The sequence below is a fragment of the Clostridium septicum genome, from assembly GCF_003606265.1.
Taxonomy (GTDB): Bacteria; Bacillota; Clostridia; order Clostridiales; family Clostridiaceae; genus Clostridium; species Clostridium septicum.
This window is the reverse complement of sequence record NZ_CP023671.1, coordinates 230686-346028: the sequence shown is the minus strand read 5'-3', so window position 1 is coordinate 346028 and position 115343 is coordinate 230686. Positions and strand designations below refer to the sequence as shown.

The window sequence follows — 115343 nt, the reverse complement described above, 5'->3', positions numbered from 1 at the left end:
CTCTTTATTTATAGAAACAGAAGGAGGGTTACTAGGGTTTACAAAAAATAATGCTTTAATAGATGAATCTTTTAATTTTTCTAATTCATTTTTAGGATATTGCCAGGTATGAGCATGATCTTTTGTAAGTTCATTTGCTTTAATATATATAACTTCAAGGTTGTAGCGTGGAAGATGAGGTATTTCAAGATAGGGTGTGAAAATTGGTACCATTATAGCTATTTTATCTCTACTTTTTAAAAGATTGTTAGACTTTAAAGTATCAAAGATATAACACATAGCAGCAGTTGCACCTTCTACAGCAAAAATATTAAATTTACCAGTTGGAAGTTTATTATAGCACATTTCTTGAACTAAATAATCATGGACTATTTCTTCTATATGCGTAAGCATTCTATCAGGAAAAGGATAATTGTCGCCAATAATTCCATCTGCAAGTTCATAAACAAAATCATCAGGGTTAAAAGATTTTTTATTAACACCATAATCTATTATGTTATTTAAAAGGGAAATTCCAGGTGCAGAATTGTTTTTAGATATAAATTCTTTAAATCTTTTATATATACCATCTTTTTGTGGCATACCAGCTAAGTCACCATTTTTTATAACTCTTTGACTTTCCTCAACAGCAAATTGTCCAAAAGTAAAAAAACTTTGACGAGGTGTTGAGGCAGTCCAATTAGGATTACCTCTACCTGCATCAAGCAATGTACGGGCACTTTTTTCTTTTTCACCATTAGCAAGATTTATTAATTTGTTTTTAAATTCAAAAGGACTGATTTTTCCATAAATATTTTCAATTTCTTCTCTTTGTAAATTTCTATTTTTCATTTTATCCTCCTATAAATATAAATCTATGATTAAATACATTACTAATAAGTTTATAATATGCAATTTATTAGTGGATATTCCTAAAAAGTATTGAATATAATACTGTAAAGTAAAGGCTATCTTAATAAAAATTTATAATGTATGTTATAAAAATTAATTTATAATAAAGAAAGATTTATATAAAATTAAAAAATCACTACAAAATTAACTTTATTTAAGTTAACCGTGTAGTGATTTTTACTATATGTCTACTAATGTTAATTTTAGTGTTTTACTTATTTCAAGAGATTTCAAATTAATATAAAATTCCTGGCAATTATCATTAGCAGAAAAATTAAAATTATTTTTAGGTGTTTTTTCTTTATCGTTAATATCTATGCACTCTTTTGTTGTTAAGCCAAAATATATATAGTCTTGATTTGCACTATTATTCATATTAAACACCTTTCTAAAATTAATTATTTACACCAATCTATATCAGTATATTGAGCTAGTACTTTAACTTTTAGTAATCTATTATCACATAAATCTTCTTCTGGAATTATAAAAGTAAATTTTCCAATAAAGAAATCTCTGCAACATTCGTTATTTTCAGGTTTTATAAATACTTTTTTTACTTTAAATCCTATTATTTTATCACTTTCTTTATCACAAACTAATATACCAACAGCAACAGTATTTTTAACACAAACGTCTTTTAAAAAGACATTTAAATTTAAAATACGACCAGTACAAGCTATATTTACATTAATATTTTTTCTTTCCTTTATATCACAACATTTAAAAGAAATAGTCTCTACAGAATCAAAGTCACATCCATTTTCATGGGTAGAATGATTAGGGCATTCTGGCATATGACAAGATGAAAAAACTGTTTTTTCTGAAACACAATTATTTTCTTTAATATCTTCATATTTTTCATTTCGTGTTGGCCTTTCAAAGTCACCTTCACATACACTTTCATCTAAATTATTAGGATATTTATTTTTATTACAACTCATTAAAAAATCCTCCTGTTGCTTTACTAAAATTTAAATATAATGCATTGTATGACAAAAATATACTAATTGTTACATATTAAAAGTATATAAATCTACAGATTTCTTTAAGAAGTAAGTAACTATTAAAATTTATTCAATAGATTTTTTGCAAAGTTAGGCACAATTCTAAAATAAAAACATAATATATATTATAAAAAAATTAAAAACTTATTGAAAAGGAGAAAAACTATGTCTACAAAACTTATACAAACAAAAGTTGTAATTGCACAAGGAACTGAAAATATATTTCAACAATATTTAATAGACTTAACAGAAAAAGTGGGAAATCAAACACCGGATGAGATATTTATGATTGAATCTGTAAAAAGTTGGTTTGAACTTAAAGATGCACATGTAACTAGAGAAGGTAGTGTTGTAATCTTTGATGGTTATATTCATAAAAATATTATGTATAAAGTAAAAAAAGAAAAAGGTGAGAAGGGAGAAGATGAAACAGTAATAGGAGAAATGAAGCATATAACTATTAAGAGACCATTTAATGGATTAGTTGAAGTAACTCCTATAGATAAATCTGTTTGTTTTGATCCAGATACAGATTTTGTAGAATTAGTAGAAGCTAAAATATTAGGAGAAGTTGATGATCCAATAGCTAGAAAACATGAAGATGATGAAAAAACAACAAAGATAAATGAAAAAATGGCTATTAGAATGACATTTAAAGTTGTTAGATGGGAACATTTAAAAGTTGAAACAGATGAACATCATCATCCACATCCAGAACCTCATTCATTTTGCGAAGAATAATTTATATTATCTTTAGTAAAAAGAAGGGCTATTCATAGCCCTTCTTTAAAAATTTATATGAATATATAACTTTTAGATAACCTAATTATTATTTTAAAACCAAGTATATTCGCAAAAGTGCATTGATATTTTTAATAGGTATTAATATTAATATTTTCATTTCTAACTATAGTAAGATTAATATTAATTGGTAATTTTAAATAAATTTTTTTATATACAAATAAATTTTCAGATACTTTTATCGGATCTTCAAGATTAATTATTTCTTTATCAGAAGATACCTTAATTAGGGAGCAAATATCTGTTTTTAATAATTTTTTTCCTTTTTCAGCTTTAAGATTTATTAATGATGAAAATGGTAATTTTTTATTGAAAAAGTAAATAGCACCTGAAGATGAGTTGTTAGTATAATTTTCTAGAGAAATATATTGAAAGCTTAAATCAACATATCCATTAACATATGCTATTTCACCTTTACAAGATGATGTTTCTATTTTTACCTCATTATAGCTAGAAATTATTTTAAAGATTGGAGGAGAGTTTTCAAATAAATCTATATAATCTGAGAAAAGAATATTTTCATTACCAAATCCAACTACAACTAATGCTTCTATATTAGAAAAATTAGTTGATTTTTTATTGGATAAATAATTTAAATTGTCTTTAGAATTAAACTTAAACTTTATTTTATAATAAATGGTACCTTTAATTATTTTTTTATTATATTTATCAAAATCTATTATTATGTCTATATTAGGAGTATCAAGAAATTCACAGGTTATTTTAATAGAATTTATATATAGGTCATTAATAAATGATAATTTCTCATATTTAAAGGAGTTTATAAAAGAAACTTTAAAATTTTTAGTTTTATAATCAGTATAACCATTAGATTTCTCCATAATAAGTGTAATTACTTCGTATTCACCATATAAAAATATAGAAGTATTATTAAGTATTTTAGAAAATGATTTTGATACTTTAATATTTGTATCTAATAATTCATATGTATTTTCTAGCATAAATGAAAAGTTTGACTTAAATTCAAACATATTATCATTTAAGTTAATAATATTCAAAATAAGACCCCCAAAATAAAATTCCTTACTTTAAAATATTTAAATATAAAAAAAATATGATATTAAATACATAAATTTTATAATTTAATAAACTGTCCTATTATTAAGGCTTTAGAATTACCACTATGTCCTATCTCATTTGTTTTAGCAATAGGTATATTAGGGTCATCTAATATATCTTTTAATATATCTATAATATTAGGAGAGTAATTTTCTCTTTCCATTTCAGTAAAGGTTCCAAGTAATATACCTTTAACCTCTTTTAATATACCTAGTTGTTTATATTGAGTTAAGAATGTAGTTATTTTAGCTACATCACCACTTAAACTTTCTAAAAATAAAATTTTATTTTTAAAATCTGGCATATATTCTGTTCCAGCAAGTTTAAGCAAACATCTAATATTTCCTCCTATTAAAATACCTTCCATAGAATTTCCTTGTATAAAGTTATACTTAAAGTCTAATAAAGAATTTTCACCTTTAATAAAAGTATTTTTAAAATCTATAAATTGTTTTTCACCATACTCTGAAACTAAATTTCTTAGTTGATAATGATAGGTTTTAATTTGAGATTTTTTATATAAAGAATTTAATAAAACTGATAAATCACTATAACCAAAGAATGGCTTAGAGTTTTCTTTAATTTTATCAAAATCTAAATAATCTAAAACACCATTAGCTAAGTCACCGCCAGATACATCGAAAATTGCTTTTACAGAAGGATTTAAAAACAATTCCATTAAAGAATCAGCCCTTTCTTTATTAGAACCACTAAAAACTGAATATTTTTTATATAAAGTTTTAGCATAAACCATATCTACATTAATAGAGGTTAATTTTTCTTCTAAAGCTTTAATCTTTATTGAAATTTTTTCATCTAGCCCATTAGAACAAGCTATTATACCGACTTTATCTCCTGATTTTAATAATAATTTCATAATTTAAATTGCCCTTTCTCTATATATTTACTTTATATTTATTATTACAAGATTTACTATTTTTATTATATAACAAGATGGATATATAAGGTATAATATAATTATATTATGTATAGTTTAGGAGATAAGCCTATGGATATAAAAAAGAGCTTAAAGGAAAATATGTACTATGGAAAAGCCTTTATAGACAGAATGGATATTGTTTTTGAAGATTTAAGAGCAGATTTTGACTTGTCAACATTATATAAATCAAAGAAGAGAATAGATAAACTAAAAGAAATTAATGTTGATATAACTAAGGATATAGATACTATTGCCAATAAAGCAGTAATAACTAATGGACTAATATCAGGTTCAAGGGGAACTGGGAAATCACATTTAATGTTACTTGCAAGGGATAGTATAAATTCAAGCAAGAAAAGCTTTTGTGTTTATATAAACCTAAAGGAACATAATATTATTGAGAGTATAAATATATCTAAAGAAAGATATTATTTATGGATAATTTTAAAAGAGCTTAAAAAACAATTAGATTCTTTATTTATTAATAATGAAGAAAATAAATTTAATAAAATACTAGATTATTTTGATTTAAGCAAGAAAAGTAAAAAGAATGAATTTGAAAAAAAGTACTTAGAAGTTGAAGGATTAATAAGGGAAGGGGATAGAGAGTTTTTATCTCTAATAAGTAACCTTAAAGTAACAAAAGGTAAAGAAGGAACCTTAAATTCAGAATTTGAAGGTAAAGGAGAAAGAGGACTTTTAGGAGCAAAATTAGCACTAAAAGCATCTAGTAAAGCTTCAAAAGAAACTATAGATAATAAAGAAACATATAGATTAATAGATATAAATACTATAAAAAATTATATAATAGAATTTAAAGAACTTTTAGAAATAGATTCTATAGTATTTTTTTATGATGAATGGAGTTCTGTATCAGAAGAAAATCAAATTGTTTTATCCAAATTAATAAAAGGGTTAAGTATATCACCAATATTTCATTGGATAGCTTATGTTAAATATATGAGTACCCTTGGAGTTCTAGAGCAAACTTCAGATATAACTACTTGTAAGGATTTAGATCTTAAATATATTTATGAAGAAAATAGTGAAATATGTACAATGTACTTTAAAGTGTTAGCTAATAAGAGAATAGAAAATATATTAGGTAAAACACCTTTTAATATTGATTCTTTAGTGACAAAAAGTAATTTAGATGTAATAATTAAAGCATCTATGGGAAATACAAGGGATTTTGGAATAATATTAAATTATTCCTTTGAAAATTATAAAGAGGAGTTTTTAGCTGGAAGGGAATTTGAAAGATTACATTTAACAAGACATATTGCAAAGGCAATAAAAAAGTTAGGTAATGAAAAGGAAAATAATTTAGAAAAAGCAGGTTCTAAATATACAAATAAGTTATGGCTAGAAATACAAAAATATATTTCAAGTACAAATTATACTCATTTTTGTATTGAAAATAGTGTAGAAAACTCTAATTTTCTAAAAGATATAGAGTTTCAAGAGCTTATGTACTACAGGCTTTTACATTTAAGAAAGGTTGATATTAAAGGAAAAGAGTCTGGAAGTTTTAAACTTAACGTATATTCTTGTGATGTTAGTTCTATGTATTTTGAAATTTTTAATGTAAAAAATCAAGATAAGAAAATAGAACTTGTTACAAATCAAGAAATTATAAATAATAAAATAAGAAGATATATTTTTAAAATATCAGATATAATAAACAGGTATAGAGTTGAAGAAGGAAAACAAATAATATGTAAGTGTGGTGGAATAATTACTAAAGATATGACTTATGCATTAGAAAAGGGAATTTGCATTTATTGTGGAAATCCTTTAGGATGTGCATAGTAGAGTTTTGGAAGATAGGAGGAGATAACTGTGGTTACTAAAAAACAACTTAAAGATGATATAATAACTTACGATGTGATAACATACAAAGATGAGGATGGAAAAAAAGTTGAATATGTAGAGGTTACATTAGTTGATAGAATAATAGATGTCTATATGGATATAAGAGAGGTAAATATAGGTCTTATAGCAAATAAAATAATAGAAGATAATTTATATAAAGAGTAAAATGAGACACATAATAGGTTAACCTTATTATGTGTCTCATTTTAATATTATTGTATGTATATGGAGATATTTTCATTAATCTTCAATACTATTTTTTGGATAATAGTTTTTAAAGGCATCTTCATAATCCTCAGGTTTGTTAAAATTTTGAACTTCACTTATATAAGTTCCTTTTTCATCTGAAACTAATTCATGAGTTACAGTTTTATTTTTTTTAGTCAAAATAAAGCACCTCCTTTAAGATTATTTTTACCTTAAAGAAAATTCATATGCAAATTATTAAAAATAAGAGATATTAAAATAGAAAGCATATAAAATATTGAGAGATTAATTTATAAATGTATAATATAAAGGAGCTGTTTAAAGCAGCTCCTTTAAGTTAAATTTTAAATATTACATTTTTTTGTGGAATGTTCTATTTATAACGTCTAATTGTTGTTCTCTAGTTAACTTAATAAAGTTTACAGCATATCCTGAAACTCTTATAGTTAATTGAGGATATAATTCAGGACGTTCCATAGCATCTAAAAGAGTTTCTCTATCAAATACATTTACGTTTAGGTGATGAGCACCTTGACCAAAGTATCCATCCATAAGAGCACTTAGGTTAGTAATTCTTTCTTCATCACTCTTACCTAAAGCATCTGGAATAATAGAGAATGTATTTGAAATACCATCTTGTGATTCTTCATATGGTAACTTAGCAACTGAGTTTAATGATGCAAGTGAACCACTGTTATCTCTTCCATGCATTGGATTAGCTCCTGGAGCAAATGGTTCTCCAGCTTTTCTTCCATCAGGAGTAGTTCCTGTCTTTTTACCATAAACAACATTTGATGTTATTGTTAATACTGATTGAGTGTGATATGCATTTCTATAAGTTTTGTTCTTTCTGATTTTCTTCATCATATTTTCAACTAAGAATACAGCTATATCATCAACTCTATCGTCATCATTTCCGTATTTAGGATAATCTCCTTCAACTTCAAAGTCAATAGCAATTCCTTCTTCATTTCTTATTGGCTTAACTTTAGCATATTTAATTGCTGAAAGTGAGTCTGCACATACAGAAAGTCCAGCTATACCACAAGCCATTGTTCTAAATACATCTCTATCATGTAAAGCCATTTGTAAGCTTTCATATGAATATTTATCATGCATATAGTGAATAACGTTTAATGTGTTTACATAAAGGTTAGCTAACCAATCTGTCATTACATCAAATTTTTCCATAACTTCATCATAATTTAGGTATTCACTATTTATACCTTCCATCTTAGGTCCTACTTGAACACCTGATTTTTCATCTTTACCACCGTTAATAGTGTAAAGTAATGTTTTAGCTAAGTTAACTCTAGCTCCGAAGAATTGCATTTGCTTACCAACTCTCATTGCAGATACACAACAAGCTATAGCATAGTCATCTCCCCAGTAAGGCTTCATTAAATCATCATTTTCATATTGAACTGAGCTTGTATCAATTGAAACCTTAGAACAGAAGTCTTTAAATCCTTTAGGTAATTTATTTGACCATAAAACTGTTAAATTAGGTTCTGGTGAAGGTCCTAAAGTATAAAGAGTATTTAGTATTCTAAATGAGTTTTTAGTAACTAAAGCTCTACCATCTAATCCCATACCACCAATTGATTCAGTTACCCAAGTTGGATCACCTGAGAATAAATCGTTATATTCTGGAGTTCTTAAGAATTTAACAAGTCTTAATTTCATTACAAAATGATCAACTAATTCTTGAGCTTCTTGTTCAGTTATAATACCAGCTTTTAAATCTCTTTCAATGAATATATCTAGGAATGTTGAAGTTCTACCAAGAGACATTGCAGCACCATTTTGTTGCTTTATTGATCCAAGGTATGCAAAGTATAGCCATTGTACAGCTTCTTTAGCATTAGTTGCAGGATTTGATATATCAAGTCCATAAGTAGCAGCTAGTCCCTTTAATTCTTTTAAAGCAAGAATTTGATCAGAGATTTCTTCTCTTAATCTTATAATGTCTTCATCTATGCAGTTTACTTCTAAACTTTTCTTTTGATCCATTTTATCTTCTATTAATCTATCTACACCATATAGAGCAACTCTTCTATAGTCACCTATAATTCTTCCTCTACCATAAGCATCTGGAAGACCAGTAACAATACCATATTTTCTAGCAATCTTCATTTCATCAGTGTAAGCATCAAATACACCTTGATTGTGAGTTTTTCTATATTTAGAGAAGATTGTAGAGATAGATGGGTCAACTTCAAATCCATATGATTTAGCAGCATTTTCTGCCATTCTAATTCCACCTTGAGGCATAACAGCTCTCTTAAGTGGTGCATCAGTTTGAACTCCAACTATTTTTTCTAAAGCTTTATCTATATATCCTGGAGCATATTCGTTAATTCCTGATACAGTTTTTGTATCAACATCTAAAACGCCACCATTTTCTCTTTCTTGTTTAAATAATTCACTTACTTCGCTCCATAGCTTAGTAGTTGCATCAGTGGCACCTTCTAAGAAACTAGAATCTCCTTCATATGGAGTATAGTTGTTTTGTATAAAATCTCTTACGTCAATATTTTTTGTCCAATTACCTGTGTTAAAGTTAGTCCATTCTTTTCTCATCACATCAACCTCTTAAAAAATTTTTTAATTAAATCCATTATTAATTAATAATGGTTATCATGTTAAAAATATAACATTATCCGTTAAATAATGCAATAGGAATTTTAAAAAAATGGTAAAATTAATAAATTGTTTTTAAATTTTATATTTTAAAAGAAATGAAGTATACTAATATTATTAATTGAGAATGGAAAGGTAAAGTTATGAGAGTAATGACTTTTAATTTAAGAACTGATTTTATTTTGGATATAAATAATAGATGGAAACATCGATCTGATATTGTTTATGAAGTTATAAAAAGATATAATTGCGATATAATAGGGGTCCAAGAGTTAACAGAAAAAATGCTTAATGATATAAAAGAAAATATAAATAATTATAATATTGTTGGAAAAGCAAGATCACAAAAGTTATTTATAGAAAGAAATGATATTTTAGTTTCTAAAAAACATAAAATTATAGAGCATGATACTTTTTGGTTATCTAATAATCCTAATAAGCAGGGTAGTTCTGTATGGTATTCTATGTATCCAAGGATATGTACTACAGCAGTTATAGAATTGGAAAATAATAAAATTATAAGAGTATATAATACTCATTTAGATTGTTTATTACCTAAGGCAAGAGAATATGGTTTGAAGAAAATAGGAGAATATATAGAAAAACAATATAAAAAAGATAAATTGCCTATAATTTTAATGGGAGATTTTAATGCAAACCCAAATAGTAAGTTAATTAGGAATTTTTCAAATGGTAATTATAGTACAAATAAGTTTATAGCAGTTCAAGAATTTAAAAAAGATATTTATGGAATATCAACAATGAGCAAATTTAGAGGAAATAAGAAAGGATATCATATAGATTATATATTTATATCAGAAGAATTCAAAATAATAGATACAAATATAATAGATTATAATAAAAATGGGAAATATCCATCGGATCATTATCCTGTTATAGCTGATTTAGAGGTTTAACTTAAGCTAAACCTCTAAATTTTTATAAGTTAGAATCTACTTTCAAATATATTAGAAATAGGTCCTAAGATACTACCTTCATCTTTAGATGAGGTTCCAGTTACAGGAGCAGCAGCAAATACTCTAGAGGCTAATCTGCTAAATGGTAAGCTTTGAACCCATACCTCACCAGGACCTGTTAAAGTGGCAAAGAAAAGCCCCTCACCACCAAAAAGTGTATTTTTAACTCCACCAACAAATTGTATATCGTAATTAACATCTTTTGTCATTGCAACGAGACAACCAGTATCAATTTTTAACATTTGACCAGGTAATAAAGTTTTCTTTACTATAGTTCCACCGGCATGTATAAATGCAAGTCCATCTCCTTCAAGCTTTTGTAATATGAAACCCTCTCCACCAAAGAATCCAGTACTTAATTTTCTTTTAAAATCAATTCCAATACTAACACCTTTAGCAGCACAAAGAAAAGCATCCTTTTGACAAATTACTTTACCTCCATATTTAGATAAATCAACTGGAATTATTTTTCCTGGATAAGGAGAAGCAAAAGCAACTTTTTCTTTAGAAGATCCTAAATTAGTAAAAGCAGTTAAGAATAAACTTTCGCCAGTAATAACTCTTTTAGCAGCAGAACCAAGCTTCCCAAAGAATCCACCATTATTATTTTTATTACTTCCATCTCCGAAGATAGTTTCCATAGATATGTTATTATCCATCATCATCATTGCGCCAGCTTCAGCAATAACAGTTTCTCTAGGGTCAAGTTCAATTTCAACAAATTGCATATCATCGCCATAAAGTTTAAAGTCTATTTCGTGTGAATTCATTTTAATCACTCCTTTTTATTAACAGTATATATTTTAATTTTATAATAATAAAGCAATAATGATAATATTTTAAAGTTAAATTTATTAAATATATTTTTTAGATTTAAATATTAATAAAAATAATAGGAAATTTAAGTATAAGTAGGTTAAATAAGAAAAAATGAGTATCATTATCATTTAATACCTAAATATGGAGTTATTCGAAATTGAAAGTTAATATCAATTAATGTATGATAAATTAAGATGCAAGAGAGGGGGAGTATTATGCTAACCGAAGTATTAAGTGTTTATTTTAATGATGGAATTTTTTCTAGTAGATATGTTTCTGAAAAATTAGGTATTACTGAAGAAATTGCTGAAGAATATAAAATGCAATTAATAAGAATGGGATATATACAAAAGCAAGAAGAGTGTACTATGGAATCCTGTAAAAGTTGTAGTTGCGGATGTTCGGGAAAAAAATTAAATGGAGTAATAAACTGGGATATAACTGAAAAGGGATATAAAGTTATTAATAATATTAAAAAAAGGGGAGTTTGTTAATGAATACTTTAGACAATATAGGTATAGGGGTAGAAGTTAAGGTTAAAGGATTAGAAAAAGAAAGTTTAGTAAGAAGAAGACTTCTTGATATGGGAATTACTCCAGGTGTAACAGTTAAAGTTACAGGAAAGGCTCCAATGGGAGATCCAATAGAAATTTTAATTAGGGGATATAAATTAACTTTAAGGAAAAACGAGGCTAAAGCGGTAATTATTGAGTGATGATTAAGGAGGGAGAATATGCTTCCAATAAATTTAGTAAAAGAGGGAGAAATAGTAGAAATTCAAAAGTTAGCACTAAAAGAAGATTTTGCTAAGAGAATGATGGAGATTGGGCTAGTGGCTGGAAATAAAATAACTGTAGTAAAAAATGACGGTAGATGTATTATTATATCTATTGGAGAAAGCAGATTTGCTTTAGATATGACATTAGCGAGAAAAATTATGATAAAAGAATAGTTTATTGATAATGATAATTAATTTAATTAGGGGGATAAAATGAAGACTATTGCATTAGCAGGAAATCCAAACTGTGGTAAAACAAGTATATTTAATATTTTAACTAAAACCAGGCAACATGTAGGTAACTGGCCAGGAGTAACAGTAGAGAAAAAAGAAGGAACTTTAAAATATAAGAAAAATGAATATAAAGTAGTAGATTTGCCAGGAACCTATAGCTTAGGAGCATATTCAGAAGATGAAGTAATTGCTAGAAACTACATAATTAATGATAAACCAGATGTTGTTATAAATGTTGTAGATGCTACGAATTTAGAAAGAAACTTATATTTAACACTACAGCTTTTAGAAATGGGAGCAAATGTGGTACTAGCCTTAAATATGATGGATGAAGCAAAAAATAAAGATATATATATAGATGCTAAAAAGTTATCTAAAGAACTTGGAATAAAAGTTATTCCAACTATAGCTTTAAAAAATGAAGGTATAGAGGAATTAATTGAAGCATCTATAAGTGAGAATTCAAAAAGTAGGGCTAAAGACTTAAATTATGGAGAAGACCTTGAAAAATATATAGAAGTTTTAGAAAATGTATTAAAAAATAATAAAACAAAACTTAATTATCCTGAAAGATGGTTAGCTATAAAACTTCTAGAAAATGATAATTATATAAATAAACTAATTAAAGATGAAAATATAAATGGATTTTCAAAGGTTATAGATGAAAGTGCAGCAACTATTGAGGATGAAATTGGATTTGAGGCAGAAATAGCAATAGTAGATAAAAGATATGAGAGAATTTCTGAAATAGTTAGTAAAACTATAGTTAAAAAGAGTGAAAATAAAGTAACATTAACTGATAAGATTGACAAGATAATAACAAATAAATTTTTAGGGTTGCCTATTTTTGCTATAGTTATGCTAATCTTATACCAAATTACTTTTACAGTAGGTGCAGGAATTCAAGACTGGACAGATGTCATGATAGGATCACTAGGTGAAAGTGCAGTAGGGTTATTAGAATCAGTAGGAGCTCCAGAACTTTTACTTAGCTTTGTTAAAGATGCTCTTTTTGGTGGAGTAGCGGCAGTATTAGCATTTCTACCATTAATAATGGTGATGTATTTCTTAATAGGAATACTTGAAGATAGCGGATATATGGCAAGAGCAGCTTATGTTATGGACAGAGTTATGAGATCTATAGGATTACACGGTAAGACATTTGTATCAATGCTTGTAAGTATTGGTTGTAACGTACCTGGAATTATGGCAACAAGAACTCTTGAAAATAAGAAAGATAGGATGGTAGCCATACTTATAAATCCATTTATATCATGTGGAGCTAGACTTCCAATATATGCAGTATTTATATCAGCATTTTTTGAAAGTAATCAAGCACTAATATTATTTGCATTATATGTAACAGGTTTAATAGTAGCATTAATTGCAGGAAAGATATTTAGTAAAACAATATTTAAGGGAGAGCCTTCATATTTCGTTATGGAACTACCAAGTTATAAGATTCCATCAATTAAAAATATATCAATGTTAATGTGGGACAAGGCAGGAGCATTTATAAAAAGAGCTGGTGTTGTAATATTACCAGTAATGGTTATTCTTTGGGCATTATCTACATTCCCATTAGGAGCAGAACAATATAGTGAAGAAACATTATTAGGTATGATAGGTGGAGTTATAGCACCTATATTTAAGTATGCAGGTTTTGGAACATGGCAAGCATCAGTTTCACTAATAACAGGAATACTTGCAAAAGAAACAGTTGTTGGTACAATGGGATTAATATATTCAGGAATAGAAGAAGGCCCAATGTTAATAAGTGCCGTACAAACAGTATTTACACCTCTTAGTGCTATGGCGTTTATGGTAATGTCACTATTATATACTCCTTGTTTAGTTGCTTTAGGAGCAATAAAAAGAGAAACCAATTCATGGAAGTGGACTTTATTTACAGCAATTTATACATTCTTAGTAGGTTTAGTAGCAGCCACTTTAGTTTATCAAGTTGGCAGTTTATTAGGATTTCAATAATATAAAGTAAAGCTATATCAATGTTATATTGATATAGCTTTACTTTTATTTAGAGTGAAATAGAATTTTGTAATATCTTTATATATTTAGATTAAAATGTTACAATATTTTTGTGGTATATTACTTCTATAATGAAGGAATAGAATTTGATTATTTTAAAAACAATATTCATGAAATAAAAAACTAACATCTAAAGAAGTTAAAAATTATTAGAAGAAAATAATATAGAAACAACAAATTATAGAAACCTTTAGGAGGCAAATAATATGGATGAAAAGTTAATGGAAGTATCATTTGGATTAATAGCCAATGCAGGTGAGGCAAAAGCTTTAGCTTTTGATGCAATAAGTAAATCAAAAGAAGGAAATTTTGAAGAAGCTAAAACTTTAATTGAAAAATCAAAGAAAGAGATGCATAAAGCACATGCATTTCAAACTGAACTTATAACCAAAGAGGCCTCTGGTGAAAATGTTGTAGTAAATGTTTTATTAGTTCATGCGCAAGATCATTTAATGAATTCCATGAACTATCAACAATTAGCTGAAGAATTTATAACATTATATGAGAGAATTGATAAAATTGAAAAAAGCATATAATATCTAAAAATAAAGAGTGTTTTATCAAAAATATGGTTTACTAATTATTTTTGAGATACTCTAAAAAATAGCACCTAGTAAGAATACTTAATTTTACTAGGTGCTATTATTATATATAATTATATTATCTTTTTTATGAAGTGTAATCTTTATTTTTATAGTAATATTTAAATATTACATTTTACTTTAAATGGAATGAAAAGTAATTTAATTCAATAAAGTACAATTAAATGGATAATATTGTTTTAAATGGTTTGCATATGGGAATTGCAGTTAAATGGAGTAAATTACTTAAAAGTATAGTTAAAATTAAGTAATAAATGGAAAGCCAATTTTACTAAAAGCCTTTTCAATAGTACAATGGCAATTAATTGGCAATGAAAAGGATTTAGGGAGGTAATTACAAATGAAAATTAATGTGTCACTAAGACAGGAGGTATATAGAGATGATGCAATAAATTTAGTTAAGTGGTTAAGAGATAAAGAGGTTACAAAGTATTTAAATGAAGATAAATATGCTAGTGAAAATATTGAAAATCTGCTTAATACAATAAATATTCCAATACTCACTCACTTATTTAATAATAATGGAAAATTTCAAATTATTAATAATAATAAAGAAGCTATTGGTTTTGTTAGATTGGTACCAAAAGGAAATAATGCAGAAATAGTAATAGCTATTGGAGAAAAGGAGTTATGGGGAAAAGGATATGGAAAAGCTGCAATTATAGAAAGTTTAAAGCAAGCATTTTTTGATTGGAGAGTAGATGAGGTTATTGCCAAAATTAGAACTAAAAATATTAGATCAAGAAGAGCCTTTGAAAGTATAGGATTTAAAGAAAATAAAATTTTACAAAATGAAATAATTTATACAATGAGTATATATGAGTTTTTAAAACTTGCAGCTTAAAAAAATTTCCTTTATTGCAATTAAATATTTAATACTGTATAATTGAAGTAATTAAATATTGTCAATTATAGGTTCTTAGATAATTTTATCTAAAGATTAAAAGGGAAAGTGGTGAAAATCTACTGCAGCCCCCGCTACTGTAAAAGCTGACGAATCTCTAAATGGATCCACTGACATTATGTTGGGAAGGAAGAGAAGAGGATGAAGCTTAAGTCAGGAGACCTGCCTATAGTTATGTGCTATCCTTCGGAGGGAAGATAATTAGCAAATGAGCAAAGTTATGTTAAACACGCCTTTAGATTGTTTAAGACTTAAAATCTAATGGTTTATTAAGTTTGTCTTTTGTTAGAATGATTGGTGTCCTAGAAGTTATAGGATGCCTTTTTTATTTTAAATTTCAAATTTTAACGATTAATAAAGGAAGGAATTTTTTATTTTATGAAAAAAGCAATATTAGTAGTAAGCTTTGGTACGAGTTATTTAGATGTGTTAAAAAAATCTATCGAGAAGGCAGAAAATCAAATAGCAGAACAGTTTAAAGAGTATAAGGTTTTTAGAGCATTTACAGCTCATATAATTATAAAAAAATTAAAAGAGAAAAACGGAATATTTATTGATACACCAGAAGAGGCTTTAGACAAGCTATATAAAGATGGCTTTGAAGAAGTTATAATGCAACCTTTACATATCATTCCAGGAGAAGAGTTTCAATACATAAAAAATGTACAAAAAATGTATCAGGATAAATTTAAGTCTTTAAGACTTGGAAGACCGATATTTTACTATCAAGGGATAGAAGATTTACCACAGGATTATTCAATTTTTATAGAAACTATAGAAGACCTATTAAAGGACAAAGAAGGGGTAGTTATGATGGGACATGGAACAGCACATTTTTCAAATGCTGTTTATGGATGTCTGCAAGCTGTACTTCAAGACCATGGATATGAAAATGTCTTTGTAGGAACTGTAGAAGGATATCCAACTTTTGATGTAGTTTTAAAAAGAATAAAAAGAAAAAATATTAAAGAAGTTACATTATTGCCTCTTATGGTTGTAGCAGGAGATCATGCTATAAATGATATGGCATCAGATGAAAAGGATTCTTGGAAATCAATGTTAGAAGCTGAAGGTATAAAGGTAAATATTTATATGCATGGACTAGGAGAAATAGATGCTTTTAATCAGTTATATATAAATAGAATTGAGGATATTATAGAAAATAGATATATAGATGCTGGGGAAACTAAGAAGGGTAGAAAAAATGAAAACAATAATAATTTCATCTAATTGTAGTGGTGGCGGAAAAACTACTTTTACATTAGGGTTAATGAAGGCTTTAAAAAATAGAAATTATAAGGTTCAAGGTTTTAAATCTGGTCCAGATTATATAGATACAGGTTTTCATACAGAGATAACAGGACAAAACTCTAGAAATTTAGATTTACATCTTATGGGAGAAGATGGTGTTAAAGCAAGCTTTTCAAGGGGAAATGGAGATGTAGCAATAATAGAAGGAGCTATGGGGCTTTATGATGGAATTGGAATAACGGAAGAGTGCTCAACTTATAGTATATCAAAGACCTTAAATAATGCTCCAATATTATTAGTAATAAGTCCAAAAGCTCAAAGTACCACTTTATGTGCAGAAATTAATGGAATTAAAGATTTTAGGAATGCAAATATTATAGGAGTTGTTTTAAACTCTATATCAGAAAGCTATTATAATTTATTAAAGAAAAATATAGAAGTAAATTGTAATTTAAAGGTTTTTGGATATATTCCAAAGGAAGAGTCTATTAAACTATCTAGTAGACATTTAGGTTTAGTTCAGAGTATTGAAGTAGATAATTTAAAAGATAAAATTCAAATATGCGCAGACTTAATAGAAAAAAATATAAATTTAGATGAATTAATTAAGGAATTTAAATATATAGAAAAATATGAAGATAAATTTCATATTGGAAATAAAAATTTAAAAATAGCAGTAGCTTATGATGAAGCATTTAGATTTTATTATAAAGAAAATTTAGAGCTTTTAGAAGAGGCAGGAGAAGTTATTTATTTTAGTCCTTTAAAAGATTCTAAACTACCAGAAAATATAGATTTTCTTTATTTAGGTGGAGGTTATCCAGAAGTATTTAAGGAAGAGTTAAGTAAAAATAAATCTATGCTAAATAGTATAAAAAATGCATTAGAAAGCGGAGTTAAATGCTATGGAGAATGTGGTGGACTTATGTATTTAACTGAAAAGATTGATAATGTGCCTATGGTTGGATTTTTTAGTGGAGAAAGTTGTATGACATCTAGGTTAAATAGATTTGGATATGCAAGTATAGAAGTTAATGGCATTAAAATAAATTGTCATGAATTTCATAAATCAAAAGTAGATTTAAATGAGAAAACAATATATAAGGTTTATAAGAATATGTATACAGGTGAGAAAAAAACATGGGAATGTGGTTATGAAAAAAACAACACATTAGCAGGTTATCCTCATATTCATTTCTTTTCTAATATGGAGTTTTTAAGATGTTTATTAGATAAATAAGGCGGTGAAAACATGAGTTATATAAAAAATCCTATGGAAATTGAAGAAACTAGCTTTGAAATTATAGGTGATGAAATGGGAAACCATGATTTTACGGAAGATGAATTAAAGGTAGTTAAAAGAGTAATTCATACAACAGCAGATTTTGAATATATGGAGTTAATAGAAATAAGTAAAGATGCTATAAATGTAGGCAAGGAAATATTAAAAAATAATCCTATAATATATACAGATACTAATATGGCTCTTTCAGGAATAAACAAAAAAGCTTTAGAAAAACTAAATGGAAAAGTAATATGTTATGTGAATTTAGAAGAAGTTCATAAAGAGGCAAAGGAAAAGGGCATAACAAGATCAATGGCAGCTGTAGAAAAAGCTTCAGCTGATAGTGTAGATATATTTGTATTTGGGAATGCACCTACTGCATTGTTTAAATTAAAGGAATTAATAAAGGAAAAAAAGGCAAATCCAAAGCTTATAATAGCAGTACCAGTTGGGTTTGTAGGAGCTAGTGAAAGTAAAGAAAACTTAGAGGAGCTTAATATTCCATATATAACAGTTAAAGGTAGAAAAGGCGGAAGTACAGTAGCAGCTTCTATTATAAATGCTCTTATGTATATGGTAGTTGAAAGGTAGTGATTAAATGACTGACCTTTATATAGAAAGTGGCTTTAAAAAATTAAGGTGTGGCTATACAACAGGTTCTTGTGCAGCAGCTGCATCTAAAGCTGCCACCTTTATGCTATATAATAATGAAACTTTAGAAAGTATAGAAATTGATACACCTAAAGGAATAACACTTAATATAAGAATAAATTCTATAAAAAGAGAGAATAATTCTGTAATAGTATCTGTTATAAAAGATGCTGGAGATGATTGTGACATTACTAATGGAATAGAAATTTTTGCAAAGGCAGAAAAACTAGATAAGGGATTTAAGCTTTTAGCAGCAGAAGGAATAGGTATAGTAACTAAAGACGGACTATTTGTAAAAAAAGGTGAAGCAGCTATAAATCCAGTTCCAAGGGCGGAAATAGAAAGAGAAGTAACATCTGTAGTTCCAGATAATGCTGGAGTTAAAATAACTATTTCTATACCAGAAGGAGTTGAAATTGCAAAAAAGACTTTTAACCCTAGGTTAGGAATTGAAGGCGGAATTTCTATTTTAGGAACTAGAGGAATAGTTTATCCAATGTCTGAAGAAGCTTTAAAGGATTCAATTAAGCTTGAAATAAATCAAAAAGCTATTAATAGGGAAAGGTTAGTTTTAACCTTTGGAAATATAGGAGAAAAATGTTCATTAGAACAAGGCTTTAAAGAGGAGGAAATAGTTATAATATCTAATTTTGTAGGCTTTGCTCTTGAATGTTGTGCAAATGTAAAGATTAAAGAAGTTATTCTAGTTGGGCATATAGGAAAGATAAGTAAGATAGCTTATGGTTGTTTTAATACTCATAGTAGAGTTTGTGATGTAAGGCTTGAAGTATTAGCTTTAGAGCTTACATTACTAGGAGTAGATAAAGCTTTAGTAGAAGAGGTACTAAAGCAAAAAACAAGTGAAGGTGCAGTTAAATTTTTAGGGGAAGGCTATGAGGCATTGTATAAAAATATAGGAGAAAAAATTAAAGCTAGAGCAGAACTTTATACTTATGGAGAAATGAAAGTAAAGCCTTTAATATATTATGGATTTTCAGATTATCATATTTTGTATAATTCTTTAGAGGAGTAAAGAGATGATTTATATAGTAGGATTAGGACCAGGAAATATAGAATATATCATGCCTAAAGCAGTAACTATTTTGAAAAAAAGTAAAATTATATTGGGATTTTCAAGGGCAATAGATTCTTTAGATTTTATAGAAAATAAGAAGAGAAAAGTAAAGACTTTAAGAGAAATAATAGATTTTATAAAGGAAAGCAAAGAAGAGGATATTTCAGTTGTAGCTTCAGGGGATCCAACCTTTTATGGAATAAGTGATTATATAGGAAAAAACTATAAAGGTGATTTAAAAGTTATTCCGGGTTTAAGTTCATTTCAGTATTTAACTTGCAAAGTTAATAAAAGCTGGAGTAATGCCTATACTGGAAGTTTACATGGAAGAGAAGATGATTTTATAAAAAAGGTAAAAGAAAATTCAGTATCCATTTGGCTAACAGATAATAAAAATACACCAAATAGTTTATGTAAAAGTCTTATAGAAAATAATGTAAGTTCAAAAGTTATAGTTGGTGAAAATCTATCTTATGAAGATGAGAGAATATTTTATGATACTCCTAATAACCTATTAGAAAAAGAATTTAGCAATTTATCAATAGTTATTGTAGAGCAATTATAAAAGTAGGGAAAGGAGAAAAATATGATTTTAATTAAGGATGAAGAATTTATTAGAGGAAATTGTCCTATGACCAAGGAAGATATTAGAGCTTTAAGTATTTGGAAAATGGATTTAAATGAAGATTCTAAAGTTTTAGACATAGGTTCTGGTACAGGAAGTATAACTATTCAAGCATCTAAAATTGCATTTAAAGGACAAGTTTATGCAATAGAAAAAGCTTTAGATGCTATAGAAGTAACAAAAAAGAATATAGAAAAATTCAAAGGTGAAAATATAAAATTATTTGAAGGTGAAGCAGTAGACATTTTGGATAATTTTAAAAAAGAAAATTTAAATTTTAATTCTATATTTATAGGTGGAAGTTCAGGAAGCTTAGAAAAAATAATTTTAGGTAGTAACGAATTAATTAAAAATAATGGAACAATAGTTATGAATTTTATAACTTTAGATAATGCTTATAAGGCAATAGATTTAATGAAAACTTTAAATTACAAAGTAGATATATCTATGGTTAATATAAGTAAAAATAAAGGGGATAGCTATATGATGATAGCTAATAATCCAATTTACATAGTTAAATGCACAAGGAGAGAAAAATAATTATGGCAGTATTATATGGAATAGGTGTAGGTCCAGGAGATAAAGAATTAATAACTATTAAAGGTGTAAGAGCTATAGAAAATTCGGAAGTAATAGTAGCTCCAAGTGCCATAGATGATGGAGAAAGTATAGCTTTAGAAACAGTAAAAGATTATATAAAAGAAGGATCAGAAGTAATAGTTAAACATTTTCCAATGGGAACTAAAGATAGAGTTTCGAAGGCAAAGGAAGCTTATGATTTAATAGAAGGAAAATTAAAAGAAGGAAAAAATGTTTCATTTTTAACTATAGGAGATCCTTATGTATATAGTACATATATTCATTTATTAAAGCATATTGAGGAAAGAGGTTTTGAAGTTAAAACAATTCCTGGAGTTACTTCATTTTGTGCAGCAGCTAGTATAGTTGATAGAACTTTAGTTGTAGGAAATAATCCTCTTATGATTTTACCAGCAACAAGAGTTAAGGATATTAAAGATGAAAAATATGTTGTTATTATGAAAGTCTATAAACATGAGGAAGAAGTACTTAATGTTTTAGAGGAAAAAGGCTTTAATTATGTATACGTTAGCAAAGCTGGAAGAGAAGGCCAAAGAATATTAGAAAATAAAGAAGAAATAATAAACTCTAGAGAATATATGTCTTTAATATTAGCAAGTAAAGAGTAGGTGAATAATATGGTTTATTTTATTGGAGCAGGACCTGGAGATGTTGATTTAATAACTGTAAAGGGAAGAGATATATTAAGTAAGGCAGATATAGTTATATATGCAGGTTCGTTAGTGAGTAGTGAACATTTAGAGTTTTGTAAAAAAGGTGTAGAAACTTTTAACTCTGCCAAAATGACTTTAGATGATGTAATTAAAGTAATAAAAGAAAATAAAGATAAGTTAATAGTTAGGCTTCATACAGGAGATCCTTCAATTTATGGAGCAATAAAGGAACAAATGGATGAACTTTCTAAATTAAATATAGATTATAAGGTTGTACCAGGAGTTAGTTCATTTACAGCAGCAGCATCTGCTATTAATAGGGAATTTACACTTCCATCAATAACTCAAACAGTAATTTTAACTAGAGTAGAAGGAAGAACTCCAGTACCAGAAACAGAAGATTTAGAGAAATTAGCTTCTATTGGAGCATCTATGGCAATATTTTTATCAATATCAATGATAGATAAAGTTGTAGAAAAATTAAGAAAGGGTTATGGGAGAAATGTGCCTATAGCAGTTGTAGAAAGAGCAACTTGGAATGATGAAAGAGCTATTATTGGAACTTTAGATGATATAGCGGAAAAGGTTAAAGAAGCTGGTATTAAAAAGTGTGCTCAGATATTAGTTGGAGATTTTATAAACTGTGAATATGAAAAAAGTCTTTTATATGATAAGAGATTTACTCATATGTATAGAGAGGCTGAAAAGTAATTATGATAGGTGTAATAAGTGTTACGGAAAAGGGAGATATACTAGCTGAAAAACTTAGAGGAAATTTAGATATAGAAATATATAAAAAATCTGAAATAGGAGATTTTTCATTAGATAAAATAACTAACATATCTTTTGAAAAGTATAATTCTATAATTTTTATAAGTTCAACAGGCATAGCAGTTAGAGCTATAGCTAAGTATTTAAAGGGAAAAGATAAAGATCCTGCAGTTGTAGTTGTTGATGTATGTAATGAATTTTCAATAAGCTTAGTGTCAGGACATTTAGGTGGAGCTAATAATTTAGCTAGAAAAGTATCAAAGATATTAAATAACACTTTAGTTATAACTACAGCAACAGATAATTTAGATCTTTTAGCACCAGATACAATAGCTATAGATAATAACCTTGTAATAAAGGATTTAAAAATGGCTAAAATTATTGCAAGTAAACTTGTAAATAATGAAGGTGTTTATTTTAAGGATGATAAAAAAGAAATAGCTTGTCCAAAAGGTTATACAGAAGTAGAAACTTTAAAAGAAAACACTCTATGGATTACTAATAAATATGAAGAACATAAGAAAGTATTGAAGCTTATAAGAAAGGACATAGTTTTAGGAATAGGCTGTAGAAAAAATACAGATGAAAAAAAGCTATATGATTTTGTATCAATTGTATTAAAAGAAAATAATCTGTCTTTAGATTCAATAAGGTATATAGCTTCAATAGATGTTAAGAAAAGTGAAAAAGCTATTTTAAATTTAGGTAATACTTTAAAATCAGAAATGAGATTTTTTACTAAAGAAGAAATAGCTATAGTTGAAGACCATTATGAAGGAAGTGACTTTGTAAAAGGTGCAGTAGGAGTTAAATCTGTATGTGAACCTGTTGTAGAACTTTTAAAAGCTGAAATAATAGTTAGTAAAATAAAAAATAATGGAATGACATTAGCTATTGGAATTTTATAATTTGAAGGAGAAAAAAATATGGGGAAATTATATGTTATAGGCATAGGGCCAGGTGGTCTAGATCATATTACGATGAAGGCACTAAAAGCAATAGAAGAAAGTAATATTATAGTTGGTTATACAAAATATGTATCAATGATTAAGCCTCTTATAGGGGAAAAAGAAGTTTTTCAAACTGGTATGCGTGGAGAAGAAGATAGATGTAGGGAGGCTTTAAAGCTTTCAAAGGATAATACTGTTGCTCTTATAAGTACTGGAGATTCTGGAATTTATGGAATGGCAGGATTAATATTAGAGCTTAAAAATGATGAAAATGTAGAAATAATACCAGGGATAACAGCTTCAAGTGCAGCAGGATCAGTAGTAGGAGCACCACTTATGCATGATAATTGTAATATAAGCTTAAGTGATTTAATGACTCCTTATGAAGATATTAAAAAGAGAGTTAAATTAGCAGCAGAAGGTGATTTTGTAATTTCATTATATAATCCTAGAAGTAAGGGAAGACCACATTATTTAAAGGAGTGTATAGAAATAATAAAAGAATATAGAGATTTAAATACTCCAATAGCCGTTATAAGAAATGCATTAAGAGATGAAGAAAGCTACAATTTATTTAAACTTGGGGAATTTGATGAAACTGTAGTTGATATGCTTTCAATAGTTATAATAGGAAATTCAAAAAGCTATATAAAAGATGGAAAATTTGTTACTCCAAGAGGATATTCAATATGATAGCTTTTATTTTAGGTACTTCAGAGGGAAGAGAGATTTTATCTCTAATAAATGAATATACAGATAAAATAGTAGTATCTACAGCAACAAAATATGGTGGAGAGCTTTTAAAGAATTTTAAGATTCTCCATATAAATGATAAGCCTTTAAACGAAGAAGAATTTAAAGAGTTATTTAAAAAGTTTAATATAAAAGTTTTAGTAGATGCATCTCACCCATATGCACAAGAAGTAAGTAAAACTTCTATTAAAATTTGTAAGTATATGAATATAGATTATATAAGATATGAGAGAGAAGGATATTTTAATAAAGTTTCTGAAGACAAAAATATAATTAAAATAAATGGATATGAAGATCTAAAAGAAGCATTAAAAAATATAGAAGGAAATGTATTAAATACAACAGGAAGTAATAATGTAGGAAATATTATGAAACTTAATCTTAAGAATAGAGTAATACATAGAATACTTCCATCAGTTCAGGTTTTACAAAAGTTAATAGATTCTGGTGTTGATATAGGTGATATTATAGCCATTAAAGGACCATTTGGATATGAAATAAATAGTGGAATTATTAAAGAGTTTAAAATAAAAGCTTTAATAACTAAGGACAGTGGTATAGAAGGAGGTATTAAAGAAAAAGTAGAAGCTTGTATAAATAATGGAGCTAAAATCATTGTCATAAACAAACCAAAGATAAATTATGGTCAAGCATTTAATAATGTTCATAGGATGATTGATGCCATAGTAAAAAAATATAAATTATAGGGGAGAAAATAATGAAAAAATCAGGATTTTTAGTATTTACGTTATTATTATCAATTAGTATTCCTTTTAATGCTTATGCAATGCATATAGCAGAAGGGTATTTAGCTTTAAACTGGTGTATATTCTATTTTATATTATCAGCACCATTTATAATTTTAAGTATTAAAGAGCTTAGAAAAACTATTAAAAGAAATAGCGATATAAAGATGCTTTTAGCTCTTATGGGAGCATATGTATTTATGATGTCAGCTCTTAAGCTTCCATCAGTAACAGGAAGTTCATCACATCCAACAGGAACAGGACTTGGAGCAGTAGTATTTGGACCAATGGTAATGGTTGTTATTTCAGCAGTTGTATTATTATTTCAAGCACTTTTACTTGCTCATGGTGGTTTAACTACTTTAGGAGCCAATGTATTATCAATGGGGATTGTAGGACCTTTTGTAGCATATTTTATATATAGATTATTTAAGAAGAAAAATGAATCAGTAGCAGTTTTTTTAGCATGTGCTTTAGGAAATTTATTAACTTATGTAGTTACATCAATACAATTAGCATTAGCATTTCCTTCAGCAGATGGAGGAGTAATTGTATCAGCAGTTAAATTTTTAGGCGTTTTTGCAGTAACTCAAGTTCCTTTAGCTATAGTTGAAGGTATAGTTTCAGTAGTTATCTTTGATTTTATAAAGAAACATTGTAGACAAGAACTTTCAGAATTAGAAGGAGGGCTATTATAATGAAAAAGAAAAATTTAATTTTATTTGTAATTTGTATTTTACTAATTGTAGGTCCTTTTATAATAAGCAGAAATGGAGAATTTGCAGGAGCTGATGAACAAGCAGAAGGTTTAATAACAGAAATAAATTCAGATTATGAGCCATGGTTTGAAAGTCTTTGGGAACCACCATCAGGAGAAGTTGAAAGTTTTCTTTTCTCAATGCAAGCAGCAATAGGAGCAGGATTCATTGGATATTTTGTAGGAAAGAAAAAGTATGATACGGGAAATAAATCTGTATAGCTTAAATAGCAAATATGCATATGTACATCCAATAGAAAAAATACTTTTAGTTTTAATATCATTAATAATTTGTAGCTATATAGAAAATATATATTTAATAACAGGTAATATAATATTTTTTATATTGTTAAACTTAATTGCAAAAAATCCATTTAAAATAATAAATAAGTTTTTAGTAATAGCCATAGTATTTTCAATATTTACTACTATAAGCTTACTGTGGCAGGGGTATTCATTGAATTATATTATACTGATATTAATAAGAGGAATTAATGGAGCTATAACAATAAGTTTTTTAGCCTTAACAACGCCTATAAACCATATAGTTTGTGTAATGAGTAGGTGGGAATATATAAGGGATGTAGCAGATATTATTAAATCTATGGAAAGATTTATAATAATTTTAGAAGATGATTTAACAATAACTTTTAATGCTATAAAATCAAGAGGTGGCTTTAGTGGATTTAAAAATAGTGTAAAAGATTTTGGAAATGTATTAGGAGTTTCCTTTAAAAACTTAGTATTTAGATGGAGAGAAATAAACTTAGCATTAAAAAATAGATGCTATATAGGAAGACATAATTATAGTTATAGTTTTAAAATAAGTAAATTAAGATTAAGTTTTTTATTAGTTTATATATTAGTATTAGGTTTTATAAATATTTTATAGTTAATAAAGAGGATGCTAAAATGCATCCTCTTTATTTATTCATATGAATTTAAAAGACTTTTCTTAAAGAAAGAATTATTAATTTTAGAAATATATCATACTAAAATTATAAAACACTAAGTTAATAATCTGTTCTTTATCCTTTTAGTAAGCATACAGCACCAAAAAACTATTATAATACCTAATATCCAACCGATGTTTAAAGATAGAAGATTTATATCATTAAATATTTTATTAAGAAAAATAAGTAATACAAATATTGCACCAGTAGAAGCACCTATAATAAAACGTTTAAAAATACTATATTTTGTTTCAGATAATTTAAAGCTATTTTTACCCACATAATTTATAAGGAATATTGCAATTATAAGAAGTATTAAAAAGTGAATAACCATAGATAAAGTAAAAGTATAGGTTAATGCAAAGTTACCATTTATAATTTTAGGTAAATAGAACACTATAAAATCTAAAGTTAAAATAATTCCTAAAGATTGTATTAGTATTATTAAAAACTCTTTTATCTTATTAAATATAGATGTTTTAGGATTTACAGCAGATATAATTTCATCAGTGAATTTTTTAAAATCATTTCCAATTACACTTTGTATATCTTTTTTATCTTTTTCACAGTCAAAGAATATTGTAAGAATATCATTAATTACCTCTTCTTGTTCTATTTCATTTAATTTGCTTACTCTTAAATAACATACAATATCAGTGAATATTTTTTGATTTTCACCTGTAAGATTTTTACTGATTTTGATATTTTCATTTCTCATAGAATATAAATTTGACATATTATTTTCCTCCATAATTACTAAATATATTGTCTATATTTTCTCTAATGCTACACCAAATCTCATAGAATTCTTTTAATTCTATTTTTCCTTCATTTGTTAAATTATAATATTTTCTTTTAGGACCATAGGCCGAAGCTCTTTTTATAGAAGTTATAAAATTATTTTTTTCAAGTCTAAGAAGAATTGGATAAATAGTTCCTTCACTAATTTCAGAAAATCCATATTCTTTAAGTCTTTCTGCAATTTCATAACCGTAAGTCTCTCTATCAGCTATTATTTTTAGTATACATCCTTCTAATGTTCCTCTAAGAAATTGAGATTTATCTGCCAAATTTCTATCACTCCTTACTATATTGCAGTGCAAGATACTGTAGCTATATTGTACTACAAAGTAGTTGTAATATCAATTAATATTTGTGAATTTTATAAAACTTTAAAAGTGTAACAAATGTTACAGATTAAATCTGAGTATTTAAGTATAATTTGAATATAACATATATAAAAGGATAAAATAATTCTAGTTAAATAGAAAGGATGATATAAATGAGTTTATTTTTAGGAAAAATTCACTATTGGTTATTCAATAAAATAGTATGGTTTGAAGGTCTTGAAAAGGAAATAATAGATCTTGCTAAAAAAGAAGGTATAGATATAGAAAAGCTATCTAATGTGATTAATGGAGAGTTTGGTGAAAGTTTACCTAATTTACCTCTTGAAAATATTATAGATAAAAATAATATTCATGGATGGTTACAAGAAAGAATTCACTCAGCAGAAGGTAGAATAGCTACTTGGACAAAAGAAATTTTAAAAAACGGAGATAATTTTTCAAAATTAGAGAATGTATATATTACACAAGGAATGAAAGCTGCAAAAGAAGCTTTAGAAAAGGGAGTAGAAGCAGGAACAGCCATAGATATATTTAATAGTATGAATGATTATATATTAGATGGAATGCCTTGTGATAGAGTAAATGAAATTCTTATTTCTGAGGAAAATGAAGTTAAATGGATAAGAAGAGTATGTGTACATAAAGACATATGGGAAAAAGCAGGTGTAGAAGTTAAAAATTTTTATATATTAAGAGGATTATGGGTTAAGGCTTTTGTAACTGAATTAAATAGTAATTTTCAATATGTTGAAAATGAGGATGGATCAATGGAAATTAAAAAGGTGTAAGGAGGAAATAAATGAATGCAATAAATCTAATGATGGAAGAGCATAAAAATATTAAAATTATGCTAAAAATAGTAAGGAAAGCATGTTTTAATATTTTAAATAGCTCAGAAGTAGACTATGAAGATTTTTATTTAATAATAGATTTTATTAGGAATTATGCAGATTCTCATCATCACAAAAAAGAAGAGGTAATGTTATTTAATAAAATGATAGATGAAATGGGAAGTACAGCTGAAAAGCTAGTTAAATATGGAATGTTAGTAGAGCATGATTTAGGAAGGCTATATATAAGTGAATTAGAAAATTCTCTTAAGAAAATGAAGTATGGAGATAAAGAAGCTAAATTGGACATTATTGCAAATGCAATTTCATACACGAATCTCTTAGAGAGACATATAGAAAAAGAAGATAACGTAGTGTATAAATTTGCAGAAAGAGAGTTAAAAGAAGATACATTACTAGAAATAAATAATGAATGTATTAAATTCGAAGAAGAAAATAATAAAGTTAAAATTGAAAATTTAAAAATATTAGAGACATTAAGAAATAAATATATAGAGTAGGAGGAAATAATATGATTACGAAAGATATGACAATTGGAGAAGTTATAAGAGTTAATGAGAAAGCTGTTGATGTTTTTATGAGGTTTGGAATGGGATGTGTAGGATGTCCTTCAGCTCAAGCAGAAACAATAGAAGAAGCCGTAAGTATTCATGGATTAAATCTAGACGAATTATTAGAGGCTTTAAATAAGTAGTAGAAAAAAACATCTAAGTTTTAAATTTAGATGTTTTTTTTATTTATTATTCAGTTTTAAAGTTGTCCATTTCAAGTTTAGTTTCATGAGCAAGTTCATTTAATTCTTCTGAAGCAGTACCAACTACTAAAGCTGAGGCATTTAATTCTTCAGCTGAAGCAGCAATTTCTTCAGTAGTTGCTGAAATTTCTTCTGAAATAGCAGATAAATTATTTATATTTTGAAGTATATCATTTTTATTAGTATTTATAGAATTTAAGTTTTTACTCATAAATGATATTTTAGGAATAATATCATTTATTGAAGTTAGTATATCATTAAAGGATTTAATAGTATTATTAACAACTATATCTTGAGATTCAACGTCTTTTTTCATGTTTAAAGAATTAGAAACTAAGTCTTCAGTATTTACAATAATATTATTTACAACAGAATAAATAGTTTCAGTAGATTTATTACTTAGTTCAGCTAATTTTCTAATTTCATCAGCTACAACAGAAAACCCCTTTCCAGACTCACCAGCACGAGCTGCTTCTATAGCAGCATTTAACGCTAATAAGTTTGTTTGTTCTGAAATATTTCTAATTAAGTCAGTCATTTCATTTATTTTCTTTATTTCTAATGTATTTGATTCTAATTTTAAATTAAAATTATTAAAATTAGAATTAAATTTTGAAAGATTCTCTATTAACTTTGAAAGTTCATCTGTACTAGTTTCTGCTTTTTCTTTAATAATATCATTCATTGATGTAATGACTATTACTTCTTCAGTAAGTTTTTCTAAGCTTTCACTAAAATCACATAAGCTGCTAGTTATATTTGTAAGATCCATAGCTTGAGTACTTGTACCATTAGCAACATCAGAAATTGCCTGTGATACTCCAGAAATAAGACTTGTAAGTTCATTTGATATATTTTTTAGGACTTCTGATTTATTATCAATGGAGTTAGCAGTAGTTTTAATTTTATTAAAACTATTAACAAGACTTTCATTAGCTTTAATTAAAGAAATACTCATAGTTTCAAGTTCAGTTTTACAATTTATAGAGCTTTTATCTATTTTATTAGTAAAATCACCATTAGCAAAGGAATTTAATGAATTATTAACTTTAATAATAGGATTAGAAATCTTATCAGATATATAATTAATTAATAAAGTTAAAGATATTAAGCAAATAATAGCAATTAAGGATATTAGGAATTTTATTTTGCTAAATTCTTTTAAAACTGTATTATGAGTAACATATACAGCTAATGACCAATCAGTTCCTTCAATTGGAGTATAAGCAATGTATTTATCAGCGTCTTTATTGTAGTATGTAGATATTCCAGTTTCTTTAGCAATCATTTTTCTATGTATATCTTGAAGTGTATTATTATTTTCAGATTGTGAAGTTGCTAATGAGTTTACTTGCTTTTCAACAATGTTCTTATCTTTTTCAGCTATGTATGTTCCGTGATTGTCCAAAATATAAGCTCCCCCAGAGCCCATAATATTAATATTTGAAATTATATCACATAGTTCAAATCCATCTCTTATAACTACTAAAACTCCTATTATTTGTCCATCTGAATTAGTAATTGGAGCTGCCATTTCATATAAGAAATCACCACTGACTTTACCAAAATGGGGAGTGCCGATGGATATGTTTCCTAATAATGCATTTTGAAAATATTCTCTTTCGGAAACATTTCCTTTTGAACCAGATATATATTCTATATTTCCATTAATATCAGATATTCCAATATTTTTATATTTATTTGTTTCGGCAGATTCTTTAAGAAAAGTCTTTTTGCTATTAAAGTCTGATTTTTCTTTTAAGATTGGATTTGATGATAAAGCTAAAAGAGTATTACTTCTTTCTGATATAACATCACTAACACCTATGCTGGCTAGTTTAGCAGAAGATACTAGAAAACTTTCAGTATTTTTAAATAATGAATTTTTTGCAAGAACATATGAAGAAAATCCAAGCAATATTATAGTTATTGCCATTATAGGAATTAAACCTGATCTCATTTTAGATTTTAGTGTTATTTGTTTTTGCTGGTTTCTTTTAAGATTTTTTAAAGTCATGAACAAATCTCCCTTGTAAATATATTTCAAGATTTTATAATCGACATTTAGTTACAAAACTTTAATAAATATACTATTTAGATGTTTCTGACTTTTCATTTTTCATTTCCCAGTAAATTAAAAGTGCTAAAAACCCCCTAAGCAAACTTACAGCTGCAATTATCCAAAGTTCATCAATACTTTTTATAAGGACTGTTTTAAGAATTTCACCTGCAAGTTTAAATTCTAGTGCCATGGCTAAATTATTAGCAAAAGTATATTTAATAGGATATTCTTTATTTGTAAGTATACTTTTTATATATCTATAAAAAGCCGTAATAGCTCCAATTAAAACAATTACTATTCCCATAACTTCTAATAAGTTTATTAATGAAGGTAAATATTTATTAAGTAATTCCTCTAACATAAAAAAATCCTCCTAAAAGATGTTATAAACTTATTGTCCCAAGAAATTATATAAAAATGTATTAAAGAAGTATGAAAAGTACTCTTTTAATTGTATGTATACATTTTATTATTATTTAATCCTTTGATATTATTTATATAATTAATAAAAAGGGGGAAATTTTTATATGATTGAAACAACCAAAAGAAATAGAACTATAAGTTTAATTAAGATGGCAGTAATGGCTGCTCTAGTATGTTTTGCAACCTTTTCTTTTAAAGTTCCTACATTAAATGGATATACTCATTTAGGAGATTCCATGATTTTTATATCAGTAGTTTTATTAGGTGGTAGAAAAGGTGCCTTTGCAGGTGCAATGGGGGCAGCTTTAGCAGACTTAATTGGAGGATACATGATATGGATTATTCCAACATTTATTATTAAATATGCAATGGCAGTAATTATGTCATTTTTTATAATGAAGTTTAAAAATGAAAAAAGTTATAATTGGATTATTGGAGCAGTATTAGGAGCTATAGTTCAAATAATGGGATATACATTTACAAATTATATACTATTTGGATTAAGTTATGCTGTTGCAGAGTTTTGGGGACTAATTGTACAAAGTATAGCTGGATTAATTTGTGCTATAGTAATTATAACTATGTTAGTAAAGTCTAATTTACTAAATAGGTTAAAGGAGAAGTAGGATAAGAGAAAAAATTGATACACTTTTACTAAAAATCTTTAAATTATAAAATAATACATAGACTTTATAATTAGAAGAATTTATTATTAAACTATAAATAAACTTAAAGAGAGGTTATTAATATGCTTAATAAATTGGAAAAGGTTGCTAAAGAACTAAATAAAAATAATATAAGATGGGCAATAGGAGCTTCTATTTTATTAAAAGAATATGGAATTGTAAATGAAGTTAATGATATAGATATTATTGTAGACTGTAAAGATATTGGAAAGGTAGATAAAGCACTAAAAGAAATAGGAATTAAAAGAGATGAGAATAAAAACTCTAATTATTCAACAAAGTATTTTTATGAATATTTAGTTGATGGTGTGGATATAGATGTTATGGCTGATTTTGCTATAAATTATGAAAATGGAGTTTATACTGTGGTATTAGATGAGAAATCTATAGCTTCATACAAAACTTTAAATGGTATTAAAATACCTTTTATGGCCTTAGAGGATTGGTATATAATTTATCAACTTATAAAAGGAAGAGAAGTTAAAGTTATGTTAATAGAGAAATATTTAATGGAAAATGGAATAAGGCATAGGGAGTTAATAGATAGAGCTTTAAAAAATGATTTACCAAAGGATGTTTTAAAAAGGAGTAAAAAACTTTTTAATTAATAAATAATATCTTAAAATCTATAGAATTTTATAGTAAAATTGTACTGGAAATAATAAATTAATAGTAAATATTAATTTAATACAGGGAGGTATTATGCAAATAACGAGAGATAAGAGATTCTATAGGTTACTTTTAAGTATATCATTACCAATAGCTATGCAAAATCTAATTACATTTGCTGTAAGTATGATTGATACGTTAATGGTTGGTTCCCTAGGAGAAGTGCAATTATCGGCAGTATCCATTGCAAATAATTTATTTTTTGTACTTATGATTTTAATGTTTGGACTAGCTGGTGGATCTAATATTATGATATCTCAATATTGGGGTAAAGGAGATAAAAAGGCAATTCATAAAATACTAGCTATAATGTATAGGGTATGTATTACAATTACAATAGTATTTATTTTTATTGCAATATTTATACCAAGTAAATTTATGGGTATTTTTACCACTGATTTAGCTGTAATAGAAGCTGGATCAAGTTATCTTAGGATAGTTTGTATTGGTTATATATTTTACGCTATAACCAACTGTACCATAATGATACTTCGTTCAGTAAAAACAGTTAAAATATCAATAATTGTTTATAGCATTTCTTTAATAGTTAATGCATTTTTTAATTGGGTACTTATATTTGGTAATTTAGGAGCTCCACAACTTGGGATAAAGGGAGCTGCCATTGCAACAGTAATAGCTCGAATTTGCGAATTTTTAATTGTTTTAGTATTTATGTCAGTATTTGAAAATAAAATACTTCTTAAATTAAAACATTTTAAAAAAGTAGATAAAATTATATTAAATGATTATATATCTATTTGTACACCTGTACTTTGTAATGAATTATTTTGGTCAATTGGAGCATCGATGATTTCCGTTGTAGTAGGTAGAATGGGAACTGATGTAGTTGCTGCTAATAGTATAAATGGAGTAGCTCATCAATTTGTTACAGTTTTTATTTTTGGATTATCTAATGCATCGTCTGTAATAATAGGAAATACAATAGGTGAGGGTAAAAGAGAAAAAGCTAAAGAATATGCCTTTACCATTGGAATTTTTAGTGTTGTTATGGGAATTATAGCTAGTGGAATTATATATATTATTAGGCCTATAGTAGTTGACTTTTACAATGTAACTTTATTTACAAAAGGAATAGCAATGGACATTATGAAAGTAACTTCTATTATAGTAATATTTCAGTCTTTAGGAGTTAATCTAATGATGGGAGTATTAAGAGGTGGAGGAGATGCTAAATTTGTATTAATTAATGATATTGTATTTATGTGGTTAGTTGCCATACCAGGTGGTTTTATAGGAGCATTTTTATTGGATTTACCTGTAGCATTAGTATTTTTCATAATAAAATCAGATGAAATTTTAAAATCTATAGTAAGTGTATTTAGGGTATTAAGTGGAAAATGGGTTAGAGATGTAACGAGAGATTTTGTTGAAATTGAAGTTTAATAAAAAAGGTTAGAAAAATTAATTTCTAACCTTTTTTATTAAGAATTATTTTTTATATATTTTTTTTCATAAATATAATAAAGTAGGAAACCTACAAATCCAAAGAAAAGAGGTCCTATAAGTTGAAATAATGTTGAAATATAATCCTTAGTTTCTAATGCTGGCTGTAGTATAGTAAAGAAATTTGCAAACCCTACTGTAAATGTAACTATAATGGCAGTTACATTAGTTACTATTGGATTCTTATATATTTCAAAAGGTTTTTGAATTTCTTTTTTTCTTTTAAAATAGATAAAGCCAAAAGATAAGAACATATAAGGAATAGTCATAGCAACATTACCCATTAATATTAAGTAATCAAGAAACACACCTGCACTTTTACCACCAAAAGATGAAATAAGTATTATAGAAACTACTATTATACATTGCACCCACATGGCATTAACAGGCATATCATTCTCATCTTTTATTGTCCATCTTTTTGGCCAAATTTCAGAGGGTGTTCCTTCAATTAATTGTTTTAATGGTGAATAAATTAAAGTAAAAAAAGCCCCTGTTAAGGCTAAAAACATAGCAAGGCCAATAAAACGTGCAAACCAAGCACCTAAAATTACAGTATTATCAGGTGAAAGATTAAAAACCCTACCAAGTTCAATTCCTAGATTCTTTATAACAATATATGATACATTAGCCATATTTACATTTGAAGAACTTAATATAGATTTCCAATTAATAAAGAAACCTACAAAAAGAATTGCTAAAGAATAACCAACAGCAATTACTAAAGCTGCTATTTTAATTCCTCTTGGAAAAACAACTTTAGGATTTTCAGTTTTATCAACTAAACCACCTACAGCTTCTAGTCCACCATATGCAAATAATGCAAAGACTAAAAAGCTAAGTATACCTAAAGGGGTTTGATAATTAGGATTAGGTGAGTGAATAAACTCAGCTGCACTTATTGGTTGTGCCATATTAAATCCATTAAATACTAAAACTATTAATGCACCAATAATTAAAACTATGTTAGCACTACTTACAAAAACCCCACCAATAGATGCTATTTTAGCAATACTTTTAAGACCTTTTGAGGATATAAAAGTTATTAAAACTATAAATATACAACCTAGTATAGCTAATGTTCTTGGAGCATTTAATCCAAATAAAGACCAAGTCTCTGTTTTATCTGTACCAAATATTAAATTAGATAAAGGAACCCAGATAGAAGAAGATACGCTTACCATCCAAATTAAATAAGATGCAAACCACATGAATGTTCCTATAAATGCGTATTTAGGCCCAACAGATTTTTCCATCCAAGAATATATTCCACCTTTTTCTTTTCTAAAAGCAGCTCCATATTCAGCCATCATAAATGCATATGGTATAAAAAATGTTATGGCAGATAGTATGTACCAAGGAATAGCGGAATAACCCATTAAATAAAAAGCCCTTGGAATATTATTAAAACCATAAACTGATGTGAAAATCATAAGAATAAGAGCGCTTAAAGTTAATTTGCTTGTATTATTTTTATTACCTTTCAAAATCTTAAACCTCCTTTTTATTTTTATTATGTTCTTAAATATATTGCCCAAATTTTTCTGGGGTATTAAGGAAACTATAGGTAGGTTTTATAATTAAATGGAATAGTGTATAATAAAAGCACATTAAAAAAGAAATTTTGTTAAAAATAAATATTGAAATTTAATGTACAAATAACTAGGGAGATTTTATGAAAAAAATAGATTTAACAGAAGGCAATGTAAGAGATGTAATAATAGCTCTTGCATTGCCTATTATGGGAAGTTCCTTATTACAATTAACATATAATCTAGTAGATATGCTTTGGGTTGGGGGACTTGGAAGTGATAGTGTTGCTAGTATAGGAACATCTAGTTTTTTTATAGGGCTTGGACATTCTATAAATTCATTAGTAGTAATAGGAACAGGAATTAAAGTTGCACATTCTATTGGCGAGAAAAATGAAAGAGAAGTTAAGGAATACTTAAATTCAGGATTATTTTTAAATCTTATAATTGGAATAATTTATTCTACAATTATTATAGTTACAGGGAAAAAACTTATAGGATTTTTTGATTTAAATAATCCCATAGTTGAGAAAAATGGATATTTATATTTAGCTTTTAGTGCACCAACATTACTTTTTACTTTTTTTAATATTTTATATATTAGGGTTTTAAGTAGCTTTGGAAATAATAAAAGTGCTTTAAAAATAAGTGCATTAGGAATAATTATAAATATAATTTTAGATCCTATTTTAATATATAGTTTTAAAATGGGAGTTCTAGGAGCGGCAATAGCAACTCTACTTTCAAATATTTTAATGTTTATACTTTTTAATATTAAGGGAAAAGAAATGCTAACTTTTGATTTAAGTGTAGGAATAAGAAAAGAAAATATAATTAAAATTGCAAGGCTTGGGTTTCCTATGGCATTTCAAAGAGTATTATTTACTTTTGTTAATATAGTTTTAGCAAAAATTATATCTAATTTTGGATCAGATGCAATTGCAGCACAAAAGATAGGGTTACAAATAGAATCTATAATGCTTATGGTAGTAGGAGGATTAAATGGTGCAGTCTCTAGCTTTGTTGGGCAAAATTATGGAGCAAAAAGAAATGATAGAGTAATAAAAGGTTATAATATTTCACTTTTAATTGGAACAATATATGCAGCAGTAGCATCCATTATATTTATAATATTCCCTGAATTTTTAGTTAAACTATTTGTAAGAGAAAAAGAAACTATAATAATTGGATCTAGCTACTTAAGAATAGTGGGATTGTCTCAAGTTTTTGCAGCAATAGAAATGATATCTAATGGAATGTTTACTGGAATTGGAAAGCCTAAGATTCCAGCTTTTATTAGCATGATATTTACTGTTTTAAGAATTCCTATGGCTTTGTTTTTAATTAAAGGTTTAGGAATTAACGGAGTTTGGATTAGTATATCAGTATCAAGTATTTTAAAGGGGATAACAGCTTATTTAATGTATAGATATAAGATATGGAGGAGTTATAAAAATGTTATACAGTATTAAGGATAAGTTAAGCAAAAAGGATTTATTAAATGGAGGATATGGAATAGAAAGGGAGTCTTTAAGAGTTGATAAGAATGGAAAATTATCAATAAAACCTCATTCAAAAAATTTTCATGGAAAAATATCAAATCCTTATATAACAACAGATTTTTCAGAAAGTCAAGTGGAATTAATAACTCCTGTACTTAATAGTTTAGAAGAAGTTTATAATTTTTGTAGTTCACTTTTTGACATTGTTGATTTAGAAATTAAAGATGAATACTTATGGCCCCAATCAATGCCTTGTGATATTCCAGAAAATCATAATATACCGATAGCTGAATTTTGTAGATGTAAAGAAGAAGGAAGAAAAGCTAGAGAGTATAGAGAAAAATTATTTGAGAAATATGGTGGAAAAAAACAATTAATTTCAGGAATTCATTATAATTTTTCTTATAATGAAAATTTAATAAAAAAGTTATATCATGGAAGTAGTAAAGAAAGATGTTATAAGGATTTTAGAGATGAAGTATATTTAAAAGTAGCTAGAAATTACTTAAGATATAGATGGCTTTTAATTTACCTTTTAGGTGGAGCTGCAATAATTCATGGAAGCTATGAAGGTGAATGTATTAAAAAATTACAAAAGATAGCAGATGATACATTTAGTAATGAGGGAGCTTTATCATATAGAAATAGTGATTGTGGTTATGGTAATAAAATAGACTTATTTCCAAGTTATAAAACTGTAGAAGATTATGTTAAAAGTATTAAAGGATATGTAAATGAAGGTATAATAGATAGCCATAAGGAGCTTTATAGCCAAATTAGATTAAAAGCTAAAGATAATAATAATTTTTTAGATTCTTTAATTGAAGATGGAATAAATTACTTAGAAATTAGAAGTATTGATATTAACCCTTTTGATAAAGTTGGAATAACTTTAGAGGATTTAAAGTTTGTTAATTTATTTACTTTATTTCTTCTAAATGAAGAAGAAGATAGATATGAAAAATGGCAAGAAGAAGCTCTATATAATCAAAAAATAATAGCAAGTTATGGTCAAAAAAATATATTTCTTAAGAGGAATGGAGAAAAAATCGAAAAAGATACTTGGGCAATGGTATTACTTAATAAGATATCTAAAATTAATGAGGATTTTAATTTAAATAGTGATGATATAATAGAAAGCCAAATAGAAAAAGTTAAAAATCCTAAAAAAACATATGCAAACAGAATTACTGAAATGGCAAAAGAGGAGGGCTATATTAATACTAATTTAAAGTTAGCTAGAAAATATAAAGAAGAGTCTTTTAACAATAGATATAAATTGATAGGATTTTCTGATTTAGAATTATCAACTCAAATACTATTAAAAGCTGCCATTAAAAGAGGATTAAAGATAGAAATAATAGATAAAAATGATAATTTTATTTCGTTGCAAAAAGGTGAACATATAGAGTACATAAAACAAGCAACTAAGACTTCTATAGATAATTATATAACTGTTTTAATTATGGAAAACAAAACAGTAACTAAGAATATATTACATAAAAGCCAATTGAAAGTTCCTTTAGGAAAAGAATTTTATTCTTTAAATGAAGGGATAAATAGTATTTATGAATTTGTAAATAAGGAAGTAGTTATTAAGCCAAAATCAACTAACTTTGGATTAGGGATAAGTATATTTACTAAAGGGGCTAAAAAGGAAGATTTAATAAAAGCCTTAGAGTTTGCCTTTAAATACGATAATACTGTTATTATAGAAGAATTTATTAAAGGAAAGGAATATAGATTTTTAGTTATTGGAGATAAAGTAGAGGGAATCCTTCATAGAGTTCCAGCAAATGTTTTAGGAGATGGAAAACATACTATAAGGGAATTAGTAGAAGAAAAAAATAAGGATTCTTTAAGGGGAAAAGGATATAAGACTCCTTTAGAAAAAATAGTTTTAGATGATGTAGCAAAGCTTTTCCTAAATCAAAGAAACATAGACTTTGATTATATTCCAAAATATAATGAAATAGTATATCTTAGAGAAAATTCAAATATAAGCACTGGTGGAGATAGTATAGATTACACAGATGAAATTCCAAATATTTTTAAAGATATTGCAGTAAAAGCAGCTAAAGCAGTTAATGCTAAAATATGTGGAGTAGATATGATAATAGAGGATTATAAAGATGAAAATTCAAATTATGCAATAATAGAATTAAATTTTAATCCAGCAATACATATACATTCTTTTCCTTATAAAGGAAAAGAAAGAAATATAGGTGATAAAATATTAGATTTATTAGGCTTTCAATATAAAAATGAGTGTTAGATTATATAAGAAAAAGGATAGGAATCATTTACTATCCTTTTTTCTTATGTGTAATAAATTTATCAGATACTATTGTGATAAAGATAACTAAAAATAATTTTAAATGTAAACAATTAAAGAAAGAATTTTTAGAAAATAATTAAAAAAATTAAATATAATTTGAAAAAATAAGAAACATTTAAAATCAATTGTTGTAAAAATGGAAATATGGTAAAATAAAGTTATTAAATGGTAAAATATACATATAATAATTTAATTGAATTATAATATTATGTTTTAATTTTCAATAAGCGCTTTTAAATTAAAAAATATTAAAATTAGGGGATGGGATTTAGGATGAAAAGAAAAAAAATACTAGCAATGATTGTAGCTGTACAATTAATTTCAACATCATTTATATTAGGGGGATGTGGATCAACAAATAATAATAAAGATAAAACTTCAGTTAATCTTCGTATAATGGCCACTACAGATATGCATTCAAATTTAATGGATTATGATTATTATACAGATTCAAAAACAGATAAATTAGGAATGGTTAAAATATCAACTTTAATGAAAGAGGCAAAGAAGGAAGTAGATCCTAATAATAATTTAGATGATGAAATAGACAATACTTTAGTTGTTGATAATGGAGATGATATACAAGGTACTCCTTTAGCAGATTATTATAATATGGTTGAAGTAACTAAGCCTGGCGAAAAAAGTCCTATATATGAGACTTTAGAGAAAATGAATTATGATATCGGAAATATAGGTAATCATGAATTTAATTATGGTTTAGATTATTTAAAACAATTATTAAATGACACTAGTTTACCTACAGTAAATGCTAATGTTTATGAAGTTGATGGAACAACAAATGTATTTACTCCATATAAAATAATTGAAGAAAAGGTAATGGATTCTGCAGGTAAAGAAGAAACTATAAAAATTGGAGTAATAGGTTTCGTTCCACCACAAATTTTAAATTGGGATAAAATAAATTTAGATGGAAAAGTAGTTGTAAAGGATATAAAGAAAACAGCAGAAGAGTTTATTCCTAAAATAAGAAAAGAAGGAGCAGATATAGTTATAGCATTATCTCATAGTGGATATGGAGATGGTAAGTACGAAGAGGGAAAAGAAGATGAGGCATATGAACTAACAAGAATAGATGGTATTGATGCTGTAGTTACAGGTCACTCACATGATCAGTTTCCAAATAAGAAATATGAAAAATTAGGAAATGTAGATGTTGAAAAAGGTACTATGAATGGAATTCCTACAGTACAGCCTTTAAATTACGCAAAAGAGCTAGGAATAATAGACCTTAAACTTGAAAAGGACGGAGAAAAGTGGAAGGTTATTGATGGAAAAAGTGAAGTGAGAGCAGTTAAAGGAGTTGAAAATGATAAAGAATTAGTAGATTTCTTAAAGCCTTATCATGAAACTATTTTAGAGTATATAAATTCTTCAGTAGGTAAAATAGCAAAAGATATTAATAGTTATTTTGCTTTAGTTGCAGATAATGAAGGTATGCAAATAGTAACTGATGCTCAAAAAAAATATGTGGAAAAACTAAAAGAAAACAATATAGAGGAAATTACAAAGTATAAAGATCTTCCTATATTATCAGCAACAGCTCCTTTAAAAGCAGGATTAACAGAGGGAGGAATAAACCCAGAGGATTATTTTAATTTAAAAGAAGGGGACATAAAAATTAAAGATGTATCAAATCTTTATAAGTATCCAAATATGTTAGCAGTTGTTAAAATAACAGGAGCTGATGTTAGAGAATGGTTAGAAATGAGTGCAGGACAATTTAATAAATTAGATAAAAATAATAGTGAGGCACAAGATTTAATAAATATTAATTATCCAGGTTTTAACTTTGATATTATAGATGGAGTAACTTATGAAATAGATGTTACTGAAGATACAAAATATGATAAGGAAGGTAATATAGTAAATGAAAAAGCAAATAGAATTAAAAACTTATCATATAATGGAAAGCCTATAGATGATAATCAAGAGTTTCTTGTAATAACTAATAACTATAGAGCTGGTGGTGGGGGACATTTCCCATGTTTAAAAAATGGAGATAAGCTTATATATTTAGCAGCTGATGAAACAAGGCAAATAATATCAGATTATATAAAAGAAAATAGTCCATTACCTTGTAATAAGGATAATAATTGGAAGTTGTCTGGAGATGGAATTAAAGCAAAATTTATATCAAATGAAAATGCTGAAAATTATATAAGTGAATATAAAGGTATAACAGCTAGTGATTCTGCAGGAGAAAAACTTAAAAATTATATATATGATTTAACAAAATAATTATATATATAAATAAAAACTGTTCTTAAGAATATTTAATTAATTTTAAGAACAGTTTTTTTTATGATAAAATAAATTTTTATTAAAATTATTTGTAGGAAAGTGTTAAAAACCGATTTATTATTGTTAAAATATTTAAATTAGAATAATTATATTAATTTCTAGGTTTTACTTAAAATTAAAGGGGGATTTAAAATGAAAAGAAGCAAGGAAACTATAAAAGTAATTATTATAACTACACTAGTTACAAGCATAGGTTTCGCTACTACTTTAGAAACAACTATTAAAGCTGATATAAAAAATGATAGTACATGTATAGAATTAAATACAAATAATGAGAATTCTATAATAAATACTCTTAGATTAAAGTGGAAAGAAGATTTAACTGTTGGATCAAAAATGGATGTCAAAAACTCTGCAATAGCTAAAAAAATTTCATGGTATGAAAAACAAACAGATAATTGTTTAAAGAGTATGAATGAGAATCCAGATAATGATTGGTTGTGGGAAAACCTTAAGGAGTATAAAGATAAACCATCACAAATAACCTCTATGTTTAATAATATATTATCAATGGCAACATCATATAATTTACCTAATAATAAGTACTATAAAAATAAAGAATTAAAAAATAAAATAATTTTTGCTTTAGAATGGATAAATAAAAATGCTTATAATGAAAATATAGAACAATATGGTAACTGGTGGGATTGGGTAATTGGAATACCTGCTAGATTAAATAATACAACAATTTTAATGTATGATGATTTATCACAGGATCAAATAAAAAGATATATGGATGCTATACAAAAGTTTTTACCAATTATAGATCCAGGAAGTAAATATCATACAGGGGCAAATTTAGCAGATGTATGTATAAATAAGCTATTACAAGGTGTAATTTCTAAGGATCCAAGCAAGATAAAAGAAGCTTCAGAAGATATAGAAGGTGTATTTGAATATGTCACAAATGGCGATGGATTTTATGCAGATGGTTCATATGTACAACATGGGATTGTAGCTTATACAGGATCTTATGGGAATGTATTAATAGACAAGATATCAAATATAATGTTTTTATTAGAAGGAACTCCATGGTCAGTTAAATCACAAAGCAAAAATAATGTATATAAGTGGATTTTTGAAAGTTTTGATCCAATTATATATAAAGGATATGTTATGGATATGGTTAGAGGAAGATCCATTTCAAGATATAATGGAAATGGATATATGCAGGCATCAGGTATAATAGAAGGAATGATAAAACTTTCAATGATATCAGATGAAGATACATCAAAAAAAGTCCAAGCTTTAGTTAAGGAATGGGCAAATGAAGCAGAAGAAATAATAGATTTTGGTACAAGGTTTAAATCGATAAATGTAATAAATAAATTTTATCAATTTATGAAAGATGATAGTATTGTGGCAACCAAACAAGAAGCAAAACATAATGCTTTAAATATGATGGATAAGACTATTCATGAAAGAGAAGATTATGCATTATCAATTTCAAGAAGTTCAAGTAGAATAAGTAAATATGAGTTTATGAATAAAGAGAATTTAAAGCCTTGGTTCCAAGGAGATGGAATGACATACTTACATAATGATGATTTAACTCAATTTTCTGATGATTTTTGGCCTACAATAGACCCTTATAGAATGCCAGGAACAACCATTGATAAAAGGCTAAGAAAAGATAAAGAAATTTTACCAGGAATAGATCCTGGATCAAGTGATCAAGATGAAGTTTATTATGAACTTGGAAATAGTAATTGGTCAGGTGGATCTAAATTAGGTATTTATGGAATTTCAGGTATGAAAATAGATAATAAGTATGATTCATTAACTGCAAATAAGTCATGGTTTATGTTTGATGATGAAATAGTTGCATTAGGTTCAGATATAACAAATCCTGAAGAATACGATAATGAAACTATAATTGAAAATAGAAAAATAAAAAAAGATGGAAGTAACAGATTTATAGTGGATGGAGAAGAAAAGATAAAAACTTTAGGTGATAGTGATAAAGTAGAAAATGCTAAATGGGCTTATTTGGAGGGAAATGTTAGTAATTCTAACATAGGTTATTATTTCCCAGATGGAGCAGATATAAATATATTAAGAGATAATAGGGAAGGAAATTGGTTTAACATTAATTCATCTAAAGCTGAGGCTGATAAAGTTGTTACAAATAATTATTTAACTATGTATATAAATCATGGTTCTAAAATAAAAAATGAAAAATATAGCTATGTTTTATTACCCAATAAATCAGTAGAAGAAGTTAAGTCCTATTCAGAAAAATCTAATATTGAAATTCTTAGGAATGATGAAATAGCACAAGGGGTTAAACATTTAGGACTAAAGATGGAGGGTGCAAACTTTTTTGTAGATGGAGAAAATACATCAGGTTCTATAACATCTACAGGGAATTCATCAATAATGGTAAAAGAAAATAATGATAAAACATTAACTATAGCGGTTTCAGATCCAACTTTTCAGGAAAATAATATATCAGTTCAAATAAATAGAAAAGGTGCAGAAGTTGTTTCGTCAGATAATGAAATAGCTAATATTAACTTAAATAATAATAAAATTTCATTTGATGTAAATACAACAGATGCTAAAGGAAAAACATTTGAACTAGTTGTTAAACTTGTAGAGGATGGAAGCGAGGAAAAACAACAAATAAAAAACCAAGCACCTGTCATTAATGGAGAAGATGTAAACTTAACTGTAGGAGAGAAATGGAATAAAGATCTTCATAAAATAGTTGTAATCGATAAAGAAGATGGAGATTTAACAGAAAAAGTTAGGATAAAAGAGAATAACATTAAATTAAATAATGATTCAATAGTTACAGAATCAGGAGAATATAACGTAGTATTTGAAGTGGAAGATAAAGACGGAGATAAAACAGAAAAGACATTTAAAGTTAATGTTAAAGATAGAAACCAAGCACCTGTCATTAATGGAGAAGATGTAAATTTAACTGTAGGAGAGAAATGGAATAAAAATCTTCATAAAATAGTTGTAATCGATAAAGAAGATGGGGATTTAACAGAAAAAGTTAGGATAAAAGAGAATAACATTAAATTAAATAATGATTCAATAGTTACAGAATCAGGAGAATATAACGTAGTATTTGAAGTGGAAGATAAAGACGGAGTTAAAACAGAAAAGACATTTAAAGTTAATGTTAAAGATAGAAACCAAGCACCTGTAATTAATGGAGAAGATGTAAACTTAACTGTAGGAGAGAAATGGAATAAAGATCTTCATAAAATAGTTGTAATCGATAAAGAAGATGGAGATTTAACAGAAAAAGTTAGGATAAAAGAGAATAACATTAAATTAAATAATGATTCAATAGTTACAGAATCAGGAGAATATAACGTAGTATTTGAAGTGGAAGATAAAGACGGAGATAAAACAGAAAAGACATTTAAAGTTAATGTTAAAGATAGAAACCAAGCACCTGTCATTAATGGAGAAGATGTAAATTTAACTGTAGGAGAGAAATGGAATAAAAATCTTCATAAAATAGTTGCAACTGATAAAGAAGATGGGGATTTAACAGAAAAAGTTAGGATAAAAGAGAATAACATTAAATTAAATAATGATTCAATAGTTACAGAATCAGGAGAATATAACGTAGTATTTGAAGTGGAAGATAAAGATGGAGTTAAAACAGAAAAGACATTTAAAGTTAATGTTAAAGATAGAAACCAAGCACCTGTAATTAATGGAGAAGATGTAAATTTAACTGTAGGAGATAAATGGAATAAAAATCTTCATAAAATAGTTGTAATCGATAAAGAAGATGGGGATTTAACAGAAAAAGTTAGGATAAAAGAGAATAACATTAAATTAAATAATGATTCAATAGTTACAGAATCAGGAGAATATAATGTAGTATTTGAAGTGGAAGATAAAGACGGAGATAAAACAGAAAAGACATTTAAAGTTAATGTTGAAAATAAAAGTTCTAATAGTAATAAAAATAATATAGGAAACTTACCTAAGACAGGAACTGGTGTAGGGGCAACAGGATTATTAGCAGTAGCAGTTTCTTTACTGGGAGTTGGAGCTACACTATTCAAAAAGAAAAAGTAAGTGAATTTATCAATAAATGATTTAAAATGTGATATAATAGTAAATGAAGTTGAATATTTAATAACAAAAAGGAGATGGAGAAATGGAAATTGAAAAATTATTAGAGAAATATCTAAGAGCAATTGGTAAATTAACTCCCGGTGATAAAAATTTTTGTGTAGTTAAATATGACTTGATTGAAGAAAAAGATATTATTTATTGCCAATATGGATATACTAATGACGAGGTAGTAAATAGTTTTAGAAATCATAATTTTTTAGATGAGGTAAAAATTAAATTAACCTTTGATAAAGATAATCTTTCAATGAATTTTTTAATTAGATAATAAAAATTAGGGGTATCTTAATGATATCCCTTTTATAATAGTTAAAAAAATAATTAATAATATTTTTTTAGTGTATAGATTATTAAAGTATATAGTGAAGAATTAATTAAGCTTTTATTAAATATGTAATATAATATAACAAATTGAAAAAAATGTGTTATAATTTTAGCTGAAAACTTAGTTAAAACTATTTAGAATAATAATATGGAGGGGCTAATGATAGTAAACAACAAAAAAAAGAAGAAAAAGCTGTCTAGATACATAGGTTTAAATTTAGTTATGTTTTTAATTTTTGGAATAATTATATCTAAATTAGTTTATCTTCAAATATACAAATATGAAGATTATAAAGAAAGAGCCGATATAGGATCAACAAGATTTGTTGCAGAAAAAGCTCCTAGAGGGAAGATATTAGATAGTTCAGGAAATGTTTTGGCAACTAATGTTCAAACTTATGCTTTAACCTATACTACTACAGAAGAATCAGAAAAAGATTTTTATACAACTATGGATAATATTTTTAAGATTTTGAATGATGGTGAAGAGCAGTTTAAAGATGATCTTATGCTTAAAATAGATAGTAATGGGAAATTTTATTTTGATTTTAAAACTGATGTTAAAGCGGATCGTGAGGCAGCAGAAATACTTTTTAAAAGAGATAGAGGGTTAAATGAACAAATAGAAAAAAAGTTATTTGGAGATAAAAAAGGAGATTTAACAGATGAAGATATAGCTGCTGTTAATAAAGAATTATTAAAGATTACTCCAGAAGAAACATTTTATGCATTAGTTAAAACTTATAATATGTATGAACTTATAAATAAAGATCCAAGTAATGAGCAACTTAAAGCTTATATAAATATGAGTGGAAAAGATATGACATTAGAGATACTTAATAAATTTTCGGCTACGGAAATAAGAAACTACATGGTAGTTAAAGATGCTATTAAAATACAAAGTTTTAAAGGATATAGAGCAGTTACAATAGCAAGCAATATAAAACAAGAAACTGCATTTGTAGTTTATCAAAAATTAAATGATTTGCCAGGAATAGATGTAAGCTTAGAACCAATAAGATCTTATCCTTATGGTAATTTAGCCTCATCTGTTTTAGGATATATATCACCTATTAACAGTGCACAGGAGAAAAAATATGACTTAAGAGGATATGATGTTTCTTCTGACTTAATAGGAGTTGCTGGAATAGAAGCAGCTTTTGAAAGTCAATTAAAAGGATCAAAGGGTGGAACAACAATAAAAGTAAATTCTAAAGGAAGAAAAACAGAAGAGTTATTTAAGTTAGAGTCTTACCCAGGAAATAATATACATCTAACCATAGATAAGGATATTCAATATGCAGCTCAAGAGTCTTTGAAAGATATAATAAATAAAGTAAATACAATGGTAGACTTTAATGGAGCAACTTACCCTGCTGCAACAAGAGGAGCAACTGTAGCAATAGAAGTTAAAACAGGAAGAATATTAGCTTTAGCTAGTTATCCAGATTATGATCCTAATATGTTTGCAGTTCCAGGTGGATTAAGTGCAGAAGATAGTAAAAAATATTTTAGTCCTGATTATGAAGAATTTTATAAAGAGTATGTAGCTAGAACAAATGCTTCTGCAACATTAGACGAATTATTCCCAGAAGAAGATGGAGTTAGAAAAGATGATAAGGATATTTATCCAAGAAGCTTCTTTAATTATGCAACTCAAGGGTTAATTCCACCAGGATCAAGTTTTAAGCCTTTAACAGCTTTAGCCGGTCTTCAAGAAGGTGTTGTAACAGGTGATACAATAATGGATGATACAGGTATATGGAATATACATAAAGATATATTTGGAGATTATGCGCCGACAAACTATGCAAAGATAGGACATGGACCTATAGATATAAGAAAGGCTTTAGAAGTATCATCAAACTTTTATTTTTATGAAACTGGTTTTAGATTATATGAAAAATACGGTTCAACAGTAGAATCACTTGATACAATAGCAAAGTATGCTTATAAATTTGGACTTGGACTTGATGCCAATAGTAATATGAAGCCTGAAACTGGAGTTGAAATAGAAGAAAATTTTGGTCAAGTATATAACTTTAAATCCTTTAAAGAAGGAGCAATACATTCAGCTATGTTTTCTCTAGTTGACTTTTTGGAAAAAGGAACATATGGTGCATATAATTTCATTCCTTTTGATATTAAAAAATTAGAAGATGATGCAGAAGATTTAAAAAATGCAAAGCAAGAATTAAAAGATAAAGTTACCAAGAGACTTGAACAAGTGGGAACAAATGAAAAAGCCTTAGGAGCAGATGAGTTCTCAGCAGATATTCAAAAAGAAATTAAGAATGTTATGAAAGCTTCTGCTAAATATAAAGAGAATGTGAAAAATTATGAGAATAGTAATAATAAAACAGTTGATCTTGATAGAGAAGCTAAAATAATCGGAGATGCTATCGCTCAATTTACAGTATTTGACCAAGCAAGTGCAATTACATCCCCAGCGGAAATAGTTAATGCTGCTATAGGTCAAGGTATAAGTAGATTTACACCTTTACAGTTAGCCAATTATATGGCCACATTAGCCAATGGAGGAACAAGAAATAAAGTTCGTTTAGTAGATAAGATAACTTCGCCTACAGGAGAGGTTATTCAAGAGTTTAATACTGAAGTTTTAGAAAAAATAGATATAGATCCTCAAAATTTACAGATTATAAAAGAAGGTATGTATAGAGTTAACCATGTAGATTCTAGCTCTTTCGTAGTACAACAATTTGGTAATTTCCCTATACCTACTGCAGGTAAAACGGGTACAGCCGATTTTCTAAATACGCAAGAAGCTTATGACTACATAGGAAGAGATCCATATGCAACATATGGTAGTTTTGCACCAGTAGATGATCCAGAAATTGCAACATTTACTGTTTTATATGATGGTGGTAGAGGTAGTTACTCATCTTTCCCAACAAAAGCTATTTATGAAGCTTATTTTAAGGATAGATTACTTCAAATGGATCCAAACTATGGTGAAAAATCAGAAACATTTAAAAAATATGTTTTAAATTCAACAGTAAAAGATAATAAAGATACTCAACATTAAAGTATAAATAAATTACAAATTCCTTTAATATATAGTTTTTTAAGTATATTAAAGGAATTTGTTTTTTTTGTTTTTAGAAATTATATAAATATATAAAGTGTGGATAAACAACTTTAAAATGGAAATACTAATTATATTATGAAACATAGAAATTTTATTTTAAATAAGGTAGGTGTCATAGTATGGATAATAAAAAGTGTATTCATTGTGGGAAGTTGATAAATGGAAACTTAATAAAAGACCAAAGTGAATTAGGATTTTGGGAAGCAATGGCCACTTCTATTAATGTAATGCCTGGTCCAGGGTTTACTGGGACAATACCATTTATAAGTTCATTCAATAATATTTGTCCTTATTGTGGAAAAAATATATTATATTAATAAATAGAAGTTTAATATCCTATTAGATTTAATAATAGGATATTTTTTTGTTTTATTAATTTTATTAAGAAATATAATAACTTGCAGAAAATAATAAACTTAGAGTATACTTTTATATTAGAAACACTTTATATGGAGGGACAAATTTGGAAACAAATATAGGAATAAAGGAAAAAAGCAAAGTAAAGATAAAGAAACCAAAAAATTTTAAGGTTATTATGCATAATGATGATTTTACAACTATGGAGTTTGTAGTGGCTATTCTTATGGATATTTTTAATAAAGATATTAATGAGGCAAATAAAGTAATGTTAGATGTTCATAAAAGTGGAAGGGGAATAGCTGGAATTTATCCTTATGATATAGCTTTGTCTAAGGTTTCTAAAGCTATGTCTTTAGCAAGAGAAGAAGGTTTTCCCTTTAATTTAACTGTGGAGGAAGAGTAATATGTATTTATCAAAGGTTGTAAATGATATTTTAGTTAAAACCTTTAATTTTGCAAAAGAAATTAATAGTGAGTATATGACGCCAGAGCATTTATTATATGTAGCATTAGATGAGGAAAGTTTAAAAAATGCTATATTAGAATGTGGCGGAAATACTTTAGAACTCAAAAACAATTTAAAAAATTATATAGATGAATATATAAATAAGGTTAATAATATAGATCCAGAGGAGAGTTTTGGAGTTAAAAATTTAATTTTTATTGCAACTCAACAAGCAACTTTTAGTGAAAGTGCAATTGTTCATTTAGAGCATATAATAGCATCATTATATTCTTTAGAAAATAGTTATGCTGTTTATTTTTTAGAAAATCAAGGTTTAACAAAAGGTGAGTTATTATTTAGATTATGTCATAAAAGCATAGAAGACAATAAAGATTATAAAGAAGAAAAATCTAAAGATAGTAAAAATAATATAGATATAGAAAAGTATTCAACTAATTTAACTAAGTTAGTTAAAGAGCAAAATAAAGATCCTTTTATAGGAAGAGAAGATATAATAGACAGGACAATCCAAATACTTTCTAGAAGAACTAAAAATAATCCTATTCATGTAGGGGAAGCGGGAGTAGGTAAAACTGCTATAACATTAGGTCTTGCAAGACTTATTTCAGAAGGAAAGGTTCCTAAAAAGTTACAAGATGCAGAGATTTTTTCTATAGATATAGGATCTATTTTGGCAGGAACTAAATATAGAGGGGATTTTGAAGAAAGAATGAAAGGATTATTAGAGGCTATTAAAGAACATAATAATCCTATTGTATATATAGATGAGATTCATACTATAGTTGGAGCAGGAGCGTTAAATGGTGGTGCATTAGATGGGGCATCACTACTTAAAAGTTATTTATTAGAAGGGAAAATTAAGTTTATAGGATCTACAACTTATGATGAATATAAAAAGTATATTGAAAAAGATAAGGCTTTAACTAGAAGATTTCAACCTATAGAAGTGAAAGAAACAACAGTTAACGAATCTGTTGAAATTTTACAAGGATTAAAGAAAAACTTTGAAGAATACCATAATGTAAAATATACAAATGAAGCATTAATAGCAGCTGTTAATTTAAGTGATAAATATATTAATGATAGATTTTTACCAGATAAGGCTATAGATATAGTTGATGAAGCTGGAGCTTATGTATCAATGAAAAATAATGATAATATATTAAAAAAAATTGATGAAAATACAATAGAGGAAATTATATCTAAAGTTTGTAATATACCAAAGCAAACAGTAGAAAGTAATGAAATTAATTCATTAAAGAACTTAGAAAAGATATTAAAAGAAAATATATATGGGCAAGATTTAGCAGTAGAAGAGGTTTCAAGATGTATTAAAATGTCAAGAGCTGGACTTAATGATGATAATAAGCCAGTTGCATCTATGTTATTTGTAGGACCTACAGGAGTGGGAAAAACTGAAATTGCAAAAATGTTAGCAAAAACACTAGGAGTTGATTTAATAAGATTTGATATGAGTGAATATACAGAGAAACATTCGGCATCAAAGCTTATAGGAACACCTCCTGGATATGTTGGATATGAAGAGGGTGGTATGCTTACAGATGCAATAAGGAAGAAACCAAACTCAGTACTTTTACTTGATGAGATTGAAAAGGCACATAGTGATATATTAAATGTGTTATTGCAGGTAATGGATTATGCAACTCTTACAGATAACCAAGGGAGCAAGGCTGATTTTAGAAATATAATTATAATTATGACATCAAATGCAGGCGCTAAAGATATAGGGAAATCTTTAGTTGGCTTTGGAAGAAGAGAAGTAACTTTTGATGCTATTAATGAAGAGGTTAAAAAAGTATTTACACCTGAATTTAGAAATAGGTTAGATAAAATAATTACATTTAATTATATAAATGAAGAAATGGCAAAATCTATAGTGAAAAAGGAACTAAGAAAATTTAAAGAAAAGTTATTAAAGAAAAATGTACAAATAGAATTTTCTAAGGAATGTATAGAGCATTTAGCTGAAAGTGGAATATCAAGAGAGTTTGGCGCTAGAGAGATAATAAGAATAATAAATACAAGCTTAAAGCCGTTACTTGTAGATGAAATTCTTTTTGGAAAATTATCTAATGGTGGAATAGTTAGTGTTACAATAAATAATGATAAATTTAAACTGGTTATTATGTAGTTTACCATATATAATGGTATATAGATTTTACAAAAGAAACTAATATAATAGGTAATGACTATAGGAAGAGGTGTAATTTTTGGATAAGGACATAAACAAGATTCAAGAAGATATAGTAAAAGCTGATATAAGAAAAGCAGATAAAATGTGGAAGGATATGGACGAAAATTCCTCTTTGGATTATCATTTAGATAGGATGACAAAAGAGGAATTAGTAAAAGTAGCTTCAAAATACAATATAAGAGGAATTACTTCTTTAAAAAAAGCAGATGCTGTTTTAAAAGTTAAAGAAGGAATTATAAATAATATAGATTTAGTATTAAATCTATTAGATGAAGAGGGTATAGAGTATATTGAAGAAATGGTTTCTTTAAATGGAAGAAAGAACTATAAATGTAGTGAACTTATAGATGCTAATTATTTTAGAAATAGAGGGTTAATGTTTACAGGAATGGTTGATAAAAAACTAAATGTAATATTACCAAATGAATTAATTGATATATTAAAAGACAAGTTAACAACTGATTTAAAAAAGAAAGCTAAAAATAATACAGAAATTATAAAATTATTTGCTGGAATGGTTTATTTTTATGGAGTTTTAACTTTTGAAAACTTTAAAGAATTAGTAAAAAGCTATATAGATTTTGAAATTAAGGATATGAATATTGAATCACTTATATTAAATGGAGAAGAACTTGGTTTTGATTATCAAGTAGAAGGAAATTTAGCTTATCATATAGACGTAGAAGAACCTTTACTTATAATAAAAGAACAAGAAAGTAATGAAGATATTAATTATTTAAAAATAGATAAAAAAACTATTATAAAAGCATCAAGACCAGATTTTATTGAAGAAAGTAAGCAAGGTGAAAAACTTGAAAAGGTAATGGGGCAATTATTCGTAATAGATAAAAAGATTTTAAAAGAAGAAATAGATAGTTTTTCAATAGCTATAAAAAATGAAGTATCTTTAGATGAGGCTGTAGAAGTATTTTTAGAAGCTTATGAAATTGAATCAGAGGAAGAAAGGATTATATTTACTGGAGAACTTGAAAAGCTTGCAAAATCTATTAAAAGATGGACACTTAAAGGTCACACAGAAAATGATATACAAAATAAAAAAAAGACTGTAGTTAATGAAGTAAGAATAGGTAGAAATGACCCGTGTCCATGTGGAAGTAATAAAAAATATAAAAAGTGTTGTGGTAAATAATTAACTTTTATTCCAAGGAGGGAGATTATGTTACTTAAATATATATTATTAGTTTACGGTTTTTGTGAGTTTTTATTTGGAGTATTTATATGGTTTAGCAAAAAAGAATCTTTGCCTAAAATGATGGTAGAAAGTTTCTCTGTTTTGTCAAACGATGTTAATTATGAAAATATAAAGGATAAAAAAGCTTTTTCAAGGTGGATTGGAGAGTTAATTATGTTAGGGGGAGCATTATATACATTCTTAGCATCTTCATCTATATTTTTTGGAGTAAGTTTAATAGCAGTAATAGCATTTATAGTTTTAATTGAAAGTGTATTCTTTAGAATGGTTATAAAAGGATATAAAAACTTTATTTAAATTTAGTAGGTGGAATATGGTAAACGAAAAGCATCTTTTTAATAATTATATAAATATAGCTAGAAATTTTGTGTCAGAAAAAAATTATTTTAAAGCTTTAAAATTTTATAATAAGGCATATAAGTTTGATGAAGGTAAAAAGGATATAGAGCTTATTTTAGATATGGCACTTTTATATGATAAGATTTTAAGAAAAGATCTTGCAGAGGAAAAATATAAAGAGGTTTTGGAGTTAGATAAAAATGAAGCAAGGGCATATTATGGATTGGGAGTTTTATATGATGAAGAGTGTTTATATGATAAAGCTATTGAATACTATAATAAGGCAATAGAAAAAGACGAAAATTATGATAGAGCATATTTCTTTGTGGCTAATGCATATGATGAAATAGGTGAAAAAAATAAAGCCATAGAAAATTATAGAAAGGTTTTAAAGCTAATTCCTAATGATTTATGGGCAAATGCTAACTTAGCTTGTATATATGATGAGTTAGAAAACTTAGATTATGCTTTAAAATATATGAATAAAGCCTTGGAAATTTCACCTAATCATTTTAGAATATTATTTAATATGGGAGTCTTTACAAAAAAAGTTGGAGATATAGAAAAATCAATTGAGTATTATGAAAAGTCAATTAAAGAAAATCCAAAATATCCATATAGTTTTTTAAATTTAGCAATTATATATAGAGAAAATAATAATTTCAATAAAGCTATAGAAGTTATAAGTAGAGGAATCGAAGAAAATAATGAAGAGGGGTTCTTATACTATAATAGAGCATGCTTTTATTCAAATATAGGAAGAATACAGGATTCTTTAGAAGATTTAATTAAAAGTACAGAGTTAAATGATTTTTTTTATGAATATATGAAAAATGATATAGAACTAGATAATATAAGGCACTTAACATTATATAAGACAAAATTCGACTCTATATAAGCCTATAAAATTAATCATCTTTATAGAAATAGTATATTATTAAAGGTAGTATAATATACAGTATTAAGAAAGAAGCACAACTGTTTTACTTAAGATAAATGATAAAAAAATAAAAATTATAAGAGTTTTTTAAGAATTTAATTTTTATAAAAGGAAAAAAATATAAAATATTTAATAAAAGGTGAAGAATTAACATAACTTCATCTTTTTTTATTAATTACAGTGTTTTATTTAAAAAAACCTTAAAAAATAAGTCGAAATTGAAGAAAAAATGATGAACTTTGAATAAATTATGAAAAATAGGATTGATTAAATATATTTATTGAGGCAATTCGATGAATGTGTTAACATATAAAAGTATGAGTAACAAATCATAAGCAATAGGTAGATATTTTACAAATTTTAGAATTAGGAGGATATATTAGTGATTAGGAATTTGTTTGGCAATGTAACCGTTTTTAACAAGTTATTTACATTACAAGAAAACAATGTTTTTAATATTGAAAGTGCACCTTTAGTGTCAGAAGAAGTTAAGGATTTAAGTGAATTTTTAATTTCAAATTACAAAGGTAAAAATAGTGAAGTAGTTTTGGTTAAAGCTTTTAGTTTTCAACCAAATATAAACGGTTTTGAAGTAATAGTTAAAGAAAGAAAGGCGGAAATCGAAGCTGGTATTTTAAAAATTAAAGAGCTTACAGGAGCAAAAGAGGTTAAATTTTTAGTTTCTAAAGCTGATAAGAATTTGGATGCAAGTCTTTCACAATTAGGACAAGTTGTTAAAGTTAACCCATTAGATGAGTTCTATGAAGATAGATTAGTACAAAAAGCATTAGGTGGTGGAAAAAATGCTTTAATAGAAGATCTTTCAAAAGTAGTTTATTTAGGACAAACCATAAAAGAGGATAATTTACAATTATATATACCCGTTTATGGAAGTGCTGTAAAAGGAAATAAAGTAATTTCAGTTAATGAAGGAACAAGCTTAGAAGTTATATTTAATGCCTTAGATGGAGATAAAGCAAAACTTAGAAAAATAGTTGTTGGTGGTAGTTTAAATGGGGAATTAAAATATGATTTAAGTGAGAAAGTTGATATAAACACTAAATCAATACTATTTTTAACAGATAAGGACTCACCATCTGAAAATTCAACAAGCTGTATAAGATGTTCTAAGTGTTTAAGAGCATGTCCAGAGGGATTAAATCCAATAAAGCTTATGGATCTTTGGAAAAGGAAAGAAAAAGATGAGTTTTTAAAATTTGGTGGGGAAAAATGCATAGAATGTGGAATGTGTAGTTATGTGTGTCCTTCAAATTTAGAACTTACTCAATCTATTAAAACAGCTAAAAAATATATAGGAAAATAAATTAAGCAAATTGAATCTATTTATAATAATCACAGAATAGGAGTGAAGATTGTGGGAAATACAAATCTTAAAATATCACCTGCTCCTCATATTAAAAGGGGCTTAGGAGTTAATAAAATAATGATAGATTTTATAATTGCATTAATTCCAGCCGTGTTTGCAGGAATATATTTTTATAAGGGTGATGCAGTTAAAATTTTATTAGCTTCAGTATTAGCAAGTATTATTTCAGAAGCTTTATGGAATAAGTTTATTAAAAAAACTAATTGGATTACAGATTTAAGTCCAATAGTATCAGGTATTATTTTAGGTCTTATTATGCCAACATATGTTCCACTTTGGATACCAGTAATAGGAGCAATATTTGCAACTATAGTAGTTAAACAATTCTTTGGTGGACTTGGGCAAAATTTTATGAATCCAGCAGCGGCAACTAAAGCATTTTTAATTGCTTCATGGGCAGCAGTTATGGCAAAGCCGGTAGTGGATACTACTGCATCAGCATCTAAAGCTGCACAAAAGGTTGTACCATTAATAGATAGAATTATAGGTCAAGCTAACGGAAGTATTGGAGAAGTTTCTATATTAGCTTTATGTATTGGTGGCCTATATTTAGCCATAAGAGGTGTAATTAGTTTAAGAGCTTCATTTACATTTATAATTTCGGCTTTTGCAATGTATAGTTATTTTGGAAAAGAAGGTTTATTACCGGGAGCATTCTTCCTAGCTGCTATATTTATGGCAACAGATCATGCAACAACACCAATGACTAAAGTTGGTCAATATATATTTGGTTTAGCGGCAGGTATTTGTGCCTCATTCATAGCCGTTAAAGGATATAATCCAGAAGGACCTTATTATGCAATTATTATATTAAATTTATTTACTCCATTAATAGAGTATTTTACTACTAAGAAGGTAAAAGTTAAAAAGGAGGCTGCTTAATATGAAAGAGAATTTCAAACTAGGGGGAATCCTTTTAGTTATTACAGCATTAGCAGGTCTTTTATTAGGTTTTGCTAATAGTTTAACTAAAGAAGCAATATTAGAAAATTCTAAAATAAATAAAGAAGATTTAAAGAAGGTATTACCTATTGCAGAATCAATAAGAGATATAGATATTAAAATAAATGAAGAAGGAACTGTTAAAGAAGTCTATGAAGCTATAGGAAAAAGTGATGTAGTTGGTTATGTTTTAAAAGTAACTAGTAAGGGATTCCATGGACCAGTTGATTTTGTAGTTGCTATTTCAAAAGATGATAAAGTTTCAGGAGTTAAAGTATTAGCACACTCAGAAACACCAGGTCTTGGAGCAAAAATTACTGAAGATAAGTTTACTTCAAGATTCAAAGATAAATCAGCAAAAGGATATTTAGAAGTAGTAAAAAAATCTACTGTTAAAGATAGTGAGTTAGAAGCTATATCAGGAGCTACTATTTCAAGTAAAGCAGCTGTAAGCGCAGTAAATGATGCTATTAAATTTTATATGGAAAATATAAAGGGTGAAAAATTAGCGCCAAATGGCGGAACAGATGCTAACTCAGGTGCAAGTGAAGAAGCTGGCGCACAAAAAGAAGAAAAAGCAACAGATGCTAACTCTGGAGCTAGCGAAGAAACAGGTACAAAGAAGGAAGAAAAGAAAAGTACTGACACTAATACAGGAGCTAGTGAAGAAACTACAACTAGCCAAAAGACTGATGTAAATACAGGAGCTAGTGAAAGTTAAGAAGTAAAAAATAGGAGGATAAGCATGAAGGATTTTAGAGAAAGATTAAAAAATGGTATTATTACAGAAAATCCGATTTTTGTTCAAGTTTTAGCTATGTGTCCAACTCTTGCAGTAACAACAAATGCAAAAAATGCATTAGGAATGGGATTAGCTTCAACTGTAGTTTTAATATTTTCAAATATGATAATATCAGCACTTAGAAAACTTATACCAGAAAAAATAAGAATACCTGCATATATAGTAATAATAGCTTCATTTGTTACTATAGTAGATATGTTAATGCAAGGTTATGTACCAAGTTTATATAATTCTCTTGGAATATTTATTCCACTTATAGTTGTTAACTGTATTATTTTAGGTAGAGCAGAAAGTTATGCCTCAAAAAACAAAGTATTTCCGTCAATTTTTGATGCTATAGGTATGGGACTTGGATTTACAGTTGCATTATTTTCAATTGGAACAGTTAGAGAGATTCTTGGAGCTGGACAAATATTAGGGTATCAAATTTTACCAGAAGCATTTAAGCCAGCGTCAATTATGATATTAGCACCAGGAGCATTCTTCACATTAGGAGCTTTAATGACACTACTTAATTTTATAAATATTAAGAAGGCAGAAAAAACTGGTGAAAAAGCTAAAACTTTAGAACATAACTGTGGAAGTTGCTCAGGATGCGGAACAGGATCATGCTCTAAAGAATCAATAGAAATAGGGAAAAATTAAGAGGAGTGAATAGTAATGGAATTATTTTTAATTTTCTTATCAGCAATGTTAGTAAATAACTTTGTTCTTTCTAAATTCCTAGGAATATGTTCATTCCTTGGAGTTTCAAAAAAGAAAGATGCAGCCTTTGGTATGGGACTTGCAGTTACTTTTGTTATGATCATAGCTTCAATAATGTCATGGCTTGTTTATAACGAAATTTTAGTACCACTTGAACTTGAATATTTAAAAACAATAGCCAATGTATTGGTTATTGCAGCTTTAGTTCAATTTGTTGAAATGGCAATGAAGAAATTATCACCAGGTCTTCATAAGGCTCTTGGAATATATCTTCCGCTTATTACAACAAACTGTGCGGTTTTAGGTATGGCAACTCTTAATATACAAGAAGGATATAATTTTATTCAAGCTTTAGTTAATGGAGTTGGAGCAGCATCAGGATATATGCTGTCAATAGTTTTACTTGCTTTTATTAGAGAAAGAATAGATAATAATGAAAATATACCTGTAGTTTTAAGAGGGTTACCAATTACATTATTTACAGCAGCATTAATGTCAATTGCCTTTTTAGGATTCCAAGGATTAATTCACTAGGAGGGATTTTGCATGAATATATTATTTTCAGCTTTAAGTTTAGGGATTCTAGGATTAATTTTTGGTATACTTCTAGGTTTTGCATCAAAAGCTTTTGAAGTTAAAGTAGATCCTAAGATACCAAAGATAAGAGAATGTTTACCAGGAGCAAATTGTGGAGGTTGTGGATATGCAGGATGTGATGCATATGCTGAAGCAGTTGTTAATAGTGGAGCTAAAGCTAATCTTTGTTCTGTTGGAGGTGCAAAGGTTGCTGAGGAGTTAGGTAATATTTTAGGTGTTTCAGTTGAATCTACTGAAAAGATGACAGCTTTTGTTAAGTGTAATGGTAACTGTAGCGTAGCTAAGGAAAATTATGATCTTGAAGGTGTTACAGATTGCTTAACAGCATCTTTAATGGTAGATGGAGGTTCAAAGGCTTGCTCATATGGATGTTTAGGTCTCGGTAGTTGTGTAAGCGTATGTGAATTTGGAGCACTAGAGATTGTTAATGGAATTGCAAAAGTTAATTCAGATAAATGTACAAACTGTGGTGCATGTATAAATATTTGTCCAAAGGGACTTATAGAATCAGTACCTATATCTAAAAAGGTTAGAGTAGAATGTAACAATAAAGAAATTGGAAAACATGTAAAAGAAAATTGTTCAGCAGCATGTATAGGATGTAAAATTTGCGAAAGAAATTGTCCAAAGGATGCAGTACATGTTGTAAATAATGTAGCAAAGGTTGATTATGATAAATGTGTAAATTGTCAAATTTGTACTAAGAAATGTCCAACAGGAGCTATAAAAAATATTTTCTTATAATAAGAAAGGGCTAGGGTTTAATTCCTAGACCTTTTTTATTATGTTTAAATAGTCTAAATTTGATTCTAAATTTATATACTAAATAAGTATAATAATTTAAAATTAAGATTTAAGGAGATAAACATGAAAGAAACATTTACAAATAATTTAGAAATAGCTATGGATTGGCTTTATAAACAAGGAGGTTTTTTAACAGTAGGAAATATGGGAAATGCTAATACTATGACAATTAGTTGGGGAAGTATAGGATATATGTGGAGAAAGCCTATGTTTATAGCTTTGGTCAGAGAAGAGAGGTATACAAATGAATTTCTAAAAGATGGAGATACATATACTGTATCAATTCCTTATGGGGATACCTTAAAAGATGCACTTAAAATATGTGGAAGTACTTCAGGAAGAAATACTAATAAGGAAAAAAGAGCAAACATAAAGTTTATTAGTGGAAAAGAGATAAATACTCCTGTAATATATGGGTGTAATAAATATTATGAATGTAAGATAATATTAAAACAACCTATAGATTTAGATAAATTAAATGAAAAAGATAAAGAAATATTCTATAAAGATGGAAATACAAAGCATATTTTATATTTTGGAGAAATTATATCAGAATATGAAAATAATTAATACAATATAACGTTTTCAAGTTTGTTTGCATAAAATATATTATAAAAATTTAATAGAATACATAGGGAAATAGGCCTTAATCTCTATTTTAATAATTAAGGAGGTATTTTTATGGCGACTTATGTATTTGTTATAATAGGAGTTCTTATAATATTAGTAGGTGGTATAACAGCTTTAAGTAAAAAAAGATTGTATAAGTATGGTGTAAAAAATAAAGGTATAGTAGTTGACTTAGATACCTATACTTATATTACTCCAGGACCAGACTTTAATACTATTTATCATTCAGGCATAATATCAATTATAGAAGTTGAAGATAATAATAAAAAATTTAAAGTAGCTTATTGTAAAATTGAAGAAAACTTACCTTTAGAAATAGGTGACAAGGTAGATGTTATTTATTATAAAGGTGATATAGAAAACTTAGAAATATATAAATATAAAGGTAGATATGTATTATCTATGACTATAGCAAGTGTAGGAGTTATAATTATTATTTTATCTTCTATATTCCATTTCTTATAAAAGTGCATTTTGCACTTTTTTATTTTTTTAGTTTGTATTGAATAAATTGTTGACAAAACAGTTTGATTATAGTATATTTTGATTATCAAATTATTTAAACCTCAAAATAAGTTGAGGCACCAATTGAATTTAATCTAAAGTTAGATTATTATAGTATCATAGTGTAACTTTAAGAAGAAATTGGAGAGTGAAAAAATGAAAAGATCAGAAAAGGTAGTAAATGAACTATTGGTGAAAATATTTGATGACATTTTAGAAATTGAGGAAAAAACATTAAAGCAAGGACATCTTTCAGATTTGTCAGTAACTGAAATGCATACTATTGAAGCTATAGGGATGTATTCATACAGAACTATGAGTGAAGTAGCTCAAGATTTAGATATTACTGTTGGAACATTAACTACAGCGATAAATAAACTTATAAAAAAGGGCTATGTAGAAAGAAAGCGAATAGAAGAAGATAGAAGAGTAGTATTAGTTGGATTAACTAAAAAAGGAAAACTTGCTTATAGATTGCATGAAAAGTTCCATAATGAAATGGTTCAAAGTACTATAGAAGGATTAACAGAAGAGGAAGAGGAAATACTTATAGCATCATTAGAAAGATTAAGTGAGTATTTTAAAACAAAGCGTGAGTTAATTTAGTAAGGAGATTATATGAATGAAATAGTAATTAGTGGAATTGGAGCATATGTACCTTCTAATATTGTAACAAATGATGACTTAAGTAAGATTGTAGAAACAAGTGATGAATGGATATTTGGACGAACTGGAATAAAGGAAAGAAGAATATCTAAAGAAGAAGATACATCAGAGATAGCAATTAAAGCTGCTAATGCAGCTTTAAAAAGCTCTGGAATTAAACCAGATGAAATAGATATTTTAATAGTAGCTACAATAACTCCTGATATGTTTACACCATCAGTAGCATGTATGGTGCAAAAAGGGATAGGAGCAGTTAATGCAACAGCATTTGATATAAATGCAGCTTGTTCAGGTTTTATATATTCTATGCAAGTTGCAGAAGGAATGCTTAAATCATTTAATTATAAAAATGCATTAATAATTGGAGCTGAAGTATTATCTAAAATAATTGATTGGACAGATAGAAGTACATGTGTGCTTTTTGGAGATGGTGCTGGAGCGGTTACATTATCAAAAAGCAATTCAATAGGTATAATAAAGACTTTCACTAAGTCTAAAGGAGAAAAGTGGGAGAGTTTAACAGCAGCAGCAAGGGATGTTGAAAACCCGTATATTCAGAATGTTCAGAAGAAACAGAAATTTATAAATATGAATGGAAGAGATATTTTTAAATTTGCAACTTCAATTATTCAAGAAAGTGTAAATAAGGTTTTAGATGAAACAGGATATTCATTAGATGATATAAAATATATAGTTCCTCATCAAGCAAATGTTAGAATAATAGATTATGCATCAAAAAAGTTAGGGGTAGAAGAAAATAGATTCTATGTGAATTTACATAGGATAGGAAATACTTCATCAGCCTCTATTCCTATAGCTTTAAATGAAATGTATGAAAAAGGATTGCTAGAAAATGGTGATAAAATTATACTTGTAGGATTTGGTGGAGGACTAACATATGGTTCTGTTTTAATTGAATGGAAAAAATAAAATTAGTTAAATAAAAATATATATAAGAAATTTGGAGGAGATTAAATATGTTATTTGAAAAAATTCAAAAGGTAATAGTAGATCAATTAGGAGTAGATGAAAGTGAAGTGAAATTGGAAACAAGTTTTGAAGAGTTAGGAGCAGATTCATTAGACTTATTCCAAGTTGTAATAGAATTAGAAGAAGAATTCGGAATTCAGTTAGAAGAAGCTGAGGGATTAAAAACTGTTAAAGATGCTGTAGATTATGTACAATCAAAATTAAATTAATTCTCAATAGATTAAGTCAGATATTATTATCTGACTTATTAAATAGGAGGAAATTTCATGAAATCGACTAGAATCAATAAATTATTAGGCATTAAATATCCAATTTTTCAAGGGGGAATGGCTTGGATTGCTGATGCATCATTAGCAGCTGCAGTAAGTGAAGCAGGTGGTCTTGGAATAATAACAGGGATAGCACCAGTTGAATGGGTTAGATCTGAAATAAGAAAGGCAAAGGAATTAACTAATAAGCCTTTTGGAGTAAATATAATGCTTATGGCTGATAATGTAGAAGAAATAGCAAAACTTGTCTGTGAAGAGAATGTAAAGGTAGTAACAACTGGAGCAGGAAGTCCAGGAAAATATATGGATATGTGGAAAGAGGCAGGGATAACAGTAATACCAGTTGTAGCTTCAGTAGCATTAGCAAAGAGAATGGAAAAAGCTGGTGCAGATGCAATAATAGCTGAAGGTACAGAATCAGGTGGCCATGTAGGTCAGTTAACTACTATGGCTTTAGTACCACAAATTGTTGATGCAGTAGAGATTCCTGTTATTGCAGCAGGTGGGATAGGTGATGGAAGAGGAGTTGCAGCTTCTTATATGTTAGGAGCAGAAGGAGTTCAACTTGGAACTAGATTCTTAGTTGCAAAAGAATGTACAGTTCATAAGAATTATAAAGATAAAGTTTTAGCAGCTAAAGATATAGATACAGATGTAACAGGAAGAATCACAGGTCATCCTGTCAGAGTATTAAGAACTAAGCTTTCAAGAGAATTTATTAAACTTGAAAAAGCTGGAGATATTGAAAAGATGGAGGAGCTTGGAAGAGGTGCTTTAGCAAGAGCTGCAAAAGATGGTGATTTAGATAGAGGTTCAGTAATGGCAGGTCAAATATCTGGACTTATAAATAAAGAACAAAGTGCTAAAGAAATAATAGATGAGATTTTTTTAGAAGCTGATAATGTATTTAGAAGCTTTAGGAGGGAAAATGAATAAGAATATAGCATTTCTTTTTTCTGGTCAAGGATCTCAATATGTAAATATGGGAAAAGAGATTTATGATAATATACCAGAATGTAAAGAAATTTTTGATAGAGGAGAAGTTATACTAAAAATGCCTATTAAGGATATGATTTTTAATGGGCCAGAAGAAAAACTAACTTTAACAGAAAATACTCAGCCAGCTATATTATTAACATCATTAGCTTGTTTAAAAGCTTTAGAGGTTAATGGTATAGAAAGTAATAGAATTGCAGGACTTTCTTTAGGTGAATATACTGCGTTAATATATGCAGGAGTTATTTCTTTTGAAGATGGGGTAAAGCTTATAAAAGAAAGAGGAAGAATTATGGGCTCTGCATCAAACATTGGAACTATGGCGGCAGTTTTAAAATTAAATGATGAAAAGGTAAATGAACTATTAGAAAAATCAAGGGAATTTGGTGTAATAGAAGGAGCAAATTATAATTGTCCGGGTCAAGTTGCTATAGCCGGAGAATTTAGTGCTGTTAAGGAATCTATTAAAATAGCTAAAGAATTAGGTGGAATTGCAGTACCATTAAAGGTAAGTGGTCCATTTCATAGTTCATTACTTAAAGATGCAAGTTATGAGTTTTTAGAAACATTAAAAAAAGTAAAGATAAATAAATTGGAAAAAGTTGTTTATTCTAATGTAAAAGGAAGTCCTTATAATGAAAATGATGATATTAAAGAGCTTCTTAGAAAGCAAATGATGTCTTCAGTTTTATTTGAGAAAACAATAAGAGATATGATAGAAGAGGGAATAGATACATTTGTAGAAGTAGGGCCAGGAAAAGCTTTAAGAGGCTTTATTAAGAGGATAGATAAAAATGTTAAAGTTTTAAATGTGGAAGATATGGCTTCTTTAGAAGCTACAATAAAAGCTTTAAAATCATAGGAGGAGTATATGTTAAAGAATAAGTGTGCAGTGGTAACAGGAGCTACAAGAGGAATAGGAAGGGCAATAGCTAAAAAATATGCAAGTCTTGGAGCCAATATTGTTATAAATTATAGAAATAGTGATTCAGAAGCAAAGATTTTAGAAGAAGAGCTTAAGGGATTAGGCGTAGAAGTTTTAGTTATAAAAGCTGATATAAGTAATTTTAATGAAGCTCAAAATTTAATAAATTCTGCAAAAGAAAGATTTGGATCAGTAGATATTTTAGTAAATAATGCAGGTATTACTAAAGATGGATTAGTAATGAGAATGAAAGAAGAAGATTTTGACAGTGTAATTCAGGTTAATTTAAAGGGAGTATTTAACTGTTTAAGAGCAGTATCTCCTATAATGATAAGACAAAAATCAGGAAAGATAATAAATATGTCATCAGTAGTTGGAATAGTAGGAAATGCAGGTCAAATAAACTATTGTGCAGCAAAAGCTGGAGTTATAGGAATGACTAAATCTTTAGCGAAGGAACTTGGAGGAAGAGGAATTAATGTAAATGCAATTGCACCAGGTTTTATTAAAACTGATATGACGAATAAATTATCAGATAAAAATAAAGAGATAATTATGGAAAATATTCCACTTAAAAGAATAGGAGTAGTGGAAGATATAGCAGAAGTTGCTGCATTTTTAGCAAGTGAAGCTGCATCATATATAACAGGTCAAGTTATAAGTGTAGATGGTGGAATGTCTATGTAATGGAGGAGTATAAAAATGAGCAGAAGAGTAGTAATTACTGGAGTTGGTGCAATTACACCAATAGGAAATGATGCCAATAGTTTTTGGAAGAACTCAAAAGAGGGAAAACTTGGGATAGATTTTATAAAATCTATAGATAATGAAATTTTAGATGTTAAAGTAGCAGGGGAAGTTAAGGATTTTAATCCTGAAGGAATTTTAGATAAAAAAGAAATTAAAAGATTAGATAAGTTTGTTCAGTATGGAATTGTAGCATGTGATGAAGCAATAAAAAATGCTGATTTAGATTTAGATAAAATAAATAAAGAAAAATTTGGAGTTCTTGTTGGATCAGGTATCGGTGGTTTTTCAACAATGGAAAATGGTTTTAAGGTTCTATTTGATAGAGGAGCTAAAAGAGTATCTCCATTATTTATACCAATGGCAATAATAAATTTAGGAGCAGGAAATATTGCTATTAAATACGGTGCAAAAGGAATGTGTAATTCTGCTGTTACAGCTTGTGCAACAGGGACTAATAATATAGGAGATGCTTTTAGACATATAAAGCATGGATATGCAGATGTTATGATTGCTGGAGGAACAGAGGCACCTATAACACAAATGGCTATTGCAGGATTTAATAGTATGAAGGCTTTAAATTCACAAAACAATCCAGAAAGAGCATCTATTCCTTTTGATAAGGAAAGAGCAGGATTTGTAATGGGTGAGGGAGCAGGAATACTAGTTATGGAAAGTTTAGAGCATGCTATTAGTAGAGGTGCTAATATATTAGCTGAAATAGTTGGATATGGATCAACTTGTGATGCATATCACATAACTTCACCAGATCCATATGGAGAAGGTGCAGCACGTTCCATGATGCAGGCTATAGAAGAAGCTGGTATAGATAAAAATGAGATTTCTTATATAAATGCTCATGGAACTTCAACACAATTAAATGATAAATTTGAAACAGCTGCAATAAAGAAAGTGTTTGGAGAAGATTCTTATAATATTCCTATATCTTCAACTAAATCAATGACAGGACATTTATTAGGTGCAGCAGGTGCAATTGAAAGTATTGTATGTATAAATGCTTTGATAGATGGATTTATCCCACCAACTATAGGATATAAAGTAAAAGATGAAGAGTTAGATTTAGACTATGTTCCTAATATAGGAAGAAAGGTAAGTCTTAAATATGCATTAACAAATTCTTTAGGGTTTGGAGGTCATAATGCATCTTTAGTCTTTAAAAAGTGGGATTAATTTTAGGAGGATTACTTATGGATTTTAAAGAAATAAGAGAGTTAATAGAAATGATTAACTCGTCAGAACTTGCTTATTTTGAATTGAAAATGGGTGATAATTATATAAAAATGGATAAATCACTAACAAGGAGCACTCCGGAAAAGTCTTCTAGAAGCAATGAGTTAAATGTAGAAGAGATAAAAGAAAAAGTATATAAAGAAAATACAGAGAATAGTTTTAAAAGTGAAGATACTATTGTAGAAGAATCTAAAGAAAATGAAGATTTAGATATTACAACTATAACATGTCCTATGGTTGGAACATTTTATGCTTCACCAGCACCAGGGCAGGATTCTTTTGTAAAAGAAGGTATGAAGGTATCAAAAGGCAATATTTTATGTATAGTTGAAGCGATGAAGCTTATGAATGAAATTGAATGTGAGTACGATTGCGAAATATATAAAATTTTAGTAAAAGATGGCGATATGGTTGAATATGGTCAGCCATTATTTAGTGTAAGGAGAGTATAGATATGCTTGGACCAAAAGAGATAAAAGAAATAATCCCTCATAGATATCCTTTTTTATTATTAGATCGAGTGGAAGAAATTGTTGATGGCATTAGTGCAAAGGGATATAAAAATGTTTCTATAAATGAACCTTTTTTTCAAGGGCATTATCCTGATTATCCAGTTATGCCAGGAGTTTTAATTTTAGAAGCTATGGCACAATTAGGAGCAGTAGCTGTATTAAGCAAAGAAGAAAATAAGGGAAAGATACCTTTGTTTGCAGGAACTAATAAAGTAAGATGGAAAAAACAAGTTGTGCCAGGTGATAAGTTAGATTTATATGTAGAAATAATAAAGTTAAAAGGCCCAATAGGCATTGGAAAGGGTATTGCAACAGTAGATGGAGTAAAGACATGTGAAGCAGAATTACTATTTGCTATAGGATAGGTGATAATTATGTTAAAGAAAGTACTAATTGCAAATAGAGGAGAAATAGCTGTTAGAATAATAAGGGCATGTAGAGAACTTGGAATATTAACTGTAGCAGTTTATTCTGAAGCAGATAAAGAAGCATTGCATACACAGTTAGCTGATGAAGCGGTTTGTATAGGACCACCATTAGCTAAAGATAGTTATTTAAATATAGCTAATATTTTAAGTGCTTGTGTTTTAACAGGTGCAGATGGGATACATCCTGGTTTTGGATTCTTATCAGAAAATCCTCGCTTTGCTAAAATGTGTGCAGAATGTAATATAAAATTTATAGGACCTGATTTTGAAGCAATAGAACTTATGGGAAATAAGGCAAGAGCAAGGGAAATTATGAAGGAAGCAGGTGTACCAGTAGTTCCAGGTTATGAAGGAATTATAGAAAATGAAGATCATGCATTAAATATAGCTAATGAAATAGGATATCCAGTAATGGTTAAAGCTTCAGCTGGTGGAGGCGGAAAAGGTATAAGAATAGTTAGATGTGAAGAAGAATTTAAGCTAGCTTATAATACTGCTAAGGCAGAAGCAAAGGCATGTTTTGGTGATGATAGAATATATATAGAAAAATTTGTAGAAAAACCTAGGCATATAGAGTTTCAAATATTAGCAGATGAATATAATAATGTTATTCATTTAGGTGAAAGAGAATGTTCTCTTCAAAGAAAGAACCAAAAGGTTTTAGAAGAAGCACCATCCACATTTTTAAATGAAGATTTAAGAATGGAAATGGGAGAGGTTGCTAAAAAGGCTGCAAAGGCAGTAAATTATAAAAATGCAGGAACTATAGAATTTTTAGTTGATAAATATGGAAATTATTACTTTATGGAGATGAATACTAGAATACAAGTGGAACATCCTATAACAGAAATGATTACAGATGTGGATTTAGTTAAAGAACAGCTGAAGATAGCCTCTAAAATTCCTTTAAATTTAAAACAAGAAGATATAAAAATTTTAGGGCATGCAATTGAGTGCCGAATAAATGCAGAAGATCCAAGTAATGATTTTAGACCTTGTCCGGGAACTATTAAAGAATTATGTATGCCAGCTGGAATGGGAGTTAGAATAGATAGTGCTATATATTGTGGATATAAAATTCCTCATAATTATGATTCTATGATTGGGAAATTAATAACTTTTGCAAAAACAAGGGATGAGGCAATTATAAAAATGAAAAGATCTCTAGCGGAATTTGGTATTGGTGGAGTTACTACAAACATAGATTTTCAGTACTGGCTAATTCAACAAGAAGAATTTTTAAGAGGAGAATATGATACCTCCTTCTTAGCAGAAAAGATGGTGAAGAAAGATGCTTAAGGACTTATTTAAAAAAAATCAATATGCAACTGTAAGTAAAGTAACTTTTGATACTACTGAATTTGATGAAAAGCCTAATATTCCATCAGGAATGTGGACCAAATGTGATAAGTGTGCAAGTATGATTTACACAGAGGATCTAGAGTCTAATTTTAATGTATGCACTAAATGTGGATTTCATTTTAGAATAAATGCTAAGGAAAGAATAAATCAATTATTTGATAAGGGATCATTTAAAGAATTTTTTTATGAAATAGTTACCAGAAATCCTTTGAATTTTAAAGGATATGAAGAGAAAATAAAAAAAGGTATAGTTTCATCAGGAAACAAAGAAGCTGTAATTACAGGAGTAGGAAAAATAAATGATATAGAAATTGCAGTAGCTATTATGGATAGCTATTTTATGATGGGAAGTATGGGGAGTGCAGTAGGTGAAAAAATAACTAGAATAGTTGAACTTGCAACAGATAGAAATCTTCCTATGGTGATATTTACAACTTCAGGTGGAGCTAGAATGCAAGAGGGGATATTTTCTCTTATGCAAATGGCAAAAGTATCAGCAGCACTTGCAAAGCATGATGATAAAGGGTTACTTTATATAACTGTTTTAACAGATCCTACTACAGGAGGGGTAACTGCAAGTTTTGCTATGGAAGGAGATATTATATTAAGTGAGCCTAATGCTTTAATAGGATTTGCAGGTAGGAGAGTTATTGAAAATACTATAAAAGAAACTCTTCCAGATGATTTTCAAAGTGCAGAGTTCCTACTAGAAAAAGGATTTGTTGATGCAATTGTTGAAAGAAAAAACCTAAGAGGGCAACTTTATAAGATATTATGTCTTCATGGAGGTGAAAATAATGAGTAGGGAATTAATTAGAAGTATATCTGTTTGGGATAAGGTAAATGTTGCAAGACATAAAGACAGACCTAATGGAAAGTTTTATATAGATAATATTTTCGAAAATTTTATTGAATTACATGGAGATAGAAACTTTGGTGATGATAAGGCTATAATAGGTGGAATAGCCTCAATTAATAATGAAAGTGTTACTGTTATTGCAATTAATAAAGGTGAAAATACTAAAGAAAATTTAGAAAGAAATTTTGGAATGCCAAATCCAGAAGGATATAGAAAGGCATTAAGGCTTATGAAGCAAGCTGAAAAATTTAAAAGACCTGTAATTTGTTTTATAGATACTCCAGGAGCTTTTTGTGGAGTTGGAGCTGAAGAAAGAGGGCAAGGTCAAGCCATTGCACAAAATTTAATGGAGATGAGTAGATTAAAAACTCCAATTATTTCTATTGTTATTGGAGAAGGTGGAAGTGGAGGTGCATTAGCACTGGCAGTTGCAGATAAAGTTTTAATGCTAGAACATTCGATATATTCTATTTTATCTCCAGAAGGTTTTGCATCTATTCTTTGGAAGGATGGAAGTAAAGCAAAAGAAGCGGCAGAAGTGATGAAAATAACGGCTCAAGACTTAAAAGAATTTAAAGTAATAGATAAAGTTATAAGAGAACCAAGAGGCGGAGCACACAAGCACAAAATAAGAATGGCTCTTGGAATTAAAAAGGAACTTTTAGAATATATAAAAGAACTAAAAGAAAAGGAAATAGAAGCTCTTTTAAATGAACGATATCAAAAGTTTAGAAATATAGGGAATTTCAATTAAGAAAAACAGCAAAATTAGCTGTTTTTCTTTTTATGATTAAAAAAGTATGTTATTATTATGGAAAGTAAAATAAGTTAGAGAGGTATTTTGTTTATGGGTAATAATAGTTTAGAAGTTGCCAAAATAGCAACTAAAATGGCTATTTCATCTAGAGAAGAAGAAGAAATACTAAAAATAGACTTTAAAAAAGAAGGTTTCCTAGTTACTGCAGTTAATATTGGAGGAAATATTAATGAATCTACTTCTAAAATTTTAGAAAGAGCTTTAGTTGCATCTAAGAGAAATGGTGTAATAAGAGAAGAGCATTTACATGAAGGTGGAATAATTGGGGCAACTAGGGATGCTCTTATGCAGGTATGGAATAGAGCAAGTGGGCAAAATGTTGGTGGTAAAATTGGAATTGCTAGAAAAGGTGAACATTTAAGTGTATGTATATTTTTAAGTGTAGGATTGTTACATTTAGATGAAGTTGTTATAGGAATAGGACATAGAGCAATTTCTATGTAATAAATAAAAGGTAAGGATTAAAAATCCTTACCTTTTATTTTACTAAAGTTTTTAATTTTACAATATGGAGAAAATATCCACAACATTGTTATAATAATAACAATAAAAAACTTAAAATAGTAAAAAACTTTATTGTTAAATCTTTGTTAACAATAAAATATACTTAGGGAAACAATTTAGAAAAAAGAGAATAATCAGAATATACAAAAAAATAAAAATGTAGAATAATATCATTACAATAGGGAAAAATAAGACTGATAGCGGGTTAATGGGTTGAAATAAATGGCTATTTTCCCCGCTTGAAGGTAATTTGATTTATTATCTAAAAGTTTTCAAAAAATAATTAGAAAAAAATTTACCAAAAAAGATTGACAAAAAATAAACAATCTAATACAATTAACTTGTAGTCAATAAGAAATTGATGGAGAAAATAATAAATAATAAAACGATAAAAATAAAATTTATATATTTGTAGGAGGAATAACAATGGCAGTTACAAATGCACAAGAGTTAACTCAAAGAATTAAAGAACTTAGGGCAGCACAAAAAGTGTTTGCTACATACACTCAAGAACAAGTTGATGAAATCTTTAGACAAGCGGCTATGGCAGCTAATGATAACAGAATTAAATTAGCTAAAATGGCAGTAGAAGAAAGCGGAATGGGAATAGTAGAAGATAAGGTTATAAAGAACCACTTTGCAGCTGAATATATATATAACCAATACAAGGATATGAAAACTTGTGGAGTTATAGAAGAAGATCATACTTTCGGTATTACTAAAGTTGCAGAACCAATAGGAGTTATAGCGGCTATAGTTCCAACTACAAACCCAACTTCAACAGCTATATTTAAAACTTTAATAGCTTTAAAGACTAGAAATGCAATAATTATATCACCTCATCCAAGAGCTAAACATGCTACAATAGCAGCAGCTAAGATAGTGTTAGAAGCAGCAGTTAAAGCAGGAGCTCCAGAAGGAATAATTGCTTGGATAGATGAACCTTCAGTTGAATTATCACAAAATGTTATGAGAGAATCAGATATAATTCTTGCTACAGGTGGCCCTGCAATGGTTAAGTCAGCTTATTCATCAGGAAGACCAGCTTTAGGAGTTGGAGCAGGAAACACTCCAGCAATTATAGATGAAACAGCTCACATTAAGATGGCTGTAAACTCAATACTTCTTTCAAAGACTTTCGATAACGGTGTAATTTGTGCATCAGAACAAAGTATATTAGTTATGGATTCAATATATGATGCAGTTAAGAAGGAATTAGCTGAAAGAGGAGCTTACATCTTAAAGGGTGAAGAAATAGATAAGGTTAGAAAGATAATATTAAATGAAAAAGGTGGCTTAAATGCTAATATGGTTGGTCAATCAGCTTATAAGATTGCTGAAATGGCTGGAGTTAAGGTTCCAACATCAGCTAAGGTTTTAGTTGGAGAAGTTGAATCAGTTGAATTAGAAGAACCATTCTCACATGAAAAATTATCACCAGTATTAGCTATGTATAAAGTTAAATCTTTCGATGAAGCTTTAACTAAGGCTTGTAGATTAATAGAATTAGGTGGTATGGGTCATACTTCAGTATTATATACAGACCAAGTTAAATCAACAGAAAGAATTGCAGCATTCGGAGCGGCTATGAAGACTGCAAGAACTTTAATAAATATGCCAGCATCACAAGGAGCTATCGGGGATGTATTCAACTTTAGATTAGCACCATCATTAACATTAGGATGTGGATCATGGGGTGGAAACTCAGTTTCAGAAAACGTTGGTCCTAAGCACTTAATAAACATCAAGAGTGTTGCTGAAAGGAGAGAAAATATGCTTTGGTTTAGAGTTCCAGAAAAGACTTACTTTAAATATGGTTGTTTACCAATAGCTCTTCAAGAATTACATGAAATGGGTAAAAAGAAAGTATTTATAGTTACAGATAAGGTTTTAGCTGAACTAGGATATACAAATCATATTACTAACGTATTAGAAAGATTTGGAATGGACTTTAGAGTATTCTCAGAAGTTGAACCAGATCCAACTTTAAAGGCAGCTAAGAAGGGTGCAGAAGCAATGCTTGCATTCCAACCAGATGTAATAATTTCATTAGGTGGTGGATCACCAATGGATGCTGCTAAGATTATGTGGGTTATGTACGAACATCCAGAAGTTAGATTCGAAGATTTAGCTATGAGATTCATGGATATAAGAAAGAGAGTTTACAAGTTCCCAACTATGGGTGAAAAAGCTATGATGGTAGCAGTACCAACTTCAGCAGGTACAGGATCAGAAGTTACTCCATTTGCAGTTATAACTGACGAACAAACAGGAGTTAAATATCCACTTGCAGATTATGAACTAACTCCAGATATGGCTATAGTTGATGCTGAACTTATGATGAGTATGCCAAAGGGATTAACTTCATGTTCAGGAATTGACGTATTAGTTCATGCTATAGAAGCATACGTATCAGTTTTAGCTTCAGAATATACAAATGGTTTAGCGTTAGAAGCTATAAGATTAGTATTTAAATACTTACCAGATGCTTATAATGAAGGAACTACAAATGTTAAGGCAAGAGAAAAAATGGCTCATGCTTCATCAATAGCTGGTATAGCATTTGCTAATGCATTCTTAGGAATTTGCCACTCAATGGCACATAAATTAGGTGCATTCCATCACTTACCACACGGTATGGCTAACTCATTATTATTAAATGAAGTTATAAGATTCAATGCTACAGATGCTCCAACTAAGCAAGCAGCATTTGCGCAATATAAGTATCCAAATGCAGCATGGAGATATGCTAGAATTGCTGATTACCTACAATTAGGTGGAAATACTGATGCTGAAAAGGTTGAATTATTAATTAAGGCTATAGAAGACCTACAAGCTAAAGTTGGAATGCCTAAGACTATAAAGGAAGCAGGAGTAAGCGAACAAAACTTCTATGCTACATTAGATGAAATGGTTGAGCAAGCATTTGATGATCAATGTACAGGAGCTAACCCAAGATACCCATTAATGAGCGAAATTAAGCAATTATACATTAATTCTTTTGAAGCTCCAAAGGCACCTGTAAAGGAAACAAAGAAGAAAAATAAATAAGATTAATTTATCTTAAAATAATATATGTAAGAGATTTTCTATAATTTTAGAAAATCTCTTATTTTTATTTAATAAAATATATGACATAATAAAAGTTGTGATATTATATAATATAAGTGAATTTTTATAAAAAGGGGTTTTAGTAAAATGAAAAGAATGGTAATTAAAACTGTAGGTGTTTTAATGATAATTTCACTTTTGTTTACAGGATGTACATCTATAGTATCAAATAGTGAGAATAAAAAAATTAAAGAAACTATAGATTTAGTGTTATCTTATGATAAAGGATATGATGATACAGTAAGTAAATATATAAGTAAAGTTAACTTTAATATTGTTAACTATGTATCTTTTTATTCTACATATTTAGGAGATGCATCTTTAGAAAAGTATGAAAGTACAATAAGAAGTATAAAAAAAGAAAATGAGAAATACAGGGTATGTATGGTACTTAATATGGTAGCTAAAGCTAAAGAGGTACATGGACATGAAGAGGAAAGAGACGAGGCAGAAGGGGAAAATGTTCCAGTAGAAATAGTTTTAACTAAAAATTCCAATAAGTATTATATAGAAAGTTTTAAAGAATATGAAAGTTTGGATAAAGCTATAGAAAATAATAAAGATTTTAAATAAAAGAAACTAAGAAAGAGTGATAAAATGTATAAACCTTTAGCAGAGTTAATGAGACCTAGTACTTTAGATGACTTTGTTGGACAAAGGCATATTATAGGAAAAGGAAAGCCGTTATATAATTTGATAAGCAGAAAGATAATTCCTAACTGTATATTATATGGACCACCTGGAACTGGAAAAACTACTTTAGCTAATATAATGGCTAATTATGCAGATAGAAAATTCTATAAGCTAAATGCTACAACAGCTTCAGTTAAAGATATTCAAGAAATTACATCAAGTTTAGACAGTTTACTTAATTATAATGGAGTAGTGATTTATATAGATGAAATTCAGCATTTTAGCAAAAAGCAACAACAGGCTTTATTGGAATTTATAGAAAATGGTAGAGTTACATTGATAGCAAGTACAACAGAGAACCCATACTTTGCTATACATAAAGCAATTATAAGTAGGTGTAATATATTTAACTTTAAGCAATTAGAATCATCAGATGTAATTATAGGCTTAGAAAAAGCAATAAATAAGCTTATAAATGAGGATGTAGATGTAGAATATTCAAAAGAAGCTTTAAGTTATATAGGAGATATATCTCAAGGGGATTATAGAAAAGCTTATAATATTTTAGAACTTGCTATAAACTCTCAGCTTACAAATAAAAAAGAAATAACTGTTAACTATATAGAATCTCTAAACCAATCACATATGAGAGCTGATGCTACAGGAGATGAATTTTATAATTTATTAAGCGCTCTTCAAAAAAGTATTAGAGGAAGTGATGAAAATGCCTCTATACATTATTTAGCTAGACTAATTAAAAGTGGAAATTTAACAGCTATAATAAGAAGAATATCAGTTATAGCTGCTGAAGATATAGGACTTGCACATCCTAATGCTTTAACAGTTGTTAATTCAGGAATAGAACTTGCTTTAAAAGTAGGACTTCCAGAAGCCCAGATTATTTTATCAGAATTAGTAATTTATTTAGCTACATTACCTAAATCAAATAGTGCTTATTTAGCTATAAAAAATGCAATGGATGATTTAGAGAATAAAAATATAGGAGATATACCACAATATTTAAAGGATGCACATTATAGTGGAGCTAAAGAGTTAGGTGTTAAAGGATATAAATATCCCCATGATTACGACAATAACTATGTAAAACAACAGTATATACCTAATGAAATAAAAGAAGTTAAATACTATAACCCTCAAAAAAATAAATATGAAGAAAGTTTAAAAAAGTATTGGAGTCTAATAAAATAAAAGATGTTAATAATTAATTAAAAATAATCGTTAATGATTATTGACAATAACAGAGTGTTTTGCTAAGATATAAACATAAAGTCTAGTAAAACAGTCAACATTAAGGGGTGATAAAATGAAGCTTTCCACAAAAGGAAGATATGGAGTTAAAGCTATGGTAGATCTTGCTATACATTATGGAAATGCCCCAGTTTCAATAAAGGTTATTTCTCAAAGACAAAATATATCTGAATACTATTTAGAACAATTATTTTCTCCTTTAAGAAAAGCAGGGCTTATAAAAAGTATTAGAGGAGCTCAGGGTGGATATGTTTTAAATAAAGCGCCATCAGAAATAAAAGTTGCTGATGTAATGGATGTATTAGAAGGCCCAATTGAAATAGCAGATTGTATAGAAGGAGCAGAGTGCAATAATATAGATTGTTGTGCAACGAGACTTTTATGGAAAAAAATTAAAAGTAGTATCGATGAAGTAATGGAAAATATTACTCTTCAAGATATAGTTAATGATTATACAAACATAAAAAATAAAAATGATGAAATTAAACTTTTAAAGAGGAGTGAATAGATATGAAAACTGTATATATGGATTATGCAGCAACAACATATGTAAAACCAGAAGTATTAGATGAAATGATGCCATATTTTACTGAAAAATTTGGAAATCCATCATCTTTTTATGGAATATCAAGAGAAACCAAAAAAGCTATAGATAGTGGAAGAGAAAAAATTTCTAAGGCATTAAATTGTGATTTAAACGAAGTTTACTTTACAGGTGGTGGATCAGAGGCTGATAACTGGGCTATAAAAGGAATTGCATGGGCACATAAAAATAAAGGTAATCACATAATTACTACTAAAATAGAACACCATGCGGTATTGCATACTTGTGAATATTTAGAGAAAAATGGTTTTGAAGTTACATATCTTGATGTAAATGAAGAAGGATTTATAGATTTAGAAGAGTTAAAAAATGCAATAACAGATAAAACAATCTTAGTTTCAATTATGTTTGCTAATAATGAAATTGGAACTATTCAACCAATAAAAGAAATTGGTCAAATATGTAGAGAAAGAAAGGTATTCTTCCATACAGATGCAGTTCAAGCTGTAGGAAACGTTAAAATAGATGTTAAAGAAATGAACATAGATTTACTATCTCTAGCAGGACATAAAATTTATGGACCTAAAGGAATAGGTGTTTTATACGTAAGAAAAGGTATAAAGATTGACAATTTAATTCATGGTGGAGGACAAGAAAGAGCAAGAAGAGCTGGAACAGAAAATATAGCAGCTATAGTAGGACTTGGAAAAGCTATAGAGTTAGCTACAGAAAACTTAGATGAACATGCTAAGAAAATGACGGCTTTAAGATATAAACTTATAGATGGATTATTAAAAGTTCCTCATACAAGATTAAATGGACCAAGAGGAGATAAAAGATTACCTGGAAATGTCAATGTTACATTTGAATTTATAGAAGGTGAATCAATTTTACTATCATTAGATTTTGAAGGTGTTTGTGCATCAAGTGGAAGTGCGTGTACTTCAGGTTCATTAGATCCATCTCACGTATTGCTTGCAATTGGATTACCTCATGAATTAGCACATGGATCATTAAGATTAACACTAGGAGACGGTTCTACAGAAGAAGATGTAGATTATGTAATAGAAGTTGTACCACCAATTATAGAAAGATTAAGAAATATGTCACCATTATGGGAAGACTATTTAAAGAAGGGAGAAAAATAATATGATATATAGTGATAAGGTAATGGATCATTTTAAAAATCCAAGAAATGTAGGAGAAATAGAAGATGCAAATGGCGTTGGTGAAGTTGGAAATGCTAAATGCGGAGATATAATGAAAATATACTTAAAGGTTGAAGACAACATAATAAAAGATGTTAAGTTCAAGACTTTTGGCTGTGGTTCTGCAATAGCATCATCATCAATGGCAACAGAATTAATTAAGGGAAAGACTATAGAAGAAGCTTGGGAATTGTCAAATAAAGCAGTTGCAGAAGCTTTGGATGGGCTTCCACCAGTTAAAATGCATTGTTCAGTATTAGCAGAGGAAGCAATTCATAAGGCTATTAACGATTATAGAAAAAGCCATGGATTAGATACATGGGATTTTGAAGAACATAACGACATCCATGATCATGTACATGGACATCACGAATAAAGGTAACTTTATGAAGAAAAAAGTAGTAGTTGGTATGAGCGGTGGAGTTGATAGCTCCGTCGCTGCTTATCTTTTAAAAGAACAAGGCTATGAAGTAATAGGTGTTACAATGAAACACTTTGATGAAAGTGATGATAGTTATGTAGAAAGAGAAGGTGGATGTTGTTCTCTTTCCGCAGTAGATGATGCAAGAAGAGTAGCTGATAATTTAGGTATTCCTTTTTATGTTCTTAATTTTAAAGAGTCTTTTAAAGAAAAGGTTATAGATTACTTTGTTGAAGAATATATAGAAGGAAAAACACCAAATCCATGTATTGCTTGTAATAGACATATAAAATTTGATGAGTTCTTAAGAAAAGCTAAAGGCATAGGTGCAGATTATATAGCAACGGGTCATTATGCAAAGATAGAAAATAGAGATGGGAAATTTCATTTACTTAGAGCAGATGATGACAGAAAAGATCAAACATATGCCTTATATAACTTTACACAAGAACAATTAAGTCAAACTTTAATGCCATGTGGCAATTATACTAAAGATAAAATTAGAGAAATAGCAAAAGAAATAGGTCTTGCTGTACATAATAAAAAAGATAGTGAAGAAATTTGTTTTGTTACAGATAACGATCATGGAAGATATATATTAAATGCTAAGCCTGAAAAGGTTAAAGAAGGTAATTTTGTTGATAAAAAGGGTAATATACTAGGAAGGCATAAAGGAATAGTTTATTACACAATAGGACAAAGAAAAGGGCTTGGGTTAGCTTTAGGTAGACCAGTTTTTGTTACTGATATAAATCCAAGAACTAATGAAGTAGTAATAGGTGCTGAAGAGGATATTTTCAAAACAGATTTAGTTGCAAAAGATATTAATTTTATATTTATTGATAATTTAAAAGAAGATATGAAGGTTACAGCAAAGGTTAGATATTCAGCAAAACCAGCTGAAGCTACTATTTCACCATTACCAAATGGAAGAGTTAAGGTATCTTTTAAAGAAAAACAAAGAGCTATAACAAAAGGTCAATCAGTAGTTTTCTATAACGAAAATGATGTAGTTGGCGGTGGAATTATAGAAAAGATATTATAAAAATATATAAAAATTCTCACAATTAAATTGTGGGGATTTTTTTTTATTTTTTGGAAAAACTAATATTAGTAAAATTAGAGAAAGAGAGGTTTATATGTTAAAAACTAAGGATTTTTATCTTATGAAAGTTTATGATATAAAAGGCAAATACCTTGGAGTTATAGATGATTTGTGTATTGATTTTTATAATGCAAAGGTAAAGGGATTTTTTATATCTAATTTTTTATTATTATCTAATAAAAATTTTATAGAAATAGATGATATTATTTCATTAGATGAGGTTATTATTGTAAAGAAGATAAAGCATTATAAAGGGTTAAGTTTTGGAGATATAAAAGATATGGATATTATAGATACAGAAAACATAATGAAGGGAGTACTAGAAGACTTAATTATAGAAAAAGCAGATTTTTCTATAAAAGGATTAGTAATGAGTTCAGGAATATTTGATAAAATGATTAAAGGGAAAGAAATACTTTTGGTAAGTGAATGCATATTAGGTGAAGATTTTATATTATATCATGGAAGCGAGAGTATAAGATTAAAATCTATACCTCATAAGAAATATAGTGAAAATTTATAAAAAATATAAAAGCTTAATAAATAAAATATTACTAATAGCATTTACTTTATTACTAATATTTATATACTTTAAAGTAGGTACCATAAATACAATAGTAAATATAGTATTCATAGGGTTTATATTTGCCTACACATTAAATCCTTTAAGAAATTATATAAGTGAAAAATTTAATATAAGTAAAAGGATTTCTTCTATAATATTAATAATTTTAATAGTTAGTTTAGTACTTTTAACATTATATATAGTTCTTCCAACTATATTTAGGGAAAGCTTAAATTTTGGAGATATGTTAGACAATATAGAGAAATACATAAATGACTTAGCAATAAAACTTAAAATTAATGATGTATCTTTTTTTCAATCTATATATACTGAAATAAATGAAGAGGTTAATAGATATTTAAGTGGATTTTCTAGTAATTTTTTAGAAAATATGATGTCTGTTTTAGAAAATTTAGTATCATTTGCTATAATTCCAATAGTAACTTATTATTTTCTAGTAGATGGAGATCTTATATACAATAAGATTCTACTTGTATTACCTACAGAAAAAAGAGTTATAGCTAAAAAAGCGATAAAAAACATAGATAAGATACTTTCTAGATATATAATAAGCCAATTACTTTTGTCATTAATAATAGGTATATTAACATTTATTATATTAATGTTAATAGGTGTTAGATTTGCTTTTATATTGGCTGTTTTAAATGGAATACTTAATATTATTCCTTATTTTGGCCCTATTATAGGAGGGATTCCAGCCGTTATTATAGCTCTTATAGATTCACCTGTAAAAGCTTTATGGACTATAATTGGGGTATTTATTCTTCAACAAATAGAAGGTAATATTTTATCACCTAAGATAACAGGGGATAGCACTAATATGCATCCTATAATAATTATTATTTTATTATTAATTGGAGAAAAAATGGGAGGATTTTTAGGAATGGTTTTAGCAGTTCCAATTGGTGTTATAATTAAGGTTATTTATGATGATATAAACGATTATTTATTTTAAATAACATATTATAATAAGTAAATTTATAAAGTATTTTAAAGTAAAATAATTGACATAATTTAATAAATAAACTATAATTTCATTGAAATATAACAAAATATATATTAGACAATGAAGAGAATGAGTAAATATGATTATCTATATTTAGAGAGGAAGTGGTTGGTGTAAACTTCTTATAGAACATATTGAAGCTATCTTGGAGTCTTATTTTTCTAAGTGATGCATTTTTATGCATAATTAGGGTGGTACCGCGGAAATATGTTTTCGTCCCTTTCTATTAGGGATGGAAACTTTTTTTATATATAAAATGAAATTAAGAATAATAATTCATTAAAAATAATAAACATATGGAGGTAATTTACTATGAAGTTCATGGGAACAAATGAATTAAGAGAAGCGTATTTAAGCTTTTTTGAGTCAAAGGAACATTTAAGACTTGAAAGTTTTCCTTTAGTACCTAAAAATGATAAATCATTATTATTAATAAATGCAGGTATGGCACCTTTAAAGCCATATTTTACAGGATTACAAAAACCACCAAAGACAAGAATAACAACTTGTCAAAAGTGTATAAGAACTGGGGATATAGAAAATGTAGGAAAAACATCAAGACATGGGACTTTCTTTGAAATGTTAGGTAATTTTTCTTTTGGAGATTATTTTAAGGGTGAGATAATCCCTTGGGCTTGGGAATTTATAACAAAAACTTTGCAAATACCAAAAGATAAGTTATATGTAACTATATATTTAGAAGATGATGAAGCATTTGATATATGGTGTGAAAAGACAGATGTAGATCCAAGCAGAATATTTAGATTGGGAAAAGATGATAACTTTTGGGAAATAGGAGTTGGACCATGTGGACCATGTACAGAAATTCACTATGATAGAGGTAATGGAGTTATAAAAACAGTAGATGAATTTATAAAAGCTAGTGATGAAGATAGAGTGGTTGAATTTTGGAATTTAGTATTTACTCAATTTGATAAGGATGAAGAAGGAAATTATAATAGATTAGCTCATCCTAACATAGATACAGGAATGGGACTTGAGAGAATAGCTACTATAATGCAAGGCGTTAATAACATATTTGAAATAGATACAGTAAAAAATATATTAGATAAAGTATCAAAACTTTCAAATGTAACTTATGGTGAAGATTCAGTTAAAGATATATCTTTAAGAATAATAACTGACCATGTTAAATCAGTAACTATGCTTATTTCAGATGGAGTTCAACCAAGTAATGAAGGTAGGGGATATGTACTTAGAAGACTTTTAAGAAGAGCTGCAAGACATGGAAGATTACTTGGAATAAAGGGACTATTCTTAACAGAAATAGTAGAATCAGTAGTAGAAAATTATGGAGAGGCCTATCCTCAACTAAAGGAAAATAAAGATTATATAGAAAAAATAGTATCTTTAGAAGAAGAAAGATTTAATGAAACAATTGATGCAGGAATGCAAATATTAAATGGATATATTGAAAAGCTAGAAGAAAATAAAGAAAAGACTTTAAAGGGTGAAGAAGCATTTAAGTTATATGATACTTATGGATTCCCAATAGAGCTTACTGAAGAAATCTTAGAAGAAAAGGGAATGAATGTTGATAAAGAAGCCTTTAAAAAACAAATGGAAGCTCAAAGAGAAAGAGCAAGAAGTGCAAGAGGAGAAACATCATACATGGGTAGTGATGAAAATCCAATAAATAAAATAGAGGCTTCTATAGAAACTGAATTTGTTGGTTATAATAATATAGAAATAGAAGGAAAAGTATTAGTATTAGCAGGTGACGAAAGTTTTAAAGATGAGCTTAAAGAAGGAGAAAAAGGCTATATAGTAACTGATAAAACTACTTTCTATGCAGAAATGGGTGGTCAAGTAGGAGATAAGGGAACTATAATAAGTAAATCAGGAAAAGCTTATGTTTATGATACAAAGAAAAATGTTGGTGGAAAGACAATCCACTATGTAAAAGTTAATGAAGGTTCAATTAAAATTAATGAAAATGTAACAATTAAAGTTGATGTGGAAAGAAGAGGTAATATATGTAAAAACCATACAGCTACTCATATGTTACATGAAGCATTAAAAGAAGTAGTTGGAAAACATGTAAATCAAGCAGGTTCATATGTTGATGAAGAAAGATTAAGATTTGATTTTACTCACTTCCAAGGTTTAACATTAGATGAACTAGATAAAATTGAAGAGTTAGTTAACAGAAAAATAATGGAAGTGTTTAAAGTAGAAACAAAGCTTATGACATTAGACGAAGCTAAAGAATGTGGAGCTATGGCTTTATTTGATGATAAATATGGAGAAAAAGTTAGAGTTGTAAGTGTTGGAGAATTTTCAGTGGAACTTTGTGGTGGTACACATGTATGCAATGCAGGTGAGATTGGATTATTTAAGATAGTAGGAGAATCAGGTGTAGCAGCAGGAATTAGAAGAATAGAGGCTGTTACAGGATTTGGTGCTATTAAATTTATGGAAGAAAAACAAAAAACTCTAAAAGAAGCATGTGAAGCTTTAAGATGTACAGAAAAAGACATTTTAAAGAAAATCTCATCTCAGAATTCAGAGTTAAAAGAAAAAGATAAAGAAATAGCAGAACTTAAGAGTAAATTAACTTCAGGAGCAGAAGATGATATATTAAATTCTGCTAAGGAAGTTAATGGAATAAAAGTAGTTTCTTATGCAGTTTCAGATATAGATGGAAATGCTTTAAGAGATTTAGCGGATAAGATTAGAAATAAAATTGGTAGTGGTGTTGTTGTATTATTAAGTGATGTACAAGGAAAGGTTAATTTAGTAGCTATGGCAACAAAAGATGTAATTTCATCAGGAATACATTGTGGTAAAATAATAAAAGAAGTAGCTACTGTTGTAGGCGGCGGAGGCGGCGGAAGACCTGATATGGCTCAAGCCGGCGGAAAAAAACCAGAAAAGATAAAAGAGGCAGTAGATAAAACTTACTTAATAGTTGAAACTTTAGTAAAATAGTGTACTTTTTTATGAATTTAAGGTATAATTAAGTAAAGTAAACAAATGAATAAAAAAGTGATTTATAAGATATAATATTTATAAATAAAATATAGTAAGGGGGTGAGCTGCAGAGAAGGCAGCGATACTATGAGTAATAACTTAGATCATACAATGCAATTTAATTTAAACATTAATAAAGAAGATTTAACAAAATCAATTTTAACAGATGTTTATAATGCGTTAAAGGAAAAAGGTTATAATCCAATTAACCAATTAGTTGGATATCTTATTTCTGGAGACCCTTCTTACATCACAAGCTATAATGGAGCGAGAGCTTTACTTAGAAAACTTGAAAGAGATGAAATTCTTGAAGAAGTTATAAAATGTTATTTAGAAATAAAGTAGAGAGTGCCCGTTTAATCGGGCACTCTTAATATTTAAGGAGTGGGCATGAGAATACTAGGTTTAGATGTAGGATCAAAAACTATAGGTGTTGCAATTAGTGATCCATTAGGATGGACTGCACAAGGTTTAACTACAATTAGAAGAACAAATAGAGAAAAAGATATAGAAGAAGTTAAAAGAATATGTAATGAATATAATGTGGAAACTATAGTTATAGGTCTTCCTAAAAATATGAATGGAAGTATTGGGGAATCAGGAGAGAGAGTTTTAGAATTATCAAAAGATATTGAAGAAGCTACTTCGTTAAAAATAGAAATGTGGGATGAAAGATTAACTACAGTTGCAGCACATAAAGCAATGTTAGAGGCAGATTTATCAAGGAATAAAAGAAAAAAAATAGTAGATAAAATAGCTGCTACATACATACTTCAAGGATATTTAGACAGAATAGGAATGAAATAAACAATTAATTCCCAATTGAAAGTTATTATTGACAATATTAATTTAAAAAACTACAATTAGTAAAAAGGAGATATTCAAAATGGATAAAGATTTAAAACAAATAGAATTATATGATGAAGATGGCAATTTAGTTAAATTAAATATAGTTGCTTTTTTTGATATGGTAAATCCAGATACAGAGGAAAAGACAGAATATGTTATAGTATATGATGATGAATATACTGAAGATGACATATTTGCTTTAAAAGTTGATAAAGATGAAGATGGTGAAGATTTATTAGTCCCTGTAGATGATGAAATAGAATTAGCGGCTGTTCAAGAAGCATATGACACTATTTTTAGTGATGTAGAATAGATAAAAGCAAAAAAAGAGAAGAGGTGATGTTTATGGAACAAATGGCAGGAATTGATTTTAACTTATTAAAAGAAGAATTAAAACAAAAAGGTTATAAATTAACTCCTCAAAGAAGGGCTATTGTAGATTCTATTATAGAAAATGAGGGAGAACATTTAACAGCAGAAGAAATATATGATGAAGTTAAAAAAAATTGCCCCGAAATTGGATTAGCTACTGTATATAGAACTATAATTCTTTTAGAAGAATTAGGGGTTATTTGCAAGTTGGATTTAAATGATGGGTGCAGTAGATATGAACTAGTTCATAAAGATGAAACTCATAGACATCATCATTTAGTTTGCAATGAATGTAAAAACGTTTTAGAAGTTCAAGATGATTTATTAGATGAATTAGAAGAAGAAATCGAAAGATCATATGGATTTAAAATATTAGATCATAGCGTTAAATTCTTTGGCATTTGTAAAAAATGTCAAAGTAAACATAAATAATTAAATAAAGGAAAAAACCTCTTTTTAAGAGAAGACATCCTTTGTAATACATATCTTATGAAAAGGAGGGGACATATTGAGAAACGAAAAGGCTAAGGTTAAAATTATTCCTTTAGGTGGTATAAATGAAATAGGGAAAAATATAACAGCAATTGAGTATAAAAATGATATAGTTGTAATAGATTGCGGATTAAAATTCCCTGATGATGATATGTTTGGCATAGATTTAGTTATACCAGATGTAAGCTATTTATTAAAAAATAAGGATAGAGTAACTGGAATATTTTTAACTCACGGGCACGAAGACCATATTGGTGCATTACCTTATATATTAAAACAATTAAATGTACCTATATATGGAACAAAGTTAACGCTTGGTATTGTAGAAACTAAGCTAAAAGAGCACGGATTATTAAGTTCAACTAAACTTGTACGAGTAAAGCCAAGAGATGTGATAAAATTAAACTCTGTATCAGTAGAGTTTATAAAAACAAACCACTCTATTGCTGACTCAGTAGCAATAGCAATACACACTCCATTAGGAGTTGTACTTCATACAGGAGATTTTAAAATAGACTATACTCCTATAGATGGGCAACCAACTGATTTTGCAAGACTTGCAGAGCTGGGAAAAAAAGGTGTGTTAGTGTTAATGGCAGATTCAACTAATGTTGAAAGACCAGGATATACTATGTCAGAAAGAAGAGTAGGGGAAAGTTTTGCAAGAATATTCTCTAAGACTAAGGGGAGGATTATAGTAGCAACCTTTGCATCTAATATTCATAGAATACAACAAATTATTGATGCTGCTACAATTTATGGTAGAAAAGTAGCTGTATCAGGTAGAAGTATGGAAAATATAGTTGCAGTTGCTATAGAACTTGGATATTTAGAATTTGAGAAAGATATGCTAGTTAGCATAGATCAAATTAATAAATATAATAATGACCAAGTTGTTATAATAACTACAGGTAGTCAAGGAGAACCTATGTCAGCATTAGCTAGAATGGCGGCATCAGAACATAGAAAGGTTAGCATTGTAGAGGGTGATACTGTTATTATTTCTGCAACACCAATACCAGGAAATGAAAAACTTGTTTCTAAGGTTATAAATCAATTATTTAAAAAAGGTGTAGATGTAATATATGAATCTTTAGCTGAAGTTCATGTATCAGGGCATGCTTGTCAAGAAGAATTAAAGTTAATGCAATGCTTAGTAAAACCTAAATATTTTATTCCAGTACACGGTGAATATAGACATTTAATACAACATGGAGACCTTGCAATGAAGCTTGGATTACCTGAAGAAAATGTTGTTATTGTAGAAAATGGAGATGTTATAGAAGCTAATAGACAAGGAATAAAGAAGAATGGATCTGTAATTTCAGGTCAAGTATTTGTAGATGGCTTAGGAGTCGGTGATGTAGGTAACATAGTATTAAGAGATAGAAAGCATTTATCTCAAGATGGTATATTAACAGTTGTAGTTACCCTTTCAAAAGAAAGTAACACAGTAGTTGCTGGTCCAGACATTATATCAAGAGGATTTGTATATGTTAGAGAATCAGAAGGATTAATGGATGAAGCCAAAGAAATAGTTAGAAATGTTCTTAAAGAATGTGAAGAAAAGAAGATTACAGATTGGGCAAGCTTAAAGTCAAGGATAAGAGATGAGCTTAGAACGTATTTGTATGAAAAAACTAAAAGAAAGCCAATGATATTACCTATAATAATGGAAATATAATGCTTTAGCTTGACATTTAATAAGTTTACTCTTAGAATAAATAAGAGAATTATTATGAAAAGATAATTGGAAATTGGATACAGATGTATCCAATTTTATTTTGGAAAAAATAAATTATAGGTTTACAAGAGAATAATATTAATATAACTGGAGGAAGTTAAATGGAATTAACAAAAAGAAATGATATAAGAAATATAGCTATCATAGCGCACGTTGACCATGGTAAGACTACATTGGTTGATGCGTTATTAAAAGAAAGTCATGTATTTAGAAGTAATGAAAAAGTGGATGAAAGAGTAATGGACTCTAACGACTTAGAAAAAGAAAGAGGAATCACAATTCTTTCTAAAAATACATCTTTAGTGTATGATGATATAAAAATAAATATTGTAGATACACCAGGACATGCTGATTTTGGTGGAGAAGTTGAACGTGTATTAAAAATGGTAGACTCTGTTTTACTAGTAGTTGATTCATATGAAGGACCAATGCCACAAACAAAGTTTGTATTAAAAAAGGCTTTAGAACTAGGATTAAAACCAATTGTTGTTATAAATAAAATTGATAAACCAAATGCTAGACCAGAAGTTGTTATAGATGAAGTTTTTGATTTATTCCTAGAATTAGGTGCAGATGATGAACAATTAGATTTCCCAATTATATATGCATCAGCTAGAGAAGGTTTTGCAAGATATAATGTAGAAGATGATAATCATAATATGGAACCATTATTTAAGACTATAATAAAGCATGTAGAAGCACCAGAAGGATACATAGATGGACCGTTACAAATGTTAGTTACTACTTTAGATACTAATGAATATGTAGGTAGAATAGCTATAGGTAAGATTCATAGAGGTACAGTTAAGAAAAATGAAATGGTTGCATTAGTAAGAAAAGATGGCAGCACATCAAACTATAGAGTTTCAAACATATTTACTTATAATGGACTAAATAGAGAAGAAGCTCAAGAAGCTTCTTTAGGAGATATTATAGCATTAAGTGGTATTCCAGATTGTAATATAGGTGAAACTATAGCAAGTGCTCAAGAGCCAGAAGCTTTACCATTTGTTGAAATTGATGAACCAACATTAAGCATGAATTTTATGGTTAATGACTCACCGTTTGCAGGTAAAGAAGGAGAATTTGTAACTTCAAGACATTTAAGAGATAGATTATTAAAAGAATTAGAAACTAACGTAAGTTTAAGAGTTACAGAAATTACTCCAGATTGTTTTGAAGTATCAGGAAGAGGAGAACTTCACTTATCAATACTTATAGAAACAATGAGAAGAGAAGGATATGAACTTCAAGTTTCAAAAGCAAATGTTATATTAAAAGAAGAAAATGGCAAGAAGTTAGAACCAATGGAATACTTAACAATAGACGTTCCAGAAGAATTTATGGGCCCTGTTATGGAAAAGTTAGGACCTAGAAAAGGTGAAATGGTAAATATGACTTCAGCTGTTAACGGATATACAAGATTAGAATTTGTTATTCCTGCTAGAGGACTTATTGGATTTAGAAATGAATTTATGACAGATACAAAGGGAAATGGAATAATGAATCACGTATTCCACGGATATGCACCATATAAGGGTGAAATGCCAGGTAGAAGTAGAGGATCAATCTGTTCATTTGAAGATGGAGAATCTATTGCATATGGATTATTTAACGCTCAAGAAAGAGGAGTTTTATTTATAGGAGCAGGTGTACCAGTATATCAAGGTATGATAGTTGGTGAAAGTTCAAGAGCTGATGATATAGATATAAATATATGTAAGGGTAAGAAACTTACAAACACAAGATCATCAGGAGCAGATGAAGCAGTAAAACTAATACCACCAAGACTAATGACATTAGAACAATGTTTAGAATTTATTAATGCTGATGAATTAGTAGAAGTTACACCAGAAACAGTAAGAATGAGAAAAAGAGAATTAGATCCAGCTCAAAGAAGAAGAATTATAAGTAGATCTAAAAAGTAATAAAACTATAAAATTTACTTTTAAATTATATATAAAAGTATTATAATAAAGTGAATAGCCTTTAACTAGGCTATTTACTTTTGTATATAGGGGGTTTTTTATGAAAAATTCTAACATAAAAAAAGTAATTTTAATAATTATAATACTAACTATTATAATAGTTCCTTTTGTAATAGTAGGTAGAACCATAAAAAATCCAGTTAAGGTTGACGGCAATGTAATAATAAATGTAGAGGAAGGAGATAGTTTTTATGGAGTCCTTAATAAACTTTCAAAAAGAGAAGAAATTAGGGGATTACCTATTATAAAACTATACTTAAAGATTACCAATAAAAACCTAGAAGTTAAACCAGGTACATATGAAATACATAATAAAATGACTGTTAATGATATAGTAGAAACATTAACAAGTGAATCTACAAAAAATCTTATTAAATTTACTGTTCCTGAAGGATATACAGTAGATGACATAGCAAGTAAACTTGAAAAAGAAAAAATATGTACTAAGGGGGATTTTATAAAAGCTGTTAAACAATATAATTTACCACCCTTTATTAAAAATAATGATAATAAGAAATATAACTTAGAGGGTTATTTATTTCCAGATACATATATTATTAAAAAGGATGAAAAACCAGGGGAAATAGTACAGGTAATGGTTTCTAGATTTGAAGAAGCATTTGAAGAAGCTTTAAAGGAAACAAACATAAAAACTTCTGACGAGGATGTAGAAACTGTAATTACAATAGCTTCAATGATAGAAAAAGAAGCTAGAGTAGATAAAGAAAGACCAATTATTGCATCTGTAATTGCTAATAGGGTATCAGAGGGGATGAATTTACAGATAGATGCTACTGTTATATATGCCTTAGGTGAACATGTTGAAAAAGTTTTATATAGTCATTTAGAAACAGAATCACCTTATAATACATATAAAATTAATGGATTACCTATAGGGCCTATATCAAATCCTGGAATGCCATCAATTTTGGCAGCTTTAAAACCTGCTACAACTGATTATTTATTCTATGTATTGGAAAAGGATATGAAACATCACTTTTTTACAAGGGATGAAAATGAATTTATGAGTAAACTTAAAGAGCTTGGATATTTGGAGGAATAAAATGAGTGGAATAACCTATGATTATATGGAGGAATATATTAGAGGTTTAATACCAGAAAATACAGGAAAATATAAAGAAATGGAATGTTTTGCAAAAGAAAATGGAGTGCCTATAGCACAAAAAGAAACAGCAAAATTCTTAGAATTTATGGTAAGTATGAAAAAACCTTTAAGAATATTAGAACTAGGCACAGCTATAGGGTACTCAGCTACATTAATGTATGAAGCAGCTGGAACAAATCCAAGTATTACTACTATAGAGCGTGACGAAAATATGATAAAATATGCTAAAGAAAACTTTAAAAAATTCAATTTAGAAGATAAAATTGAAATAAAGTGTGGAGATTGTTTGGAGATTTTAGATAAACTAGAAGAACCATATGATTTAATATTTATGGATGCAGGTAAAGGACATTATAATCATTTTTTGCCTAATTGTCTTAGACTCTTAAAAAAAGATGGAGTTATAGTTGCAGACAATGTTTTATTTAGGGGAATGGTTGCATCAAAAGACTTGGTAAAAAGAAGAAAAATAACAATAGTAAAAAGAATGAAAACGTACTTAGATCTTGTATCAAAAGATGAAGATTTAATTACATCTGTAATACCAATGGGGGATGGAATTGCAGTGACTAAAAGGAGGTAACAGCAAATGAACAAACCAGAGATTTTAGCACCAGCAGGAAGTCTAGAAAAATTAAAAATAGCAGTAGATTTTGGAGCAGATGCTGTATATATAGGTGGAGGTAAGCTAAACCTAAGAGCATTTTCAGATAATTTTACAAATGAAGAAATAGCTGAGGGTGTTAAATATTGCCATGAAAGAGGAAGAAAATTATATGTAACTATGAATGTTTTTCCAAGAAATCATGATTTAACAGGTGTTGAAAATTACATAAGAGGACTAAATGATTTAGGAATAGATGCAATAATAGTTGCAGATCCTTCAATAATAATTGCAGCTAAAGAAGTTGCACCAAATTTAGAAATACATTTAAGCACTCAAGCTAATACTGTTAACTGGAAAGCTACTAAGTTTTGGTATGATCAAGGCGTAAAGAGAGTAGTATTAGCAAGAGAACTTACTTTTAATGAAATAAATGGTATAAAGGCAAATATACCAGAAGAGTGTGAATTAGAAGTCTTCGTACATGGATCTATGTGTATAGCTTATTCAGGTAGATGTTTAATATCTAATTATATGTTAGGAAGAGATGCTAATAAGGGTATTTGTTCTAATGCCTGTAGATATAAATATCACTTAGTAGAAGAAACAAGACCAGGGCAATATTATCCTGTAGTTGAAGATGATAATGGAACTTACATAATGAATTCAAAGGATTTATGTATGATACATCATATTCCAGAGCTTGTAAAAAGTGGAGTACATTCATTAAAAATAGAGGGTAGAATGAAAAGTGAGTTCTATGTGGCATCTGTAGTTAAAGCATATAGAGATGCAGTAGATTCTTATATGGAAAATCCAGATAGGTATGAATTTAAAGATGAGTGGATGGAAACTTTATTAAAGATAAGTCATAGACCATATCATACAGGTTTCTTCTTTGGAAAAAGTGGAGAACAAAATTATGAAGAATCATCATATGTAAGAGACTATGATATTGTAGGTATAGTTAAATCATATGATCCAGAGACTAAAGTTGCAACAATCCTTCAAAAAAATAGAGTATTTGAAGATGATACAGTGGAAGTATTAAGAGCATATACACCATATTTTAATATACAACTTAAAGAAATGTTTGATGTCGAAAAAAATGTTAAAACCAATGTAGCTAATAGGGCTCATATGGTATTTACAGTAAAAGTAGATGAGCCTTTAAAAGAAAATGATATGTTAGTTAAAGGAAAAAAGGCATTAAACCTATAAGATAAGCGGGGAGGATTTCCAATGAAAAAACCAATATTAATAGGAATAACTGGAGGAACTGGTTCAGGAAAAAGCACAATTGCAGATGAGATATATTCAAGTTTTGCAGATGAATGTATTGCAATGATACAACAAGATATGTATTATAAGGATCAAAGTCATTTAACAATGGAAGAAAGAGTTAAAACAAACTATGATCATCCAAGAGCTTTTGATAATGAATTATTAATAAAACATTTAAAAGCTTTAATGGAAGGAAAGGCAATAGAAAAACCTATATATGATTTTGCTAAACATAATAGAGCAGAAGAAACAGTAAGAGTTGAAGCTAGAGATATTATAATTGTTGAAGGTATATTAGTTCTAGAAGATGAAAGAATTAGAGATCTTTTAGATATAAAAGTTTATGTCGATACTGATGCGGATATAAGAATTTTAAGAAGATTAGTAAGGGATATAAACGAAAGAGGTAGAACTGTAGAATCTGTTATAGATCAATATTTAGGTGTTGTAAGACCAATGCACTTGCAATTTACAGAACCAACTAAAAGGTATGCTGATATCATTGTTCCAGAAGGGGGACAGAATAAAGTAGCTATAGATATATTGGTTACAAAAATAAAGGATATATTAAAGTAATTGTATAAAAAACACCTTCTTAGGCTAGAATTAAGCCTAGGGAGGTGTTTTATTTGCATGAAAAAAAGGGTAATTAAATTAGATAGAATACAAATAACATTTATAATATTTATTTTGTTAATATTTGCTTTAGGGGGAAGGCTATATTTTCTTCAGGTACACCCAACAGAAATGGTAACAGGAGAAATGACTAATCATCAAACCGAAGATATTTCTCAGATAAGATATAAAATATTTGATACAAATGGGAAAGATATGATGAATTATAATAAAAAATATATAATGGTTTTAGATACAAAACCTTTTATGTTAAATAATTATGAAGAAACTTTAGAAGATTTAATGGCTTTAAATTTTATTATGAAGTCAGAAGATTCAGAGTTCAATTACACAAAGATTATGAATGAAGGTGGAAAAAGATATTATAAAATAAGTGAGGAAACATATAATAAAATAAATAAATTAGAAAATGTAAAAGGTATTTATACTTATATATATGATGAAGTTGATTCTAAAGAGGCTTGGAGAGTTGAAAACTTTTTATCTAAAGTAGGAGAAAAGGATGAGGTAGAAGGTTCATTACAAAGTGAATTAAATAAATATCTTGCTAGTAATAAATATCCTAAATCAAGATTCTATTTAGATGATAAAGCAGTGTATGGAGAAGGAGAAGTTGACGAAGGTTCAGAAAATAAAAATATAAAACTTACTATAAACAAAGAGTGGGAAGATAAAATAAGAGAAATTTTGAAAAAAGAAGATTATGATTTTTTAAAAAATGTTGGTGTAGTTGTATCTGAAGCAGATACAGGAAAAATAAGAGCTATAGTTCAAAAGGATGAAACTCAAGCTAATGTTAATTTAGGAATAGAACAATTAGGTTATGAGCCAGGATCAATTTTTAAAGTTATTACAGAAACAATAGGGTTAGATTTAGGGTTAATTAGGTCTACAGATACTTTTATATGTAGTGGGGTAATTTGTAGTAAGAATGGAAAGTCATATGCACATGGAGCTTTATCTGTAGAAGGGGCTTTAAAAATATCTTGTAATGATGTTTTTGCAAAGGTAGGTTCTTTAATAGGGTATGATAAGTTTATGGAATATGTAGAAAAAATGGGATTATTTAAGCAGGCTTTGGGAGTTGCAGGGGATAATAAAAATGAAGCAGCAGGAGTGAAACCTAAAAGAGAAGATAGTATGAATAATATATCTATAGGTCAAGCGACTATGGTTACTCCAGTTCAAATGGCAGGGCTTTATAATACTGTGGTTAATGATGGAGTTTATATAAAACCGACAATTGTTGAAGAAATATTAGATAAAGATAATAACACAGTACATAAATTTTTAAACGAACCTGTTAGAGTATTTAGTCAAACTTCAGCAAAAATAGCACAAGAAACAATGTCAAAAGTAATTTGGGAAGGTTCTGGTTTTGAAGCTAAAGTTGAAGGGGTTAAAATAGGTGGTAAAACAGGAACATCAACAGGAGAAGGAGGAACAAACCATGGATGGTTTGCTGGATATTTTATTAAAGATGAAAAAAAATATACAATAGTAGTTATAGCACCTCATATAGGAGAAAAACATCCAGATGGAAGAGAATTAGGTGGAGGTAATACGGGAGCACCTATTTTTAGAGATATAGTAACAACACTTGTAAAATAATTATAAATTTAAAGGTGTTCTTTTAAAATAACTACTTTATGAAATTGTGGTATTTATTATATAAAACTTTAATGAGATATTAAAAGATAAAAGAGCAACTAATAGGACTATGTAATCTTATTAGTTGTTCTTTTGTTTTATTATTTATTAAATTTTTGTTGTAAAAAGAAATAAGGTAAGCTATTAAAAATGTAAAGTTTATAAAAAAGTATTCCAATTTTATTTTTTAGAGTATAAGCAATTTTTTCGTACTTAATCATAGTATATAATAAGCACTATTAGGAGGAAGTTAAGTGTTTTTTATATCAAATATAATTGAACTTCTATGTAATTCTATATTTTTAACAGGTTACATAGCGGGTAGCAATACATTTCCTAAACCTTTAGACGAGAAAGAAGAGAAACATTATTTAGCACTTTTGAAGGAAGGAGACAAGGAAGCAAAAAGTGTTCTTATAGAAAGAAACTTAAGATTAGTTGCACATATAGTTAAAAAATATACTTTTCCAAATAAGGATGTTGATGAGTTAATATCAATAGGAACTGTTGGATTAATAAAGGCTATAGATTCTTTTGACGGCTCAAAGGGAACAAGACTTGCAACTTATGCATCAAGGTGCATAGAAAATGAAATATTAATGCTTTTTAGAAATAATAAAAAGCAAAAAAGTGAAGTATATCTTCAAGATCCAATAGGAGTAGATAAAGAAGGGAATGAAATATGTTTAATTGATGTTTTAAGTAGTGAGAAAGATTCAGTATTAGAAAAAGTAGAGAGTAATCTTCAAATAAAATCATTATATAGTAAGATAGGTATCTCTTTAAGTGACAGGGAAGGAGAAATACTAAAAATGAGATATGGTTTAATAGATGGTAGATGTAGAACTCAAAGAGAAATAGCAGCTCTTATGGGAATATCTAGATCTTATGTATCTAGAATAGAAAAAAAAGCTCTTAAAAAACTAAAAAAAGAGATGTCAAGTAGATAGTATATATATCCTCCTATGGAAAGATTATATAGTAAAAAAAGGATTATAGAGATTTTTATAGAATATAATTAAATGGGCTTTGTTTATGCAAAAGGAGGATATTATATGTATATTTTACGTGATTTATTAAGTAAGACAATAGAGGCAGAAGCATCAGATCTACATTTGACAGTTGGGGTACCGCCAATTATTAGGAATAATGGAAGATTGATAAAGCTAGGAACTAACAAACTAACACCAGAAGATATTGAAGCTTTTGCAAAAGAAATATTACAAGCCAAATATGAGGAATATAATAAAATAGGTGAATTAGATATATCTTATTCTGTACCAGGAGTTGGCAGATTTAGAGTAAATGTATTTAAACAACGAAATAGTGATGCTATTGCAATAAGAGTTATTGCGTTAAAGATTCCTACTCTTGATGAACTTAAGCATCCTGCTGTAATAAAAGAATTAGTTCAAAAGCAGAGGGGATTAGTTCTAGTTACAGGACCAGCAGGTAGTGGTAAAAGCACTACTCTTGCAGCTATGATAAATGAAATAAATAGTACAAGGGAGGCTCATATAATTACGTTAGAAGATCCAATTGAATATTTACACAAGCATAATAAGTGTATAATAAATCAAAGAGAAATTGGAAAAGATAGTAGTAGTTATAAAAGTGCTTTAAAGGCTATATTAAGAGAAGATCCAGATGTTATTCTTGTAGGAGAAATGAGAGATTTAGAAACTATCTCAATTGCACTAACAGCAGCTGAAACAGGTCATTTAGTATTTTCTACACTACATACAATAGGTGCTGCAAAGACTATAGATAGAATTATAGATGTTTTTCCACCACATCAACAGCAACAAGTTAGAGTTCAATTATCAGCTATGCTTAAAGGTGTGATTTCACAACAACTTGTTCCTAATGCAGATAATACAGGAAGGGTAGTAGCATTAGAAACAATGATAACAACTCCAGGAATACAAAATTTAATTAGAGAAGGAAAAACTTATCAAATAGAATCAGCAATACAAACTGGAAGCAAATATGGAATGAAGACAATGGATATGTCATTAGCTGAACTATATAGAAGGGGAACAATAAGTATAGAAACAGCTTTTAGCCATTCAGTTGATAGAGAAACTATTAAAAGAATAATGATGCTTTAAAACATTAAAGATGTTAACTTACAAGTTAGCATCTTTAATGTTTTTATAAATCTATAATTTGGAAGAATTTTTATGAAGGAAAATTTACATTAGTGTTGAATATATATATAATAGTAATTATTATTTTACTAAATTTAAGTTTCTATAAAAGTAACAGTAAAATTTTATTAGTTACTGTGTATATTTCTTAATATGCTACACAGTATTAACGTGTAGAATTGGACATAATAAAAAATTATATTAATAGCTTAAAGAAATTATAAAATGAGTTAGGGGTAATTTTAATATTTGGATTGCAATTAAAAAAGGCTTTACATAATATAAAGTAAGACTCTAAATATAATTAGAAAGCTATTTAGTAAATTAATGGCTTTATTAAGCAATAAGAAGTAGTTATATAGTAAAAGGTTTAGGGCTAATTAATATTTGTGACATCATTACTTTTAACAAAAGATAATAGAAAGAGGGAGAGGTGTTAGAGTCTTAAGTTTAAATATATAAAAGGAATTTATATTAAAAATATAAAGAAAAGTTTTATTTAATAATTTAAGAAGAAATAAAATTAAAATTGTAATACTAATGTATAGAAACAGTTGTTTTATTTTATTTTAAATGCTAGAATAAAATAAATGTTGAATTTTATTAAATTAAATTGAAAAATACTGGATATTAAAAATTAGTAGATGTTTCTCTATATAAATAAATTTTAGAGAATAAGAAATTCTATTATAAATTAAGTTAGATTACAAATTTCTTCAGTATTTAACTCTTTTTCTATTGTTAAAAATATATATAATGAGTTAAAATTGTTATATGGATATGAGTTTCATTTGAGAAACCATCATGAATTTGTTTAAAAGATAGTATAGAAAATAATAGTTGGAACAAAGAAAAATTACTAGTAGATATTTTCTAAAGGAGGAATTGTTTTGTTAGATTTCGAAGTAGATATGCAAGAATTAACCAATATTAAAGTTATTGGTTGTGGTGGCGGCGGTGGAAATGCCGTTAATAGAATGATAGCTGAAGGTTTAAAAAATGTTGAATTTATAGCTGTTAATACAGATAAACAAGCATTAATGTTATCACATGCCAATGTGAAGATTCAAATTGGAGATAAACTTACTAAAGGACTAGGTGCCGGAGCTAATCCTGAAATAGGTAAAAAAGCCGCAGAAGAAAGTAGAGAAGAAATAGCTGAAGCGATAAAAGGCGCTAATATGGTATTTATAACTGCTGGAATGGGTGGTGGAACAGGTACTGGTGCTGCTCCAGTAGTTGCAGAAATAGCTAAAGCTATGAATATATTAACAGTTGGTGTTGTTACTAAGCCATTCCCATTTGAAGGTAAGAGAAGAATGAGACATGCAGAAATGGGGATTGAAAATCTAATGAATGCTGTTGATACTCTTGTTATTATTCCAAATGAAAGATTATTGTCAATGGCAGATAAGAAGACAACTCTTCTAGATTCATTTAAATTAGCAGATGATGTATTAAGACAAGGTGTTCAAGCTATATCTGACCTTATTACAATTCCAGGGGTTGTTAATGCCGATTTTGCAGACATAGAAACTGTTATGTTAAATAAAGGTTTAGCTCACATGGGAGTTGGACATGGTACAGGAGATAATAAAGCTCAAGATGCAGTAAGACAAGCAATTTCATCTCCATTATTAGAAACTTCTATAGATGGAGCAACAGGAGTTATAATTAATTTTACTGGTGGAGTTGATTTAGGGGCAATAGAAGTATATGAAGCTGCTGATATAGTTAGAGAGTCAGCTGATCCAGATGCTAATATAATATTTGGTGCCGTTATAGATGAAACTTTAACAGATGAGATTAGAATTACAGTTATTGCAACTGGATTTGAAGAAGAAAATAGCAAATTATCTATGGAAAAGCCTGTTATAGAAAAGAAAACTGTAGTTAGACAACAAGTACAGAGACCAGAGGATATATCAATGGATCAACCAAAGAGAGTAGATCCATTATTAGATATTGATACAGATAGTGTTAATATACCAAGTTTTTTAAGATCAAGAAAATAAAAGTATTGAAACATATATTTATAAAAGACGAGAAATTTAATTTTCTCGTCTTTTATTTATGTAAAAAATAAAACTAAATAAATATAAAGGATTTAATAAACTAATTAACTGTAATTAAATGTAAAAAATCAGGGGGAAAAATATATTTTAAGGTTAGTCATTATGACAAAATTTTAATATAAGAGAGTTTATAATTTAATACAAGGGAGGGGGACAAGTTATGGTTGTATATGTTGATGTAATATTTATAGAAAACTTTATTGTGAATTTATTTTTGCTACTAATTACTATGAGGATATTACGATTTGGTTATAAAAGGAGTATTTATATAGGAGCAGCTATAGGGGGGGTATATACTCTTGCATTATTTATGAAAATTCCATTACTTACAACATTAGTAGGAAAGATATTAGTAGCAGGTCTTATGATAATGTTGACATTAGATAAAAAAAGTATCGGAAATGTAACAAAAGCTATAATAACTTTTTTTATAACATCATTTACGCTATGTGGAATATGTTTTGCCTTCGCGTTAATGCAAAATGAGTATTCTATCTCAACTATTTTTTCAATAAGCAATTATTCAATAAAATATTTAATTATTTCAATAATGTTGCTATACATAGTTATAGTTAGGGTAGTAGATTACTTAAGAGAAAGGGCTTTAATAAAAAACTTATTATATGATATTGAAATCTCTTATAACAATAAAAAATTATGCTTAAAAGGATTTTTAGATACAGGAAATGAACTTAGAGAACCTGTAACCAATCTTCCTTGCATTATAGTTGAAAATGAGTTGATTGAAGAGATAAATATACCAAATGATAAAGCTTATTATATTTCTTATAGCACAATTGGTGAAAGTGGAAAGCTTAAGGGATTTAAGGGAGAAAAGATTAGAGTAAGACAAGAAAATAAGGATTGGCACACTATAGATGCAATTGTTTGTAGTTGTAAAAATAATAGATTAAGTAAGGATAATGAATTTAATGCATTATTATCAAGAGGTATTATATAGGAGGTAGAAATGTTAAAGTTAAGCATATTATTAAATAGGATATTACAAAAACTTAAATTATTTACAAGTAAGGTTCATTATGTAGGAGGAAATGATTCTCTTCCACCACCTTTAAAGAAGGAAGAAGAAGAGGAACTTGTAAATAAATTAATCAAAGGTGATGAGTCAATTAGAGATATATTAATTGAAAGAAATTTAAGGCTTGTTGTATATATAGCAAGAAAATTTGAAAATACAGGAGTTTGTGTAGAAGACTTAATATCAGTAGGTACAATAGGTCTTATAAAAGCAGTTAATACATTTAATCCAGAGAAGAAGATAAAGCTTGCAACATATGCATCAAGATGTATAGAAAATGAAATACTTATGTATCTTAGAAGAAATAGTAAAGTAAAGGCTGAGATATCATTTTATGAACCTTTAAACATAGATTGGGATGGAAATGAATTGTTATTATCTGATATATTAGGAACAGAAAATGATACCGTTTATAATTTAATAGAGGATGAAGTAGATAAACAATTATTATTTTTAGCTCTTAAACATCTTAATGATAGGGAAAAGGAAATTGTAAAATTAAGATTTGGTTTAAATGGAACAAGAGAAAAGACTCAAAAAGAGGTAGCTGATATGCTTGGAATATCACAATCATATATTTCAAGGTTAGAAAAAAAGATAATAAGCAGGTTAAAAAAAGAAATCAATAAAATGATATAGGTTGTCTTTAGTATAAAAGTAAACTCTATCGGAAATACTTTTAAATGCAGTATGTTATTACTTCCGAAGGGGTTGATGATTTTGATCATTAATAAGGTAGAAATATGTGGAGTAAATACTTCAAAATTACCAATATTAAAAGAAAAAGAAAAGAGAGAATTATTACTTAGCATGAGAGCAGGTGATAATACTGCAAGAGAAACTTTTATTAAAGGTAATTTAAGATTAGTCCTTAGTGTAATTCAAAGGTTTAATAATAGAGGAGAAAACGTAGATGATTTATTTCAAGTAGGTTGTATTGGGCTTATGAAAGCAATTGATAACTTTGATTTATCTCAAAATGTTAAGTTTTCAACTTATGCAGTACCTATGATAATAGGGGAAATTAGAAGATACTTAAGAGATAATAATTCAATAAGAGTAAGCAGATCTTTAAGGGATATTGCATATAAAGCTCTTTTAGTTAGAGATAGGCTTATAAAGGATAATAATAAAGAACCAACGGTTTCACAAATAGCAAAGGAGCTCAATCTCCCAAGAGAAGAAGTGGTATTTGCCCTTGATGCCATTCAAGATCCAGTTTCTCTTTTTGAACCTATTTATCATGATGGTGGAGACGCTATTTATGTCATGGATCAAATCAGCGATTCTAAAAACAGTGATGAAAATTGGCTTGAAAATATATCTATAAAAGAAGCTATGAAGAAGTTAAATGATAGGGAAAAATTAATTTTAACTTTAAGATTTTTTAATGGAAGAACTCAAATGGAAGTAGCTGATGAAATAGGAATATCACAAGCACAAGTTTCAAGGTTAGAAAAGACGGCTTTAAAGCACATGAAAAAATACGTATAGAGCTCATTTTGAGCTCTTTTATATTAAATATTATATTATTTAATATAGGCTATCATAGGATAAGGGTATTTGAAAAACATTAGGAAAAGAAAGGTTAAAATGAAGATATTAAATTATCTTCATTTTAACTGAGTAATTATTATATTTGGACATGCATATAATGATTAATATATATATAATAGGGGGTAGAGAATAATGAATTTTATTGATGATATGGTAAATGAAGAAAATACTAATGATAATATTGAAGATGATTTAATATTACATTCATTAAATGCATTAAGATCTATGGAAGTAATAGATATAAAAAACGGGGTAAAATTAGGATTTGTTAAAGATGTAGTAATAGATATTAAAGAAAGTAAAATAGTATCCATAATATTACCATCTATGGACAAGAATTGGTTTAGTAAAGAAGATGATATAGAAGTTCCTTGGGAAAATGTAAAAAAAGCTGGAATGGATGTACTTTTAATTGATACAACAGATATAATTAAAGATAATTTTAAAAATAACATCTAGAAAATTTACAAATATATAGTATAATAATAACATGAGAAAATGGAATTAATAACAAAATAAGAAAGGCGTGAATATTTATGAAATGTCCTTTTTGTTCCTTTGAAGAAAGTAAAGTAGTAGATTCTAGATCAACAGATGATAATACAACTATTAGAAGAAGACGGGAATGTTTAAAGTGCAATAAGAGATATACAACATATGAAAAAGTAGAAGATATTCCAATATTAGTGGTAAAAAGAGACTTAACAAGAGAAAATTTTAACAAAGAAAAAATTATTAATGGTTTAATTATTGCTTGCCAAAAAAGGCCTGTATCAAGAAGTCAAATAGAAGAGATAGCAGTAGATATAGAGAAAACTATTTCAAATAAAATGATAACTGAAGTGGAGTCAAAATACATAGGCGAAATGGTTATGAATAGATTAAAAAAGATAGATGAAATATCTTATGTTAGATTTGCATCAGTTTATAGACAGTTTAAAGATATAAATACATTTTTAGAAGAAATAAAAAGTCTAGTTTCTAATAATTAAAAGCTTATTAGCATATTCTAATAAGCTTTTTTTATTTATTTAGAGAATTATATCCATATATACTGCGGCTAATTTAATTATAATTTTAAAACTAAGTATTTTCCACTAAAGAATAAAAATAAAGTATGACTGCCAAAGTTTTTCTTAAGGCAACATTTAGTGAAAATACATAATTAAAAAAATCTATATATTTAAAGTTGTCTTTGAGATCTTTTTAGTTAAATATATGTTAAAAGAAGGTAATATTTTTAAAATAAATAGAAAAAGCATTAGTTAAATGTTAAAATATACTCAAATATAATCTTAAGAGGTGTATAAATGAAAAAGTTAACAATAGATGATTTAGTAAGACATAAAGATTTTTTTAAATTAGATTTAGGTAATATAAGTATTGGGTTTTCAACAGCAGAAAATAACAGAAGTTTTAATAGACACACAGAAGATGGCATAGCTAATTTAGAAAGTATAAAAAATGAATTTGGATTGAAAAATATAGAATATTTAAATCAAATTCATAGTGATAAAAGTTATATATATAATTTAGGAAAATCTGTAAAAGATAAAGAAGGAGATGCCGTTATAACAAATGAAAAAAGTACAGCAATAGGAGTGTTTACAGCAGATTGCACACCTATAATACTTGTAAATGAGGAAAAAGAGGTAATTGCGGCTATTCATAGTGGATGGAGAGGTACTTTTCATTCAATAGTTACAAAAACTTTAGATAATATGATAAAAGAATATGGAATTAATATAAAAAGTACAAAAGTTTTTATAGGACCACATATAAGACAATGTTGTTATGAAATCTCAGAGGAGTTAAAAAGGGATTTTATAAGTCATACTGGTATTAATGAAAATAAACTTTTTAATGGGAGAAATTTAAGTATGGAGGCTGTTATAGTTAATAATTTAAAAGAAAAGGGAGTAGAAGAAGATAATATATATTCTTTAGATATATGTACTCATTGTTCAAAAGATATAAAAATGCATTCATATAGATCTTCAGTTGGAACTTATGGAAGATTATTTTCATTTGTATATATAAAATAAAAAAGGGGCTGAAAAAATTGGCACATGAGAGAGTTTTAGTAGTAGATGATGAATCACATATAGTAGAGCTTATAAGTTATAATTTAATTAATGCTGGATATGATGTAATAACAGCTAATAATGGTTGTGATGCTATAAAAATAGCAAAGGATGAAAAACCAAGTTTAGTACTTTTAGATTTAATGTTGCCTGGAATGGATGGGTTTGACGTTTGTAAGGAAATAAAAGGAAATAAGGAATTAAAAAATACATCCATTATTATGTTAACTGCTAAAGGTGAGGAGTTAGATAAAATATTAGGTTTAGAACTTGGAGCAGATGATTATATAACAAAGCCATTTTCAATAAGAGAATTACTTGCAAGAGTTAAGGCTGTTTTAAGAAGGGTATCACCATTAAAAGAAGAAATTGAAACTTTTACCTGTGAAAATTTATATGTAAATTTTGAAAGAAGAGAAGTTTTTATAGAAAATAAAAAAATAGATTTAACATTAAAGGAGTTTGAACTTTTAGATATTCTTATAAAAAATAGGGGTAAAATTTTAACAAGGGATACTTTGCTTGATAAAATATGGGGATATGAGTATATAGGTGAAACTAGAACTGTAGATGTTCATATTAGATATTTAAGAAAAAAAATAGAGTTAGATGATAAAAAACCTAAATTTATTGAAACTATAAGAGGGGTTGGGTATAGGTTCAATCCTAATGATTAGATTATGAAAAAGAAGATAATAAACTCATCTATAGTAACAGTTTTATTTGCTTTGATTATAGTAACATGTTTATTTATAAGCTTAGTTAATTTAAAGGAAGTAGATAAAACCAAAGAAACTTTAAAAAATTATAATAATATTTTACTTAAAATTAATGACTATAGTGAAGAAAATTTAAATAATTTCAAGATAAATGAAAATGATGTTAGATTTACTATAGTTAATAAAAAAGGTGAAGTTATATTTGATAACAATGTTAAGAATTTAGGAAATCATTTAAATAGAGAAGAAATAATATCTGCATTTGAAAAAGGAGAAGGTACAACTACAAGGTTTAGTGAAACAGAAGATAAAAGTGTAGTTTACTATGCAACAAAAATAGGTGAAGAGTATGTTTTAAGATCATCAGTTCCACTTACAGCCATTAAATTTTTTACACCGAAATACGTTAATTATTATATAATTGTTATTATATTTGTAACAGTATTGTCAATAGCATTATCTTTAAAGCTAGTAATGGCTATTACATATCCATTAAATGAACTAGAAATAGTTACATCAAAAATAGCTAATGGTGATTTAAATAAGAGAGCTATTATTTATAAAGAAGATGAAATAGGGTCATTAGCTCGTACATTTAATAACATGGCAGATCAATTACAAAGTAAAATACAAGATTCTTTAGATAAACAAAATAAACTAGAGGCTATATTAGAAAGTATGGAAAGTGGCGTTATCGCTATAGATAATAATCGTAAAGTAATGCTTATAAATCCTTATGCAAAAAAATTATTTGGTATTGATAAAGAAATAATAGGAGAAAAAATAGGGCATCATATTATAGATTATGATATTATGAATTTTATTAAAGAAATGCCCGAGATAGAGACTAAGGAAATAAAATTACTTCATCCTATAGAAAAAGATATTAGAATAAAAAAAGCTCCAATTATAAATAATAGTGGAAGTTTAATTGGAATAGTTATTGCAGTTCAAGATATAAGTGATATAAAAAGATTAGAAAATATGAGAAGTCAGTTTGTTGCAAATGTTTCACATGAACTTAAAACTCCATTAACATCTATTAAGGGCTTTGCAGAAACTTTAAAAATAGTAAATGACAAAGAAACAAGAGATAAATTTTTAGATATAATAGACAATGAAGCAGAAAGGCTAACTAGATTAATTAACGACATTTTAGTATTATCTAACATAGAAAATAATACTATATATAGAGAGGAAGAGTTTAATCCTGTTGAGGTAATTGAAAATGTAATTAATGTAGTTAAGGCTCAGTCGGATAAGAAAATGACTGAAATTAAAATTATAAATAATAATAAGGGAACTTTAATTGGAGATAGGGATAAGTTTTTTCAGTTAGTTTTAAATTTAGTTGAAAATGCTATTAAGTATTCAGAGGATAAAAGTATAGTTAAGATAGAAATTCATAATAAAAGAAATTCAACATATATTACAGTAGAAGATAACGGAATAGGTATTCCAAAAGAAGATATACCAAGAATTTTTGAAAGATTTTATAGAGTGGATAAGTCAAGAGCTAAAGGTGGTACAGGTTTAGGTCTTGCTATAGTTAAACATATAGTAAAAATATTTAATGGAGACATATATGTAGATTCAACACTTGGAATTGGAACAAAGTTTACTGTAAAAATAAAAAAGCAGTCATTTAATTAAGCTTAATAAAAATAAGAGGATACGTAAAGTATCCTCTTATTTTTATGTTAAATTTACTTAACAGGAGGATAACTTTTCTTAACATTTAACTAATATTTATTTAACTTTTAGGGATTAATATAAGTATGAAAAGAAAAATTATAAATAATAGTTTGAGAATAATTGGAGGAATTTTTATATGAAAAAAAAGAGCTTAAAATTACTTTGTACATCTTTAATAATATCAATGATGGGAGGAGTATTTGTAGGATGCTCAGGAAAAGGGGAATCTAATGGCAGCTCGGCTGGAGAGAATATTAGGGTTTCCATATCAGGATCAACTTCTGTAGGGCCTTTAATGGAAAAAGTAGCTGAAAAGTATGAGGCTGAAAATAGTAATGTTTCAATAGAAATAAATCAAGTTGGATCATCTGCTGGAATTAAAGATGCAATAAACGGAGTTTCAGAAATTGGGATGTCATCAAGAAAACTTAAAGACGAAGAAGAAGCTGAAGTGAAAGGAAGTGTAATAGCTTATGACGGAATAGCTCTTATAACAAATAAAAATAATAAAGTTACGAACATAACAATGGGTCAAATTAAAGATATATATACAGGAAAAATAACTAATTGGAAAGACATTGGAGGAGTAGATGCACCTATAGTTGTAGTATCAAGAGAAGATGGTTCAGGAACTAGAGATGCTTTTCAAGAAATAGTTGGTTATAAATCAGAAAATTTAATATCAAATGCAACTATATCAGATGGAAATGGAAATGTTAAAACAATAGTAGAAGGAAATGAAAATGCAATTGGATTTGTATCCTTTGAATATTTAGACGATAAAGTAGGTCAATTAACAGTTGATGGTGTTAAGCCGGAGGCTAATCTTGTTAAATCAGGAGAGTATAAATTATCAAGACCATTTATTTTAGCAACTAAAGAAGGAAATATAACAGAAAATGGCAAAAAAATAGTAGAGTACATTTTAAGTGATGCAGGACAAAAAATAGTTGAAGAAAATAAATTAATTACAGTAAAGTAATTAATTAATGTCAAAGCTGCTCCAAAATGTTTGGAGCAGTTTTATTATAAATATGAAATAGTATTTTCTAGGAGGTTCTTGGTATGGAAAGTGCTAAGGAAAAAAATAATAAAACTAAATATATAATAGAGAAAATATCTCGTTTTATATTTTTAGGAAGCGCTCTTATTGCAGTAATAAGCTTATTACTTATAATAGGATTTGTATTTTACAAAGGATTGACTCCATTTATAAGCAAGGGATATTCTATTGGAGGTTTTATTTTTGGAACTGAATGGGTTCCATCTTCAGATAAATTTGGAATTTTACCTATGATACTAGCTTCAATACTCGGTACTTTAGGTTCATTAGTAATAGGAGTACCTGTAGGAATATTAACAGCTGTATTTATTGCAGAAATAGCTCCTAAAAAATTTGGGAAAATAATTTCATCAGCAGTTGAATTATTAGCAGGAATACCATCAGTATTGTATGGAGTTTTTGGACTTGCAATTATAGTTCCTTGGATAAAGGAAACATTTAATTTACCAAAAGGCCAGAGTCTTTTAGCTGTAATATTAGTTTTATCAATAATGATGTTACCTACAATAATTACTGTTGCAGAAACTGCAATAAGAGCAGTACCTAAAACTTATAAAGAAGGTTCTCTTGCACTAGGTGCATCACATATAGAAACTATATTTAAAGTTGTACTTCCAGCTGCAAAATCAGGAATATTAGCAGCTATAGTATTAGGCGTAGGAAGAGCAATAGGAGAAACTATGGCTATAATATTAGTTGCGGGAAATTCACCAATTATTCCGAAAGGAGTAATGGAAGGTGTAAGACCACTAACTACTAATATTGCGTTAGAAATGGGATATGCTTTTGGTACACATCAAGAAATGTTATTTGCAACAGGTGTAATCTTATTTATATTTATATTAATACTTAATTTAGTGCTAAGTAAACTTTCTAACAAGGAAGGTATGTAAGATGAGAAAATTTAAAGAGAATTTATTAAAGATACTTTTATGGATTTCAGCAGGAATAACACTTATATCATTAATATTTATATTAGGATTCATATTTTTAAAAGGTTATAAGTTAATAAGTATAAATTTTTTAACAGCAAATTATTCAGCTTCAGGAAATGGTGGAATATTACCTATGATAGTTGCAACACTTTATACTGTAGTTTTATCAGTTGGAATTGCAACACCAATAGGAATACTTTCAGCAATATATTTAAGAGAATACGCAAGGCAAGGAAAAATAGTTAAAATTATAAGATTTTCAACTGAAAGTTTAGCTGGAATTCCATCAATAGTATATGGTTTGTTTGGTGCTATATTTTTTGTAGTTACTTTAGAGCTTGGATATTCAATTTTAGCAGGGGCTTTAACGGTATCCATAATAATTTTACCTGTTATAATACGTACAACAGAAGAAGCTTTAAAGTCAGTTCCAGATTCCTATAGAGAGGCTTCTTTAGGGCTTGGAGCAACAAAATTTCAAACCTTATATAAAGTAATTGTACCAAGTGCAATGCCAGGAATATTAGCTGGAGTAATACTTTCAATAGGTCGTGTAGTAGGTGAATCAGCAGCTATACTTTTAACAGCTGGAACAGTTGCTAAAATGCCTAAAGGAATAATGTCTAGTGCAAGAACTCTTACAGTTCAATCTTATCTTGTAACAAAGGAAGCTGGAAATATTGAGGAAGCAGCTGCTGTTGGAATAGTTTTAGTTATTATAATATTATTATTAAATACAATTGCTAAATTAATAACTAAGAAATTTAATAAAGCAAACTATTAAAAATATTGTGTTTTAGAGGTGAAAGAATGTCAAAAGATAATTTACCTAAAATAAGAGTTAGAAATCTTGATTTATTTTATGGAGATAATCAAGCATTAAAAAAAATAGATTTAGATATTGAAGAAAATAAAGTAACAGCATTCATAGGACCTTCAGGATGTGGAAAATCCACATTTTTAAGAACTCTTAATAGAATGAATGATTTAATAGAAAGTGTTAAGGTAACAGGTGAAGTCTTAGTAGATGGTGAGGATATTTATAAAAATTCAGATGTAATTGCATTAAGAACAAAAGTTGGTATGGTATTTCAAAAGCCTAATCCATTTCCTATGTCAATTTATGACAATATAGCCTATGGACCAAGATTACATGGTATAAAAGACAAGAAGACTCTAGATGAAATTGTTGAAAAAAGTTTAAAGGGAGCGGCTTTATGGGATGAAGTTAAAGATAGACTTAAAAAAAGTGCTCTTGGATTATCAGGTGGTCAACAACAAAGATTATGTATAGCAAGAACTATTGCTGTTTCACCAGAGATAATATTAATGGATGAACCAACTTCAGCCCTAGATCCTATTTCTACAAACAAAATGGAAGAATTAATGGATGAACTTAAAGAAAAATATACTGTTATAATTGTAACTCATAATATGCAACAGGCTGGAAGAATAGCAGATAAAACAGCATTTTTCTTAAATGGAGAAGTTATAGAATATGGAAATACTGAAGATATATTTTATAAGCCTAAAGATAAAAGAACAGAGGATTATATTACTGGAAGATTTGGTTAAACTATAATTAAAACAATTATGAGGTGATATATATATGATGAGAGAACTACTAAGCAATAAGATTAAGGTATTAAATAGTGATTTAATTGAAATGGCAAGTTTAGTAGAAAAGCAAATTTATGATAGTATTATTGCATTTAAAAATCAAGATGCTGATTTAGCAAGTACGGTAATTAAGAATGATGATAAAGTAGATGAACTTCAAAAGGATATTGAAGAAAAATGTATTAAGTTTATGGCAACAGAATCTCCACTTGCAGGAGATTTAAGAAAAATATATACAACATCTAAGATAGTTACAGACTTAGAACGAATGGCAGATCATGCAGTAGATCTATCAAAAATCGTTGAAAGGATAAAGGAAGAAAATTTAGTTAATGAAATTTCTCCAGTATGGGAAATGGGTGATCTTGTTATAAAAATGATAAAAGCATCAATAGAGGCATATATAGATGGAGATATTCAATCAGCATATGAAATTTGTAATATGGATGATAAGGTAGATGAAATATATCAAGGAATGTTTAAAATAATTCTTAAAAAAATGAGTAAGGATGAATCAATTATAAATCAAGGCACCCAAATACTTTTTGCATCAAAATATATAGAAAGAATAGGCGATCATGTTACTAATGTATGTGAATGGATAATATTCTCAGAAAAAGGTAATTATGTAGATTTGAATGAATAAATATAAAAAAAATTCTGCGAACTATATAAAAATATATTTTTTACTTAAATAGAGGGGCTTATTAAAGCCTCTCTTGTTGACTATACAATATTATTAATGTAATATAACATAAAGATAGTATGTTTGCATTGAGGTGAAAAAAATGAAAAACCTAATTACTAAAGTTGAGGAAGGCAGTATTGCTGAAGAAATAGGTATAGAAGTTGATGATGTATTATTAGCTATTAATGATACTCCAATTGATGATATAATAGATTATAAATTTTTAGCTGCTGATGAAGAAGTAGTTTTAGACATACAAAAATCAGATGGAGAAATTTGGGCCTATGAAATTGAAAAAGAATATGGTGAAGATTTAGGTCTAGAATTTGGTGGCGGAATAATGGATAAAGCAAAAAGTTGTACAAATAAATGTATGTTTTGTTTTATAGATCAATTACCAAAGGGTATGAGGGAAACATTATATTTTAAAGATGATGATTCAAGATTATCATTTCTTCAAGGAAATTTTGTTACGTTAACTAATATGAAGGACGAAGATATAGATAGAATTATTAGATATAAAATTAGTCCTATAAATATATCAGTACATACAACAAATCCAGAATTAAGAGTAAAAATGCTTAAAAATAGATTTGCAGGAAGCATCTTGGAAAGATTAAAGAAGTTAAGAGATGCAGAAATAGAAATGCATGCTCAAGTAGTATGTATTCCTAATGTAAATAATGGAGAAGAGTTAAGAAAAACAATTTTAGATCTTTATGAATTATCTCCTTACGTTAAAAATGTAGCTGTAGTTCCAATAGGAATAACAAAATTTAGAGAAGGATTGGCTAAGGTTGATACTTTTGATAAAGAAACATCAAAGCAAGAAATATTAATGGTAAAAGAAATGCAAGATAGGTTTATAAAAGAAATAGGAGCACCTTTTGTAAGGCTATCTGATGAATTTTACTTAGTAGCTGGAATGGAAGTTCCAAGTGAAGAATTCTATTCAGGCTATGAACAGCTTGAAGATGGAGTTGGTATGATTAGATATTTTAGAGAAGCTGTAAATAGGGATTTAGAATTTTTAAACACAAAAATTAAAGGCAGTTTTTCAATGGTAACAGGTGCTTTAGCATATGATGAAATTTTAAGTGCAGCCAATAAAATAAAAGCTAAAAATTCAAATATAAAAATAGATGTTTATAAGATTATAAATTATTTCTTTGGAGAGACAATAACGGTTGCGGGGCTTTTAACAGGTAAGGATATAATAGAACAATTAAAGGGTAAAATAAATTCAGAGTATTTAATTATGCCAGATAATATGTTCAGAAAAGGATATGAACTTGGCCCTAAAAATGAAAGAATTATGCTAGATGACATAACAATAAAAGATTTAGAAAATGCATTAAACATTAAGGTTATAGTTTGTGATTATACAGGAGATAATCTTATTGACATAATAAATGAACACAGTAAGGAGGAAATATAAAATGGGGAAACCGATAGTTGCTATAGTTGGAAGACCAAATGTAGGTAAATCAACACTATTTAATAGATTAGCAGGACAAAGAATTTCAATAGTCCAAGATACTCCAGGAGTAACTAGAGATAGAGTATATGCTCAAGCAGAGTGGTTAAATTATAATTTTACAATGATAGATACAGGTGGTATAGAACCAGAAAGAGAAGATATTATTGTAAAACAAATGAGAAGACAGGCAAACATTGCAATAGAAACAGCTGATGTTATTGTATTTATAGTTGATGGTAAGGAAGGATTAACTCCAGCAGACCATGAAGTAGCTAATATGTTAAGAAAAAGCAAAAAGCCAGTTGTTTTAGTTGTAAACAAAGTAGATTCTTTAAAAGAAGAGGATAATGCTTGGGAATTTTATAATTTAGGAATAGGTGATCCAATTACTATATCAGCATCACAAGGTTTAGGTCTTGGAGATATGTTAGATAGAGTAGTAGAACATTTTGATAGAGTTGATGGAGAAGAAGAGGAAGAAGATATTGTTAAAATTGCAATGATGGGTAAACCTAATGTAGGTAAATCATCATTGATTAATAGACTTTTAGGTGAAGAAAGATTAATAGTATCAGAAGTTGCAGGTACAACTAGAGATGCAATAGACAGTAACTTAGAAACTAAAGAAGGTAAGTTTACACTTATAGATACAGCTGGTCTTAGAAGAAAAAGCAAAGTTAAGGAAGAAATAGAAAGATATTCTGTAATTAGAACTTATGCAGCTATAGAAAGAGCAGATGTTTGTATTTTAATGATAGATGCTACTGAAGGTGTAACAGAGCAAGATGAAAAGATAGTTGGATTTGCTCATGAAATGAATAAAGCTATAATGGTTATAGTTAATAAGTGGGATCTTATAGAAAAAGATGATAAAACAATGCAAAAGTATAAAGAAGATCTTCAAATGAAGCTTAAATTCTTAAAATATGCTAAGTATTTATTTATATCAGCAAAAACAGGTCAAAGAGCTCATAAGGTTTTAGAAGTAGCTAAAGAGTGCTATGATAATTATTGCAAGAGAGTTTCAACAGGAGTATTAAATGATGTAATAAGCAAAGCAGTACTTATGAAAGAACCACCTATTGTAGGTCTTAAGAGAATGAAAATATACTATGCAACTCAAGTTGCTACAAAACCACCAAAGTTTGTTTTCTTTGTTAATGATTCAAGTGCATCACATTTTTCTTATCAAAGATATCTTGAAAATCAATTAAGAGAAAGTTTTAATTTTGAGGGAACAGGTATACAAATAGAATATAGAGAAAGGAAAGAGTAGTTATGAGAAATGTGACTTTTTTAGGAGGCGGTAGCTTTGGTACTTCCTTAGCAATTTTACTTGCGGATAAAGGTAATAAAATAAAGATATATGATAGAGATGAACACGTAGTTAATGATATTAATTACAATAGAAGAAATGATAAATATATTAAAAATTTAAAAATACCTAAGAATGTCACAGCCTATAATGATATAGATTTAGCTTTAAATGAAGCAGAGTTTATAGTTTTAGCTATTCCATCTCATGTAATAAGAAGTATATCTAAAGAGCTAAAAGGAAAAATTAAAGAAAATGTTACTATCATAAGTATAGCTAAAGGAATAGAACAGGGAACTAATTTAAGGCTTTCAGAAGTTATAAAAGAAGAATTACCAAGTAATCCTGTAGTTATATTGTCAGGACCAAGTCATGCAGAAGAAGTTGCTTTAAATATTCCAACTACAGTAGTTGTGTCTTCAACAGATATGGAAAAGGCAGCAGAAGTACAAGATATTTTTATAAATTCAAATTTTAGAGTTTATACAAATGATGATTTAGTTGGAGTTGAAATAGGTGGAGCTGTAAAGAATATTATAGCTTTAGCAGCAGGAGTTTGTGATGGAATAGGATATGGGGATAATTCCAAAGCAGCTTTAATGACAAGAGGAATGGCGGAGATAGTTAGAATAGGAATGAAGCTAGGAGGCAAACCAGAAACTTTTTTAGGGCTTACAGGAATGGGCGATTTAATAGTTACTTGTACTAGCTTACATTCAAGAAATAGAAGAGCAGGATATTTAATAGGAACTGGAAAAACTTCTAATGAGGCTATAGAAGAAGTTGGTATGATAGTTGAAGGTATTAAAGCTTGCAAAGCTTTCTATGAATTAAAAGAAAAACTTGGTATTGAAATGCCTATAACAGATGTGGCTTATAAAGTGCTTTTTAAAGGTAAAGATCCTAAAGAAGCAGTAAAAG

116 protein-coding genes, 1 riboswitch and 1 other annotated feature (2 of these 118 only partly in view) are annotated in these 115343 nt (G+C 28.0%); of the genes, 103 read left to right on the top strand and 13 right to left on the bottom strand.

From position 1 onward, the window contains the following. The 3 genes from aspD to CP523_RS01570 form a co-directional block, all read right to left on the bottom strand. Positions 1–831, bottom strand: the 5' portion of a protein-coding gene (gene aspD, locus CP523_RS01580) for an aspartate 4-decarboxylase (RefSeq protein WP_120140431.1). It extends 798 nt beyond the left edge of the window; 831 of the gene's 1629 nt are visible here — the first part of the coding sequence; its start codon is at positions 829–831; its stop codon lies off the left edge, out of view. A gap of 240 nt (positions 832–1071) precedes the next feature. Next, positions 1072–1266 carry a hypothetical protein gene (locus CP523_RS01575; protein ID WP_066675669.1) on the bottom strand — a complete coding sequence of 65 codons (195 nt, stop codon included), beginning with the start codon at positions 1264–1266 and terminating at the stop codon, positions 1072–1074. 23 nt (positions 1267–1289) lie between these two features. Then, positions 1290–1832: a hypothetical protein gene (locus CP523_RS01570; RefSeq protein WP_066675667.1), complete on the bottom strand. Its 543-nt coding sequence runs from the start codon at positions 1830–1832 to the stop codon at positions 1290–1292. A 228-nt stretch (positions 1833–2060) separates the two neighbouring features. Between CP523_RS01570 and CP523_RS01565 the strand changes: the two genes are divergently transcribed. Further along, on the top strand, positions 2061–2636 hold the full coding sequence (locus tag CP523_RS01565; protein WP_066675665.1) for a hypothetical protein: 576 nt from the start codon (positions 2061–2063) through the stop codon (positions 2634–2636). Between the two features lie 131 nt (positions 2637–2767). Here CP523_RS01565 and CP523_RS01560 read toward each other — a convergent pair whose 3' ends face one another. After that, positions 2768–3715 (bottom strand): hypothetical protein, encoded by a 948-nt coding sequence (locus tag CP523_RS01560; RefSeq protein WP_066675664.1) that lies wholly within the window; start codon positions 3713–3715, stop codon positions 2768–2770. Positions 3716–3792: 77 nt separating this feature from the next. Then, positions 3793–4653 carry a S66 family peptidase gene (locus CP523_RS01555; RefSeq protein WP_066675661.1) on the bottom strand — a complete coding sequence of 287 codons (861 nt, stop codon included), beginning with the start codon at positions 4651–4653 and terminating at the stop codon, positions 3793–3795. A 132-nt stretch (positions 4654–4785) separates the two neighbouring features. On the opposite strand from CP523_RS01555, the gene CP523_RS01550 reads away from it, so the two are divergent. Beyond that, a complete protein-coding gene (locus CP523_RS01550) occupies positions 4786–6528 on the top strand; it encodes a hypothetical protein (RefSeq protein WP_120140430.1) in 1743 nt (580 codons plus the stop codon). Between the two features lie 30 nt (positions 6529–6558). Continuing rightward, a complete protein-coding gene (locus CP523_RS01545; protein WP_066675658.1) occupies positions 6559–6756 on the top strand; it encodes a hypothetical protein in 198 nt (65 codons plus the stop codon). 75 nt (positions 6757–6831) lie between these two features. Here CP523_RS01545 and CP523_RS15870 read toward each other — a convergent pair whose 3' ends face one another. Beyond that, the gene (locus tag CP523_RS15870; RefSeq protein ID WP_162925928.1) at positions 6832–6978 is read right to left on the bottom strand and encodes a hypothetical protein; all 147 of its coding nucleotides are present in this window, start codon (positions 6976–6978) and stop codon (positions 6832–6834) included. Between the two features lie 171 nt (positions 6979–7149). Then, positions 7150–9381: a formate C-acetyltransferase gene (gene pflB / locus CP523_RS01540; protein ID WP_066675656.1), complete on the bottom strand. Its 2232-nt coding sequence runs from the start codon at positions 9379–9381 to the stop codon at positions 7150–7152. Positions 9382–9584: 203 nt separating this feature from the next. Here pflB and CP523_RS01535 point away from each other — a divergent pair, with 203 nt between their 5' ends. Further along, on the top strand, positions 9585–10358 hold the full coding sequence (locus tag CP523_RS01535; RefSeq protein WP_066675654.1) for an endonuclease/exonuclease/phosphatase family protein: 774 nt from the start codon (positions 9585–9587) through the stop codon (positions 10356–10358). Positions 10359–10387: 29 nt separating this feature from the next. On the opposite strand, the gene CP523_RS01530 is transcribed toward CP523_RS01535, so the two are convergent. Further along, the gene (locus CP523_RS01530; protein WP_066675652.1) at positions 10388–11188 is read right to left on the bottom strand and encodes a TIGR00266 family protein; all 801 of its coding nucleotides are present in this window, start codon (positions 11186–11188) and stop codon (positions 10388–10390) included. A 264-nt stretch (positions 11189–11452) separates the two neighbouring features. On the opposite strand from CP523_RS01530, the gene CP523_RS01525 reads away from it, so the two are divergent. The 20 genes from CP523_RS01525 to CP523_RS01430 all read left to right on the top strand — a co-directional run bounded on the left by CP523_RS01525 (position 11453) and on the right by CP523_RS01430 (position 26813). Next, positions 11453–11731: a hypothetical protein gene (locus tag CP523_RS01525; protein ID WP_066675649.1), complete on the top strand. Its 279-nt coding sequence runs from the start codon at positions 11453–11455 to the stop codon at positions 11729–11731. Beyond that, positions 11731–11952 (top strand): FeoA family protein, encoded by a 222-nt coding sequence (locus CP523_RS01520; RefSeq protein WP_066675647.1) that lies wholly within the window; start codon positions 11731–11733, stop codon positions 11950–11952. The genes CP523_RS01525 and CP523_RS01520 overlap by 1 nt, the downstream gene beginning before the upstream one ends. Before the next feature lie 18 nt (positions 11953–11970). Beyond that, positions 11971–12189 (top strand): FeoA family protein, encoded by a 219-nt coding sequence (locus CP523_RS01515; protein WP_066675645.1) that lies wholly within the window; start codon positions 11971–11973, stop codon positions 12187–12189. Between the two features lie 39 nt (positions 12190–12228). Beyond that, a complete protein-coding gene (gene feoB / locus CP523_RS01510; protein ID WP_120140429.1) occupies positions 12229–14238 on the top strand; it encodes a ferrous iron transport protein B in 2010 nt (669 codons plus the stop codon). Between the two features lie 266 nt (positions 14239–14504). Beyond that, a complete protein-coding gene (locus tag CP523_RS01505; RefSeq protein ID WP_066675638.1) occupies positions 14505–14834 on the top strand; it encodes a PTS lactose/cellobiose transporter subunit IIA in 330 nt (109 codons plus the stop codon). Between the two features lie 406 nt (positions 14835–15240). Continuing rightward, a complete protein-coding gene (locus tag CP523_RS01500; RefSeq protein ID WP_066675633.1) occupies positions 15241–15744 on the top strand; it encodes a GNAT family N-acetyltransferase in 504 nt (167 codons plus the stop codon). Positions 15745–15796: 52 nt separating this feature from the next. Continuing rightward, a riboswitch (cobalamin riboswitch) is annotated at positions 15797–15988 on the top strand. A gap of 194 nt (positions 15989–16182) precedes the next feature. Further along, positions 16183–17034, top strand: a complete 852-nt coding sequence (locus tag CP523_RS01495) for a sirohydrochlorin cobaltochelatase (RefSeq protein ID WP_120140428.1) — start codon at positions 16183–16185, stop codon at positions 17032–17034. Beyond that, positions 17009–18295, top strand: a complete 1287-nt coding sequence (locus CP523_RS01490; protein ID WP_066675628.1) for a cobyrinic acid a,c-diamide synthase CobB — start codon at positions 17009–17011, stop codon at positions 18293–18295. The genes CP523_RS01495 and CP523_RS01490 overlap by 26 nt, the downstream gene beginning before the upstream one ends. 12 nt (positions 18296–18307) lie before the next feature. Next, positions 18308–18931, top strand: a complete 624-nt coding sequence (locus tag CP523_RS01485) for a precorrin-8X methylmutase (RefSeq protein WP_066675627.1) — start codon at positions 18308–18310, stop codon at positions 18929–18931. Between the two features lie 7 nt (positions 18932–18938). Beyond that, entirely contained in the window at positions 18939–20024 is a 1086-nt protein-coding gene (gene cbiD, locus CP523_RS01480) for a cobalt-precorrin-5B (C(1))-methyltransferase CbiD (protein ID WP_120140427.1), read from the top strand. A 4-nt stretch (positions 20025–20028) separates the two neighbouring features. Next, complete coding sequence (gene cbiE, locus CP523_RS01475) at positions 20029–20631, top strand: precorrin-6y C5,15-methyltransferase (decarboxylating) subunit CbiE (protein WP_066675625.1); 603 nt, start codon at positions 20029–20031, stop codon at positions 20629–20631. 21 nt (positions 20632–20652) lie between these two features. Beyond that, positions 20653–21231: a precorrin-6Y C5,15-methyltransferase (decarboxylating) subunit CbiT gene (gene cbiT, locus CP523_RS01470; protein WP_066675623.1), complete on the top strand. Its 579-nt coding sequence runs from the start codon at positions 20653–20655 to the stop codon at positions 21229–21231. A gap of 2 nt (positions 21232–21233) precedes the next feature. Beyond that, complete coding sequence (locus CP523_RS01465; protein WP_066675621.1) at positions 21234–21899, top strand: cobalt-factor II C(20)-methyltransferase; 666 nt, start codon at positions 21234–21236, stop codon at positions 21897–21899. A gap of 9 nt (positions 21900–21908) precedes the next feature. Further along, complete coding sequence (gene cobM / locus CP523_RS01460; RefSeq protein ID WP_066675620.1) at positions 21909–22655, top strand: precorrin-4 C(11)-methyltransferase; 747 nt, start codon at positions 21909–21911, stop codon at positions 22653–22655. Between the two features lie 2 nt (positions 22656–22657). Then, positions 22658–23623 (top strand): cobalt-precorrin 5A hydrolase, encoded by a 966-nt coding sequence (cbiG, locus tag CP523_RS01455; protein WP_066675618.1) that lies wholly within the window; start codon positions 22658–22660, stop codon positions 23621–23623. 18 nt (positions 23624–23641) lie between these two features. Continuing rightward, a complete protein-coding gene (cobJ, locus tag CP523_RS01450; RefSeq protein ID WP_066675616.1) occupies positions 23642–24358 on the top strand; it encodes a precorrin-3B C(17)-methyltransferase in 717 nt (238 codons plus the stop codon). Continuing rightward, positions 24355–25125, top strand: a complete 771-nt coding sequence (locus CP523_RS01445; RefSeq protein WP_066675613.1) for a cobalt-precorrin-6A reductase — start codon at positions 24355–24357, stop codon at positions 25123–25125. The genes cobJ and CP523_RS01445 overlap by 4 nt, the downstream gene beginning before the upstream one ends. 11 nt (positions 25126–25136) lie before the next feature. Next, positions 25137–25862: an energy-coupling factor ABC transporter permease gene (locus tag CP523_RS01440; protein ID WP_066675611.1), complete on the top strand. Its 726-nt coding sequence runs from the start codon at positions 25137–25139 to the stop codon at positions 25860–25862. Then, positions 25862–26143, top strand: coding sequence for an energy-coupling factor ABC transporter substrate-binding protein (locus tag CP523_RS01435; protein WP_066675605.1), 282 nt, complete (start codon positions 25862–25864; stop codon positions 26141–26143). Before CP523_RS01440 ends, CP523_RS01435 begins: the two co-directional genes overlap by 1 nt. Continuing rightward, positions 26118–26813 (top strand): CbiQ family ECF transporter T component, encoded by a 696-nt coding sequence (locus CP523_RS01430; protein ID WP_066675603.1) that lies wholly within the window; start codon positions 26118–26120, stop codon positions 26811–26813. The genes CP523_RS01435 and CP523_RS01430 overlap by 26 nt, the downstream gene beginning before the upstream one ends. A gap of 116 nt (positions 26814–26929) precedes the next feature. Here CP523_RS01430 and CP523_RS01425 read toward each other — a convergent pair whose 3' ends face one another. Together CP523_RS01425 and CP523_RS01420 are read right to left on the bottom strand one after the other, a co-directional pair. Continuing rightward, complete coding sequence (locus CP523_RS01425; protein WP_066675601.1) at positions 26930–27610, bottom strand: DUF1129 domain-containing protein; 681 nt, start codon at positions 27608–27610, stop codon at positions 26930–26932. Position 27611: 1 nt separating this feature from the next. Beyond that, positions 27612–27944 carry a PadR family transcriptional regulator gene (locus CP523_RS01420; protein WP_066675599.1) on the bottom strand — a complete coding sequence of 111 codons (333 nt, stop codon included), beginning with the start codon at positions 27942–27944 and terminating at the stop codon, positions 27612–27614. 212 nt (positions 27945–28156) lie between these two features. Here CP523_RS01420 and CP523_RS01415 point away from each other — a divergent pair, with 212 nt between their 5' ends. Genes CP523_RS01415 through CP523_RS01405 form a run of 3 tightly spaced genes read left to right on the top strand, consistent with a single transcriptional unit; the run spans position 28157 to position 29549 of the window. After that, on the top strand, positions 28157–28792 hold the full coding sequence (locus CP523_RS01415) for a hypothetical protein (RefSeq protein ID WP_066675597.1): 636 nt from the start codon (positions 28157–28159) through the stop codon (positions 28790–28792). An 11-nt stretch (positions 28793–28803) separates the two neighbouring features. Next, entirely contained in the window at positions 28804–29355 is a 552-nt protein-coding gene (locus tag CP523_RS01410; RefSeq protein WP_066675595.1) for a hemerythrin domain-containing protein, read from the top strand. An 11-nt stretch (positions 29356–29366) separates the two neighbouring features. Further along, complete coding sequence (locus tag CP523_RS01405) at positions 29367–29549, top strand: DUF1858 domain-containing protein (protein WP_066675593.1); 183 nt, start codon at positions 29367–29369, stop codon at positions 29547–29549. A 46-nt stretch (positions 29550–29595) separates the two neighbouring features. Here the strand turns inward: CP523_RS01405 and CP523_RS01400 are convergent, their stop codons facing one another. Next, positions 29596–31626 (bottom strand): methyl-accepting chemotaxis protein, encoded by a 2031-nt coding sequence (locus CP523_RS01400; RefSeq protein WP_120140426.1) that lies wholly within the window; start codon positions 31624–31626, stop codon positions 29596–29598. Positions 31627–31699: 73 nt separating this feature from the next. Then, positions 31700–32032, bottom strand: a complete 333-nt coding sequence (locus CP523_RS01395) for a DUF1622 domain-containing protein (protein ID WP_066675589.1) — start codon at positions 32030–32032, stop codon at positions 31700–31702. Between the two features lie 166 nt (positions 32033–32198). Here CP523_RS01395 and CP523_RS01390 point away from each other — a divergent pair, with 166 nt between their 5' ends. The 3 genes from CP523_RS01390 (at position 32199) to CP523_RS01380 (ending at position 34853) form a co-directional block, all read left to right on the top strand. After that, positions 32199–32720, top strand: a complete 522-nt coding sequence (locus CP523_RS01390) for an ECF transporter S component (RefSeq protein ID WP_066675585.1) — start codon at positions 32199–32201, stop codon at positions 32718–32720. Positions 32721–32842: 122 nt separating this feature from the next. Next, positions 32843–33388: a nucleotidyltransferase family protein gene (locus CP523_RS01385; RefSeq protein ID WP_120140425.1), complete on the top strand. Its 546-nt coding sequence runs from the start codon at positions 32843–32845 to the stop codon at positions 33386–33388. Between the two features lie 94 nt (positions 33389–33482). Then, entirely contained in the window at positions 33483–34853 is a 1371-nt protein-coding gene (locus CP523_RS01380; protein WP_066675583.1) for an MATE family efflux transporter, read from the top strand. A gap of 38 nt (positions 34854–34891) precedes the next feature. Here the strand turns inward: CP523_RS01380 and yjeM are convergent, their stop codons facing one another. Beyond that, the gene (gene yjeM, locus CP523_RS01375; protein WP_227909592.1) at positions 34892–36400 is read right to left on the bottom strand and encodes a glutamate/gamma-aminobutyrate family transporter YjeM; all 1509 of its coding nucleotides are present in this window, start codon (positions 36398–36400) and stop codon (positions 34892–34894) included. 188 nt (positions 36401–36588) lie between these two features. On the opposite strand from yjeM, the gene CP523_RS01370 reads away from it, so the two are divergent. The 73 genes from CP523_RS01370 to CP523_RS01015 all read left to right on the top strand — a co-directional run. Further along, positions 36589–37917, top strand: coding sequence for an MATE family efflux transporter (locus CP523_RS01370; RefSeq protein WP_066675582.1), 1329 nt, complete (start codon positions 36589–36591; stop codon positions 37915–37917). Beyond that, the gene (gshAB, locus tag CP523_RS01365) at positions 37901–40222 is read left to right on the top strand and encodes a bifunctional glutamate--cysteine ligase GshA/glutathione synthetase GshB (RefSeq protein ID WP_066675580.1); all 2322 of its coding nucleotides are present in this window, start codon (positions 37901–37903) and stop codon (positions 40220–40222) included. Before CP523_RS01370 ends, gshAB begins: the two co-directional genes overlap by 17 nt. Before the next feature lie 336 nt (positions 40223–40558). Then, the gene (locus CP523_RS01360) at positions 40559–42544 is read left to right on the top strand and encodes a bifunctional 2',3'-cyclic-nucleotide 2'-phosphodiesterase/3'-nucleotidase (RefSeq protein ID WP_162925927.1); all 1986 of its coding nucleotides are present in this window, start codon (positions 40559–40561) and stop codon (positions 42542–42544) included. Positions 42545–42739: 195 nt separating this feature from the next. Further along, a complete protein-coding gene (locus CP523_RS01355) occupies positions 42740–46660 on the top strand; it encodes a polysaccharide lyase 8 family protein (RefSeq protein WP_120140423.1) in 3921 nt (1306 codons plus the stop codon). Between the two features lie 82 nt (positions 46661–46742). Then, entirely contained in the window at positions 46743–46985 is a 243-nt protein-coding gene (locus CP523_RS01350) for a hypothetical protein (RefSeq protein WP_066675575.1), read from the top strand. Positions 46986–47201: 216 nt separating this feature from the next. Beyond that, positions 47202–50087, top strand: coding sequence for a penicillin-binding transpeptidase domain-containing protein (locus tag CP523_RS01345; RefSeq protein WP_066675574.1), 2886 nt, complete (start codon positions 47202–47204; stop codon positions 50085–50087). 182 nt (positions 50088–50269) lie between these two features. Beyond that, positions 50270–50467, top strand: coding sequence for a hypothetical protein (locus CP523_RS01340; protein ID WP_066675572.1), 198 nt, complete (start codon positions 50270–50272; stop codon positions 50465–50467). 146 nt (positions 50468–50613) lie between these two features. Beyond that, positions 50614–50913 carry an ATP-dependent Clp protease adaptor ClpS gene (locus CP523_RS01335; RefSeq protein ID WP_066675570.1) on the top strand — a complete coding sequence of 100 codons (300 nt, stop codon included), beginning with the start codon at positions 50614–50616 and terminating at the stop codon, positions 50911–50913. 1 nt (position 50914) lies between these two features. Further along, on the top strand, positions 50915–53128 hold the full coding sequence (locus CP523_RS01330; protein WP_066675569.1) for an AAA family ATPase: 2214 nt from the start codon (positions 50915–50917) through the stop codon (positions 53126–53128). Between the two features lie 79 nt (positions 53129–53207). Then, a complete protein-coding gene (locus CP523_RS01325; protein ID WP_066675567.1) occupies positions 53208–54341 on the top strand; it encodes an SEC-C metal-binding domain-containing protein in 1134 nt (377 codons plus the stop codon). A 27-nt stretch (positions 54342–54368) separates the two neighbouring features. Continuing rightward, on the top strand, positions 54369–54701 hold the full coding sequence (locus CP523_RS01320; protein ID WP_066675566.1) for a hypothetical protein: 333 nt from the start codon (positions 54369–54371) through the stop codon (positions 54699–54701). A 16-nt stretch (positions 54702–54717) separates the two neighbouring features. Beyond that, entirely contained in the window at positions 54718–55641 is a 924-nt protein-coding gene (locus CP523_RS01315; protein WP_066675564.1) for a tetratricopeptide repeat protein, read from the top strand. A 424-nt stretch (positions 55642–56065) separates the two neighbouring features. Beyond that, a complete protein-coding gene (locus tag CP523_RS01310; RefSeq protein ID WP_066675562.1) occupies positions 56066–57007 on the top strand; it encodes a 4Fe-4S dicluster domain-containing protein in 942 nt (313 codons plus the stop codon). A 51-nt stretch (positions 57008–57058) separates the two neighbouring features. Further along, positions 57059–57952, top strand: coding sequence for an RnfABCDGE type electron transport complex subunit D (locus tag CP523_RS01305; RefSeq protein ID WP_066675560.1), 894 nt, complete (start codon positions 57059–57061; stop codon positions 57950–57952). A gap of 1 nt (position 57953) precedes the next feature. Then, entirely contained in the window at positions 57954–58733 is a 780-nt protein-coding gene (locus CP523_RS01300) for an RnfABCDGE type electron transport complex subunit G (RefSeq protein WP_083089429.1), read from the top strand. Between the two features lie 24 nt (positions 58734–58757). Continuing rightward, complete coding sequence (gene rsxE / locus CP523_RS01295; RefSeq protein ID WP_066675558.1) at positions 58758–59459, top strand: electron transport complex subunit RsxE; 702 nt, start codon at positions 58758–58760, stop codon at positions 59457–59459. A 15-nt stretch (positions 59460–59474) separates the two neighbouring features. Beyond that, positions 59475–60053, top strand: a complete 579-nt coding sequence (gene rsxA / locus CP523_RS01290) for an electron transport complex subunit RsxA (protein ID WP_066675556.1) — start codon at positions 59475–59477, stop codon at positions 60051–60053. 12 nt (positions 60054–60065) lie between these two features. Then, on the top strand, positions 60066–60860 hold the full coding sequence (locus tag CP523_RS01285; protein WP_066675555.1) for an RnfABCDGE type electron transport complex subunit B: 795 nt from the start codon (positions 60066–60068) through the stop codon (positions 60858–60860). A gap of 123 nt (positions 60861–60983) precedes the next feature. Beyond that, positions 60984–61490: a flavin reductase gene (locus tag CP523_RS01280; protein WP_066675550.1), complete on the top strand. Its 507-nt coding sequence runs from the start codon at positions 60984–60986 to the stop codon at positions 61488–61490. Between the two features lie 111 nt (positions 61491–61601). Next, entirely contained in the window at positions 61602–62015 is a 414-nt protein-coding gene (locus CP523_RS01275) for a hypothetical protein (protein ID WP_066675548.1), read from the top strand. A 195-nt stretch (positions 62016–62210) separates the two neighbouring features. Beyond that, entirely contained in the window at positions 62211–62660 is a 450-nt protein-coding gene (locus CP523_RS01270; RefSeq protein WP_066674345.1) for a MarR family winged helix-turn-helix transcriptional regulator, read from the top strand. 12 nt (positions 62661–62672) lie between these two features. Then, positions 62673–63650 (top strand): beta-ketoacyl-ACP synthase III, encoded by a 978-nt coding sequence (locus CP523_RS01265; RefSeq protein WP_066674347.1) that lies wholly within the window; start codon positions 62673–62675, stop codon positions 63648–63650. Between the two features lie 47 nt (positions 63651–63697). Beyond that, the gene (gene acpP, locus CP523_RS01260; protein WP_066674351.1) at positions 63698–63919 is read left to right on the top strand and encodes an acyl carrier protein; all 222 of its coding nucleotides are present in this window, start codon (positions 63698–63700) and stop codon (positions 63917–63919) included. Between the two features lie 57 nt (positions 63920–63976). After that, positions 63977–64915, top strand: a complete 939-nt coding sequence (gene fabK / locus CP523_RS01255; protein WP_066674354.1) for an enoyl-[acyl-carrier-protein] reductase FabK — start codon at positions 63977–63979, stop codon at positions 64913–64915. Next, on the top strand, positions 64908–65837 hold the full coding sequence (gene fabD / locus CP523_RS01250; RefSeq protein WP_066674357.1) for an ACP S-malonyltransferase: 930 nt from the start codon (positions 64908–64910) through the stop codon (positions 65835–65837). Before fabK ends, fabD begins: the two co-directional genes overlap by 8 nt. Positions 65838–65846: 9 nt before the next feature. Then, complete coding sequence (fabG, locus tag CP523_RS01245; protein WP_120140422.1) at positions 65847–66587, top strand: 3-oxoacyl-[acyl-carrier-protein] reductase; 741 nt, start codon at positions 65847–65849, stop codon at positions 66585–66587. A 15-nt stretch (positions 66588–66602) separates the two neighbouring features. Continuing rightward, positions 66603–67838 (top strand): beta-ketoacyl-ACP synthase II, encoded by a 1236-nt coding sequence (gene fabF, locus CP523_RS01240; RefSeq protein ID WP_120140421.1) that lies wholly within the window; start codon positions 66603–66605, stop codon positions 67836–67838. A 17-nt stretch (positions 67839–67855) separates the two neighbouring features. Next, positions 67856–68350 carry an acetyl-CoA carboxylase biotin carboxyl carrier protein gene (gene accB / locus CP523_RS01235; protein WP_066674363.1) on the top strand — a complete coding sequence of 165 codons (495 nt, stop codon included), beginning with the start codon at positions 67856–67858 and terminating at the stop codon, positions 68348–68350. A gap of 2 nt (positions 68351–68352) precedes the next feature. After that, on the top strand, positions 68353–68775 hold the full coding sequence (gene fabZ / locus CP523_RS01230; protein ID WP_066674366.1) for a 3-hydroxyacyl-ACP dehydratase FabZ: 423 nt from the start codon (positions 68353–68355) through the stop codon (positions 68773–68775). Between the two features lie 9 nt (positions 68776–68784). Then, the gene (locus tag CP523_RS01225; protein ID WP_066674368.1) at positions 68785–70137 is read left to right on the top strand and encodes an acetyl-CoA carboxylase biotin carboxylase subunit; all 1353 of its coding nucleotides are present in this window, start codon (positions 68785–68787) and stop codon (positions 70135–70137) included. After that, positions 70130–71005: an acetyl-CoA carboxylase, carboxyltransferase subunit beta gene (gene accD / locus CP523_RS01220; protein ID WP_066674370.1), complete on the top strand. Its 876-nt coding sequence runs from the start codon at positions 70130–70132 to the stop codon at positions 71003–71005. Before CP523_RS01225 ends, accD begins: the two co-directional genes overlap by 8 nt. Further along, positions 70998–71813: an acetyl-CoA carboxylase carboxyltransferase subunit alpha gene (locus CP523_RS01215; RefSeq protein ID WP_066674372.1), complete on the top strand. Its 816-nt coding sequence runs from the start codon at positions 70998–71000 to the stop codon at positions 71811–71813. The genes accD and CP523_RS01215 overlap by 8 nt, the downstream gene beginning before the upstream one ends. A 93-nt stretch (positions 71814–71906) precedes the next feature. After that, positions 71907–72320 carry a HutP family protein gene (locus CP523_RS01210; RefSeq protein WP_066674374.1) on the top strand — a complete coding sequence of 138 codons (414 nt, stop codon included), beginning with the start codon at positions 71907–71909 and terminating at the stop codon, positions 72318–72320. Between the two features lie 486 nt (positions 72321–72806). Beyond that, entirely contained in the window at positions 72807–75431 is a 2625-nt protein-coding gene (gene adhE, locus CP523_RS01205) for a bifunctional acetaldehyde-CoA/alcohol dehydrogenase (RefSeq protein ID WP_066674376.1), read from the top strand. A gap of 147 nt (positions 75432–75578) precedes the next feature. Next, positions 75579–76064 carry a hypothetical protein gene (locus CP523_RS01200; protein ID WP_120140420.1) on the top strand — a complete coding sequence of 162 codons (486 nt, stop codon included), beginning with the start codon at positions 75579–75581 and terminating at the stop codon, positions 76062–76064. Positions 76065–76088: 24 nt separating this feature from the next. Then, the gene (locus tag CP523_RS01195; RefSeq protein WP_066674381.1) at positions 76089–77333 is read left to right on the top strand and encodes a replication-associated recombination protein A; all 1245 of its coding nucleotides are present in this window, start codon (positions 76089–76091) and stop codon (positions 77331–77333) included. A 115-nt stretch (positions 77334–77448) separates the two neighbouring features. Further along, positions 77449–77901, top strand: coding sequence for an RrF2 family transcriptional regulator (locus CP523_RS01190; RefSeq protein ID WP_066674383.1), 453 nt, complete (start codon positions 77449–77451; stop codon positions 77899–77901). 2 nt (positions 77902–77903) lie between these two features. Continuing rightward, entirely contained in the window at positions 77904–79085 is a 1182-nt protein-coding gene (gene nifS / locus CP523_RS01185; protein ID WP_120140419.1) for a cysteine desulfurase NifS, read from the top strand. Between the two features lies 1 nt (position 79086). Continuing rightward, positions 79087–79521, top strand: a complete 435-nt coding sequence (gene nifU / locus CP523_RS01180; protein WP_066674387.1) for a Fe-S cluster assembly scaffold protein NifU — start codon at positions 79087–79089, stop codon at positions 79519–79521. Positions 79522–79531: 10 nt separating this feature from the next. After that, positions 79532–80611 carry a tRNA 2-thiouridine(34) synthase MnmA gene (mnmA, locus tag CP523_RS01175; RefSeq protein WP_066674394.1) on the top strand — a complete coding sequence of 360 codons (1080 nt, stop codon included), beginning with the start codon at positions 79532–79534 and terminating at the stop codon, positions 80609–80611. 94 nt (positions 80612–80705) lie between these two features. After that, entirely contained in the window at positions 80706–81194 is a 489-nt protein-coding gene (locus CP523_RS01170) for a PRC-barrel domain-containing protein (protein ID WP_066674396.1), read from the top strand. After that, a complete protein-coding gene (locus tag CP523_RS01165; protein WP_066674398.1) occupies positions 81181–82212 on the top strand; it encodes an AI-2E family transporter in 1032 nt (343 codons plus the stop codon). The genes CP523_RS01170 and CP523_RS01165 overlap by 14 nt, the downstream gene beginning before the upstream one ends. 102 nt (positions 82213–82314) lie before the next feature. Next, positions 82315–82487: a binding site (T-box leader), on the top strand. An 88-nt stretch (positions 82488–82575) separates the two neighbouring features. Further along, positions 82576–85215, top strand: a complete 2640-nt coding sequence (gene alaS / locus CP523_RS01160; protein ID WP_066674400.1) for an alanine--tRNA ligase — start codon at positions 82576–82578, stop codon at positions 85213–85215. A gap of 129 nt (positions 85216–85344) precedes the next feature. Then, the gene (locus tag CP523_RS01155) at positions 85345–85602 is read left to right on the top strand and encodes an IreB family regulatory phosphoprotein (RefSeq protein ID WP_066674411.1); all 258 of its coding nucleotides are present in this window, start codon (positions 85345–85347) and stop codon (positions 85600–85602) included. A 45-nt stretch (positions 85603–85647) separates the two neighbouring features. Next, positions 85648–86064, top strand: a complete 417-nt coding sequence (gene ruvX / locus CP523_RS01150) for a Holliday junction resolvase RuvX (RefSeq protein WP_066674414.1) — start codon at positions 85648–85650, stop codon at positions 86062–86064. A 79-nt stretch (positions 86065–86143) separates the two neighbouring features. After that, the gene (locus CP523_RS01145) at positions 86144–86419 is read left to right on the top strand and encodes a DUF1292 domain-containing protein (RefSeq protein ID WP_066674416.1); all 276 of its coding nucleotides are present in this window, start codon (positions 86144–86146) and stop codon (positions 86417–86419) included. A 32-nt stretch (positions 86420–86451) separates the two neighbouring features. Beyond that, a complete protein-coding gene (locus CP523_RS01140; RefSeq protein ID WP_066674418.1) occupies positions 86452–86910 on the top strand; it encodes a Fur family transcriptional regulator in 459 nt (152 codons plus the stop codon). Positions 86911–86986: 76 nt separating this feature from the next. After that, positions 86987–88654 carry a ribonuclease J gene (locus tag CP523_RS01135; protein ID WP_066674421.1) on the top strand — a complete coding sequence of 556 codons (1668 nt, stop codon included), beginning with the start codon at positions 86987–86989 and terminating at the stop codon, positions 88652–88654. A 161-nt stretch (positions 88655–88815) separates the two neighbouring features. Next, positions 88816–90642, top strand: a complete 1827-nt coding sequence (gene typA, locus CP523_RS01130; protein ID WP_066674427.1) for a translational GTPase TypA — start codon at positions 88816–88818, stop codon at positions 90640–90642. A 100-nt stretch (positions 90643–90742) separates the two neighbouring features. Then, entirely contained in the window at positions 90743–91765 is a 1023-nt protein-coding gene (mltG, locus tag CP523_RS01125; protein WP_066674433.1) for an endolytic transglycosylase MltG, read from the top strand. A gap of 1 nt (position 91766) precedes the next feature. Then, complete coding sequence (locus CP523_RS01120) at positions 91767–92411, top strand: O-methyltransferase (protein ID WP_120140418.1); 645 nt, start codon at positions 91767–91769, stop codon at positions 92409–92411. Positions 92412–92417: 6 nt separating this feature from the next. Further along, positions 92418–93653 (top strand): peptidase U32 family protein, encoded by a 1236-nt coding sequence (locus tag CP523_RS01115; RefSeq protein WP_066674438.1) that lies wholly within the window; start codon positions 92418–92420, stop codon positions 93651–93653. Positions 93654–93674: 21 nt separating this feature from the next. After that, a complete protein-coding gene (udk, locus tag CP523_RS01110; RefSeq protein ID WP_066674439.1) occupies positions 93675–94292 on the top strand; it encodes a uridine kinase in 618 nt (205 codons plus the stop codon). Between the two features lie 57 nt (positions 94293–94349). After that, positions 94350–95963, top strand: coding sequence for a penicillin-binding transpeptidase domain-containing protein (locus CP523_RS01105; protein ID WP_066674443.1), 1614 nt, complete (start codon positions 94350–94352; stop codon positions 95961–95963). Between the two features lie 293 nt (positions 95964–96256). After that, on the top strand, positions 96257–96952 hold the full coding sequence (sigK, locus tag CP523_RS01100; protein WP_066674446.1) for an RNA polymerase sporulation sigma factor SigK: 696 nt from the start codon (positions 96257–96259) through the stop codon (positions 96950–96952). A 105-nt stretch (positions 96953–97057) separates the two neighbouring features. Beyond that, positions 97058–98113: a type IV pilus twitching motility protein PilT gene (locus tag CP523_RS01095; RefSeq protein ID WP_066674448.1), complete on the top strand. Its 1056-nt coding sequence runs from the start codon at positions 97058–97060 to the stop codon at positions 98111–98113. A gap of 929 nt (positions 98114–99042) precedes the next feature. Next, on the top strand, positions 99043–100167 hold the full coding sequence (gene ftsZ / locus CP523_RS01090; RefSeq protein WP_066674451.1) for a cell division protein FtsZ: 1125 nt from the start codon (positions 99043–99045) through the stop codon (positions 100165–100167). 220 nt (positions 100168–100387) lie between these two features. Next, positions 100388–101188, top strand: coding sequence for a sigma-E processing peptidase SpoIIGA (locus CP523_RS16160; protein ID WP_066674455.1), 801 nt, complete (start codon positions 100388–100390; stop codon positions 101186–101188). Positions 101189–101197: 9 nt separating this feature from the next. Next, positions 101198–101905 (top strand): RNA polymerase sporulation sigma factor SigE, encoded by a 708-nt coding sequence (gene sigE, locus CP523_RS16155; RefSeq protein WP_066674467.1) that lies wholly within the window; start codon positions 101198–101200, stop codon positions 101903–101905. Positions 101906–101986: 81 nt separating this feature from the next. Further along, positions 101987–102760, top strand: coding sequence for an RNA polymerase sporulation sigma factor SigG (sigG, locus tag CP523_RS01080; RefSeq protein WP_066674470.1), 774 nt, complete (start codon positions 101987–101989; stop codon positions 102758–102760). Between the two features lie 195 nt (positions 102761–102955). Further along, positions 102956–103282: a YlmC/YmxH family sporulation protein gene (locus tag CP523_RS01075; protein ID WP_227909500.1), complete on the top strand. Its 327-nt coding sequence runs from the start codon at positions 102956–102958 to the stop codon at positions 103280–103282. Between the two features lie 77 nt (positions 103283–103359). Beyond that, complete coding sequence (gene nrdR / locus CP523_RS01070; RefSeq protein ID WP_066674473.1) at positions 103360–103815, top strand: transcriptional regulator NrdR; 456 nt, start codon at positions 103360–103362, stop codon at positions 103813–103815. A gap of 318 nt (positions 103816–104133) precedes the next feature. Then, positions 104134–104868 carry a peptidoglycan editing factor PgeF gene (pgeF, locus tag CP523_RS01065; RefSeq protein ID WP_066674476.1) on the top strand — a complete coding sequence of 245 codons (735 nt, stop codon included), beginning with the start codon at positions 104134–104136 and terminating at the stop codon, positions 104866–104868. Positions 104869–104885: 17 nt separating this feature from the next. After that, positions 104886–105584, top strand: a complete 699-nt coding sequence (locus CP523_RS01060; RefSeq protein ID WP_066674479.1) for a response regulator transcription factor — start codon at positions 104886–104888, stop codon at positions 105582–105584. 3 nt (positions 105585–105587) lie between these two features. After that, complete coding sequence (locus CP523_RS01055; RefSeq protein WP_066674483.1) at positions 105588–107279, top strand: sensor histidine kinase; 1692 nt, start codon at positions 105588–105590, stop codon at positions 107277–107279. A gap of 178 nt (positions 107280–107457) precedes the next feature. Continuing rightward, entirely contained in the window at positions 107458–108303 is an 846-nt protein-coding gene (locus CP523_RS01050; protein ID WP_066674486.1) for a phosphate ABC transporter substrate-binding protein, read from the top strand. An 83-nt stretch (positions 108304–108386) separates the two neighbouring features. Beyond that, positions 108387–109277, top strand: a complete 891-nt coding sequence (gene pstC / locus CP523_RS01045) for a phosphate ABC transporter permease subunit PstC (protein WP_066674488.1) — start codon at positions 108387–108389, stop codon at positions 109275–109277. Between the two features lies 1 nt (position 109278). After that, positions 109279–110103 (top strand): phosphate ABC transporter permease PstA, encoded by an 825-nt coding sequence (pstA, locus tag CP523_RS01040; RefSeq protein ID WP_066674490.1) that lies wholly within the window; start codon positions 109279–109281, stop codon positions 110101–110103. A gap of 26 nt (positions 110104–110129) precedes the next feature. Next, positions 110130–110894, top strand: a complete 765-nt coding sequence (gene pstB, locus CP523_RS01035; RefSeq protein ID WP_066674492.1) for a phosphate ABC transporter ATP-binding protein PstB — start codon at positions 110130–110132, stop codon at positions 110892–110894. A 34-nt stretch (positions 110895–110928) separates the two neighbouring features. Then, the gene (phoU, locus tag CP523_RS01030) at positions 110929–111585 is read left to right on the top strand and encodes a phosphate signaling complex protein PhoU (RefSeq protein WP_066674495.1); all 657 of its coding nucleotides are present in this window, start codon (positions 110929–110931) and stop codon (positions 111583–111585) included. Positions 111586–111727: 142 nt separating this feature from the next. After that, entirely contained in the window at positions 111728–113065 is a 1338-nt protein-coding gene (locus CP523_RS01025; protein ID WP_066674497.1) for a DUF512 domain-containing protein, read from the top strand. 1 nt (position 113066) lies between these two features. Then, positions 113067–114383: a ribosome biogenesis GTPase Der gene (gene der, locus CP523_RS01020; protein WP_066674500.1), complete on the top strand. Its 1317-nt coding sequence runs from the start codon at positions 113067–113069 to the stop codon at positions 114381–114383. 2 nt (positions 114384–114385) lie between these two features. Next, positions 114386–115343, top strand: the 5' portion of a protein-coding gene (locus CP523_RS01015) for an NAD(P)H-dependent glycerol-3-phosphate dehydrogenase (RefSeq protein ID WP_066674503.1). It continues 41 nt past the right edge of the window; the window shows 958 of its 999 coding nt (coding positions 1–958); the start codon lies at positions 114386–114388; the stop codon falls past the right edge of the window.

What these genes read in the sequence shown, in the direction of transcription:
- CP523_RS01575 (WP_066675669.1), bottom strand. Translation starts at nt 1,266, where the DNA reads ATGAATAATAGTGCAAATCAAGACTATATATATTTTGGCTTAACAACA.
- CP523_RS01570 (WP_066675667.1), bottom strand. Translation starts at nt 1,832, where the DNA reads ATGAGTTGTAATAAAAATAAATATCCTAATAATTTAGATGAAAGTGTA.
- CP523_RS01565 (WP_066675665.1), top strand. Translation starts at nt 2,061, where the DNA reads ATGTCTACAAAACTTATACAAACAAAAGTTGTAATTGCACAAGGAACT.
- CP523_RS01555 (WP_066675661.1), bottom strand. Translation starts at nt 4,653, where the DNA reads ATGAAATTATTATTAAAATCAGGAGATAAAGTCGGTATAATAGCTTGT.
- CP523_RS01550 (WP_120140430.1), top strand. Translation starts at nt 4,786, where the DNA reads ATGGATATAAAAAAGAGCTTAAAGGAAAATATGTACTATGGAAAAGCC.
- pflB (WP_066675656.1), bottom strand. Translation starts at nt 9,381, where the DNA reads ATGAGAAAAGAATGGACTAACTTTAACACAGGTAATTGGACAAAAAAT.
- CP523_RS01535 (WP_066675654.1), top strand. Translation starts at nt 9,585, where the DNA reads ATGAGAGTAATGACTTTTAATTTAAGAACTGATTTTATTTTGGATATA.
- CP523_RS01530 (WP_066675652.1), bottom strand. Translation starts at nt 11,188, where the DNA reads ATGAATTCACACGAAATAGACTTTAAACTTTATGGCGATGATATGCAA.
- CP523_RS01525 (WP_066675649.1), top strand. Translation starts at nt 11,453, where the DNA reads ATGCTAACCGAAGTATTAAGTGTTTATTTTAATGATGGAATTTTTTCT.
- CP523_RS01520 (WP_066675647.1), top strand. Translation starts at nt 11,731, where the DNA reads ATGAATACTTTAGACAATATAGGTATAGGGGTAGAAGTTAAGGTTAAA.
- CP523_RS01515 (WP_066675645.1), top strand. Translation starts at nt 11,971, where the DNA reads ATGCTTCCAATAAATTTAGTAAAAGAGGGAGAAATAGTAGAAATTCAA.
- feoB (WP_120140429.1), top strand. Translation starts at nt 12,229, where the DNA reads ATGAAGACTATTGCATTAGCAGGAAATCCAAACTGTGGTAAAACAAGT.
- CP523_RS01505 (WP_066675638.1), top strand. Translation starts at nt 14,505, where the DNA reads ATGGATGAAAAGTTAATGGAAGTATCATTTGGATTAATAGCCAATGCA.
- CP523_RS01500 (WP_066675633.1), top strand. Translation starts at nt 15,241, where the DNA reads ATGAAAATTAATGTGTCACTAAGACAGGAGGTATATAGAGATGATGCA.
- CP523_RS01495 (WP_120140428.1), top strand. Translation starts at nt 16,183, where the DNA reads ATGAAAAAAGCAATATTAGTAGTAAGCTTTGGTACGAGTTATTTAGAT.
- CP523_RS01490 (WP_066675628.1), top strand. Translation starts at nt 17,009, where the DNA reads ATGAAAACAATAATAATTTCATCTAATTGTAGTGGTGGCGGAAAAACT.
- CP523_RS01485 (WP_066675627.1), top strand. Translation starts at nt 18,308, where the DNA reads ATGAGTTATATAAAAAATCCTATGGAAATTGAAGAAACTAGCTTTGAA.
- cbiD (WP_120140427.1), top strand. Translation starts at nt 18,939, where the DNA reads ATGACTGACCTTTATATAGAAAGTGGCTTTAAAAAATTAAGGTGTGGC.
- cbiE (WP_066675625.1), top strand. Translation starts at nt 20,029, where the DNA reads ATGATTTATATAGTAGGATTAGGACCAGGAAATATAGAATATATCATG.
- cbiT (WP_066675623.1), top strand. Translation starts at nt 20,653, where the DNA reads ATGATTTTAATTAAGGATGAAGAATTTATTAGAGGAAATTGTCCTATG.
- CP523_RS01465 (WP_066675621.1), top strand. Translation starts at nt 21,234, where the DNA reads ATGGCAGTATTATATGGAATAGGTGTAGGTCCAGGAGATAAAGAATTA.
- cobM (WP_066675620.1), top strand. Translation starts at nt 21,909, where the DNA reads ATGGTTTATTTTATTGGAGCAGGACCTGGAGATGTTGATTTAATAACT.
- cbiG (WP_066675618.1), top strand. Translation starts at nt 22,658, where the DNA reads ATGATAGGTGTAATAAGTGTTACGGAAAAGGGAGATATACTAGCTGAA.
- cobJ (WP_066675616.1), top strand. Translation starts at nt 23,642, where the DNA reads ATGGGGAAATTATATGTTATAGGCATAGGGCCAGGTGGTCTAGATCAT.
- CP523_RS01445 (WP_066675613.1), top strand. Translation starts at nt 24,355, where the DNA reads ATGATAGCTTTTATTTTAGGTACTTCAGAGGGAAGAGAGATTTTATCT.
- CP523_RS01440 (WP_066675611.1), top strand. Translation starts at nt 25,137, where the DNA reads ATGAAAAAATCAGGATTTTTAGTATTTACGTTATTATTATCAATTAGT.
- CP523_RS01435 (WP_066675605.1), top strand. Translation starts at nt 25,862, where the DNA reads ATGAAAAAGAAAAATTTAATTTTATTTGTAATTTGTATTTTACTAATT.
- CP523_RS01430 (WP_066675603.1), top strand. Translation starts at nt 26,118, where the DNA reads ATGATACGGGAAATAAATCTGTATAGCTTAAATAGCAAATATGCATAT.
- CP523_RS01425 (WP_066675601.1), bottom strand. Translation starts at nt 27,610, where the DNA reads ATGTCAAATTTATATTCTATGAGAAATGAAAATATCAAAATCAGTAAA.
- CP523_RS01415 (WP_066675597.1), top strand. Translation starts at nt 28,157, where the DNA reads ATGAGTTTATTTTTAGGAAAAATTCACTATTGGTTATTCAATAAAATA.
- CP523_RS01410 (WP_066675595.1), top strand. Translation starts at nt 28,804, where the DNA reads ATGAATGCAATAAATCTAATGATGGAAGAGCATAAAAATATTAAAATT.
- CP523_RS01405 (WP_066675593.1), top strand. Translation starts at nt 29,367, where the DNA reads ATGATTACGAAAGATATGACAATTGGAGAAGTTATAAGAGTTAATGAG.
- CP523_RS01400 (WP_120140426.1), bottom strand. Translation starts at nt 31,626, where the DNA reads ATGACTTTAAAAAATCTTAAAAGAAACCAGCAAAAACAAATAACACTA.
- CP523_RS01395 (WP_066675589.1), bottom strand. Translation starts at nt 32,032, where the DNA reads ATGTTAGAGGAATTACTTAATAAATATTTACCTTCATTAATAAACTTA.
- CP523_RS01390 (WP_066675585.1), top strand. Translation starts at nt 32,199, where the DNA reads ATGATTGAAACAACCAAAAGAAATAGAACTATAAGTTTAATTAAGATG.
- CP523_RS01385 (WP_120140425.1), top strand. Translation starts at nt 32,843, where the DNA reads ATGCTTAATAAATTGGAAAAGGTTGCTAAAGAACTAAATAAAAATAAT.
- CP523_RS01380 (WP_066675583.1), top strand. Translation starts at nt 33,483, where the DNA reads ATGCAAATAACGAGAGATAAGAGATTCTATAGGTTACTTTTAAGTATA.
- CP523_RS01370 (WP_066675582.1), top strand. Translation starts at nt 36,589, where the DNA reads ATGAAAAAAATAGATTTAACAGAAGGCAATGTAAGAGATGTAATAATA.
- gshAB (WP_066675580.1), top strand. Translation starts at nt 37,901, where the DNA reads ATGTTATACAGTATTAAGGATAAGTTAAGCAAAAAGGATTTATTAAAT.
- CP523_RS01360 (WP_162925927.1), top strand. Translation starts at nt 40,559, where the DNA reads ATGAAAAGAAAAAAAATACTAGCAATGATTGTAGCTGTACAATTAATT.
- CP523_RS01355 (WP_120140423.1), top strand. Translation starts at nt 42,740, where the DNA reads ATGAAAAGAAGCAAGGAAACTATAAAAGTAATTATTATAACTACACTA.
- CP523_RS01350 (WP_066675575.1), top strand. Translation starts at nt 46,743, where the DNA reads ATGGAAATTGAAAAATTATTAGAGAAATATCTAAGAGCAATTGGTAAA.
- CP523_RS01345 (WP_066675574.1), top strand. Translation starts at nt 47,202, where the DNA reads ATGATAGTAAACAACAAAAAAAAGAAGAAAAAGCTGTCTAGATACATA.
- CP523_RS01340 (WP_066675572.1), top strand. Translation starts at nt 50,270, where the DNA reads ATGGATAATAAAAAGTGTATTCATTGTGGGAAGTTGATAAATGGAAAC.
- CP523_RS01330 (WP_066675569.1), top strand. Translation starts at nt 50,915, where the DNA reads ATGTATTTATCAAAGGTTGTAAATGATATTTTAGTTAAAACCTTTAAT.
- CP523_RS01320 (WP_066675566.1), top strand. Translation starts at nt 54,369, where the DNA reads ATGTTACTTAAATATATATTATTAGTTTACGGTTTTTGTGAGTTTTTA.
- CP523_RS01315 (WP_066675564.1), top strand. Translation starts at nt 54,718, where the DNA reads ATGGTAAACGAAAAGCATCTTTTTAATAATTATATAAATATAGCTAGA.
- CP523_RS01300 (WP_083089429.1), top strand. Translation starts at nt 57,954, where the DNA reads ATGAAAGAGAATTTCAAACTAGGGGGAATCCTTTTAGTTATTACAGCA.
- rsxE (WP_066675558.1), top strand. Translation starts at nt 58,758, where the DNA reads ATGAAGGATTTTAGAGAAAGATTAAAAAATGGTATTATTACAGAAAAT.
- rsxA (WP_066675556.1), top strand. Translation starts at nt 59,475, where the DNA reads ATGGAATTATTTTTAATTTTCTTATCAGCAATGTTAGTAAATAACTTT.
- CP523_RS01285 (WP_066675555.1), top strand. Translation starts at nt 60,066, where the DNA reads ATGAATATATTATTTTCAGCTTTAAGTTTAGGGATTCTAGGATTAATT.
- CP523_RS01280 (WP_066675550.1), top strand. Translation starts at nt 60,984, where the DNA reads ATGAAAGAAACATTTACAAATAATTTAGAAATAGCTATGGATTGGCTT.
- CP523_RS01275 (WP_066675548.1), top strand. Translation starts at nt 61,602, where the DNA reads ATGGCGACTTATGTATTTGTTATAATAGGAGTTCTTATAATATTAGTA.
- CP523_RS01270 (WP_066674345.1), top strand. Translation starts at nt 62,211, where the DNA reads ATGAAAAGATCAGAAAAGGTAGTAAATGAACTATTGGTGAAAATATTT.
- CP523_RS01265 (WP_066674347.1), top strand. Translation starts at nt 62,673, where the DNA reads ATGAATGAAATAGTAATTAGTGGAATTGGAGCATATGTACCTTCTAAT.
- acpP (WP_066674351.1), top strand. Translation starts at nt 63,698, where the DNA reads ATGTTATTTGAAAAAATTCAAAAGGTAATAGTAGATCAATTAGGAGTA.
- fabK (WP_066674354.1), top strand. Translation starts at nt 63,977, where the DNA reads ATGAAATCGACTAGAATCAATAAATTATTAGGCATTAAATATCCAATT.
- fabD (WP_066674357.1), top strand. Translation starts at nt 64,908, where the DNA reads ATGAATAAGAATATAGCATTTCTTTTTTCTGGTCAAGGATCTCAATAT.
- fabG (WP_120140422.1), top strand. Translation starts at nt 65,847, where the DNA reads ATGTTAAAGAATAAGTGTGCAGTGGTAACAGGAGCTACAAGAGGAATA.
- fabF (WP_120140421.1), top strand. Translation starts at nt 66,603, where the DNA reads ATGAGCAGAAGAGTAGTAATTACTGGAGTTGGTGCAATTACACCAATA.
- accB (WP_066674363.1), top strand. Translation starts at nt 67,856, where the DNA reads ATGGATTTTAAAGAAATAAGAGAGTTAATAGAAATGATTAACTCGTCA.
- fabZ (WP_066674366.1), top strand. Translation starts at nt 68,353, where the DNA reads ATGCTTGGACCAAAAGAGATAAAAGAAATAATCCCTCATAGATATCCT.
- CP523_RS01225 (WP_066674368.1), top strand. Translation starts at nt 68,785, where the DNA reads ATGTTAAAGAAAGTACTAATTGCAAATAGAGGAGAAATAGCTGTTAGA.
- accD (WP_066674370.1), top strand. Translation starts at nt 70,130, where the DNA reads ATGCTTAAGGACTTATTTAAAAAAAATCAATATGCAACTGTAAGTAAA.
- CP523_RS01215 (WP_066674372.1), top strand. Translation starts at nt 70,998, where the DNA reads ATGAGTAGGGAATTAATTAGAAGTATATCTGTTTGGGATAAGGTAAAT.
- CP523_RS01210 (WP_066674374.1), top strand. Translation starts at nt 71,907, where the DNA reads ATGGGTAATAATAGTTTAGAAGTTGCCAAAATAGCAACTAAAATGGCT.
- adhE (WP_066674376.1), top strand. Translation starts at nt 72,807, where the DNA reads ATGGCAGTTACAAATGCACAAGAGTTAACTCAAAGAATTAAAGAACTT.
- CP523_RS01200 (WP_120140420.1), top strand. Translation starts at nt 75,579, where the DNA reads ATGAAAAGAATGGTAATTAAAACTGTAGGTGTTTTAATGATAATTTCA.
- CP523_RS01195 (WP_066674381.1), top strand. Translation starts at nt 76,089, where the DNA reads ATGTATAAACCTTTAGCAGAGTTAATGAGACCTAGTACTTTAGATGAC.
- CP523_RS01190 (WP_066674383.1), top strand. Translation starts at nt 77,449, where the DNA reads ATGAAGCTTTCCACAAAAGGAAGATATGGAGTTAAAGCTATGGTAGAT.
- nifS (WP_120140419.1), top strand. Translation starts at nt 77,904, where the DNA reads ATGAAAACTGTATATATGGATTATGCAGCAACAACATATGTAAAACCA.
- nifU (WP_066674387.1), top strand. Translation starts at nt 79,087, where the DNA reads ATGATATATAGTGATAAGGTAATGGATCATTTTAAAAATCCAAGAAAT.
- mnmA (WP_066674394.1), top strand. Translation starts at nt 79,532, where the DNA reads ATGAAGAAAAAAGTAGTAGTTGGTATGAGCGGTGGAGTTGATAGCTCC.
- CP523_RS01170 (WP_066674396.1), top strand. Translation starts at nt 80,706, where the DNA reads ATGTTAAAAACTAAGGATTTTTATCTTATGAAAGTTTATGATATAAAA.
- alaS (WP_066674400.1), top strand. Translation starts at nt 82,576, where the DNA reads ATGAAGTTCATGGGAACAAATGAATTAAGAGAAGCGTATTTAAGCTTT.
- CP523_RS01155 (WP_066674411.1), top strand. Translation starts at nt 85,345, where the DNA reads ATGAGTAATAACTTAGATCATACAATGCAATTTAATTTAAACATTAAT.
- ruvX (WP_066674414.1), top strand. Translation starts at nt 85,648, where the DNA reads ATGAGAATACTAGGTTTAGATGTAGGATCAAAAACTATAGGTGTTGCA.
- CP523_RS01145 (WP_066674416.1), top strand. Translation starts at nt 86,144, where the DNA reads ATGGATAAAGATTTAAAACAAATAGAATTATATGATGAAGATGGCAAT.
- CP523_RS01140 (WP_066674418.1), top strand. Translation starts at nt 86,452, where the DNA reads ATGGAACAAATGGCAGGAATTGATTTTAACTTATTAAAAGAAGAATTA.
- typA (WP_066674427.1), top strand. Translation starts at nt 88,816, where the DNA reads ATGGAATTAACAAAAAGAAATGATATAAGAAATATAGCTATCATAGCG.
- mltG (WP_066674433.1), top strand. Translation starts at nt 90,743, where the DNA reads ATGAAAAATTCTAACATAAAAAAAGTAATTTTAATAATTATAATACTA.
- CP523_RS01120 (WP_120140418.1), top strand. Translation starts at nt 91,767, where the DNA reads ATGAGTGGAATAACCTATGATTATATGGAGGAATATATTAGAGGTTTA.
- CP523_RS01115 (WP_066674438.1), top strand. Translation starts at nt 92,418, where the DNA reads ATGAACAAACCAGAGATTTTAGCACCAGCAGGAAGTCTAGAAAAATTA.
- udk (WP_066674439.1), top strand. Translation starts at nt 93,675, where the DNA reads ATGAAAAAACCAATATTAATAGGAATAACTGGAGGAACTGGTTCAGGA.
- CP523_RS01105 (WP_066674443.1), top strand. Translation starts at nt 94,350, where the DNA reads ATGAAAAAAAGGGTAATTAAATTAGATAGAATACAAATAACATTTATA.
- CP523_RS01095 (WP_066674448.1), top strand. Translation starts at nt 97,058, where the DNA reads ATGTATATTTTACGTGATTTATTAAGTAAGACAATAGAGGCAGAAGCA.
- CP523_RS16160 (WP_066674455.1), top strand. Translation starts at nt 100,388, where the DNA reads ATGGTTGTATATGTTGATGTAATATTTATAGAAAACTTTATTGTGAAT.
- sigE (WP_066674467.1), top strand. Translation starts at nt 101,198, where the DNA reads ATGTTAAAGTTAAGCATATTATTAAATAGGATATTACAAAAACTTAAA.
- CP523_RS01075 (WP_227909500.1), top strand. Translation starts at nt 102,956, where the DNA reads ATGAATTTTATTGATGATATGGTAAATGAAGAAAATACTAATGATAAT.
- nrdR (WP_066674473.1), top strand. Translation starts at nt 103,360, where the DNA reads ATGAAATGTCCTTTTTGTTCCTTTGAAGAAAGTAAAGTAGTAGATTCT.
- pgeF (WP_066674476.1), top strand. Translation starts at nt 104,134, where the DNA reads ATGAAAAAGTTAACAATAGATGATTTAGTAAGACATAAAGATTTTTTT.
- CP523_RS01055 (WP_066674483.1), top strand. Translation starts at nt 105,588, where the DNA reads ATGAAAAAGAAGATAATAAACTCATCTATAGTAACAGTTTTATTTGCT.
- CP523_RS01050 (WP_066674486.1), top strand. Translation starts at nt 107,458, where the DNA reads ATGAAAAAAAAGAGCTTAAAATTACTTTGTACATCTTTAATAATATCA.
- pstC (WP_066674488.1), top strand. Translation starts at nt 108,387, where the DNA reads ATGGAAAGTGCTAAGGAAAAAAATAATAAAACTAAATATATAATAGAG.
- pstA (WP_066674490.1), top strand. Translation starts at nt 109,279, where the DNA reads ATGAGAAAATTTAAAGAGAATTTATTAAAGATACTTTTATGGATTTCA.
- pstB (WP_066674492.1), top strand. Translation starts at nt 110,130, where the DNA reads ATGTCAAAAGATAATTTACCTAAAATAAGAGTTAGAAATCTTGATTTA.
- phoU (WP_066674495.1), top strand. Translation starts at nt 110,929, where the DNA reads ATGATGAGAGAACTACTAAGCAATAAGATTAAGGTATTAAATAGTGAT.
- CP523_RS01025 (WP_066674497.1), top strand. Translation starts at nt 111,728, where the DNA reads ATGAAAAACCTAATTACTAAAGTTGAGGAAGGCAGTATTGCTGAAGAA.
- der (WP_066674500.1), top strand. Translation starts at nt 113,067, where the DNA reads ATGGGGAAACCGATAGTTGCTATAGTTGGAAGACCAAATGTAGGTAAA.